Genomic DNA, 115,343 nt, shown 5'->3' on the forward strand with positions numbered 1-115,343 from the left:
GTGGTTTTTTTCAAAAAACAATATTTAAAATTTTTCTTTGATAAAAATCCCCACACCCCAAACACCACCCCTTGCCCTTCACGCCCCCTCAGGAGGCATGCCCGACGACCGGCTCACGCACTCCCCGGGCGTCGCGAAAGCCACTTTCGGGACACCAGACGTCCCGAAAGTGGCTTTCGCGACACGCCACCAGGCGAGTCAGAAGGTTCCGTCCGCGGCCACGTGCCGGTCCAGCCAGAGGTCCTCCAGGGCCGCCCGTACCTCCGCACCACGAGAAGCGGCCAGCGCGAGGGCGCCCAGGTTGTCCTCCAGTTGCGCGAGACGGCTCACGCCGAACAGCACGTTCGCCACCGGCGCGTAGGCGAGGCAGAACGCGAGCGCCAGCTGCGAGGCACTCACCCCGAAATCCCCGGCTACCGCGGCGACACGAGTGGCGGCGGCACGGATCGACTCCCGGATACCGCCCGGATCCGCGCCGATCTTCCGCACAGGGGTCTTGCCCAGCAACACACCGCCCTCGAACACGTCCGACGCCTGCAAGGTCAACCGTCCCGCCTCGAAATGCGCGCCGTAGAACGGACCTTCCGCCATCGAACGCCGCACGACGCTGTACTTCAGCTGAGCGAAGCGTGGAGCCGGAAGACCTTCGCGCGCGGCGAATTCCAGCGCGAGGCCGAGGTCGGCGGCCTGCCAGTTGTTCACACCCCAGACGTCGAAACGACCGAGCCGGATCTGTTCGGCCACCTCGGTGACGATCCGCGGGATGTCCGGGCGCTCGAAGTAGTCGCCGACGACGACAGCTTCCGCACGGTCGACGCCGACCCGGTCGAACGAGGTCGCGAGCTGTTCGGCGAACCCGGTGTCCGGGTAGTCCCAGAGCCAGAGCTTCCCGCACAGCTGGTACTCGTCGCGCTTGATTCCGGCGGCGCGTACGGCCTCCCCGAAGAGGAGGTCCGTGCGCGACTGCTCGGAATGCGGCCCCATGTCGTAGTGCGCGACGTCGAAAAGCGTGATGCCGGAGTCGATCGCGTGCCTGAGCAGGCGCACCGCGTCGTCGAAGTCCATGCGGTCCCAGGTGTTCCAGGATCCCAGGCTCAGCGCCGAGGTGGCGAAGCCCAGTCCGTTCTGCTTCTCGTCCACGAGATTTCCTTTCACTGGCAACGGAAACAAGTTTTAGTCTACGATCGTAGAATGAACAAGAGACTTGTCGTGGTGACCGGCGGTGCCAGTGGCATCGGCCGCGGAATCGCCGAAGCCTTCCAGTCCGCGGGTGACCGCGTGGTCATCGCCGACGTCGACGTCCGCGCCGCGCACGACCTGGCCGGCGAGCTCGGCGCGGAGCACGTCGAACTCGACATCTCCGACCCCGGTTCGGTCGACGCCGCACTGGCATTGATCACCGACCGATTCGGCCCGGTGGAGGTCCTGGTCAACAACGCGGGTCTCGCCGGGGGCGGTGGGCCGTTGGTGGGGCTGGACATCGGCGTCTTCGACCTGTGCATGCGGGTGAACTTCCGCGGCACCTTCCTGATGACCCGCGCGGTCGGCGCGCACATGCTGGAAGCGGGCACTCGGGGCGCCATCGTGAACATCACCTCCATCGGCGCCCGGCAGCCGACCCCTGGGCTCGGCCACTACGAGGCCACCAAGGCCGCGGTCGAGGCGCTCACCCGCTCGGCCGCGCTCGAACTGGCACCCCACGGAATCCGCGTCAACGCCGTCGCGCCGGGCCCGGTGCTCACGCCGATGACCGCCGGTTTCGCCTCGGACACCGCCGCCCGCGCGGCGTGGGAAGCGAGGATCCCCTTGGGCACCATCGCTTCCGTCGCCGACGTGGTGCCGTCAGTCCTGTTCCTCGCCTCCGCCGACGCCGGCCATCTCACCGGGGTGAGCCTCCAGGTCGACGGCGGGCAGCTCCTCACCTGAGTACACGACGCGGCCGCCGGACACGGTGAGTTCGACATCGACGTCCGGCAGGTCTGCGAACCCGACCTCGAGCGGGTTCGCGGCCAGCACGCAGAAGTCCGCGACGCGGCCCACGGTCAGCGAGCCTTTCCAGTCCGCCGCGCCGTCCTGGTCGGCGGCCGCGACCGTGTAGCAGCGCAGCAACCGGGCCATCAACGCCGAGTCCACTTCGGACACTTCCAGCATCCGGGCGGCCGCCGCGATGTGGACCCGCCAGTCGGGGGTCACCACCGGCGCGTCGCTGCTCAAGGTCAGCGGGACACCCGACGCCAGCATTTCCGCGAGCGGCCAGGCTCGAGCACCCACCTCGGCACCGAGTGCGGCCGTCAGCATCCCCCGCATGGCGACCGCGATCGCGGGCTGCGTGGTCAGGCCGACGCCCGCCGAAGCCATGCGCGCGAGCTGATCCGCCGTCACCAGGTCGCCGTGCACCAGGTGGTCGCCACGGCGAAGCGAGCCGAGCGCGGCCTCGATACTGCGATCCCCCGTAGCGTGCACCGCCACCGTCATCCCGGCGCCATGGGCGAGACGGATCATCGCGGCCAGATTGCCCGCACGGCCCGGATCGTCGTCGCCGTCGACGAGCAGCGCTCCGTGCGAACCGTCGGCGTAGCAGTGGTGCGTCCACGCGGATCGCATCGGGGGAATGCCGTCGGCGAAGATCTTCACCCCGGGCACGGTGAGCCACAACGGATTCGCGGCCGGCGCCGGAGTCGCCAGCCCACGCCGGAAATCCTCGAGCGAACTCGCGCCGTCGAGCAGACCGAACAGCCGCAGCGCGGTGACCCTGGCACGCAGGAGACCTTCCGCGGCCAGCGCCGCATACTCCTCCAGGACCTCGGCACCGAAACAGCCCGTCTCGCCGGGTCCCAGACCGGGTTCGGTGTAACTCGTGATACCCAGCGACGCGCACAGCTCGCCCGCGCGCAGGATGGCAGCCCGCCGTTCGGCCGCGGTGCGTACGGTTTTCTCCTCTCCCCCGGTGAATCCGGCGCCGCCGATGAGCGTGTCCGGCCACCGCGCGCCGAGCCAGGTCGCATGGAGATGCGAATCGTTGATCCCGGGCAGGACGGTTCTCCCCGCCAGGTCGATCACCTCGGTCTCCGGGCCGACGTGGTCCAGGGCGACATCACCGAGTGCGACGATCCGGTCGTCACGCACGGCCATCGCCCGTACGACGGTGCCCGCCGGGTCGAAGGTGAGCACCGGACCGCCGCGAACCACGAGCGAAGCGGGGCGAATACGTTGCGACGGCATGGTTTCCTCCAGGATCTGGACTTTTTCTCCTACGACTGTAGACTAAAAATATGGTCAACAGAACCGAAGCGGCGGTGCTCACCGAACACGGCTCCGCGCTCACTTTGCGGGAACTGCCGCTGCCCGAGGAGCCGGAACCGGGCGCCGCGCTGGTCCGGATCACCTGCACCACCCTGTGCGGCACCGACGTGCACCTCTGGTCCGGCCAGATGACCTTTCCCGGCATGCTCCCGATGGTGCTGGGCCACGAAATGGTCGGCGAGGTGGTGGCCGTCGGGCCGGGTACCACCGACGCGCTCGGCCGCGAGATCGCCGAGGGAAACCGCATCGGCTGGTCCGAGTCGACCTGCGGAAAGTGTTACGGCTGCACGATCCTGCGCGAACCGGTCGCGTGCGATAAGCGCGGGTACGGGTTCCTCCAGCGTTCCGACGCCTTCCCGTACGCCACCGGCGGACTCGTGCGGTACTGCTACGTGACTCCCGGCGCGGCGAAGCTTCTTCTGCCCGGCGACGTCAAGGACACTTGGGCCTCGATGTCGGGCTGCGCGGGCAAAACCGTGCTGCGAGCCGTCTCGCGCTCGGGCGGGATCCGTCCTGGGTCGACCGTCGTGGTGCAGGGTGCGGGCGCGCTGGGCGTGTTCGCCACCGCGGTCGCGCGGATCTCCGGTGCGGGCGACGTGATCACCATCGGCGGACCCGCCGACCGGCTGAAGACGGCCGAACGTTTCGGGGCCACGGCGACGATCCCGGTCGACGGCACCGTCGAAGACCGCGTCGAGCGGGTCAAGGAACTCACCGAGGGCCGGGGCGCCGACCACGTCTTCGACTTCGCCGGCGGGCCGACCATCGGCGAAGAGGCCGTCGCCTTCGCCGCCCAGCGCGGGACGATCGCGATCGTCGGTTCCACCGGCCCGGCGCCCTCCCCTGTGGCACTGGGCACCGTGATGGGCAAGGAACTCACGGTCGTCGGGTCCCTCAATGGCGACATCGCCGACTACCACCGCTCGGTGGACTTCTTCCGCACGTTCGCCGGCCGCCTGCCGTGGGACGAACTCTTCAGCGCGCCAGTCGGCCTCTCCCATGCCTCGCGGAGCGTCGAGTCGATGTCGCGGCTCGGCGAACTCAAAGCCGTCATCGATCCCCGTCTTCCCTAGGAGAGTCCATGATCATCCCCCAGCGCCGGATCGGCCGCGACGGCCCGCTCACCGGCGTGCTCTCGCTCGGCTCCTGGCACACCTACGACCGGATGGACTTCCGCGAGGCGGTGGACCTCGTCCGCACGGCGGTCGATTCCGGTATCACGCTCTTCGACGTCGGCGTCTACGGTTTCCCCGGCGCCGCACCGGTCTTCACCGACGTGCTGTTCTCCGCGATGGTCCGCGCGGCCGGGCTGCGGCGGGAGGACTACCTGTTCTCGGCCAAGCTCTGGCTGGAGGGCTATCCGGAGCACGATCTCCGCGGCCAGCTGGACAACGCGCTGTTCCGCGCGGGCGTCGACCACGCCGACCTGGTGGTGCTGGGCGATCTCCGGGACGACGACACCGACCTGCACCGGCTGGTGCTCGATCTGAACGAACTCCGCGAGGCCGGGCTCATCCGGCAGTGGGGCGTCAACAACTGGTCCGCGACCACGATCCAGGCCCTGCACGATTTCGCCGCGGCGGAGAACGTGCCCGGCCCCGCGATCGCGCAGCTGAAGTACAGCGTCGCGCGGCGGTCCATTCCGGACGGTGAACCCTTCGAGAAGGTCTTCGGCGAACTCGGGGTGACACTCCAGTCGTCGGACATCTTCGAAGGCGGGATCCTGCTGGGCAAGAACAGCGGCGCACGCCAGGTCGGCCGCGACCCCGGCGACATCCGGGAGCGCATCGCCGCCTCCGCGCCGGAACTGGCCAAGATCGCGACGGAGCTGGACGCGACACCGGCTCAGCTGTGTCTCGCCTTCACCCTGACCCATCCGGCCAACACGACCACCCTCTTCGGCGCGACGAGCACCCAGCAGCTCAAGGACAACCTGGGTGCCGTCGACCTCGTCGAGCGCATCGGTGCGGAACAGCTCCGCGAGCTCGTCGAGCCGTACTGGGCGGACCGGGGCGTCGTCGATCCGGAGGGACCGTGACGGCCTTCGATCCCGAACTCGCCGCCGCCCTCGAAGGCCTGCCGTCCGGGCCGCCGCTGGACACCGATTCGCTGGCGGAGATACGACGGGTGATGGCCGACGGGAACCTGACCTGCGCCGAGGCGATCGGCGACCGGGATCTCGTCTGGGAAGATCACGAAGTCCCCGGCACCGACGTGGTCGTCACGGTCGTCAAGCCGACGGACGCCGAGGACGCGCCGGGGTTCTACAACATCCACGGCGGCGGGATGGTGCTGGACGACCGGTTCGCCGACCTGCCCCGGATGGTCGCGCTGGTCGAGGAGTTCGGCTTCGTCGCGGTGACCGTGGACTACCGGCTCGCCCCCGAGCATCCGCATCCGGCGCCGATCGAAGACTGCTACGCGGGCCTCACGTGGATGGCCGAGCACGCGAGCGAGCTCGGCTTCGACCCGGCACGGCTGATCGTGGGCGGCGGCAGCGCGGGAGGCGGGCTCAGCGCGGGCATCGCCTTGCTCGCCAGGGATCGCGGCGGACCGGCGTTGGCTGGTCAGCTCCTGCTGTGTCCCATGATCGACAGCCGCAACGACTCCGTGTCCACAGTGGAATTCGCCGAACGCGGGGTATGGGGCCGGGCCGCCAACGAGTTCGGCTGGCGATCCCTCCTCAAAGGACAGACCTCGCCGTACGCCGTTCCGGCCACCGCGACCGATCTCGCCGGACTCCCGCCCGCCTTCATCGAAGTCGGCGCGGCCGAGATCTTCCGCGACGAGGACGTCGACTACGCACGACGCCTCTGGCAGGCGGGCGTGCCCACGGAACTGCACGTCTGGGCGGGCGCGTACCACGGCTTCGACCGGATCGCCCCGGACAGCGAGGTGACCCGGGCCGCGCTCGCCGCCCGGGCTTCCTGGCTGCGCCGCATCATCGGCCGAGCATGAACCGGGCGGCCTGTTCGCCGACCAGCACGGCCGGCGCGTTGGTGTTGCCCGTGGTCACCCGCGGCAGCACCGACGCGTCGGCGATCCGGAGCCCGCTGATCCCGTGCACGGCGAGCTCCGGGCCGACCACCGAGTCCGCGTCGGTGCCCATCCGGCAGGTCCCGACCTGGTGGTGGTAGGTGATCGCGGTCCGCCGGACGTACTCGCGGACGTCGGCTCCCGGACCCGGATACAGCTCGCGGGCACCCCAGTCGTCGGCCAGCGCGGACGCGCGGCCGATCTCCCGGCACTGTTCGACCGACGCGACCAGGCTCTCGAAGTCGGCCGGATCCTCCAAGGCGGCGAGATCGATCAGTGGTTCGTCGAGCGGACTCGGCCCCGAAAGCCGCAGACTGCCCCGGCTGCGCGGCGCGACCATGCCCGCCATCAGCGAGAACCCGGTTTCCGGGCCTGTCATCCACGACTCGTACATCGGCACGCTGAAGTGGATCGGCTGGGTGTCGGGCACCGCCAGGCCGGGGCGGCTGCGCCAGAACAGGTGGGTCTGCGTCACCGACCGCCCCGGTGCGGGCGGATCGACCTGGCGGCGATCGGTCGCGAAGATGACCGGTGAGAGCAGATGGTCGTGCAGGTTCTTCCCGACGCCCGGCAGCTCCGCGACGACGTCGATACTGTGCACCTCCAGCTCGTCGACCGGGCCGACCCCACTGCGCAGCAGGATCGCCGGTGACGCCAGCGCGCCGGCGGCGAGCACGACCTCGTCGGCGAAGACCTTGCGCAGTTCGCCGTCGACCTCGGCCAGCACGCCGGTCACCTTGTCGCCTTCGAAGAGCAGCCGGTGGACGAGCGCTCCCGTGTGGACGGTCATCCGTCCGGCCGCGGGGCGCCCGTAAGCGAGCCAGGTGTTGAGCCTTTTGCCGTCACGTGTGGTGACGCGCTGCACCGACACGCCGTCGAGTTCGTCGCCGTTGTAGTCCGGATTGAACGGCAGCCCGACCTCCACGGCCGCGTCCACAATGGACTGCTGGATCGGGTGCAGCGGCTCGTTCGGCACGACGTCGAGCAGGTCCTTCTCGATCCGTTCGAACACCGGGCGCACGTCGTCCCACCGCCAGCCGGGCAGGTCCCAGCCGTCGTAGTCGGCCGGGGCGCCGCGCACCCAGATCATCGCGTTGAGGGAATGCGAACCACCGAGGACCTTGCCGCGCGGCAGGTGCAGCCGCCGGTTCGCCGCGTGCGGCTGCGGCACGGTGTAGTAGTCCCAGTCCTCCGGGCCGTGCCACAGCTCCCCGGCCCGCGAAGGGTCGTGAATGGCCGGGTTGGTGTCCGGCCCGCCCGCTTCGAGCAGGGTGACCCACGCCCCGGAATCGGCCAGTCTCCTGGCGACCACCGAACCGGCCGAACCCGCTCCCACCACGATGACGTCCATGTCCCCCACCCTCGCAAGGCGCGACCGCGTCCGGCGGATTCGGTTCGCTGGCCGACAATCGGCGTGCCCTGGCGGGCAAGACCGGAGCCCTCGCGGCGCCCGATACTCGATCACACACCGGTCGAGGAGGAGCTAGCCATGGCCACACGCCTGTTCATCGACGGACAGTGGACCGCCGCGGGAGGCGGGTCCCTGCCGACGTACGATCCGGCCACCGGCCAGGTGATCGAGGAGGTCGGCACCGCGTCGGCCGCCGACGTCGACGCCGCCGTCGGTGCCGCACGGAAGGCACTGAACGATCCCGCCTGGGCGGGACTGCTGCCGGTCCAGCGGGCGGCGCTGCTGTTCAAGCTGGCGTCGCTGGTCGACGAGCATCACGAGGAACTGGCGGCGCTGGAGACGCGCGACCAGGGCCAGCCGATCGGCATCTCACGCCAGGTCAGCGTCACCGGCGCCGCCGAGCACCTCCGGTACTTCGCGGGCTGGGTCACCAAGATCCAGGGCACCACCAACCCGGTGTCCTTCCCGGACACGCTGCACTACACCCGCCGCGAGCCGGTCGGCGTGAACGCGCTGATCACGCCGTGGAACTTCCCGCTGATGATCCTGGTGTGGAAGCTCGCGCCCGCGCTGGCCACCGGCAACACCGTGGTGATCAAGCCGAGTGAGGTGACGCCGCTGACCAGCATCCGCCTGGTGGAACTCGTGCACGAGGCAGGGTTCCCGCCAGGGGTGGTCAACCTGGTCACCGGCGACGGCGCGGTGGGCGCGCTCCTGAGCAGGCACGACGACGTCGACCACCTGTCCTACACCGGATCCACCGCGGTCGGGAAACTGATCACCGCGGCGAGCGCGGAGTCGAACCTCAAACGCCTCACCCTCGAACTCGGTGGCAAGGCGCCCAGCATCATCGCCGGCGACGCGGACATCGACGCCGCCGTCGCGGGCAACCTCGCGGGGGCCACGCTGAACAGCGGGCAGGTCTGTGCCGCGTACACCCGGTTCTTCGTGGACCGCAACCGTGAACAGGAGTTCGTCGAGAAACTCGCCGCCGGGCTGGCGGGCCTCAAGCTCGGGCCGGGCCTGGACGAGTCCACTCAGCTCGGGCCGCTGGTGTCCGCGAAGCACCGCGAGCACGTGGACTTCCTCGTCTCGACCGGTCGTGAACAGGGCGCGGAGCTGGTCACCGGCGGCCGAGCCGTCGACCGAGACGGCTACTTCTACTCGCCGACGCTGTTCGCCGGTGTCGCCGACGACATGACGATCATGCGCGAGGAGATCTTCGGCCCGGTTCTCGCCGTCACCGCCTACGACGAGCCGGACGAACTGCTCGCCCGGGCGAACGACACCGAATACGGGCTCGCGGCCACCGTGTGGACCCGGGATCTGGGTGTCGCGCAACGGTTCGCCAACGGCATCCGGGCGGGTGCGGTGTTCGTCAACATGCCGCCGATCCCCGACATGGCGGCACCCTGGGGCGGCTACAAGGCTTCCGGCTGGGGCCGGGAGATGGGGCCGTGGGCGATCGACGCGTACACCGAGATCAAATCCGTCTGGCTGCACTACTCGTGACCGAGCGCGACGCGGTCAACTCGACCGCGATGAGCAAATCGCAGATCGCCTACCACTGGATCAAGGCGAGGATCGACGACGGCACCTTCTCCCCCGGCTACCGCCTCGTGTTCGGGCAGATCGCCCAGGAACTCGGCGTCAGCACCGTCCCCGTGCGCGAGGCGGTCCGGCGGCTGGAGGCCGAGGGCCTGGTGACCTACGAGCACAACATCGGCGCGCAGGTCGCCATGGCGGACGAGAGCGACTATCAGCACACCATGCAGACACTCGCGCTGGTCGAGGGCTACGCCGCCGCCCTGGCGGCGCCGTCCTTGCCCGGCGAGGCGCTCGACGAGGCCAAAGGACTCAACGCGGAACTGACGGCGTGTCTCGACAACTTCGAGCCGTCGCGGTTCACCGCGCTGAACCGCGACTTCCACCGCGTGCTGTTCGGTACCTGCCCCAATCCGCAGGTGCTCGATCTGGTCAACCGCGGCTGGAACCGGCTGGCCGGACTGCGCACGTCGACGTTCAGCTTCGTGCCCGGCCGCGCGCACGAGTCCGTGCAGGAGCACCAGAAGATCCTCGACCTGTTCGACCGGAACGCGCCCGCCGGGGAGATCGAACTGGCCGTGCGGGAGCATCGGCTGACCACTTTGGAGACGTTCCTGGCCTGGCGGCGTCCTTAGGGGGGCCTAGACCGTCCACAAGGGACACCAGCGCTGGCCAAATGCCCGATTTGAGCGCTTTGCGCGGAGGTCGTGAGCGGCAATGATCGTTCTAACCCTCTTTGTCACTCACGACCCCGCGCGGAACCAGACATCCTGACATCAATCGGGCGCTCAACCGATGCGACGTGTCCTTTGTGGACACTTCGCGGCCAGGACGCCAGTCCGTCCGGGACTAGGCCTGGGCCGTCTCCGGCGGCGGGAAGGCGTAGAAGCGTACGGAAAGTTCCCGTTCGCCCGCCACCGGACGACGACGGCGACGGCAGTACCGCGTGATCAGCTCGCGGTACTCCGCGTCCAGCTCACGGAACTCGTCATCGGTCAGCCGCGTCGAGGTCCGCTGGGCCGTCGACCACGGGCCGAATTCGTCGCGGTGCGCCGCCGCCCAGGACAGCAGGGCGACCTCGTCCGCATACTTGGCGTCGAGGAACGCGGCGACCCGTTCCCGGTCCGCGCCGTCGTAGTCGTCCAGCTTGGGCTCCCGAAGGTCCTGCGGGATCGCGATCCAGTTCCCTTTCCGGTCACGGCGTACGAAGCCGTTGTCTTCCAAGGATTTCAGGCATTCGGCGACTTCGGCGCGTTCCAGTCCCGTCCCTCGCGCGACCGTCTCCGCGTCGCCGGGAAGCTCGCGCGTCACCCACTGGTATCGCGGATCCTCCCGCATCTCGATGTCCCGCACGGTGACCGATCGCCGCGGCAGCGCGTCGCTCACCAGCCGCCGCGCGGCGAAGGTCAGCACCACGGCGACCGGGATCTCGACGAAGACGGCGAGTGCGACACTGGCCCATCGTTCGGCCGACGTCCAGCCGAGCGCGACGTCGAACCACGCGTCACAGCACAACATCGCGGCCGTGGCCGACAGCAGCGGCACGGCCGACCGGCGGCGACGCATCCCCAGCCACGCTCCGGCCGCGAAGCAGAGCAGAAGAGCGACGTCGAATCCGACCCAGGCCGCGCGCCACTGACCGGTCCCGTACCGGTCGGGCAAGGTGTGCGCGAGGTAGACGGTCCAGGGCACGAGCAGGACCGCCGCGCCGGCGAGCACCGTCAGGAGTAGCCGTCGGATCATGATCACGACGCTAGAAGGGTGCGGCGGCCGGGGCATCCGGGATTCTCCCTGGTCCGGGCTCAGGGTCCGCCGACCGGAGCAACTTCGGCGAAACCCCGCGCGGTGCCCGGCCCGCCTGGTCAGAATCGGTCCATGCGATCGAAGACGCTCGCTCTCGCCGCGGTCCTCGCCTGCACGGCCGTGCTCGCCGGACCGGCCTCCGCTTCGGCCGCGGGGCCGCGGCTGGAGGACGCGCGCACCTGCGCGCACGACGCGCGGTTCACCTGTTCGACGTTGACCGTGCCGCTCGACCATCGCGGCCGGACACCGGGCACGCTCAAGCTCCAGGTCGCCACCGCGAACAACGCGAACGCGGCCAAGGGGGTGCTGCTGTTCCTCACGGGTGGGCCGGGGCAGCCCGGGGTCCCGTTCGGCACCGGGCTCCTCGACCGGATGCCGGATGTGTTCGCCGGCCACCGGCTGGTGATGATCGACCAACGGGGCACCGGCGCGAACGCCGTCGACTGCCCGGATCTGCAGGCCCAGGTGGGCAGTTCCGACATCGAGCCGCCGACCCGCGAAGCGGTCACGCGCTGTGCCGCGATCCTCGGCGACAAGGCCAGGTTCCACGGTAGCGACGCGACGGTCGCCGACCTCGATCTGCTCCGCCGGGCACTGGGCGTGCGGAACATGGTGGTGGACGGGGTTTCCTACGGTTCGTTCACCGCGGCGCGGTACGCCATCGCGCATCCCGGCAACGTCTCGAAACTGATCCTCGATTCGGTGCTCCCCCATCACGCCACGGTCGGACAATCGTTGTACCTCCAGGCGATGAAGGCGACGGCGCGCGTCCTGCGGGACGCCTGCGCCAAGCCGCCGGCGTGCGCTTCCGATCCGGCGGAGGACCTCGCGTGGCTGGTCCGGAACCGGGACGCCGCGGCCGGTGTCGCGCTGTTCGACATGATCGTCACCTACGAATTCGTCGACCCGAGCTACCGGGACCCCTCGGCGTTGGGAACAGACCTCATGACCGCGCTGCGGACCGCGCGCGCCGGGAACACCGCGAAACTCGACTCGCTGCTGCGGAATCTCGCGTCCGGCGGCGACCCGCTCACGTCGTTCAGCTCGGGCCTGCACGCGGCGACGCTGTGCTCGGACATGCGTTTCCCATGGGGTGACGCCGGAACGCCGGGTTTCGCCCGCGAGCCGCTGCTGAAACCGACCGAGATGCGGTTGACCGCGCGGGACACCTGGCCGTTCAGCCCGGCCGTCGCCACCGGCGTCGGCTTCGTCCGGACTTGCCTGCCGTGGCCGGTCGTCCCGCCGAGCTCGAACCCCGGCGGGAAACTGCCGGACGTCCCGGTGTTGCTGCTCAATGGCGACCACGACCTGTCGACGCCGATGGAGTGGGCGTACGAGGAGGCGAAGGTGGCGCCGCGGGGCGAGGTCGTGATCGTCGAGGGTGCGGCGCATTCCATCCAGCACCGGGAGCCGGGCGAGGCCGGACGGAAAGCGGTGGCGGAGTTCCTCGCCAGGTGACCTGCCCCGTCGACGGGTGCCGAGCCGACTTGAGTCTCCACCCACTGGAGCCTTTACCGTCGCTCTCATGACGATCACCGTTCTCGACACCTACCCCGCGATGCGCGAGATCCTGCTCGCGCCGCCGGCGGACCGCGCCGCGCTGCTCAAGGAGATGGTCCAGCCCGCCGCCGGGATGTACCGCTACTTCCCCGGCGACGTCGACCTCGTGGCGATGCACGCGATGGGCGCCGGGTTCCCGCTCGACCGCGACGAGGAGCGCTGCCTGGAGGCGCTCGGAGTCCTGCACGAAGCGGACGCCTGGAATCGGATCCAGACGGCTCTCGAAGACGCCGTCGACGTGCAACTCGCCGCGACGCCGCAGCTGGCGATCCCGGACATCACCGTGCTCACCGTTCTGGGTGATCCCGGCGACCGCCACTTCATGGGACCGAACCTGGGGATGTCGGCGAACGGCAGCGTGACCGGCTACATCTACCTCAACTTCTGGCCGTACCCGGAGAACTTGGCGAGGCTCGAGGCCACCGCCGTCCACGAACTGAACCACAACCTGCGCTACAGCCCCGGCGGGGTGGTCTGGGATCCGGCGACCGTCACCGTCGGCGAGCAGATCGTGTCCGAGGGCCTGGCCGACGCATTCGCCCGCCAGTTGTACGGCGACGAACTCGGCTACGCCCGCATCGGTGTGCCTCATCTGCACGACGACGGGGTGTTCGAGAAGGTCGTCTCCGGTCTGGAGATCACCGGCATGCGGAATTTCGCGGCCTGGGTGCACGGAGACGAGACGGCCGCCCGCTACGGCGGCACTCCCGTCGGGCTGCCGACCGGCGCCGGATACGCGGTCGGCAATCGCCTCGTCGACGCCTACCTGGCGGCGACCGGCCGGACCGCCGCGGAGGCCCTGCTGGTGGACCGCCGCGACGTCATCGGCACCGCCCTGGGCTAGGACTCGCTGCGGCGCCTCGACCGGATCGTGAGCGCCACCAGCGCGCCACCGAGGAGTAGCAGGAACAGGCCCGAGACCACGAGGCCTCGGATCTCGCTGCCGGTCGAGGCCAGCGGGCCACTGTCGGACGGCCCACCGCCCGGCGCGGTCGCTCCCGGCTGCCCGGGCGTGGTGGTCACCGTGACCCCGGGGCCGGGGGTCGTGGTCGACGTACTGCTGCTGGTGGTGGTGGTGGTCGGCGAGGTACTGCTCGCGCTGGAGGACGACGTGGCGCTGCTGCTCGTCGGGCTCGACGACGTCGCGCTGCTGGAGCTGCTGCTCGTCGGGCTCGACGACGTCGCGCTGCTGGAGCTGCTGCTCGTCTGACTCGAGGAAGTGGGCGAGCTCGAGGACGTGGTCGAGGTCGGCGCGGTCGACGTGGAGGTGACCGACGTCGACGTGGCCGAAGTCGGGCTGGTCGACGTGGCGCTGCTGGTCGTGGTGCTGCTGGTCGTGGTGCTGCTCGTGGTGGTCGAACTCGACGAAGACGTAGACGTGGAGGTGGAGGGCGTCGTGGTCGGCGTACTGCCGCATTCGGGCAGATCACCGTCGAACGGGTAGGCGTGGAACTCCTGCCCGCCACCGCCGGTCGCCTCGGAGGTGTGCACCAGCGTGCCCGTGGTGAAGAAGCGGCCGTTCATCCCGGACGCGGTCACGGTCGCGGTGCTTCCCGGCTCGCCGATCAGCACGCTCCCCTGGAACTGGGCGCCGCCGGCGATCTTCACCGCGGTGGCGTCCGGGAAGTTCCACAGCAGCCGCTCGCGCAGCTTGTTCAGCGGATCCTGGTCGTCGAGGTCGCCGGTGTAGGTGTTGATCGTCCGGGCGGCTCCCACCATGTTGACCAGGATCGTCGCCCCGGCCGGGATGCCCTCGAACTCGATCCCCTGCATGCCGCCGGTGGCGCCGGTCAGGTCGAAGTCCACGGTGAACACCTGGAGCGCGGACTTCCCGTCCCCGGTGAACAGGGTGCGGTATCCCTGGTTGACCGCCGTACCGGTGGCCGGACGAGGCGTGGTGCCTTCCCGTGCGTAGCACTTGCTGGCCACCCGGAGATCCTCGCGCAGGCCCACATAGGGTTTCGCCGCGTCGGGGTCCTTTTCGAGCTTGCCGGTCACCGTCCCGGTGACGGTTCCCGCGTGCCGGACGACGCCGCCGTCCGCGAGCAGCCGCTGGTCCGCCGCGACACCGACGTTCCCGCCGGTGGTCAGGAAGTCGGCGCCGTCCGGCGGCGGGACACGCGATCCGACACCGGCGATGCCGACGTTGTAGACGGAGGAAGCGCCCGCTCGTTTCGCCATGTCGAAATCACCGAGGACGACTACCCGCCCTTCGGCCTCCGCGGCGGCCTCCCGTACCTGGAATTCGCCGCCGACGAAGACGTTGATGCCGTTGTCCCGGCCCGCGTAATCCTTGTTGTTCACCGGCGGGTACTTGTCGGGACACGCTGGTCCGACGCAGGGTCCCAGACCGCCCGGTAACGGGGCGGCGACCGCGCCGTCGGTGACCACGAGCGCCGCCACGCACACCGCGGCGGCGGCACCGGCCGAGAGAGACGCGAATCGCCTTGCACGCATGCGGCGATTCTTGTGCCCATCCACCGGATGAACACAATCGGAATCCGGAAATACCCCCGACCGGGCGAGGCGGGTGACCCACCCCATTCGTGGCCGTCCAGTGTTGTCCAGACAAGGAAATTCCAGGTGGAACGCGAAATCCCTAGAGTCTTGGCCGACGATGGGAGGTTCGCCACATGACGGACGCCGAAGTCCGAAGGCGCACCGGTTCGGTGGAATGGCTCGCGGGCCTTCTCGTTCTCGTCCTGCTGATTCGAGGTCCGCTCGACGAAGTCCTCGGGACGCCGATCGTCCAGACCTGGACGACGGTCTTCGTTTCCATCGTGCTGCAGGCCGTTCCTTTCCTCGTCTTCGGAGTGACCCTTTCCGCCGCGATCGCGGTCTTCGTCCCGCGGGAATTCTTCGCGAAAGCCCTGCCGAAACGACCCGTCCTCGCGGTTCCGGCGGCCGCGGCCACCGGAATGGTGCTGCCGGGTTGCGAATGCGGTTCGGTCCCGGTCGCCGGTGCCCTGGTGCGCAAGGGCGTCACCCCGGCCGCGGCGCTGGCGTTCCTGCTCGCCGCCCCCGCGCTCAATCCGGTCGTGCTGACCGCCACGGCGATCGCGTTCCCGGACCGGCCGTCGATGGTCTTCGCGAGGGCGGCCGCGGGTCTCGCCGCGTCGGTCGTCATGGGCTGGCTGTGGCTCGGCCTCGGCCGGGCCGAGTGGATCAAGCTGCCAGGGCACTCCCACGGCGGCACCCGCCGGCGGGCGTTCGCCGGCGCGGCGGGCCACGATCTGGTGCACGCGGGCGGCTTCCTGGTCATCGGCGCCACGGCCGCCGCGACGCTCAACGTCCTGATCCCCGGCCGCTGGCTCCAGGCCGTCGCGGACGATCCGGTGCTCGGTGTCCTCGCGCTGTCCCTGCTGGCGGTCCTGCTGTCGATCTGCAGCGAGGCGGACGCGTTCGTCGCCGCCTCGTTGACCCAGTTCTCCCTCACCGCCCGCCTGGCGTTCCTCGTCATCGGGCCGATGGTCGACCTGAAGCTGTTCGCCATGCAGGCCGGCACCTTCGGCAGGCGGTTCGCCCTCCGGTTCGCGCCCGCGACGTTCGCGGTCGCGCTCGTCTGCGCCGTCGTGACCGGGACGGTGCTCTGGTGAACCGCACCGCCGCGACCGTCGTGCTGCTCCTGCTGGGCGGTGCCGTGATCAAGGTCTGCCTGACGGGCCAATACCTGCGCTATGTCAAGGAAGGGCTCTGGCCGTTCCTGTTCGCGTCCGGTCTTCTGGTCCTGGTGCTGGCGGCGGCGAACCGCCATCGTCATCCGAAGGTGGCCTGGCTGCTCCCGCTTCCGGTCCTCGCGTTGCTGCTGGTCGCACCGCAGCCGCTCGGCAGCTACGCGGCGGGCAACGCGGGCACGGCGACGGCCAGATCCGACGAGTACCCGCCGCTTCCCGACGGCGATCCGGTACGGGTGACCGTCCTGGACTACGCCTCCCGCGCGGTGTTCGACGAGGGCCGGTCCCTCGGTGCCAGACGGGTCGTGCTCACCGGTTTCACCGCCACCGGCCCGGACGGCGGGTCGCTGCTCGTCCGGATGATCCTGACCTGTTGCGCCGCCGACGGGCGCCCGGTGAAGGTCGTGCTGGACGGCGGCGTCCCGGCCGAACCCGACACCTGGATCGAGGTCACCGGCACGTTCAGACCGGGGTCCGTGGCCGACGACGTCAACGGCGAACGCATCCCGTTCCTCAAGGTCGAAAGCGTCGTGCCGGTGCCCGCGCCCGAACGTCCTTACGAATAGTCAGGCCCAGCTCCACTGGATCCCGTACTGGCCGGGGAACGGGTCGAGGGTGATGAACTGGAAGGTGCTGATCTCCCGGTCGAACCTCGCCTCGCTCCGTTCCTCGGGCGGCAGCACGCCGCGCGGCCGGAAGAAACCGGCGCATCGCCGCGGCAACCGTCCGGGGTCGAAGCTGACCTGCACCGCGACGTCCCGCGCCGGCCGGTACAGCGCGACCTGCACGTGCCGCCTGCCCTGGCCCGGCGGAAACCGCACGCCGAACTCCACGACGGCGAGTTCGCCTGCCGCCAGGGTGCGGTCGAGGACGAATTCGAAGACGCAGGTGGACGACGGGACGTCCGCGCGGAACCGCGCCGGACGGCAACCGTCGGTGAACAGCACGGACGGCGGCTGGGTGATGCTGGAGCACCGGTTCACGAAGACGAACCGCGAGGTGCCGTCCCGGTCGGCCCGGATCAGCCGCCGGACCCGGACCGATTCCTGGTTGCCTTCGGCATCGACACGGTAGGAGAGGAATTGCGAAAGCCGGTGCGGTGTATCGAGTTCTTCCGGCGTCGCGTCCATTTTGGCCAGTGCGCGCACCACTTCCTCCGGCCGTCTCCACACCTGGTCGTAGGGCAGGACGTCGCCGGTGCGGGCCGTCCAGCGGCCGCGGGGGCGCCGCGGGCCGAGCAACCCGGTCAGCGTTTCCGGCGGCTGGCCGAGAATGGATTCCAGCGCGGTCACCGCGGCGAGTGAACGGGCCCGTTCCGGCCGGTTTTCGCCATTCTGCCAATAGCTCAGCGCGCTGACGCTGACCGGCGTGTCCTGGTCACGCAATCGGCGGCTGATCTCGTTGAGACTCAGCCCGCTGCGTCCTATCGCGGCGCGCAGGGCGGCACCGAATTCCGCCGGTGCGAGACTCGTCATGAAGGCGCAGCGTACCGTCCGGAACGCCCGACTTTCGTCGGGTGAACCGGAACCGTTCAGAGTTATCCAGCCTCCACCGCGACTTTTCGTTGACGGTCGTCCTGCCGTGATTAGGGTCGGAATCGTCGGAAGAATCCCCGAATCCCCGACGACTCGCACGTCCTCCCGCCGCTGACCGAAGAGGATGATTCCCCATGCGCTCAACCACGAGACGATGGCGCCGCCGGACGCTGGCCGTCGCGACCTCCACGCTGGCCGTCGGCGCCTTCCTGGTCGCCGCGGAACCCGCGGCGGGTGGCGCGCCACCCGCCGTGCCCGAAGTGGCCGATCAGGTTCCGCAACTGACCGAGGCCGGGGTCACCGCCGGGGCAGCCTCGGTCTCCGGTGCCGGCACGTCCACCATGGCCGACCGGTCCGTCTGCGCGCCCGGCGCGCGGTGGCTGCGCGTCCGGTTCACCGAACTGGCGCTGCGCGGCGACGACGCCGTGACGCTGACCGGCAGCAGCGCGGGCACGTTCACCCTCACCGCGCGCAACTGGCCCGGCAAGGCGTTCCACACCCGCGCCTTCGAGGGCGACTGTGTGCGGGTTTCGGCGGCGCTTTCCGACCCCGCCAGCCGGTTCGCCATCGACGCCTATCAGGCAGGGGACCAGCCGCTCGCCGCGGCGACCACGACCGTCGCGGCGGTCGGCGACGTCTGCGGATCTTCGTGCAACCAGACCGCGCCGCTGATCGCGAACATGAACCCGCAGGCGCTCATCCTGGCCGGGGACAACGCGTACAGCTCGGGCACGTTGTCGGAATACAAGAACAATTACGACCCCCATTACGGGCGGTTCAAGTCCATCACCTATCCGACGCCGGGCAACCACGAGTACAACACGTCCGGCGCATCGGGGTATTTCGACTATTTCGGCGCGCGGGCCGGCGAACGCGGCAAGGGTTACTACAGCTTCGACGTCGGCGACTGGCATTTCGTCGCGCTCAACTCCAACATCAGCCGGAGCACCGGGTCGGCTCAGGAGACCTGGCTGAAGAACGATCTGGCGGCGAGCACCAAACCGTGCACGGCCGCGTTCTTCCACCACCCGCGGTTCAGCCGCGGCTCCCACGGCGACGATTCTTCGGTGACGCCGTTCTTCCAGGCGCTCTACACCGCGAAAGCGGATCTGATCGTCGTCGGCCACGACCACAACTACCAGCGGTACGCGCCGTCACGCCCGGACGGCACCCGCGACGACGTGAACGGCGTCCGCGAGTTGCTGATCGGGACCGGCGGCCGGGGGTACTACAACTTCGACCAGTCTTCGGCCGCCGTGCAGGAAGCGGGCAACACCAACACCTTCGGCGTCGGGAAGCTGACCCTGACCGCGACGGACTACCGCAGCGACTTCGTGCCGGTGTCGGGCCGTACCTTCACCGACACCGCGACCGGCAAATGCAAGAAGGCGGCCTCCTCCCCCGCGTTCTCCGTCGGCACCAGCCCGTCGTCGGTGTCGGTGAAACCGGGCGGGACGGCCTCGGTGACGGTGAACGTCGGCAGTACCGGCGGCTTCAGCTCCGCGACCGCCCTTTCGGTGTCGGGCCTGCCCTCGGGCGTGACCGGCACGATCTCGCCGTCGTCGGTCACCCCGCCCGCCGGCGGCACCGCGACGGCGACGCTGAACCTGACCGCGGCGGACACCGCTTCCGGCTCGGCGACCGCCACGGTCACGGGGTCGTCGGGCTCCACGACCCAGACCGCGAAGGTTTCGGTGAGCGTCGGCTCGGCGGGCGGTGAGGCGTTCGCCGACGACTTCGAGACCGACAAGGGCTGGCGGCTCAACGCGGCCGGGGCGGACACCGCCACCGCCGGCAGATGGGAACGGGGCGACCCCGAGCAGACCACGTCGACCTACAGCAACCAGATCAAGCAACGCGGCGACACGACCAGCGGGGCGAACTGCCTGGTCACCGGCCGGACTGCCGGATCGGCGTACGGCGCCAACGACCTCGACGGCGGTGGTTCGTCGATGACCTCGCCGTCGTTCACCGTGCCGGCGGGCGGGAAGCTGACCTTCTCCTACACCTACGCGCACGGCGACAACGCGACTTCCGCCGACTACCTGCGAATCCGCGTGCTCGACGGCACCACGGCCACGACGGTGTTCGAGAAACCCGGTTCCGCGACCGAAGTCGCGGGTGTCTGGCAGACCGCGACTTCCGATCTGTCGTCCTTCGCCGGGCGCAGCGTGCGCCTGCTGGTCGAAGCCGCCGACGCGAGCACCGCGTCGCTGTGGGAGTCCGCGGTCGACGACGTGCGCGTCACCGCATAACCCGGCATGTACCTCTCCACGATCCGCTCCGCCGACCCGGCCCGGCCGGGAGGCCGCGCCAAGCACGCGGTCCCGGGCACCGTCATCGGGCTGGGTGTGGTCAGCCTCATCACGGACGTGTCCGCCGAGATGGTCACCGCGGTGCTGCCGCTCTACCTCGTGTACGGGCTCGGCGTCGGTTACCTGCGACTGGGGGCGATCGACGGGCTCTACACGGGCGCGACGGCGCTGTTGCGGCTGGCGGGCGGCTTCTTCGCCGACCGGCTCGGCCGTCCGAAGGCCGTGGCCCTGGTGGGCTACGGCCTGTCGGCGGCGACCAAACTCGCCTTTCCCGCGGCCGGGACCTCGCTCGGCGCGATCGGCCTGGTGATCGGGGCCGATCGCGCGGGCAAGGGCATCCGCACCGCGCCGAGGGACGCGATGATCACCCTGGCGACCCCCGCCGACGGCCTTGGCCGCGCGTTCGGTGTCCACCGGGCGATGGACACCGCGGGCGCGCTGCTCGGGCCGATCGTCGCGTTCGGTCTGCTGACCATGCTCGTCGGCGACTACCCGGCGGTGTTCGGGGTGAGCTTCTGCCTCGCCGTGATCGCGGTGATCGTGCTGGCCGTGTTCGTCCGCGCCCCCGCCGGGACGGTCGAGCGGTCACGAGTACGGCTGCGAACGGGGTTCGCCCTGCTGCGGCGGCCCGGGCTCCGCCGCACCTGCGTGGCCGCGGCCTTGCTCGGTGTCTGCACGGTCGGCGACATGTTCCTGTTCGTCGGGGTACAGCGGTCCGCCGGATTGCCTCCCGGGGCGCTTCCGTTGCTGCCCTTGGCGACGGCGTTGACCTTCATGGCCTCGGCTTCGCCGATCGGGCGGCTCGCGGACCGGCTCGGTCGCTGGAAGGTTTTCCTGGCCGGCCACGTCGTGTTGCTCGCCGCGTATGTCGTCCTGGCCGCTTCGGCGAGCGGTTGGCTCGTCGCGGCGGTCGTCCTGGCCGCACACGGCGTGTTCTACGCGTGCACGGACGGCGTCCTGATGGCGCACGCGGCACCACTGGTGCCGGAACCGCTGCGGGCGACCGGTCTCGCGATCGTCCAAACAGGACAGGCGCTGGCGAGGGCGGCGGGCGCGGTGGCGTTCGGCGCGCTCGCGGCCGGGACGGCGTTGCGGCCCGCGTTCGCGGTGTTCGCCGTGGTGTTGCTGGTGGCGGTACTGGCGGGAAGGAGAGCCGGATGAGACGGACCTGGATCGGGGTCGCGGCCATCGCGGCGATCGTGGTGGCCGGGGCGGTCTTCGTCGGGCTGCGCACCGGTGACGCGGCGGCGGAGCAGCAACTGGACCTCGCCCGCGGCGGCCTGCTGTACGTCGACGAAGCGGGCCGGGTCCGGCAGGACGACCGCCTCGGCCCCTCCTGTCAGCGCGTCGACGTCGCCGCGGGCACCCTGGCGTGCCTGCGCGCGACGGCGGTGCCCGACCAGGCCGAACTGGTCGTCACGAAACCGGGAACCGAACCGCGGGTGATCTCCGAATGGGGGCTGCCGTCCCGGGTCCGGGTCTCGCCGTCCGGGCGGCTGGTGGGCTGGACGGTGTTCCGGTCCGGCGACTCCTACCTGGGCGGAGTGGGCACGTTCTCGACCACCGCCGGGATCTTCGACCTGACGACCGGGAAGCACTACGGCTCACTGGAGGATTTCGCCCTCACCGTGGACGGGAAGCCGTACCCGGCCGCGGATCTGAACTACTGGGGAGTGACCTTCGCCCGGGACGATCTGACGTTCTACGCCACCGCCAGATCCGCGGGCGGTACCTGGCTGGTCCGCGGCGATCTGCGTACCCGGACACTGACGTCCTTGCGGCGCAACGTCGAATGCCCTTCGCTCTCCCCGGACGGCACCCGCGTCGCCTACAAGTTCCGTGACGGCGACCGGTGGCGCCTGCACGTGCTCCGCCTCGTCGACGGCCTCGACGTCCCGCTCGCCGATCCCGCGCATCTGGACGACCAGCCGCAATGGCTCGACGATCGGACCGTGGCCTACGGCCGGGACAAGGCGATCTACGCGGTGCCCGCCGACGGTACCGGGGCACCGGCGCTCCTCCGCCCGGCCGCCTCCTCCCCCGCGGTGGTGCGGTGATCCCGCGCGACTGCACCGTCGCGGGTCTGGCCCTGGCGGTGGTGGCGGCCGTCCTCGTGGTGGCACTGCCCCCACCCGTCCCCGTTGCCAGGACACCGGCCGCCCCCACGCTCACCGACGTCTGGCCGGACGCGCGGATCACCGCGAACGCCGTCACCGGGGCGCCCTACACGCCGTTGGCCTTCCTCGATTCCGGCACCTCGGCCGGGGTGCGGCAAGCGGGCGACGCCGTCCGGCTCGTGGTGGGAGAGCGCGTGGTCCGCGAGGTCCCGCCGTCGGGCTCTCCCCGGTTCGTTCTCGCCGCTTCCCCGTCCGCGCTGGTGTGGCTGGAACTGTCCGACATCACCGGGACGGGAACCCTCTGGCGGGCCGGGCCACACGGCGAGGACCCGGTCCCCGTCACCGCCGACACCGGGAAGGTCGTACTCCTGGATTCCCAGTACGACCTCGCCGTGCACGACGACCAGGCCAGCTGGGCGGCCGTGCGCGGTGACGCCACCGAGGTGCGGACGGTGGCGTTGTCCGGCGGACCGGTGACCCGCGTTCCGCTTCCGGGCGACCACGCGCTCACCGCGTGGCCCTTCGCGACGGCGGCCGCTGTCGAACAGGCAGGTCCGTCGGAACTCGTGGACCTCCGCGACGGCCGCGTCACGAAGGTCCACGGGCGGAGCGTCGAACTGGTCGACTGCACTCCGTCGTGGTGCCGGGTGCAGGTACTGCGCCAGAGCGGGACGGCGCGGCTCGACCTCATGAGACCCGACGGGACCGAACGACGGCGGGTCGGTGGGAAGGGGGCCCGGCCCGCGTTCGGCGACGTGGTCGTGCTCGACCGGTACGCGGTGGTGGTCGACGACGACCGCGGCGTGCTCACCCTCTACGACACCGTCACCAGGCGATCGGCGGACCTCGCGGCGGAGTTCGGCACCGTACTGGCGCGAGGGCCGTTCGTGTGGTGGTCGGTGGGCGGGAACGACTCCCTGACCTGGCGGGTGCTGGACCTGCGCACGCTCAACGCATCTGCTTGACTGCTGCCGTGCCGTCCGAGCGTGAAACCTCCGTCGAAGCGGAGTTCTCGCGGGTGGTCGGCCGGTTCGCGGGCCCGGCCAGGGGCGCCGGGCTGCTGGTGATCAGCGTTTTCGGGGTGCTCGCCACCCCGTCCGGGGCGCTCCCGCTCGCCTTCGGACTGCTCGCGCTGGCCCTCGTCACCGCCGTGGCCGAGCATCTCGTGGGGAAGACGGGCCGGGGCAGGCCGCTGGCGTTCGCGCTGACGCTGCTGCGCGCGGCGGCGATCTGCGGCACCCAGTTCCTGACCGCGCCCGAAGCGGCCGAGCTGAACCAGTGGGCGCTCAACGTCCTCACCATCACCGCGATCACCCTCCAATGGGAATGGCCGCCGAAGGTCACCGTGCCCGCCATCGCCTGCCTGCTCGCGATCGAGGTGGTACCTCTCGGTTTCGAGGACGGTTCGTGGGTGGTGGTGCGAGTGCTCATCGAAGCCACCCTCGCCCGCGTCGCCTTCCTCCTGCTGTCGCGGACGACCCGCCGGATCGACGATCTGCGCGAGCGCCGGGCCCGGCTGACCCGTGAGGAATCCCTTGCCGTGCAACGACGGCTGCAGGAACGCGAGTATCTGGCCGTCCTGCACGACACGGCCGCGGCCACCTTTCTCACGGTCGCCCAGCGCGGCGAAACGACGGAGCCGTCCGAGGTCGCCGGATACGCCCGCCGCGATCTCGCGATCCTCACCGGCGAATCCGGTCCCGGCAGTGTCGTCGACCTCGAGACCTCGTTGCGCGGCGTGCTCGCGCAGAGCCCGGTGAAGGTCGAGGCGCGCTGGTCCCCGGTCGCGCCGATCCCGGCGTCCGCCGCGCTCGCGATGGTCCGTGCCGTGCGCGAGGCGCTGGTGAACGTCGACCGCCACGCGGGTGTCGGCGAGGCCAGCCTGACGGTGGAGGACGGGGTTCGCGTGACCGTCCGGGACGAAGGCCGCGGTTTCGACCCGGCGAAGACGCCGGCCCAGCGGCGAGGTGTCCGGGGCTCGCTCGTCGAACGTATGGCCGCGGCGGGCGGCCGGGCCGAGGTGACCTCCGCGCCCGGCGCCGGGACCACGGTGGAACTGGTGTGGCCGGATGAATGAGACCTCGGACCGGGTACTCGGCGGCTGCCGGATCGCGGTACTGCTCGCGACGGCGGCGATCCAGCTCGGACTCAGCCTGACCCGGCTGGACGACACCCCCGGCAAGATCGCGTTCGCCGCGCTCGCCGGCGTGCTCGTCGTCGCGGCGTGGTGGGTGCTGCGCTGGAAGCCGGTCCCCTGGCCGGTCGCGCTCGCGGGGGCGATCGTGGTCCTCGCCGCGTCCGCGGCCGCCATCTGGACCCTGCCGCCGGACCGGCTCCTCGGCGACTCGGACTGGGCGTCCGGTCTCGCGGGCTGGCATCTGCTGGTGCTGCTGCTGGACCGTCCCGCGGTCGCGATGGCCGCGCTCGTCCTCCAGATGACGCTCACCTTCGTCCGGCAGATCGGCGCCGCGCCCACCGATCGCGGCGAGATCGGCGGCTTGGTGATCGCCGGGCTCAGCGTGCTCACCTTCCAGGCGGCGACGCTGGCGCTGATCGGGGTCGTCAACCGGCGGGCGGGCGAAGCCGCCGAGGCCACGGCCGAACGCGACCGGCAGGCCCACCGCAAGGCGCTCGCCCAGCAGCGGGAGGCCGACCAGCGGAGCCGGTTCGCCGGCCAGCTCGGCGCCACCCTTCCGCTGCTGGCCGGACTGGCCGACCGCACGCTGGACCCGCGTGACGACGCCGTCCGGCAACGCTGCGCGCTCGCCGCCACGCAACTGCGGCGGCTGTTCGCGGAGAACGACGACGTTCCCGACCCGCTGCTGCACGAGGTCTCGGCCTGCGTCGATCTCGCCGAGCGACGGGGCTTGACGGTGACGCTGGCGGTCAGTGGCGAGGCGGCGCCCGTCCCGACCTCCGTCCGCCGCGAACTGACCGGTCCGCTGATCACCGCGCTGGCCGCCGCACGGACTCAGGCCAGGGTCAGCGTCCTGCGCGCGGGCGACGAGATCCGCGTCGCGGCGATCACGGACGGTGAACCCGGACGAACGGCGAACGGATCGGGCGCCGTCGACGTCGAATGGCACGCACTGGGACAACGATCGTGGATGGAGGCGAAATGGCGTTCGCGACCGGATTGACCGCGGTGGTCGTCGACGATCATCCGGCCGTACGGGCGGGGGTCGTGCACTGGCTGTCGTCGGGCACGCCGCCGGTGACCGTCGTGGCCGAGGGCGAGGACGTGCGGGCAGCGTGGATCGGTGAGGGCGCCCGGGCCGACGTCGTCATCCTCGACCTGCACCTGAACAGCACGACCCCGGCGATGGGCGATCTGCGACGGCTCACCGAGTCAGGCCGTCGCGTCGTCGTCTACTCGATGCGGGCCGACGACGAGACGGTCCTGCAGTGTCTCGAACTCGGCGCGCTCAGCTTCATCACCAAATCCGAGGGTGCGGAACACATCCTCGAAGCCGTGCGCGCGGCGGCGGCCGGCCGGTCGTACACGCCGCCGTCGCTGGCGGGCGCGATGGCCGGGGACCGCTCCGAGCGGCGTCCCGCCCTCTCCGCGCGCGAGACCGAGGTGCTCATCGAGTGGTTCCAGTCGGAGTCGAAGGACTTCGTCGCGCACCGGCTGGGGATCTCGCCGAACACGGTCAACTCGCATCTCGAGCGGATCCGGGTCAAGTACGCCCAGATGGGCAGGGACGCCCCGACCAAGGCCGCACTCGTCGCGCGGGCGATCCAGGACGGGCTGATCGGCGTAAGCGATTTGTGATCGGTCGTGGTGCGAACGGACCACCATCGCCTCCTCGTGGTTCGACTACGTTGCGTGACGAGTCCGAGGAGATCCGTGAAATCCGCCCTGATCGCCACCTGTTGCGCCCCGCTGGGCAGCACGTTGAAGGTCGGCGAACGCGCCGTCGTCCCGTTCAAGGACGCGGACAAGTCCGGCACGATCGCGATCACCGTGAAGTCGGTCGCCCTCGGCCCGAAGGAGGACCTCGCCGACTTCAAGAACAAGGGCGAAGGCATGCTTCCGGTCTATGTCCGGATGGTGATCGAGAACGTCGGCGGCACGGACCTCTCCGACACTTCGGTGTCGGTGCGCGCGGTGGATCCGAACGGCAAGAGCACCAAGGTGATCCTGGCCAACAGCACCGCGGCCTGCAAGGGAGGGCGGCGCCGGAGAACTTCACCACCGCGGGAGCGACCTACGAGACCTGCAAGACCGAAGGCGTCAAGGACGGGGTCGACGTCGGCGGGGTGATGTCCCGGGAGGGCGACTACCGGGACGACCCGATCACCTGGAAGAAGTGAACCCGCCCCCATTAGGCCGATAAGCGTAACCGATTCGTGACCTGCCCTGGTGCGAATGGACCACACCGATGTACTCCGTCATCAACTACGGTGCGTGGCGAGAACGCCGGAGCAGGATTCGGCGGGGAGTCCAAGGAGATTCATGAAGTTCGACCGCATCGCCCTGTCCGCCACCGGCTGCGCCGCCGCGCTGCTGCTGTCCGCCTGTGGCGGTGAGGAGAAGGGTGGCAGTCCGGCCCCCGCCCCGTCGCCCGCGCCGACGTCGGCTTCCGCGTCCTCGCCCGCGACCAGCGGCACCGTCCCGGTCTCGAACGCGGACGCCACCGCGCCCGGCACCGCCCTGAAGGTCGGCGAACGCGCCGTCGTCCCGTTCAAGTACGGCAAGGACAAGTCCGGCACCATCGCGATCACCGTCAAGGCGATCGAACTCGGCCCGAAGGAAGACCTCGCCTCCTACGGCGAGAAGGCCAAGGGCATGACGCCGGTCTACATCCGGATGACGGTGGAGAACGTCGGCGGCACGGACCTCACCTACAGCACGGTGCGGATGCGCGCGGTCGGCCCGGACAACAAGAGCACCGGCGTGATCATCACCGGCGAGACCCCGAGCTGCCAGTCCGAGTCGGCGAAGAAGGACTTCAAGACCGCCGGCGCGACCTACGAGACCTGTGAACTCCAGGCCATCAGGGACGGCGGCGAGGTCGGCGGCGCCGAGTTCAACGACGGTGACGGGTACAAGGACGACCCGATCGTCTGGAAGAAGTAGCCCCTAGCGCGGGAAGGCCCCCTTCCCTCGGCCCTGGTTTCGAATGACCAGCCGAGGGAAGGGGGCCTTCACGCGCTTCAGGCGCGAGTTCGCGAAGGTGGGCGCCGGCCTGGTGCCGCTTTGACGGCGCGCTCGTGGCCTCCACGGACGTTGCGAAAGTGGCTTTCGCAACTCACCGGCCGCTCCGAAGGCCACCAAGCGTGGGCTCGACCCAGCTGCTCCCAATGTGGCATGGGGGTCGCTCGACGTCCCCAATGCCACATTGGGAGCAGCGCAGCGATCGAGGTCCAGTGGGCTTTCTGCTGAGGGGTGAGCCCGAAGGCGTAACTCGCGTGATCGGAGGCGCGACTCGGGTGTGCGGCGCCTGATCACGCGAGTTACGTGTCTGATCACGCGAGTTACGCCTTCAAGCACGCGTGATCGCCGGAACGGTCAGGTGCGGGGCGGCCCGACGGGGGTGCTCAGCCGCCGAACGGCGTTGGCGCAGGCGAGGGATTCCAGCAGCGGGACGGTCCGCTCCCAGCCGAGGCAGGCGTCCGTGATGCTCAGGTCGGGCCGGGGGCGCGCGGAACCGACGTCCTGCCTGCCGTCGGAGAGGTACGACTCGATCATCACGCCGGCCAGCGTGTCGTTGCCCGCCGAGATCTGGTCCGCCAGGTCGGCGACGACCACGGGCTGCCGGTTGTGGTCCTTGCCGCTGTTGCCGTGCGAGGCGTCGACGACGAGCCGGTGCGGCAGACCGGCGGCGGTCAGCGCGTCGAGGGCGTCCGCGACGGCGTGCGCGTGGTGATTCGGTTTCGGGCCACCGCGCAGGACGAGGTGCGCGTCCGGGTTCCCGGCGCTGCGCTGGATCCGCGGGCGACCGTCGGCCGCGGCGCCCGGGAACACGTGCGGCAGGGCGGCCGCCCGGACCGCGGCGACGGCCGTGTCCAGCCGCCCGGACACGCAGTTCTTCATGCCCACCGGCATCGGCAGCCACGACGCCAGCTGCCGGTGCGGCTGGCTGGCCACGGTCCGCGCGCCGATCGCGCCCCAGCTGATGGTGTCCGCGAAATACGGCGCCAGGAACGGGTCGACGAACTCATACGCGAGTGGCAGCCCGCTCGCCGCGGCGGCGTCGAGGAACCGCCGTCCGATCCGGACCCCGGCCGCGAGATCGCCCTTGCCGTCCAGGGTGGGGTCGGGCACCAGACCGGTCCAGCCCGCGATCGTCCGCGGTTTCTCCAGATAGGCACGCAGGACCACGACGAGGTCGTCGGCGAACCGGCGGGACGCCTCCGCGAGCCGATTCGCGTACTCGAGCGCTCCGTCGGTGTCGTGCACCGAACACGGGCCCACGACGACGAGCAGCCGCGAGTCGCGCCGCGCGAGGACGTCGGCGACGGTTTCCCGGTGCCGGGTGATCTCCTCCGGGACGAAGCCGCTCGTGGCCACCTCGGCCGGGCTGGGCAGCTGGTCAAGCATTCGCATGACCTCTCTTCTTGTCGGGGGCGGCCCGGGGCAGCCGCGTCGCACCGGCCACCGCCACGACGGCGAGGCCGAGAACACACCAGAACGCGTCGGCGAAGGCCGCGGCGACATCCGGGCCGCGTGCGGCCAGCCGGGCCTGCAGCACCATGGCCAGCACCGCGGTGCCGATCGAGCCGCCGAGCGTGTTGAGCAGGTTCAGCGCCCCGGCCGCGCGGGGCAGCCGGGCGGGTTCGACCCGGCGGTAGACGATCGTCATCACCGGCGCGCCGATCATCGCCGCGCCGAAACCGCGCAGCAGCAGGGAAAGCACGATGACCCAGTCCGGAAGACCCGGGCCGAGCTGGGTGAAGGGCGCGGTCCCGAGGGCGACCAGCCCGATCCCGCTCAGCACCAGGGTGCGCGGCGCGATCCGGTCGACAAGACGGTTCACCAGCACGGAACCGGCCGCCGCGCCGATCCCCTGGGGCACCAGCAGCAACCCGGTGTCCCAAGTGGACAGTCCAGGGCCGCGCTGGAGGTAGAGCGGGAGCAGGAACATCGTGCCGAACACCGACGCGCCGAGCAGGACCAGCGCCAGCGCGGCGACCCCGAACGGCGGCCGCGTGAACAGGCGCGGATCCAGCAAGGGCGCTTCGGCGCGCAGACCGTGCCGGACGAACGCCGCGAGCATCACGACGCCGAGCGCGACGGCGATCCCGGCGACCGTCGGCGTTCCCTGCTCGAACCAGGTGAGGCCGAAGACAAGGACGGCGAGCCCCGGCGAAAGCAGCAGCGCGCCCCGGAAATCGAAGCGCTCCCCCTTGCCGCCGGGTTCACTCGCCGGAACCCAGCGCCGGGCCAGGATCACCGCCACCACTCCGACCGGGAGGTTGACGTAGAACAGCCACGGCCAGTCCGCGACCGCGAGGATCGTGCCGCTCGCCATCGGGCCCAGCACCGGCGACAACAGCGGTACGAGACCGACGACACTGATCACGCGCCCGATCCGGTCCGGTCCCGCCGCGCGCGCCAGGAGCGCCTGGCCGGTCGGCGGGAGCAGACCGCCCGCGAGCCCTTGCAGGACGCGGAAGGCGATGAGCGCGGGCAGGGTCGGCGCCAGCGCGCACAGCAGGGACGCCAGCAGGAACACGACGACGGCGGTGAGCCAGACGCGCCGTCCGCCGAACCGGTCGGCGAGCCAGCCCGACGCCGGCACCGCCGTGACCACGGCCAGCAGGTACGCCGTCGTCACCCAGTGGACGCCGGTGACCGGCGCGCCGAACTCGTCGGCGAGGGTGTCGACGCCGACCGACACGATCGTGCTGTCCAGGGTCGCCATGAACGTGCCGAGTACCAGCACGGCGGCCGTGCGCCACAGCGCGGCGTCGATCGGGCGCGCGGTCACCGCTCCCCCACGAACCCGGCGGCGTCGCCGTCGAGCCAGGACGGCAGTTTCCGGAGATACCCGACGAGATCCTCAGCGAGCGACCGGGCGTCGGTCTCCCTCGCGTACAGAACGCCGTCCCAGCCGTGCTCGCCGGGGACGACGGTGACGCTCACCGGGTGGTGCGTGCGTTCCCGGAACCTCGTCCCGGTGACGGTCAGACCGGGCGCGGGTTCTCGCAGCTTCGCCGGATCCACCGGGTAGTTCTCGAACACGAGCAGGCTGTCGAACAGGCGCTCGCGACCGGCCAGCGAGGCGAGTTCGGGCAGGCCCATCCGGTGGTGCGCGGTCATCGCCTGCTGCCGCGTCTGCAGGTCGGTGAGCGACTCGGCGACCATTCCGGTGAACCGGGCGCGGACCGGCACGCTGTTCGCCAGCAGGCCGATGATCTCCTCGACACCGTCCACATCGGACGTCCGGTTCGAGGTCATCACCCCGAAGCTGACGTCCCGGCGTCCGGCGTGACTCGCGAGCACGGCCGCCCACGCGCCCTGCAGCAGGGTGTTGACGGTGAGCCCGCGGGCCGCGCCCAGCTTGGTCAGTTCGGTGACCAGTGGACTGTCCACAGTGAACAGTGCCGGTTCGGCCGAGCCGCCGGTCCGCGGCAAGTGGCCGCCTTCGGGCAGCCCGGCGAGTTCCCTACGCCACGCCCGGACGTCGGCCGAGTGGTCGGCCGCGGCGAGCAGGCGGGTGTACCGGGTCGGCGGCACCGGCTCCGGCAACGGCTTCCCCGCGTACAGCGCGAACAACTCGCCGAGGATGCGCGGCGCGGACCAGCCGTCGGACAGCAGATGGTGACTGGTCAGCACGAGCGTCTGGCGGCCGGGCCCGTGCCGCAGCACGGTGACCCGCCACAGCGGACCGTGGGCCAGGTCGAACGGTTCGGCCAGCTCCTCGTCCAACGCCGTGTCCGAATCGGACACTTCGCGCACGCGGAAACCAGCCTGCGGCTCGGCGGGGATCACCTGGACCTCGTGCGACGGCGGGAACACCGCGCCCAGGTTCGGCTGCCGTCGCACCAAGGCGTCCGCCGCCGCCCGCAGCGCCACGACGTCGAGGTCACCGGACAGCGTGAACGCGGCCTGCACCGGGTACGGATCTTCGTCCGCGGCCCGGGACTCCCGCAGGATCACCTCCTGCAACGGGGTCAGCGGCATGATCTCGCCGGGCCCCGGCACGTCGGCGGCGAGAGCGTCCAGCTCACGCCGGAAGTGCTCGCCCAGCACGACGATCTCGTCTTCGGTGAACAGCGCCGACGGCCACGTGAAGCGGACGCCGAGCTTGCCACCGTCGGGGACCATCGCGTTCACCGTCAACGCGTACGGCAACGGCATCTCCGCGCCACCACCCGAACCGAGCGGATCGGCGTCCGGCGGGCGCCGCCACAGGGTCTCCTCGACCGGCGCCGCGGGGAACCGGCCGAGGTAGTTCCAGGCCACCTCCGGCCGTGGGCCGCCGACGCCGAGAATCCCGTGTCCGAGCCCGTCACCCGCCGCGCGCAGATGGTCGCGCACCGCCCGCAGCGCGTCCGGCAGCGGCCCGGACGGCGGGGCGATCCGCGCCGGATGCACGGCGGTGAACCAGCCGGCGGCCTGCGCCAGATCGACCTTGCCCGTGAAGTCCGGCGTGTGTCCCGGCCTTCCGTGGCTTTCGACGGCGACGACCAGATCGGCGCCGGTCCCGCGCCAGGCGGCGACCGCGCGGGCGAGCGCGGTCAGCAGCACGGTGTCCGGACCGGTCCGATAGGCCATGGGCAGCGCGGTGAGCACGGCGTGGGTGGTGTCCTCGCCGATGTCGAGCCGGTGATGCCGCGCGGTCGCCACCGTGTCGCGCGCCGGGTCGAGCCGGGTGCGGCCGAGCGTGCTCTCCGGTGCGGCGGCGATCCCTTGCCAATACCGCATTTCGTCCTCTCGATGCGGTGCCGCCGCGCGCAGCGACCGTGCCCAGCCCAGGAAGGACTGCCCGCGCCGGTGCAGGGTGTTGCCGTGGAAGGCCTGTTCGACGTCGTCGAGCAGCACCCGCCAGGTCACCGCGTCGGCGACCAGGTGGTGCGCCACGAGCAGCAACCGTCCGGGACGATCCCCGGCATCCACCAGTACCGCCCGCACCAGCGGACCGGTGCGCGGGTCCATCCGCGCGACGATCTGCTCGACGTGGGTGTCCAGCGCCGCGCGCGGATCACCGGACACGCGGACGGCGGTGAGCACGTCGGCACCGGTCACGGCACCGACGTCCGGAACGCGCAGCGCGTCCTCGACCAGATGCGCGCGCAGGACGTCGTGGCGCGCTAGAACGGCGTCGAGCACCGAGCGCCAGCGAGGGACGTCGTCCGCCGAAGGCACGCAGATCTCGACCCACTGGCAGAATCCGTCGGCCGCCTTTCCCGCGCGCCGCAACAGATCGCGCATGATTGGCGTGAGCGGGGCGTCGCCGACCGCGTGGGCCTCTTCGGCCTGTTCGGGTTCGGCACAGCGCGCGGCGATCCCCCCGACCGTGCCGCCTTCGAGGACGTCGCGCGCGGTCAGGTGCAGCCCTTCCCGGCGTGCGCGGGAAACGACCCGCAGCGAGGCGATGCTGTCGCCGCCCGCGTCCAGGAAGCCGTCGTCCAGGCCGACGTCGGGACCGAGCAGCTCGCGGACCACCCGCAGCAGCACGGCTTCCGCCGGGGTGGCGGGTTCCCGTCCGCCGTCGGAGCGGGCTTCCGGCGCGGGCAGCGCGGCGCGGTCCAGCTTCCCGCTCGGGCCGAGCGGAAGCCGGTCCAGCGGTACGAAGGCGGTCGGCACCATGTACGCGGGCAGCTCCGTGGCGAGGTGTTCGCGCAGTGCTACGGGATCGGGTTCGGCGCCGTCCACAGGAACGACGTAGGCGACCAGCCGGTCTTCGCGGACGATCACCGCGGCGGCGCGCACGTCGTCGTGCGCGGTCAGCGCGGTCTCGATCTCGCCGAGTTCGATCCGGAAGCCGCGCAGTTTGACCTGGTGGTCGGCGCGGCCGAGGAACACGATCTGCCCGTCCGGGCGCCAGCGGACCAGGTCACCGGTGCGGTACATCCGCTCCCCCGGCGGCCCGAACGGATCGGCGACGAACCGTTCCGCGGTCAGCGCCGCCCGGCCGACATAGCCCTGGGCGAGCTTCGGCCCGGCCAGGTACAGCTCACCGGTGACGTTCGTGCCGACCGGGAGCAGCCCGCCGTCCAGCACGTACGCGCGGACCTCCGGGTCCGGACGGCCGATCGGCAGCGGGCCCGGGTCGGCCGGGTCGTGATGCCAGGTGATCGAGTTGATGGTGACCTCGGTCGGCCCGTAGGCGTTGAACAGCGCGCGCCGGTCCCCCCAGCGCCGCGCCAGTTCCGGGTCGAGCCGTTCGGCACCGACGACGAAGAACACGTCCGGGTCGACGGTCGCGTCGTCGGGCATCGCCGAGAGGAACGAGGGCAGCAGGTTGAGCCCGGTGACGCGATGCTCGGCGGCGTAGGCCAGCAGGTCGTCGCCGGAGGTCCGCACCTCCTCCGGCGCGATCACCGATGTGCCACCGGACAGCAGCGGCAGCATGAACTGCCAGAACGCGACGTCGAAACTCGTCGAGGCGAAATGCAGGTACCGCTCGGCGGTCCCGATCCCGACGATGTCCTCCTGCAGCGCGATCAGGCTCGGGACGCCGCGATGCGGCACCGCCACGCCCTTCGGCTTTCCCGTGGTGCCGGAGGTGTAGATGACGTACGCGATCGCGTCCGCACACAAGGAGACACCCGGATCTTCGTCCTCAGTGGACAGTGAAGCCGGGTCGATCACCGGAAGACCGTCGATGTCCGAAGTGGACACGACGGCGGCGGGCGCGATGTCGTCCAGCATGTAGGCGAGCCGGTCGGCCGGGTAGTCCGGGTCCATCGGCACGTGCACCGCGCCCGCCTTGACGACGCCGAACAGTGCGACCACGAGGTCGACGTCGCGGCGCAGCAGGACCGCGACCGGATCCTGCGGTTTCACCCCGGCGTCGATCAGCGTGTTCGCGAGCCGGTTGGCGCGACGGTCCAGTTCGGCGTAGGTCAGGCTCCGGTCGCGGCACACGACGGCCTCGGCGTCCGGCGTCTCCCGCACCCAGCGGCCGAACTCCTCCAGCATGCCGCCGCGTTCGCGTTTGGGTTCCGGTCCCTCGCCGAGGCGCAGCATCGCGCGTTCTTCCTCGGCGCCGAGCGCGCGTATCCGGGAGACCGGCCGCGCCGGGTCGGCGACGATCTCGTGCAGCACCGCACGCAGCCAGCGACCGTAAGCCTCGGTCTCCTCGCGGGTGAACGCCTGGGGCTGGTAGCCGAGGCCGACGGTGAACTCGTCGCCGGGCAGCACGATCACCGTGAGCGGGTAGTGCGTGGCGTCGGTGATGTCGACGCCGACGAGGTCGAGGCCGGGGGCCAGCGTGGTGCGCGCACGGCTGGAGAGCGGGAAGTTCTCCATCACCAGCATCGTGTCGAACAGGTCGCCGACGCCGGCCGCGCGCTGGATATCCGGCAGCCCGGCGTGATGGTGCTCGGTGAGCCGGACGCTTTCGGTGTGCACACGTTCGAGCACGGTGGCCGCGGTGTCGGCGGCGTCGAAGCGCACGCGCACCGGGATCGTGCTGCCGAGCTGGCCGATCATGCGCTCGACACCGGGGACGTCGGCCGGGCGGCCGGAGACCGGGCAGCCGAAGACCACGTCGCGCCGGCCGGTCAGCCTGGCGAGCAGGACTCCCCATGCGGTCTGGAACACCGTCGTCGCGGTGATCCCGCGTTCGCGGGCGAAGGCGCGCAGCCGTTCGCTGAACTCCCCGCCCAGTTCCACGGTGACGCGTTCCGGACGCTCCACAGTGGACTCGACGCTCGCTGGGGCGAGGCGGGTGCCCTCGTCGAGCCCGGCCAGCGCCTGGCGCCACGCTTCCAGCGCCGCGTCCGGATAACGTTCGCCGAGCACGCGGTGGTACTCCGAAAGCGGGGGCGCGACCGGAGCCGCCGGGCCGCCGCCGAGTTCGGCGTAGGTGGCCAGCAAGGTGCGGCCGACCAGCGGCATCGACCAGCCGTCGAGCAGCGCGTGGTGATTGGTGAGCACCAGGCGGTGCTCGTCCTGGCCGAGGGTCAGCAGCAGGAACCGGATCAGCGGCGGGGTCGCCGGATCGAAGGGCCGGGCCAGTTCGGCGCGGCCCTCGACCTCGACCTGCTCCGGCGAGACCCGCGCGAACCGCCAGTCCAGCGTGACCCCGGCGGGCACCACCTGGACGACCTCGCCCGCGTCAGTGGTGTGCAGGTGGACACGCAGCGCGGGATGCCGCCGCAGTACCTCCGCCGCGGCGTCGCGCATGCGGTCCGCGTCGAGCGCGCCGCTGAGCAGCGTGACGGCCTGCACCACGTAGACGTCGGTGTCCTCGGTGCCGCGCGCCAGGGTGTGGAACGAAAGCCCCGTCTGCAACGGGGTCGCGGGCAGCACGTCCTCGACGCGGCCGAGGCGTTCGAGCGCGTCGATGTCGGCCTGGTCGAGGCCGACCAGCGGCAGATCCGACGGGGTGAGCCCGCCACCGTCCGGTCCGATCCTAGTGGCGTGCGCGACCATCGCTTGCAGGGCGAGTGACCACGCTTTTTGAAGCGCCTCAACGCTTTCCTGAGGCAGGACCTCGCCCGCCGCGGTCCATTCGACGGCGATCCGGGGATGGCCGTCCTCGCGGACGAAGCAGTTCAGCGCCAGCACCTGTTCCAGCGACTTGGCGTCCGGTTCGGTGACCGCGAACGGGTCTTCCTCCGGGAGCCGCCAGCCGGTGCCGGGCAGTGCCGCGAACCGGCCGAGGTAGTTGAGGACGACGTCCGGCGGCGGGACGGCGGCGAATTCGTCCCGGGTCAGCGGGTCGAGGTACCGCAGAACGCCGAAGCCGACGCCGTTGTCCGGGACGCCGCGTTTGGCCTCCTTGGCGGCCCGCAGCAGCTTGCCCGCGGCGTCTCCGCCCGCGAGCGCGCTGTCGAAGTCCGTGGTCGCCGCCACCGCACCGGCGGGAACGCGCAACGGATGTTCGGCGGTGAACCAGCCGACGGTGCGCGAGAGGTCCAGTCCGTCTTGATCCCGGCCGTGTCCTTCGAGGGACACGGTTTCGGCCTCGGCCGGGGCACCACGCCACGACCGCAGAGCGAGCACGAGCGCGGCGAGCAGCACGTCGTCCGGTCCGGCGCGGTAGGCGGCGGGCAACGCGGTGAGCACCGCGTCGGTCTGCTCCGGGGTGGCGAGGGTGACCGAACGCCGCGCGGTCGCGACCGTGTCGGCGGCCCGGTCGAGCGGCCGGTGACCGAGGCGCGGACCTTCGAGCGCGCCGCGCCAGTGGTCGAGCTCACCATGCCTGGCGCCCGAAGTGCCTTGCTCGGCAAGGAGAAGCGCGTGCCGCCGCCAAGAGGTGCCGACCGGTTCGAGCGGCTCACCGGCGCACGCGGCGCGCAGATCCGGCAAGAGCACCCGCCACGAAACCCCGTCGATCGCCAAGTGGTGAACGACGATGACGACGTGATCCGGCAGCAGCGCGACCTTGAGCACGCCGGTCCGGAGATCCAGGGAATCCGCGAGTTCCGCAGCGACCTCGGCCGGGTCACCGGTCGTCTCGACCACGACGTCGGACGCCCTCACCGCGCCTCGTCCGCGAACCCGCATTTCGTCCTCTAAATGCAGACGGAGGACGTCGTGGTGGTCCAACAGCGTCTGGACGCCTTCGGTCAGCAGGGCGGGAGGAAGATCCTCGTCGAGCCGGAGCGCGGTCCACTGTGTGTACCCGGCGATCGTCGCGACGTCCGGATGCGGGTCGAGCAGGGCACGGACGATGGGCGGCGCGGGCACCACACCGACCGGCTCGTCCGGCGGAGCGACGGGTGCGCCGATCTCCGTGCTCGCCGCGGCCAGCGTCTCGAAGCTGCGGCGGGCGAGCAGGTCACGCGGACGCAGGTCGAGGCCGTGCGCGCGCAGCCTGCTGCTGACGCTGATCGCGGTGATGCTGTCGCCGCCCAGCGCGAAGAAGTCGTCGTCGACGGCGACCTCCTCCACGCCGATCACCTCCGCGATGGTCGCGCACAGCAGCCGTTCGCGTTCGGTGGCGGCGGTCCTTCCGGCCGCCGCGCGCGGGGCGGGCAGCGCGACCCGGTCGACCTTTCCGTTGGAGGTCAAGGGAAGCGTGTCGAGGACGACGATCGCGGCGGGCACGAGGTGTTCCGGCACCCGCCCGGTGAGCGCCGCGCGGACCTCGTCCGGCACGACCTCGCCGACGACGTAACCGACGAGCCGCGGTCCCCGTACTGCGGCGGCGGCCGCGCGCACGCCGGGAACGGCGGCCAACGCGGCCTCGACCTCGCCGAGTTCGACACGGTGGCCGCGCACCTTCACCTGTCCGTCGCGGCGGCCCAGGTACTCCAGGCCGCGACCGGGCACCCAGCGGGCCAGGTCACCGGTGCGGTACATCCGGTCGCCGGGCTCGCCGAACGGGTCGGCGACGAACCGTTCGGCGGTCGCGCCGGGACGCCCGAGATAGCCGCGCGCGAGATGCGGTCCCGCGAGGTACAGCTCACCCGGCGTTCCGGCGGGGGCCGGACGCAGCGCGGCGTCGAGCACCCGGACCGCCGTGCCGGGCACCGCCGTGCCGATCGTCGGTTCCCCGTCGTCCAGCCAGGATCCGGCGCCGTCCACAGTGGCCTCGGTGGGGCCGTACATGTTGCGGGCACGGACATCCGACTCCGCGACCTTGCGCCACAGCGCGGGCGGAGTCGCCTCGCCACCGAGGACGAGCAGCGCGGGCGGGTGCGGGCCGTCGAGCAACCCGGCGTCGACGAGTGGAGCGGCCATCGACGGCGTGGTGTCGACGACGTCGATCCGGTCGCGGGCGAACGCGGCCAGCAGTTCGTCCGCGTCCCGCGCGACGTCGGTGCCGTAGACGTGGAGTTCGTGCCCGAACAGCAGCCACATCAACTGGTCGAGCGCGGAGTCGAAGGCGAACGAGTAGGTGTGTGCGACCCGAAGCCACCTGCCCGCGGCACGTTCGGTTTCGGCGACCGTGGTCGCGCGGTGGTGACGCAGCAGCGTCGCGAGTCCCCCGACCCGGCCCAGCACTCCCTTGGGTCGCCCGGTGGAGCCGGAGGTGAAGATGACGTACGCGAGATCTTCCGGATGGCGGGGAATTTCCAGCGGGGAAGCGTCCAGAGTGGACAGATCGGTCTCGCCGAGCACCAGCTGAGGCCCGGGAACGATTTCCGGGTCGTGGGTCACGGTGAGCACCACGCCGGCTTCGGCGGCGAGCTCCCGCAACCGCTCGACCGGATGCGCGAGGTCCAGCGGCAGGAAGGCGGCCCCGGCGTCGAGCACCGCCAGCAGGGCGACGACGAGATCCGCGGACCGCGGCAGGGCCAGCGCGACGACGTCGTCGGCCCCGACACCGCGTGCGCGCAAGGCCCGGGCGAGACGGTGGACCCGAGTGACCAGTTCGCCCGCGGTCAGCCGTTCTTCACCGAAGACCAGGGCGGTCTGTTCGGGGTCCAGGCGGTCGAGAAGTTCAGGTACGCAAAGGAGTTCGGCGTCAGGCGCGGGCGTGGACCACGCCGCCAGCAACGTGTCCCGCTCCCCCGCCGGAACCAGGTCGGCGGCGGCGACCGCCGGGCCGTCCGGTTCGGTCAAGGCGGTGATCAGGCAGCGCAGCGCGGTCAGTTTGGCGTCGACGGCGGACTGGTCGTGGGTGCGCGCGTCGACCTCGAAACCGAGCAGCAGCCCGCCGTCCGAGGTCGGGAGCACGGACAGGCCCATGTCCTCCGGCGGTCCACCAGCGACGTTGCGCATCGTGCCGTGCGAGCCCGCGAAGTCGAGCTTCAGGTCGAACGCCTTGAGGTTGATTCCCCGGCCGTGCAGCAGCGCCCCGGCGCCGGGCACCGCGAGATCCTGAGGCAGGTCTTCACCGCGATACCGCTGGTGCGTGCGCATCTCCTTCAGCGCGCCCGCGACCCGTGCGGTCAGCTCGGTTCCCGTGTCCTGCGGCAGCACGCCGACCCGCAGCGGCAGCACGTTGACCGCCATCGCCGGAGTCCGCAGCGCCGCCCCTTCGCGGCACATCAATGGCATCGCGAACACGACGTCGGTCCAGCCGAGCACGCGGTGCAGGAAGGCGGCGTAGCAGGCGATCAGCGCGTCGCCCCACGTCGTCCCGGCGCGTTTGCCCAGCTCGCGCAACCGGGCCACGTCCGTAGCGGGCAGGACCGCGCGTGCGGTCACGGTGTCCTCGGGCGGCCCCGACGCACTGCCGCCGACGTCGAGGTCCGGCAACGGCGTGAACCGCTCCCGCCAGTACTCGCGGTCCTGGGTGAACCGTTCGCTCTCGCGGTAGGCCCGGTCGGCCTCGACAAGATCGGCGAACCGGGCGAACGTCGAAGCCGGGACGTCCTTTCCCTGGACCGAAGCGGTGTAACGCGCGGCGGTCCGGCGCGCGAGCATCGCCGCGGTGTAGCCGTCGAACACGAGGTGGTGCCCGAGCTGGGTGAACCACACGTGCGAGTCGGAAAGCCGCAGCACGAGATGGGCGAACAACGGCCGGTCCACCATCCCACGACAGGCTTCGGCGACGCGGCGGCGTTCGGCGTCCACCCGCGTGTGCGCGACGGCCACCGGATCGGCCTCACCGCGCAGATCCACGATCTCCGGCAGCGGTATCCCGTCCTCCGACACCACCTGACGTGGCCCGTCCGGCGTCTCGAAAACCCGCAACCGCAGGCTGTCCGCCTCTTCGGCGGTCGCCCGGATCGCCTCGGTCAGCGCGCCGACGTCGACCGGCTTTTCACCGACGATCTCGATGACGTCGCCGACGACGTAATAGGGCGAGTCGGGTTCCAGGCGTTGCGCGGTCCAGATGCCGAGCTGGGCACCGGTGAGATTTAGCATGTGGGCACCACCATCGGGGTTCCGGTCACCGGGTCGGGCACGACGACGCTGGGGAGATCGAAGACCTCCTTCATCAGCTCGGCGTCGACGATGTCGGACGGCGCGCCCTCGGCGACGATCCGGCCGTCCTGCAGGGCGACGAGGTGATCGGCGTAGCGGCAGGCCTGGTTGATGTCGTGCAGGACGGCGATCACCGTGCGGCCCTCGTCGCGCAGGCGCGCCAGCAGGCTCAGCAGCTGGTACTGGTGCGCGATGTCCAAAAAGGACGTCGGCTCGTCGAGCAGCAGGTACGGCGTCTTCTGCGCCAGCACCAGCGCCACCCACACGCGCTGCCGCTGGCCGCCCGAAAGCTCCTGCACCGGCCGGTCGGCCAGCCCCGCCACCCCGGCCGCGGTCATCGCGTCGAGCACCGCGCGTTCGTCCTCTTCGGACCACGACGCGAACAGCGACTGATGCGGGAACCGGCCGCGCGCGACCAGCTGCCGGACGCGGACGTCCTCCGGTGCCACCGGATCCTGCGGCAGGAACCCGAGTTCCCGCGCCAAACCCTTGCCGGGGAAGGAACCGACGTCCTTGCCGTCGAGCAGGACCTCGCCGTCCGACGGCCGCAGCAGCCGGACGAACGCGCGCAGCAACGTCGACTTGCCACACGCGTTCGGTCCGACGACGGCGGTAAACGCGCGGTCGGGCACGTCGAGGCTCAGCCGGGTCGACACGACCCGGTCGCCGTAGCGCAGGGTCAGGTCCCGGGCGGTCAAGCGGGCACTCATGTGCGCCGCACCTCCTTGGTGAGCAGCCAGATCAGGTAGCCGCCGCCGATCACGGTGCTGACCACACCGACCGGCAGCGCTTCCGGCGCGAGCAGCATCTGGGCGGCCAGGTCGGCGCTGGTCAGCAGCACGGCGCCGGTGAGGGCGGCGGGCAGCAGGGAAATACCGGGGGTACGGGCCAGCCGCCGCCCGATCTGCGGGGCGGCCAGCGCGATGAACGCGATCGGACCGGCGACGGCGGTCACCGTGGCCGTACAGCCGACCCCGATCAGCACCAGCACCAGCCGCAAGCGGTCCCAGCGGACGCCGGTGGTGACCGCCAGGGCGCCGCCGAGCGCGGCCTGGTGCAACGCCGGCGCCCTGGTGAACAGCACGACGAACAGCACCGCGAGCACGCCGAACGGGATGGCGACGTCGTCCCAGCCGATCCCGTTGAGGGAACCGGCGTTCCAGCCGACGGCCGCGATGGCTATCTCGAGTTCCGCACGCAGCACGATCCACGAGTTCAACGCGGTCAGCATCGCGTTGATCGCGATCCCGATGACGATCAGCCGCAGGCCGGACAGTCCGCCGCCGAGCGACAGCGCGTACACGATCGCCGCCGTGAGCACGCCGCCGAGCACCGAACCGACGGTCAGCTGCGTCGAAGTCCCCGAAAGCACGGTGATCGCGAACAGCGCGCCGGTGTACGCGCCGGCGTCGAGGCCGATCACGTCCGGGCTGCCCAGCGGGTTACGGGTGACGTTCTGGAAGATCGCGCCCGCCAGGCCGAGCGCCGCGCCGAACACCAGCCCCGCCAGTACCCGCGGCAGGCGCCATTCGCGGATGACCACACCAGGGCCGCCGCCGGAACCGGTGAGGGCGGCGAACACGCGGGCCGGACTCGCCCACGCCGCGCCGTAGCAGAGCCCGAGCAGCGTCAAACCGGCGATGACCACGAGCATCGCCACGAGGAAGACGAGGGTGCGGCGTTCCAGCCGGGCGGAAAACCGCCCGCGCCGCAGGACGACTGCGCTCATAGCGGCGCCGCCCCGTATTTGCGGACGGCCCAGATCAGCACCGGGCCGCCGAGGAACGCGGTCACGATCGCGACCGGGACCTCACCGGTCGGCAGCAGGACCCGGGAGCCGATGTCCGCGGCCAGCATCAGGACCGGGCCGAGCAGCGCGGCGAACGCGATCAGCCAGGGGATCGACGCGCCCGCCACCCGCCGGGCCAGATGCGGCACGATCAGCCCGACGAACAGGATCGGCCCGGCCAGCGCGGTCGCCGCGCCCGCCAGCAGCGTGATCAGCAGCAGCGTGATCGTCCGGACCCTGGCGACGTTCACGCCCAGCGTGTGCGCCACCGTTTCCCCGAGCGCGATCGCGTTCAGCTGACGGCTCACCGCGAACGCGCCCAGCAGGGACAGGCCGATGATGACCAGCGGGACCGTCGTCGGTGCCTGTTCGCGACCGGCCAGCGAACCCACCGACCAGAACCGGTAGACGTCGAAGGTCTCCGGGAACAGCAGCCGCAGGCCGAGGGTGAGCCCCAGCAGCACGGCGCTCAGCGCGGTCCCGGCGAGCACCAGCCGCAGCGGCGACTTGCTGCCGACCGCGTACACCAGCGCCGAAGCGCCGAGCGCCCCCAGCACCGCCAGGCCCAGTTCGGCGGGTGCCGACGCGGCGAGCCCGAACGAGGACCCCACCGCGATGGCGAACCCGGCCCCGGCGGTCACGCCGAGCACGCCGGGTTCGGCCAAGGCGTTGCGCGACAAGGCCTGCACGAGCACACCGCCGACGGCGAGCGCCGCGCCGACGCCGATCGCCAGCACCGCCCTCGGCATCCGGATGTCCAGGACCACGGCCCGGTCACTCGAATTCCCGTCGCCCAGCAGGGCGCGCACGACCTCGCCGGGGGCGATGGCGTGCGCGCCGATGCCGACGCTCAGCACGGCGACCACGACGAGCCCGAGCAGTGCGGCGCCGAGCAGCGCGGACCGCCCGGTGGTGGTCACTTCTCGAGCAGCGGCGCGAACGCCTGGTCGATGGCGTCCAAAGTGGACGTCGCGGCCCGGTAGGTGGCGGCCTCGGTGTAGCGGAACGGGTAGACCTTGCCCGCCTTCACCGCGGGAAGTTCCTTCCACAGCGGCGAGTCGAGGACGTACTTGACCGGCGCGGGCACGGAACCGTCGGCGCTGACCGAGTAGGTGATGGCGTCGGCCTGCGCGAACGCGGTCGAGAGCTCTTCGATCGACGGGTACTCGCTGACGTCCTTGGAACCCCCGCCCTTGACCTTGACCTGGCCGTAGTAGGTGGCGCCGATGTCCTGCGCGATGTTGGTGCCCCAGGAACCGTTGAACTCCCGCTGGAAGTTGCCCTTGGCGACCTCGCCGTAGGCACCGACGTGGCCCAGCTTCAGCTGCGGCACCACGGCCTTGTACTTCTCGGCCAGCGCCTTGGCCTTGGTGTCGTACGCGGTCTTGAGCGCGTCGAACCCGGCGGTCGCGCCGGCGGCGTCGGCCTGCTTGCGCGACAGCTCACGCCACATCGACGGAACCGACGGCCCGATCGCCACGACCGGCGCGATCGCTTCGAGCCGCTTGATGTCGATGTCGGCGAGCACCGGCTTCGGCACGCCGATGACGATGAGGTCCGGATCCGCCTGCGCGATCGCCTCGTAGTTCGTCTCCGCGGCCGACTCGCCCGCGACCTTCGCCAGCTCGTCGTACTTCTTGCGCTCCTGCTCGTTGAACAGCGGGATGCCACGCTTCCAGCTGGACACGCCGACCAGCGGCGCGCCCGCTTCGAGCAGGGCGGGCACGGCGTAGCCGGTGGCGATGACCCGCTTCGGCGAGACCGGGATGGTGATCTGGCCGTTGTCGGCGGCGAACACCCGGGTCGGACCGCCATCCGCCTGCCCGGCGTCGCCGGACCCACAGGCGGTGGCGGCGGTCACGACCGTCAAAGCGAGCGCGAGCGCTCCGGCGAGGCGTCGGGTTCTGGTGGTGCGCATGGATTTCCTCGTTCTACTTGGTGGGGATCAGTGGTCGTGCTCGTCGTCGAAGTCCGCGACACCGCGTTTCCAGTAGCCGGTCACGTCGTGGTCGTCCTTGCCGAGCCCGAGGTCGTTCTTGAGCCAGCGGCGCAGTGGCTTGATCTGCCCGGCTTCACCGGCGACCCAGGCGTAGAGCCGTTCACCGGCGGGGACCTCGATCGCCGTGACCGCGCGGGCGAGCATGTCCGAGGCGCCCGGCGCGACGTCGCCTCGGTGCAGCCAATGCACCTCGACGTCTTCGGGGGCGGACAGCTCGATCTCCTCGCTCGCGTCGGTGACCTCGATGAACGCCCAGCCCGCGGCGGTGCGCGGCAGCTCTTCGAGCCAGCGCGCGATCGCGGGCAGCGCGGTGAGATCCCCGGCGAGCAGGTAGCGGTCGTAGGTGTGCGGCACGATCAGCCCGCCGGGCGGGCCGGCGACATGCACCGGAGTGCCGGGGGTGACCTTCTCGGCCCAGCCGGAACCGAGGCCGCCCTCGTGCAGCGCGACGTCCAGGTCGAGTTCCCCGGAAGCCGGGTCGTACCGGCGGACCGTGTATTCACGCGACGTCGGCGAGGGCTTGGGCCAGCGCAGCATGTCGCCGTCCTGGACCGGCAGCTTCGGCTCGGGATCCAGCTCGGGGAACAGGACCTTCACGTGCTCGTCGGGCGAATGCGCCTCGAAACCCGTGGTCCCCGGGCCGCCGAGGGTGACGCGGAGCAGTCCGGAACCGATCATCGTGGTGCGCACAACCTCGGCCTGCCGGACGCGGATGGGGTACGGGACCTTCTCCGCGTGCGCTCCCCCGCGCACCTCGGCGATCCGTTCGAGGTGCCGGTGCCGGTGGTCGGCGCGGCTCACGCGGTGCTCCCGGTGAGGACCTGCGTCCAGTGACCGAGGGTCGGCTGCTCGGCGAGGTCGGCGAACTCCAGGGTGTCGGCGCCCTCGGTGCGCCACTGCTCGACCAGGCCCATGATCCGCATCGAGTCGAGACCGAGGTCGGTGAGGTCGGTTTCCGGCTTCAGCTCGGCCGGGTCGCAGCCGAGCAGCTCGGCGACGTCGGCGTGGATCTTCTCGGCACTGAGGCTCATCGCTGTGCTCCGGCGTGAATCGGGGCCAGCGCGGCGATCGCGGCGGCCGTGGTGGTCAGTGCGCCGCAGCGCTGGGCGACGTATTCGCAGGCCTGGTCGTGGCGTTCGCGGGAGAAGTCCGCGACCGCGTCACCGACGAGGAACGGCTGGATGTCCCGCATGAAGGCCTCGACCGCGGTGGCCTGGCAGCCGATATGCGCGTAGACACCGGTGATCAGCAGCTGGTCCCGGCCCGCTTCGGCGAGCTGCTCGGTGAACGTGCTGCGCTGGAACGCGCTGTAGCGCCACTTCGTCAGGACCTTGTCCCCCGGCTTCGGGGCGAGCTCGGGCACCACGTCGGCGGCGGCGGGGTCTTCGTCGATGACCGCGCCGATACCGTCGCCCCAGAACTCGGTGAGCAGGCCGCGGTCCTCGGCGGCCTGGTGACCGGGCTGGGCGGTGTAGAACACCGGGACACCCGCGGCGCGGGCGGCGTCGGCCAGCGCGGCGATGTTCGCGACCATCTCCGGGACCGGGGATCCCGCGTACGGCGCGAGGAAGTACCGCTGCGCGTCGTGCACCAGCAGCGCGGCGCGGGCGGGGTCGGGTTTCCAGCCGACCCGTCCGGCAGGCAGTTCGGCCTCCGTCGGCAGGGCGTACGGCTGGATCTCGGGCAGTGACACTTCACTTCTCCTTCGCCAGGGCGGCCAAAGCCGCCCGCAGCTCGCGTTTGCTGGTCTTGCCGACCCCGGTCACCGGGAACTGCGACACGACCTGGACCAGGTCGGGCACCTTGAACGACGCGACCCCGCGTTCGCGGACGAACCGGCGCAGCTCCGCCGCCGCGGGCTCCGCGCCGGCCGCGGGGACGACGTAGGCACAGGTGCGTTCACCCAGGTACGGGTCCGGCACCGCGACGACGGCGGCGTCGAGCACTCCGGGGTGAGCCATCAGGTGGTTCTCGACCTCTTCGGCGGCCACCTTTTCGCCGCCGCGGTTGATCTGTTCCTTGGCCCGGCCGACCACTTCCAGATGACCGGACGGATGCCGCCGCACGAGGTCCCCGGTGCGATAGAAGCCGTCCTCGGTGAACGCGGACTTGTTGTGCTCCGTCGCGCGGTAGTAGCCGCGGATCGTGTACGGGCCGCGGGTCAGCAGCGCGCCGACCTCGCCCGGCGCGACGACGTCGTCCGAAGTGGACAGTGGGTCGTCCGGGTTCACGACGCGGATCTCGTCGTCCGGCGAGATCGGCCGCCCCTGCGTGGCCAGGACGTACTCGTCCGGATCGTCGAGCCGGGTGTAGCAGACGAGTCCCTCGGCCATGCCGAACACCTGCTGCAGACGGCAACCCAGCGCGGGCCCGATCTTCTCGGCCAGTTCACGCGCGCATTTGGCGCCGCCGACCAGCAGGACGTCCAAAGAGGACAGGTCGCGAGCGGTCCGCGTCGCCGCCTGCGCCCACGCGGCGGCCAGCGGCGGCACGAGCCCGGTGATCGTCACGCCCTCGGCTTCGATCAGCCGGAACGCGGTGTCGGCGTCGGGCCGCGGCGCGAACACCGTGGCCGCGCCCGCGTGCAGTGCCCCGAGCAGACCGGGCGAGCTGAGCGGGAAGTTGTGCGCGACCGGCAACGCGGCCAGGTACACGCTTTCCGGGCGCAGGCCGCAGATCCTGGCGCTTTCCCGGACGCTGTAGAGGTAGTCGTCGTGCGTGCGCGGGATCAGCTTGGGCAAGCCGGTGCTACCGCCGGACAGCTGGAGGAACGCGACCCCGGCGGGATCCGGATCCGGCAGAGCGCGCGGAGTCGCCGCTTCGAGCACGGCGAACTCCTCCGTGCCGACGACGAAGACGCTCCGCACCGAAGGGATCTCGGCCGCGACCGCGCGGGCCATGGCCGCGTGGTCGAATCGTTCGTGCTCGCCGACGGTCAGGATCGCCGCGGCCTCGCTCTGCTCGGCGAAATGCCGCAGCTCGCTCGCCCGGTGCGCGGGGAGCGCGAACACCGGCAGCGCGCCCGCCCGCCACAGTCCGAAGACGACGGACGCGAACTGCGGCACGTTCGGCAGTTGCACGACGACCCGGTCGCCCGCCCGGATCCCGGCCCCGGCGAATCCGGCCGCGAGCCGGTGCGCCCGCTCGTCGAGTTCGGCGAACGTCCAGCGGGCGTTCTCGCCGATCACGGCGGGGCGCTCGGCGTACGCCTCGGCGAGGCTGGTCAGCAGTTTGCCGAAGGTCTGGCCGCGCCAGTGTCCCGAAGCCCGGTAGCGCGCGGCGGTTTCGGGCGGCCAGGGCACGTGATCGGGGTTCATGCCGCCCCCTCCAGGCCGAGCGCCCGCAGCATGGTGCCGAACTTCGCGCCGGTCTCGGCGAGTTCGGCCGCCGGATCGGAACCCGCCACCACTCCCGCGCCGGCGAACAGCCGCACGGTGCGGTCGCGGACCTCGGCGCAGCGGATGGTGACGACCCATTCGCCGTCCCCGTCCTGATCGGTCCAGCCGACGAGACCCGCGTAATAGCCGCGATCCTCGGGTTCGAGCGCGGCGATGGTGTCGCGGGCGAGCGCGGTCGGGACGCCGCAGACGGCGGGGGTCGGATGGAGCGCTTCCGCCAGTCCGAGCGCGGAAGAACCGGCGTCGCCCGGGTCGGCGAGCCGTCCGCTGATGGTGGTCGACAGATGCCACATCGTCGGGGTGCCGATCACCTCGGGCTCGCCCGCGACGTCGAGGTCGACGCAGAACCGGCCCAGCACTTCGGACACCTGGGCGGCGACGTGGGCGTGTTCGGCACGGTCCTTTTCGGACGCCAGCAGATCGTCGATCCGGCGGGCGTTTTCGGCCTCGTCGGCCGTCCGAGGCCGCGATCCCGCCAGTGGGTTGGCCGTCACCACCCGGCCACGCCGGGAGACCAGCAGTTCCGGGCTCGCGCCGACCAAGGTGCGCGGTGCGGGATCCCCCGGCGCGCTGACGTCGACCGCGAAGGCGTGGGCCGCCGGGTCGGCGTGCACGAGACGGGCCAGCAGCCGCGGCACGGCGATGGGGTCTCCACCGGTGACGTCGAGGCAGCGGGCCAGCACGATCTTGCGCAGGTCACCGTCGCGGATCTCGTCCAGCGCCTTGGCGACGGCAGTGGTGTAGACCTCCGGCGCGGGCCGCGGCGACACCGACCAGGCCCCGCCACCGAGCGGCGCGGCCGGACCACTCGCCTTCGGTGGTCCGGCCCGGCGCACCACGGCGGGCACCACCAGGCTGCTCGGCGCGTCGGGCCGGAATCCGATGGCCCCGGCCACCACCGGTTCGGCCACTCCCGCCACGAGGGCGGCGTCGAGGACTTCGGCGGCGGCGCGGGCACGTTTGCCCGGAACCGCGTGGACCGGGGAATACACCCCGTCGGCGAGAAGCGATCCCCGCGCGGACGAGTAGTAGAACGATCCGGGCAGGTACGCCGCCAGCAGATCGGCCGCCTGGTGGACCGGCCTTGGCCGGGCCGGTGCAGGTGAGGACACGACTGAATTCCCTTTCGCGAATACTACCGACCGGATCGGCACCCGTGGTGCCCGTGCGGCGCGGAACGTGATCCCCCGGACGCGCCGTTTCGGTTAGCCTAACCTAATCGTACGGACCCGAAAAGTCTTCGTTGCGTCATCGAGATCACGCACGGAGCGTGGCCCCGCCGTCGACGTACAGGTTCTGCATCGTGATGTGCCGCGCGCGATCGGACGCCAAAAACAGGACCGCGTCGGCGATATCGGCGGGTTCGGCTATCCGGCCCAGTGGTATGCCGACCCGGTATTGCTCCGAATTCCCTGCGATGACACGGTCCGCGCCGTTCTCGTCCGTCCACAGTAGACGTTGCATGTCGGTGTCGGTCGAACCGGGAGAGACGATGTTGCAGCGGATGCCGGAGGCGGCGAGTTCGAGCCCGAGGCAGCGGGTCAGCATCGTCGCCGCGGCCTTCGATGCGGCGTACGCGGCCATCCCGCTGCGTGGGACTCCCGCCGCGTTCGACCCGACCGTCACCAGCACGCCGCTCCGGCGAGGCAGCATCCGGCGGGAAATCTCGCGGAGCACGGTGAAGACACCCGTGGAGTTGACCGCGAAAGTCGCCGCCCAGTCTTCGTCGCTCGTGTCGCAGACGGACCCCGGCTTCAGCACACCCGCGACGGACGCGCCGATCCCGATCGGCCCGAGTCCGCGTTCGACCTCGCCGACGACCCGCGCGACGGCGGCGGGATCCCCCACGTCCGCGACGAACGAGGTCACTCCGTCCCGGGGAGCGCTTTCCGCCAGGTCCACCGACGCCACGATCGCACCCGCCCGGGCGAGCCCGTCCACGACGGCCGCCCCGATCCCGCGCGCGCCTCCGGTGACGAGCGCGACCTTGCCCTCGATTCCCTCCACGCCACAACCACCCCCACGTCTCATTCGCTTAGCCTTACCTAAGCTAGCGGGCAGGTCCGGGCAAAGCGAGGGATCGACACCGGTGATTCGGGACACTTCCGCCTGGCCGTGGTGCCCACTGTGTCCCTGTCCGTGAAGGCCGGCCCAAGGGGTGCTCGCCTAGCCGGGCAAGGGACACGACAGCGGACCGCGCACGGTTCCCTCGCCCCGCAAGGTGATCTGCGCGCTCCCGCCGAAGGAGTCCCTGGCGGTGCACACGATCTGATCCACCGCCCGCGCCGACAACCCGGCGACGCCGATCGACAGGGTCACCGTGACCCCGTTCGGCGCGGGAGTCTGGTCCAGAACCGCGGTGCCAGGCGGGACTTCCGTGGTGTAGTCCCGTTCGCGCTCGCTCTCGTCCGGTCCGGCGGCGAGCAGATCGACAGGGCTCGCCGGAGGAAGTTCCTGCGCCAGTGGGCGCAACACGCGGACCGGCTGCCCGCCGGACAGGAAGTAGAGCACCGCGCCGTTCGCCGGACCTGCCGGAGCGGGCGCTCCGGTGATCACGGCACTGGGGCGGACGCCGCAGCCCGCGACCACCGAGACGATCAGGAGCGCCGAAAGCCAGATCTTCCTCATGCCGTCACTCCCTGCCGGGGCAGGCGCAGGGTGAACACCGCGCCGCCGTCGACATCGTTGGCCGCACTCAGGCTGCCACCGTGCAGCCGGGCGTTCTCCCAGGCGATCGCCAGCCCGAGCCCGCTGCCGCCGGACCTCGCCCTGGCCGAATCCGCCTTGTAGAACCGGTCGAACACGTGCGGGAGCACCTCGGGCGCCAGCCCGGGGCCGCGATCCGAGACCTCCAGCGTGATCCACTCCCCCGCTTCGGAAAGCCGGAGCGAGACCGGCTTTTCCCCGTGCCGCACCGCGTTCCCGACCAGGTTCGCCACGATGACGTCCACCCGCCGCGGATCCCACTGGGCGAAGATCCCGGCGGGCAGGTCTTTCTCCACCTCGCCCGTCCAGCCCCGGATGCGCAGGCTCGCCGTGACCACCTCGGCGACGTCGACCTCTTCCCGTGCCAGCGCGGCGGCCCCGGCGTCGAAGCGGGAGACCTCGATGAGGTCGTTCACCAGCCGCGTCAGATTGTGCGTCTCCTCGATGCTCATCTTCGCCGCGCGACCGGCGTCTCCCGGCAGCTTCGACGCCTCCTGCTCCAGCACGTCCGCGACCGCGGTCATCGCGGCGAGCGGGGTGCGCAGTTCGTGGGAGACGTCGGCGACGAACCGCCGCGCGTCGGCTTCCATCCGTTCCAGCTCGCCGACGTGCCGCTCCAGCGATTCGGCCGTCTCGTTGAACGTGCGCGCGACGCCGGCCAGCTCGTCCGAACCGCGGACGCTGATCCGCGCGCGCAGGTCGCCCTTCCCGAGCCGCCGCGCCGCGTCACCCAGCTCCCGCACCGGCCGCAGGACACCGCGGGCGGCCAGCAACGCCAGCCCGATGGCGAAGACGAGCGCCACCCCGCCGATCAGCCAGGCCCGGGCGGCGAGCTCGTCGATACTCGTCGCCTCCGGCGCCATACTGCGCGCGATATAGGCCTCGATCCCCGAATCCCGTCGCTGCCCACCGGGTAGCAGGACGGTGAACCTGGTGCCCACCACCAGCATCGGCGTGCCCCGGGAGTCGACTCGTTGCCAGGCGACGTTTCCCGACCGGACCCGCTCGCGAAGCTCGGGTGAGATCAGCGCCCGCATCTGCTCGTTCCCGCTCGACTTGTCGGCGTACAGGACCAGTGAGCTCAGGTCACGGTCGGACAGTTCGCCGCTGATCCGGCTCAGCGTCCCGTCACCCGGCGGCAGCGGACCGAGCGGGAACAGCGCGGTGGCCTTGTCGACCAGGACACGGGCGGTGGCGTCCTGCGCCTGCTTGAGGATCACGGTGCGGGACTGGACGTAGGCGCCGCCGGCGACCGTCGCCGCGGTGATCACGACCAGCAGGCTGAACGCCAGGAGCAGCCGGGTGCGCAGACCGCCGAGCTTCACAGTGGCCCGAACCGGTAGCCGAACCCGCGGACCGTCTGCACGTACACCGGCGCGGACGAGTCGTCCTCGATCTTCGCGCGCAGGCGCTGCACGCAGGCGTCGACGACGCGCGAGTCTCCGAAGTACCCGTGCTCCCACACGCTTTCCAGCAGGTACTGACGGCTGAGCACGCGGCCGGGGACCTGGGTGAGTTCGAGCAGGAGCCGCAGTTCGGTCGGGGCGAGGGCGACGGGTCTGTCCCCCTTGGTCACGGTCAGCCCGGCCCGGTCGATGCCGAGATCGCCGTGCCGCTCGATCCCGGTCTGCGCGGGCACCGCCGGCGCGGTCTGCCCGCTGCGGCGCAGCACCGCGCGGATCCGTGCCTCCAGTACCTGCGCCCTGGCGGGTTTGACCACGTAGTCGTCCGCGCCGGCGGCGAGCCCGGCCACGACGTCGATGTCCTCGTTGCGCGCGGTGAGCATGATGATCGGGAGATCCCCCGCCGCCCGGATCCGGCGGCAGACCTCGAAACCGTCCAGTCCGGGCAGCATCAGGTCCAGTACGACGATGTCCGGCGGCCGGGACGCGAGCCGCGCGAGGCCTTCCTCACCGGTGGCCACCGCGTCGACCGCGTGGCCACGGCCGCCCAGCGCCATGCTGAGCCCGTCACGCACGGCTTGGTCGTCCTCGATGAGCAGCACCCTGGGCATGCCGACGACTATCGCAGCGCCGGACGGAATCCGCTCGTCCATGACACGCCATGGTGCCCGTCCCGTTTCCGCGGGACGTCCACGGAATGTCATCGTTGCGTCACGACGTGCTCCGTGCGGAACGGTGACATTTTCGTCGGCGTCCGCGCACGTCGCCGCGATCGGGTTCGCACAGGCGGCGGCGAGGGTCGATGCCATGAAAGAACTCGTGCTCGCGGCGATCACCCGCGTCCTGGCGGTACTGCTGCTGATCCCGGCGTGGCTGCGGTCTCCCGGCCAGGCCCGGCGGCTCGCCTGCGGCTGGGCGCTGGCACTGCGGTTCCCCGCCGAAAACCTCGCCGGGCTCACCGCCGGAACGCTCGCCGCGTTCACCGCCGCCAGGACCGAGGCGTTCTGGCGGCACCGCACGCTCCTCGGCGTCACCTCGGGGCATCGGGACGCCGCCGAGCAGCATCGGCTGTACCTCGCGGAGGCCGGGCGGAAGCGTGTCCTGCCGCCGCAGGACTCCGCGCACGTCAGCGGTACCGCGCTGGACGTCCGGCCGCGCGAAGGCGCGCAATGGCTGGAGGACCACGGCGCCCGGTTCGCGCTCTACCGGATCTACGACAACGAGTGGTGGCATTTCGAGTACCGGCCCGGCGAGGCCGCGCCCGCACGGCTACCGCATCCTGGCTGGCGGGAAGGTGTCACCCGGTGATGGTGATCCGCGGCGCCAGTGCCGCCAGGAAGCCGGTCGCGTCGAAGACCTCACCCGCCGAGACGACCCCGGTCGCCTTGGTCCGGCCGTCGAGCACGCGCTGGACGGCCTCCACCACCAGCGGTGCCGTGATCGCGTAGATGTCCTGTCCCCGCGCGGTGATCCGCCGTTCGCCGCCGCCGGATCGCACGACGACGTCGACCACGAACTCCTGCGACGACGGGCCGTCAGCGGGAGGCGCGGGCGTCTCGGGTGTCACGACCTCGCGGGCCGCGTTCACGGTCATGTAGGTCGTCACCTCGGGGATGTCGAGGTGACTGGGGACGGTGACGACGTCGGCCATCGTGAACTCGCCGAGCACGGCGCGGGTCCCGAACGGCGCGGGGAAGTCCCAGTCCAGTTCCGGCAGCGCGTCGTCGCGGTGTTCGATCCGGCCGCCGGAGAAGCGGATCCGCTTTCCGTCACGCCGCTCCCGCGAGACCCTGCCCGCCGCGCGAGTCCCCTCCGTCGGATGCCAGCTGCTCAGCCCGTAGGCGACGTGCGCTTCGTCGGCGGACGTCCAGTCCCCCATCGCGGCGGTGACCATCAGGTCGCCGAGGCCGCCGAAGAACGCCATCGCCGGGATCACTATCGCTCCCGCGGCGCGCTCACCGAACCGAGCGAAGGTGTCGATGTTCGCTTCGAGTTCCGCGGCCACGTCGAGGTACGGGACGCCGGCCCGCAGCGCCGCTTCGATCACCGGAGCTGCGGTGTCGGCGAACGGCCCGGCGGCGTTGATCACCGCGTCCGCGCCCGCGAACGCGCGATCGAGCGCAGCCGGGTCGTCGACCGACGCCTGCCGGACGTCGAGGTCGGGCCAAGGCAGGCCGCGCAGTTTCGCCTCGTCGCGTCCCACGGCCAGCACGCCGAATCCGCGTTCGCGCAGCTCCGCCACCACGAACCGGCCGGTGTGCCCGTAGGCCCCGAACACCGCGACGTCGTACGTACCCATGGTTTCTCCTGCCCTCGGTTGATCCACTGTGGACCATCCTGTCGGCGGATCCCACCGATCGACAGTGTCTGGAACGCCATCATGCGTACACTTTCGGACATGAGCACGGTCGCCCTCGCCGCCACGGACGGGATGCTGCAGTTCGAGCTGGCCATCGCCCACGAAGTCTTCGACACAGGCCTGTACGAATTCGGCGTCTACGGCTCGAAACCGGTGCGGGTGGGCCGGTTCTTGCTCGAACCGGATCACGGGCTCGGCGATCTGGAGCGCGCCGGCACCGTGATCGTCCCCGGCTGGGCGGACATCGACGTCGATCCGCCGTCCGATCTGGTCGAGGCCGTGCGCGCCGCCCACGACGCGGGCGCGCGGGTGGCGTCCCTGTGCACGGGCGCGTTCGTGCTGGCGGCCGCCGGCCTGCTCGACGGCCGCCGGGCGACCACGCATTGGGCGCACACCGACGTCCTCGCCGCCCGGTTTCCCTTGGTGGAGGTCGATCCGGACGTCCTCTACGTCGACAACGGCAGCGTGCTCACCTCCGCGGGCAAGGCCGCCGCGATGGACCTGTGCCTGCACCTGGTCCGTTCCGACCACGGTTCGGCGGTCGCGAACACCGTCGCCCGCCGCCTCGTCGTCCCGCCGCATCGCGCGGGCGGGCAGGCCCAGTTCGTCACCGCCCCGGTGCCCGAACAGGACGACCATCCGCTCGGCGGTCTGCTTCCCTGGATCACCGAACGGCTCGACCGGCCGCTGACCGTCGAGGACCTCGCCCGGCACGCGAACATGAGTTCACGCAACCTGGCCCGCCACTTCCGGTCGGCGACCGGGACGACCCCGCTGCGCTGGCTGCTGACCCAGCGCATCCGCCGGGCGCAGGAACTCCTGGAGCGGACCGACGACAGCGTCGACCTGATCGCGGAGGCCACCGGGATGGGCACCGCCGCCACGCTGCGGCGGCACTTCAACCGCACGGTCGGAGTGCCGCCGGACAGCTATCGCCGCACTTTCCGCGCGGCCGTCGAGAGGTGAGCCAGGCCGCGCCGGATCGCCCACTGCGGCCCGGCACCCCCTCAAGGGCGCAGCCGTGCCGTGACCAGGTCCGCGACGGCCGCCATCCCGGCCTCGTTCGGGTGGTACGGCACGCGTCCCGGCGCGGCCACGTACCGCTCCATCCATGGGACGGTGGCACAGGCGTCATGGTCCGCGCTGGCCGCGGCCGCCGGGACCAGAGTGGCCCGTTCGGCGCGGGCCGCCCGCCGGGTCGCCGCCGCGAGCCGGTCCGCGACCTCGCGTTCGAAGGCCAGCTGCTCCGGGGTGAGCGGAACGCCGTCGCAGGCGGGCGCGGTGCGCGGCACGATCGTCAGGTAGTCGACGACCAGCACCCGCGCCCGTGGTGCCCGCCGATGGACCTCCGCGATGACGGCGCCGATCTTCTCGTGCACGGTGGTCAGCGCGGCGCGGACGGCGTTCTGGTCGACCTGGCCGCAGTTCGTGCCGCCGGTGTTCTGGCAGCCGTAGGTGAACAGGCTTCCCACGTAGCCGACGTCGTTGCCGCCGATGGTGACCGTCACGAGCCGGGTGTCCCGGGTGACGGCCTCGATCTGCGGCGGCTGCCCGGCCTGTCCGGTGGTGAGGATGTTCGCCGTGGTCGCGCCACTGCAGGTGACGTCGGTGAGGACGAATCCGCGTTCCCCGGCCACGAGACTCGCGTAGTTCTTCGTCGAACGTCCGCACGCCGCCGGGGTTCCGGGCCGCTGCGGCGGGATTCCCGGCCCCGCGGCGAAGGAACTGCCCATGGCGACGTAGCGGGCGGCCCCGGCGGCTTGGCCGGGCGGCGTGGCGAGGAGACCGATCGTGACCGCGGCGAGCACCGCGACGGACATCCGCTTGACCATGGCGAACCCCTTATCTCAGGAAGGTGACCGATTCCGGTCCCGCGATGCCGTCGATGGCACCGAGGGCGAGCAGATCTTCGGGACGTGGCTTCAGCGCGTCGGCGAGGGCGGGGATCTCTTCAGGGTCCCGCTTGAGGATCCCGGCCGCCAGTTCCGGGGCGATGACGGAGAAACAGGCGTCCGGGGTGAGCCAGATCCGGTCCGCCGAGCAGAACGCGAGCGCGCCGCCCGAACCTCCTTCCCCGATCACCAGGGTCGTGATCGGCACCTCCGCCGCCGCGATCGCGCCGAACAGTCCGGCGATGGCGTTACCCGCCCCTGCCGTTTCCGCGGCGGGATCGGCGGCCGCGCCCGGGGTGTCGACGAGGGTCAGCACCGGCAACCCCAGACGGCCGGCGAGGCGGATCAGCCGGGTCGCCGTCCGGAAACCGCCGGGCGTGGTCGGGATGCCGGTCTGCGCCGCGAAGGCGATCGGCCGCCCGCCCCTGCTTCCGATCCCGCAGAGGACGCCGTCGTCGGCACCGCCGCGCAGGGTGACGCGGGTGTCGAAGTAGTCGTCGAGGTAAGCGCCCGCGCGGGGACGGCCCGCCGACCGCGCGCGCTGGACGGCTTGCCAGCCGTCGGTCGTGGAGTCGAGGGCGCCGAGCGCGCGGGGCAGATCCGCCGGGCGGTTCGGGGAGGCACCGGTCAGAAGCCCGAGCCAGGCCTCCAACCGGTCGGCGATCGCGCCCTCGGCCACGAGTTCGTCCACATATCCGGCCGTGTACTGGTTTTCCGCCGTGTACGCCGGATCGTCGGCATACCGCTCCGGCCGCACCCGGCGTCCGGCGAAACCCACCTGAGCGCCGGGGACGGCGAGCACGACATCGGCGTCGGCACCGAGCGACGCCCACACCCCGCCGGTGGTGGGGTGCCGCGCGACGGTGATGTGCGGCAGCCGCTCTTCGCGCAGCAGCGCCAGACCGCGCGCGATCCGCTGCAGCTGCCGCAGCGCGGGAACGCCCTCCTGCATCCGGGTCCCGCCCGTGGACAGCAACGAAACGACGGGCAGCCGGTGCGAGCGCGCCTCGCCGAGCGCCTCCTCGATGAGCGCGCCGGTCCGGGTCCCGACCGACCCGCCGAGGAAGCCGAACTCGAAGCGGATCATCACGACCTCGTGGCCGCCGATCTTCGCGCGTTCCCAGACCACCGACTCGTCCGTGCCCGTGCGTTCCCTGGCGCGTGCCAGGGAAGCGGCGTACCCGTCCCAGCCCAGTGGGTCAGTCATGGAGAGCCCGCTTGAGGACCTTGCCCATCTCGTTGCGGGGCAACGCTTCCAGGTACCGCACCACACGCGGCCGCTTGTGCGGGGACAGCAGCCCGGCGACGTGGTCGGCGAGTTCACCCGCCGTCGGCTCGGCCCCGGCGGGGACGATCCAGGCCACGATGCGCTCGCCGAGGTCGTCGTCCGGCTCGCCGGTGACGGCCGCCTCCGCGACCCCCGGATGTTCCAGGAGCGCGTTCTCGATCTCGCCCGCCCCGATCTTGTAGCCGCCGCTCTTGATCAGGTCGGTGGCGCGGCGGCCCACGATCCGCACGTAGCCGTCCGGATCGCGCATCGCCATGTCGCCGGTCTTGAACCAGCCGTCCCGCAACGCGGCTTCCGTGGCGTCCGGCCGGTTCAGGTACCCGAGGAACAGGTTCGGGCCGCGGACCTCGATCTCTCCGACGGACTCACCGGAGAGCGGTTCCCCGGCGTCGTCGACGAGCCGCAGTTCGACGCCGGGCACCGGCGGGCCGACCGCACCGGGCCGCCGGTCCCCCGTGGCGCGGACACCGCAGTTCATCAGCGTTTCGGTCATGCCATAGCGTTCGACGACCCGCTGCCCGGTCGCGGCGGTGATGCGCTCGTGGTCGGTCGCGGGCAGGGCCGCCGAACCCGAAACCAGCAGCCGCGCCGCGCCCACTCCGGCGGCCAGCGCGGGATCGGCCTCGCAGTCGGCCGCGAGCCGGTGGTACATCGTCGGGACACCGAAGAGCATCGTGCCCGCCCCGGCGAGTTCCTTCGCGGCCGCTTCGGTCGAGAACCGGCCGAGGTGGTGCAGCGAACCGCCGCGGCGCAGCGGGCCGACCACGCCCAGGATCAGGCCGTGCACATGGAACAGCGGAAGGGCGTGCACGAGGACGTCGGCGTCGGTCCAGTCCCAGATCTCGGCGAGCGCGTCGAGATTCGACGCCACCGCCCGGCGCGGGAGGAGGACACCCTTCGGCGGTCCGGTGGTGCCCGAGGTGTAGATGACGAAAGCCGGGGTTTCGGGATCCGGCTCCTCGCCTCGCCACGGCGTACCCGAGGTGTCCAGCTCGACCGGAACCCGCGGCAGCACATCGAGTTCCGGCGGCAGCTCAGCGTCCGGTGCGGCCAGCACCAGGTCCGGCACGCTGTCGGCGACGATATGCGCCAGTTCGCGTGATCCGGCCTTCGGGTTGATCGGCACCACGGGGACGCCGGCGGTCAGCGCGGCGACGATCGCGACGCAGGTCCGCAGCGTCGGTGTCGCCCACACCGCGACCCGCCGTCGCCCGGCCAGCCCGGCGGCGAGCGGGCCCGCGACGCACGCGAGCTCGCCGTAGGTCAGGGATTCGTCGCCGAACCGCAGGGCGACGCGGTCGTTCCCGGCAGTCAGTCCGGACAGCATGGATCTCCTCCTCAGCCCCAGTTGGGCACGACGAACACGAGCCAGGCGACCAGCGGCACGACGGCCACCACGAGCGCCCCGTAGACCAGAAGTTGTTTGAAGAACTTGTCGCGGTCGACGTCCTTCGCGTTGGCGAGGACGAGCGCGCCGTTGGTGGAGAAGGGACTGACGTCCACCATCGTCGACGAGACCGCGAGGGCGGCGATCATGCCGACCGGCCCGATCGTGCCCTGCGCCAGGAACGGCACGGCCAGCGGGATGAGCGCGCCCATCAGCCCGACCGAAGACGCGAAGGCGGAGACGACACCGCCGATGTAGCAGAGCAGAAGCGCCGCGAGCAGCGGGATCCCGACGGTGGTGACCGCGTTGCCGACGTAGTCGATGGTGCCGATCTCCTTCAGCACCGCCACGTAGGTCAGCACACCGCAGATCAGCAGCACGGTCGGCCAGGTGATCTCGGAGACGGCGGAGCGGCTGGTCTTTGGCCACGCGACACTCAGCAGGACGGCGACGGTGATGGCGGTCAGGCCAGGGTCGAGGTCGAACACGAGGGTCCCGACCACGAGCGCGACCAGGCCGGTCAACGTCACGATCTTGGGACCGTCCAAGGGAATGCGCTGTTCGTGCGGCAGCGGTTCCTCCTCGGTCTCCGCTCCGCCGCCTGCCGTCACGAGCGCGCGGCGCCGCAGTTTCGTCCCGCCGAGGACGACGAAGAGCACGCCCGCGATGGCCAGGTTCATGCCCAGGCTCGCGAGGAACAGCACCACGGGGCTGCCCGCGATGTGGTTGCGCTCGACGATCCCGTTGACGATCGAGCCGTACACGCTGATCGGCGAGAACCCGCCGCCCTGCGCGCCGTGCACCACCATCGCGCCCATGAGCAGCGGGCTGATCTTGTAGCGGGCGGCGAACCCGAGCGCGATCGGCGCGACGATCGCGCAGGCCGCCGGGCTCACCGCGCCGATCGCGGTGAGCGCGCCGGTGACCACGAACATCACCCACGGGATGAGCGCGATCCGGCCGCCGACCAGGCGCACGGCCGCGGCGACCAGCCAGTCGGTGGTGCCGTTGGCCCTGGCGATGGCGAACAGATAGGTGACGCCCACCAGCACCACGAAGATGTCACCGGGGAAGCCGGCGAAGATGCCGTCGGTGTCCAGGCCACCGGCGAGGGTGCCGACGAGGAACGCGCCGGCGAAGGCGAGCGCCCCCATGTTGATCGAGCGGGTCGTGGCGAGGGCGAAGATCACCACGAGGACGAGGATCGAGATCAGCTGGGCGGACATGACCGTCCTCCTTGACGGCAGGAGCCCCTTGGCGAGTGGCCGAGTGGACTAGTGGCTGAGCCACTTTCCCTGTGACGGCGACCACCTGTCAACCCATGAGTGGTAAATTGGCTAGGCCACTTGTCCAGTCGTGGGAGGGGACCGAGTGCCGGAGGCGTTGAGCCGGTTGAACCGGGCGAAGCTCTACGAGCAGGTCGTCGAGCGGATCAAGGCGCACGTCGAGGAGTCCGGCCTGCGCGCGGGCGACAAACTCCCCAGCGAACGCGACCTCGCCGAGCGGCTCGGCGTCAGCCGCGCGTCGATCAAGCAGGCGATCGTCGTGCTCGAGGTGCAGGGCCTGCTCGAGTCGCGGCACGGCGGGGGCACCTACCTGCGCAACGATCACCTCGACGTCGAACCGGTCGACGAACTCGTCGCCCGCCGCCGGCGGCTTCCGGAAGTACTCGAAGCCCGCGAGGCGATGGAGACCAAGCTCGCGGAGCTGGCCGCGTCGCGACGATCCGACGCGGATCTCGCCGCCATCGACGCGGCACTGGAGTACATGAAGACCGAGATCGAGGACGGCGGGCACGGCGCCGAAGGCGACCGCCGGTTCCACGAAGCGATCACCGCCGCCGCGAACAACGCCCTCCTCGCCGAGTTCATGCGTTCGATCGACACGCAGATCGCGGAAAGCCGCAACGAGTCCTTGCGGCAGCCCGGCAGGCCGTGGCGTTCACTGAGCCAGCACCACAACATCGCCGAGGCCATCCGGAACGGCGACCCGAAGGCGGCCGCGAACGCCATGCGACGGCACGTCCAGACCGTCAGCAAGGTCCGGCTGCTGACCTGGGACCCGCAGGCCGACTAGCGCTTCACCAAGCCGTTCGCGGCCATGTCGGTCGCCGCGGCGAGCAGGGCGCGCAGCTGCTTTTCGTCGCGGCGCAAGGCATCCGGACGCCAGCCGAGACTGATGATCCCGTTCCACGCCGCCCACAGCACGGTGGCGGCCTCCTCCGGGTCGACATCCCGCAATTCGCCCGCCTCCACCCCTTCGCGCAGGGCACGCACGAGCCGCGCGTTCTGCTCGGCGACCGACCGGGCGAGCCGTTCCGCGAGCTCGTGCCCCGCCGCGTAGCCGCCTGGCTCACGAGGGAACGCCAACATCCGGAAGTAGTCGGGGTTGGCCAGGTAGAACGCCAGATACTCGTCGGCAGCGGCGTAGATCTGCTCGATCGGCTCGCGACCGGGGACATACGCACGGTCCATGTACTCGCGATCAGCCTGGAGCGCGCGCTCCACCACCGCCGCGTGCAGGCCCGCCTTCGAGCCGAAGTGGTTGTAGAGCGAGCCGACCGAAACCTTCGCCCGCTCGGCGATCTCCTCGACCGTGACGTCGTCGGCCGGCCGTTCCCGAAAGACCTCGTCCGCGGCGCGCAGCAGCGCGGCGATGGTCCGTTCCTTGCGCGGGTCCACCCTGGGAGCTTAGCGGTTCTTGTAACCGTTGCAAGAAGCACGCTACAGTTCTTACAACGGTTACAAGAACTCTCCCGGCGAAAGGCGGCGGGCATGACGAACTGGGCGGGCACCGGCTGGCGGGATCCCCAGCTCGGCGCTGTGAAGGAGGCCGAACTCCCCTCGGGAACCTTGCGCTATCACGAGAGCGGCACCGGGCCGACCCTCGTTTTCGTCCACGGCTACCTGGTGAACGCGAACCTCTGGCGCGCGCTCGTCCCGCTGCTCTCCCCCGCTTTCCGTTGTGTCACGCCGGATTGGCCGCTCGGCGCCCATCTGGTCCCGATGCGCCGCGACGCCGATCTGACCCCGCCCGGGATGGCCGCCGTGATCGCCCAGTTCCTGGACGCGCTCGACCTGACCGACGTCACGCTGATCGGCAACGATTCCGGCGGCGCCTACAGCCAGATCGCCGCCACGACATACCCCCAGCGCATCGCGCGTCTGGTGCTCAACAGCTGCGAAACCCCGGAGTGCTCATGGCCGCCCGAACCCGGCGGTTTCGGGCTCCTCAAGGCGACCGCCGCCCATCCGGCGACCTACCGGGCGCTCTATCAGGCGTTGCGGATCCGCCGCACCTGGCGTTGGCGCAACACCTACGGGTGGCTGGCCAAGTACCCCGTCGACGCACGGGCCATGGAAAGCTACATCGGCCCGGTCCTGACCGATCCGGCGATCCGCCACGACGGCCGCAAGGCCATCGGCGGCGTTTCGGCGCGGTACAGCCGCGAGGCGGCCGCCCACCTCGCGGTCGAGTTCGGCAAACCGGTCCTGCTGGCCTGGGCCGCCGAGGATCGCGTGTTCCCGCTCGCCCACGCGCGGCGGTTCGCCGAACGGCTGGACGCGCCGTTGAAGACCATTCCCGACAGTTACGCGTACACGGCGGAGGACCAGCCGGCGAAGACGGCCGCCGTGATCACCGAATGGGCGCGGCAGCTTCGTTGAGAGGCCGGCGGAGCCGCCTCGCGTGACGGGACGGACGACACGCGTGATCCGACGGACGACACACGTGACGGGATGGACGACACACGTGATCAGAGGGACGGCACACGCCCGCGGCCGGTACGCCGCGTGTCGTCCGTCTGGACACGCGTGTCGTCCATCTGATCACGTGCGTCGTCCACCTGATCACGTGCGTCGTCCACCTGATCACGTGCGTCGTCCACCTGATCACGCGTGTCGTCCCTTGAGACACGGTCGGTTTCCAACCCGAATCGCCCTCGAGACCCCGGACGACGCCTACCTCACTGCGACAGGGCTTTGCCCAGCCTCCGCAAACCCTCGGCGATCGTCTCCGGCCCGTGCGTGGCGAACGACAGCCGCAACGCCGACCGATCCGGCTCCCCCACCTGAAATGCCGAACCGGGCACGAAAGCGACGTCCTGCCGCAGCGCGTCGGGAAGCAACCGGTCCGTGTCCGCACCGCCGGGAAGGGTGACCCAGACGAACATGCCGCCGTCCGGGTCGGTCCACGTCGTGCCGGGCGGAGTGATCGCGGGCAGTTCGGCCAGCATCGCGTCACGGCGCACGCGGTACGTCGCACACAGCTTCCGCACATGCGCGTCGAGATCCGCGGCGGCCAGGTACTCGGCGGCGGCCGCCTGGTCGACGGTCGAGCTGTGCAGATCGGTCGCCTGCTTGAGGATCGTGACGCGGCGCAGGAGATCCGCCGGCGCGCGGAACCAGCCCAGTCGCATCCCCGGGGCGATCACCTTCGAGAAACTGCCGAGATAGATCGTGCGCCCGGCGAGCTCGGGGCGGGCCGACAGCGGTTCCTCGCGTTCGCCGCGATACCGCAGTTCGTGGTAAGGATCGTCCTCGACGAGCCAGAACCCGTGCCGCGCGATCACTTCCGCGAGCGCGCGGCGTCGTTCCGGACCGATCGTGCGCCCGGACGGATTCGAGAACGTCGGGACGAGGTACAGCAGCGCCGGCCGTTCCCTGGCCGCGATCTCGTCCAGCGCGGCCGGGTCGATCCCGTCGGCGTCGCCGGGGACGGGGACGACGCGTGCCTCGGCGAGCTGGAAGCATTGCAGCGCCGACAGGTACACCGGTTCTTCCACCAGCACGGTGGCGCCGGGGTCGGGCAACGCGGTGCTCAGCAGTTGCAGGCCCTGCTGTGAACCCGTGGTGATCAGCAGATCGTCCGCGGTGGTCGCGAGCCCGCGGCCGGACAGCCGCCGCGCGAGCAGCTCGCGCAGCCGTGGATTCCCTTCGGTGGGCGAATACTGTAACGCGGACTTGTCGGCGAGTGCCCGGCCGAAGGCGGCGCGGAGGCCGTCCACATCGAACAGTTCCGGCGCGGGCATGCCGCCGGCGAACGAGATCACGCCCGGGCGGGCGGTGAGCGCGAGCAGGTCGCGCACGGGAGAACTGGTGACACCGTCCATACGACGGGCGAGGGGAAGAGACATGAAGGCTCCTCGGGAGAAACGTGCGGCCCCAGTGCAGCAGCCGGGGATCTTCCCGTGCGAGCAAGCAACTGGCGCCACGGTAGCAGTTTCGCCTGCCCCTGGGCCTGTGCCGTGCCTCTCGTGGCCGCCGCGGTGGGTGTCCCGGGGAGCCGCGCACGGGGATCGACGTCGCGACCGGACTAGCGCTGCCCGAACACGTGCCGCCGGACGAAGGGGTTCCGGAACTTGCCGTCCGGGTCCAGTTCGTCGGCGAGCGCCCGGAAATCGGCCAGCTTCGGGTAGTCCGCCGCGCGGTGGAAGAGCTTTCCCCAATGCGGCCGGACGTCGAACGGCGCGAGGCGTTCCTCCAGCACGGGCAGCAGCTCGCGGACCGCCTGTTCGTCCGGCAGCCAGGTGAAGTGCAGCGCCAGCCGGTCGCCGCCGTGGAACGGGCTGAGCCACAGGTCGTCCCCCGCGACCGTGCGGATCTCGGACGTGAGCAGGACGGGCGCCAGCCGGTGCCCGAGTCCGCGCATCGCCTCCATCGCCGCGACGGCGTGCCGGATCGGCACGAAGTACTCGGTCTGGAGTTCGTTCCCGATGCTGGGCGTGAAGTCCAGGCGGAAATGCGGGATCCGTTCGTGCCAGGGCCCGGTGACGCCGAGCTGTCGCGTGCAGTTGTCCGCCGGGATACCCGCCGCGTGGGCCGGATGCCGCGGTCCGTCCGCCGCCTTCGCGCCGAAGAAGTCCTCACCCGGCCGTCCCGGTCCTTTGACCCAGACCTGGTCGGCCTCGTCGCGGGCCCAGTTCGTGAACAGGCTGACGCTGTAACCGGCGTCCTGGATCTCGTCGAAGTGCTCGTACACCGATTCCCATGCCAGGCCGTCGAAGACGTCCTGCCGGAGGTCGAACGACGGCACCAGGTCGAGCGTCAGCCGGGTCACCACACCGAGCGCGCTGAGGCCGGCGACCACGCCGTCGTGCCGGCAGAACGACTTCAGCTCACCGTCGGCGGTCACCAGCTCCAAACCGGACACCGCCGACGCCAGGCTCTGGTTACGCCGCCCGGAGCCGTGGGTCGCCGTCGCGACGGTGCCCGCCACCGTGCAATGGGGCAGCGAAGCGAGGTTGGCCAGCGCGAACCCGGCGGCATGCACCTGGACGGCGATGTCGCCGTAGCGGGCCGCCGCGGGCACCGAGACCGTCCTCGACTCCGCGTCGAGGACGACCTCCGTGTCGAGCGCGGAGAGATCGAGCAGGACGCCACCCGGACTGTTCGCGATGTCGTTGAAACAGTGTCTGCTGCCGAGCGCCTTGACCGCGCTCGCTCCGGCGACGGCCTCCTGAACCTGCCCGACCGTGCGTGGCCGCACGATCCGCTCCGCGGAGAAGGTCTGATTCCCCGCCCAGTTCGTCTCTCGCACCAGGCCCAGCCTAGATTGCCGAAGTCGGCTTCTCCCCGAGGAGGTTCGCACTGACAGGCTTTCCCGGCGAACTGGTGTCCATCGCGCTCTTGCTGGTCGTCCTGGCCTTCGCGGTGATCCGGCCACGCGGTCTCCCGGAAGCGGTCGCCGCCGTCCCCGCCGCGGCGATCGTCCTGGCGGCCGGGGCGATCTCGTTGCCCGACGCGCTCGACGAGGTGACCAGACTCGCCCCGGTGGCGGGCTTCCTCGCCGCGGTACTCGTCCTTGCCAAATTGTGCGACGACGAAGGGCTGTTCCAAGCCGCGGGCACGCTCATGGCGAGGTTCAGCCGGGGAAGACCGCGACGGCTGCTGCCCGCGGTGTTCGTCGTCGCCGCGGCGGTCACCGTGGTGCTCAGCCTGGACGCCACCGTCGTGCTGCTGACCCCGGTCGTGTTCGCCACCGCCGCGCGGATGGGCGCGCGGGCCAAACCGCACGCCTATGCCTGCACGCATCTGGCGAACTCGGCCTCCCTGCTGCTGCCGGTGTCCAATCTGACCAATCTGCTCGCCGTCGCCGCGACCGGGATCTCGTTCCTGCGGTTCACCGCGCTGATGACGTTGCCCTGGCTCGCGGCGGTGCTCACCGAATACCTGGTGTTCCGCCGGTTCTTCGCCGCCGACCTGGCGGCAAGGCCACGCGGCGGGAAAGCGGTTCCGGCCGGGAAGGTCCCGGCGTTCGTCCTCGTCGTGCTCGGCCTGACGCTGACCGGGTTCGTGGTCACGTCCCTGCTGGACGTCAGCCCCGCGTGGGCCGCGTTCGCCGGCGCCGCCGTCCTGGCCTGCCGTGCCCTCGTGCGGCGGCGGACCTCGCCCGCCGCGATCGTGCGGTCGGCGAGCATCCCTTTCGTCGCTTTCGTGCTCGCGCTGGCGATCGTGGTCCGCGCCGTCGTCGACAACGGATTGGACGAGGCGCTCAGCCACCTGGTGCCGGCTTCCACCTCGTTCGCCGCCCTGCTCGGCGCGGCCGCGGTGGCGGCCGTCCTCGCCAACCTGATCAACAACCTGCCCGCCGTGCTCGTGCTGCTGCCGCTCGCCGCCGCCGGCGGGACACCGGTGGTGCTGGCCGTGCTGATCGGGGTCAACCTCGGGCCGAACCTCACCTACGTCGGCTCGCTGGCCACGCTGTTGTGGCGGCGGATCCTGCACCGGCACGACACCCGGCCCGAGCTGGGCGAGTTCACCCGGCTCGGCCTGCTCACCGTCCCGGCGTCCATCGTGCTCGCCGTCGGCGGGCTGTGGCTCGGGCTCGCCCTCACTTCCACTCAGTGAGAAGCTGGCCGCATGCCAGGGAACCTGTCGACACCCGGCGCCAGCGTCACGTCGCGGGCGTTCGCACTGCTCGGCGCCTTCGACGTCGACCATCGCGAGCTGTCGCTGACCGAACTCTCACAGCGGGCCGGCCTGCCACTGCCCACCGCGCACCGGCTGGCCCGTGAACTCGTGGGCCTGGGAGCGCTGGAGCGGCGCGAGGACCGGTACGCCGTCGGCAGGCGGCTGTGGGATCTCGGGCTGCTCGCTCCCGTCCAGTTCGAGCTGCGGCAGATCGCCGCCCCCTTCCTCCAGGATCTCTACGGGGCGACCGGCGCCACGGTGCACCTCGGCGAGCGTGACGGTGACCAGGTGCTCTACCTCGACCGGCTCTCGGGGAACGCGTCCGTGCCGGTGGTCAGCCGGATCGGCGGACGCCTGCCGCTGCACGCCACCGGGATCGGGAAGGTCCTGCTGGCCTGGGCACCGGAGGACGTTCAGCGTCGGGTGCTCGGCTCGCTGACCCGCGTCACGCCGTACACCATCACGCAGCCCGGCCGCCTGCGCGAACAGTTGCGCCGCGTCCGGCGAGAGGGCTACGCGCAGACCGTCGAGGAGATGAGCCGGGGCGCGTGCTCGGTCGCCGTCCCGATCCGGCCGTCGGGAGGCGACGTCGTCGCGGCGCTCGGCCTGGTCGTCCCCGATCTGAGCCGCGGCCGGGCTCGGCTGATCTCCGCGCTCCAGGTCGCGGCCGCCGGTATCGGCCGGAGCCTGCGGTTTCACTGAGTGGAAGCGACCGCTAGCGGTTCGGCCACCGGGCGACCAGACTCCGGTCATGCGTACCCCAGTCGCCATCGTCGGCGCCGGCCCGGCCGGACTGCTCCTGTCGCATCTGCTCGATCTGGCGGGGGTCGAATCGGTGATCGTCGAGACCCGCTCGCGCGAGTACGTCGAGGCGCGGATCCGGGCCGGCATCCTCGAACAGTCCACAGTGGACCTTCTTCGCGAGACGGGACTCGGCGCGCGGCTCGACCGCGAAGGCGACGAGCACCGGGGCATCTACCTGCAGTGGCCCGAGGAACGCCATCACCTCGACTTCGTGGACCTGGTGGGCCGAAGCGTCACCGTGTACGGGCAGACCGAGGTGACGAAGGATCTCGGCAAGGCGCGTGCGGCGGCGGGGCAGCAGATCCACTACGAAGTCACCGACACCGCCGTACACGGCATCGAGACCGAACGGCCCTACGTCACTTTCACCGACGCGGACGGCGCACGGCAGCGGCTGGACGCCGACGTCGTCGTCGGCTGCGACGGCTCCTTCGGACCTTGTCGCACCGCGATCCCCGACGCCGCGAAGCAGACTTGGGAACGCACCTACCCGTACTCGTGGCTCGGGGTGCTCGCCGACGTCGCCCCGTCGACCGACGAGCTCATCTACGCGTGGCATCCCGACGGCTTCGCCATGCATTCGATGCGCTCGGCCACCGTCAGCAGGCTCTACCTGCAAGTGCCCAACGGCACCGACATCGGCGCCTGGTCCGACGACCGGATCTGGGAGGCGCTCGCGACCCGGCTCGGCCACGGCCAGCACGGCTGGACCCTCACGCCGGGGCCGATCACCGACAAGAGCGTGCTTCCCATGCGCAGTTTCGTGCAGCAGCCCATGCGCCACGGTCGCCTGTTCCTCGCCGGTGACGCCGCGCATATCGTGCCACCCACCGGCGCGAAGGGGCTCAACCTCGCCGTCGCCGACGTCGCCCTCCTCGCCCCGGCGCTGGCCGCTTTGGTGCGGGACAAGGACTTCGCGCTCGCCGACGCCTACTCCGACACCGCGCTGCGCCGGGTCTGGCGGTGTACGCACTTCTCGTGGTGGATGACGACGATGCTGCACCAGTCGGGCGACCCGTTCGACCGGCAGTTGCAGCTTTCGCAGTTGCGGTGGCTGGCGCGGAGCGAGGCAGGGCGGGCGGGCCTGGCGGAGAACTACGCGGGATTGCCCATCGGGTTCTGAGGATCACTGACCGCCACGACCGCATAGGATCGCTCCAGTGTGGCCGGACGTCATGGTTCCGGCGGAGAGCTGTGGAAGGCAGACATGTCACCCTTGGGGTTCGCGAGCATCGAGACCATCCCCCTGTTACTGCAACTCGCGGTGGGCCTGGTCGGCCTGATCGTCTCGGTCAAAGGACGCGCTCGGGGCGTCTCCGGCCTGATGGTGGCCGCGTTCGCGATCATGCTCGTCACGACGGTGATGGGGATCGCGTGGCAGTTCTTGGCGTTGAACGTGCCGGACTGGAGCGAGTCCGGCAACCTCAGCCTGGACGCCATCCGCACGATCTACCTGGCGGTCGCCTTGGTGTTCGACACCGCCTCCCTGCTCTCCTGGCTGCTGGTCGCGATCGCGGTCGTCAAGAGCGGCCGTTCTTCTCGGCAGCAGGGTTTCGTACCGCCGGCCAACCACCCGATGGCCGCCCAGCCCGGCTACCCCGCGGCGCAACCCGGCTACCCCGCCGCGCAGCCGGGCTTCGCCCCTCCCGCTCAGCCGGGCTTCGCCCCGCCGGCTCAGCAGCCGCCGGGCCCGCCGGCGCAGCCGCAACCCAATCCGCAGGCCGAGCAGCCGCCGAGCTGACGCCTTCGCCCACCTCGCCTCGTGAGTGGTAAGGACGGTTCTAACCGTCCTTACCACTCACGAGGTTTGGCTGAGACTGAGACGCCGTTCCCGATGCGCGGTCATGTACACCGGCGTGTTCACGACCCCGTACCCGCGATACCCGCCGATCCGTTGCACGACCTCGAAGAACACCCGCGACCCGACCAGCTCCGTGCAGAAATGCAGGAACTCGCCGGACGAGTCCCGGTCGTACAGCACCGAATTCTCCCGCAAGGCGGCCGAAAACGGCAGGTCGAACCGCGCGTCGAGGTCGTCGTAGTAGTTCCCGGGGATCGAAAGCAGTGGCGCACCCGCCTCCCGCATGGCCCGCGCGACGGCGATCGCGTCGTCGCAAGCGAGAGCGATGTGCTGGGGCGAAGGCACTCCCGGCACCCACTCCCCTCGCCGCACCAAGGCACTGTCCAACGTCAGCCGGACGTCCCGGTTCCCGACCGCCCGGCTGCGCACGAGCCCGAACGGCGCCGCGAATTCGGACACCGGCTCGGGCCGCAGGCCGAGCACCGAACGGTAGAACAGCATCGCTTCGTCGAAGTGGTCGAAAGGCTGGGTCAGGGCGACATGGTCGATGCCGGTGATCCCCGTCCCTGCCGGCGACGCCCCGGTCGGAACGAAATCGCGAAGCCAGTCGTCGTTGCCACAAAAGAAGATTTCGGTCCCGTCCGGGGCGGAGACGGCGGACAGGTCCGCCTCGTCCGGGCCGTGCTCGCGTGGCAGCACGGGCGCGAGCAGCTTCTCCGCACGCCGTGCCGACCCGGCCGGGTTCGCGCTGCTCAGGCCGAGCGCGCTGATCGTGCCCTCCGCGGCGGCTTCGTTCACCAGCAGCCGCGCCGATCCCTGTCGCCACAGGTGGACCGGTTTCGACCGATGCGTTCCGACGTGCGTGAAACCGAGCTCCGCGAGCACGGCGCCCGGAACCGCGAGCTCCGCGAACGCGTGCCCATCCAGGCGAGGCGCCTCGGGAACCGCAAGGGCGCCAACGGATTCACGCAGCGCCACCAGCGATCGCATGGCGTCGACGGCCGCGGGCCGCGGGTCCGCCTGCCGGAAGACGTCGTTGAACACCTCCAGCGAAAGCGGCCCTCGATAACCCGCCGCCAGGACATGCCCGGTGAACGTGGCCAGGTCGAACGCGCCCTGCCCCGGGAAGAGCCGGTGATGCCTGCTCCAGTGCAGCACGTCCATGTCCAGCAGAGGCGCGTCGGCCAGTTGCAGGAAGAAGATCTTCTCCCCCGGGATCGTCCGGATCGCGCGGGGATCGCCGCGCCGCGACAGGATGTGGAAGCTGTCGAGGCAGACACCCAGCGCCGGATGGCCGGCTCGCCGCACGATGCGCCACGCGTGCTCGTAGGTGTTCACGAACCGGCCCCACGCGAGCGCTTCGTAGGCGACGCGGATTCCGCGCGACGCGGCCAGCGAAGCGAGCTCGTGCAACTGCCCGGCGGCGAGATCGTCGTCGTCGACGGCGTCGGGCGAGACCGACGAACAGACCAGGACGGTGTCCGCGCCGAGCTCGGCCATGAGGTCGAACTTCCGCCGCGCCCGGCGGAGGTTCGCGCGGAGCACGTCCGGCGGCACCGCCTCGAAATCCCGGAACGGCTGGTAGAGATCGATCGTGAGGCCGAGGTCGGCGCAGAGCCGCCGGATCTCCGACGGCGTCCGCCGTGACGCGATCAGGTCGTTCTCGAAGATCTCGACGCCGTGGAAGCCGGCCGCGGCTGCCGCCGCGAGTTTGTCCTCGAGCGTCCCGGAAAGGCAGACGGTCGCGATGGCGGTGTCACCGGGCATGTGCGGGTTTCCCTTCCAGCGCTTCGAAATGCCGGAGCATCCGGTCGGCGTCCGGCTCCGTGCCGGTGAACAGGCGGAACGAGTCCGCGGCCTGGAAGACCACCATCCCGCCGCCGTGCAGCGTCCGGCATCCGCGCTCCCGCGCCTGTTTGAGCAGCGTGGTCTCCAGCGGCCGGTAGACGATGTCGGCCACCCACATCCCCGGGCGCAGCGACCCGGCGGGAACGGGCGATCCCGGATACGCGGCCATCCCGGTCGGCGTGGCGTGGACGAGGCCGTCGGCCATCCGGACGTCGTCGAGGGAACCGGTCAGGGCCCGGTCGTCACCGAAACGCCGCCGCAGCGCGGCGACCAGGGTTCCGGCGCGCGCCGAGTCGACGTCGTGGACGATCAACCGCCCCGCTCCCAGCGAGAGCAGGGCGTGGGCCACGGCCGCGCCCGCCCCGCCCGCGCCGAGGAGGACGACCGTGTCCATGTCGGCGTCCGGCAGGCCCTGGATGAGGTTGCGGGCGAATCCGGTCGCGTCGGTGTTGTACCCGGTGGCGAGCCCTTCGCGGAACACCACCGTGTTCACCGCGCCGAGCGCCGCGGCGTCCGGTGCGACCTCGTCGAGATACGGCAGCACCTGTTGTTTCACCGGATGGGTGATGTTGAGACCATCGAAGCCCGCGGCCCGCGCGGCGGCCAGCACCTCGCCGATCGGCAGCCTCAGCACGTCGAGGTCGAGCCGCCGGTAGAGGTAGCGCAGCCCGAGCTCGTCGGCTTCCCGTTCGTGCAGCGCCGGGCTCAGCGACGGCCCGATACCGGTACCGACCAGGCCGATGAGGTAGCTGGTCACCAAGATCCTCCGTTAATGTACGAACTAGTGAGTTCACTGTAGCGCGGACCGGTCGGCACGAGAAGGGCTGCGCTAGAGTGGGGCCTCCACCAGCGGTTCGGAGGGAGTCAGGTGGCCGCACCGTCGTCCGAGGTCGAGCGCCAGCGCGACAAGGAACGCACCCGCGCCGAAATCCTCGCGGTGGCCACCAGGGAGTTCGCCGACAAGGGATACGCCGGCGCCAGGGTGGACGAGATCGCCGCTCGCACGAGCACCACGAAGCGGATGATCTACTACTACTTCGGCGGCAAGGAGCAGCTCTACGTCGCCGCGCTCGAACGGGCGTACGCGACCATCCGCGCCCTCGAACAGGATCTCGACGTCGACCATCTCGAACCCGAGGACGCGATCCGCCAGCTCGCCGAGCTCACCTTCGACCACCACGAGGCGAACCCGGACTTCATCCGCCTCGTGAGCATCGAGAACATCCACCACGGCGAGCACATCGCCCGCTCGGAAGCCTTGTCCGGCATGGCGAACCCGGCCCTCGACGTACTCACCCGCATCCTCGGCCGCGGCCGTGAGGCAGGCCGGTTCCGCGACGACGTCGACGCGCTCGACGTGCACATGGTGATCAGCTCGTTCTGCGTGTTCCGCCTCGCGAACCGGCACACCTTCTCGGCGATCTTCGGCCGCGACATGCTCGATCCCGCGCGCCGCGATCACTATCGCCTGATGCTGGGCGACCTGGTGATCGACTATCTGACGGCCTGAAATCCCGGCTCTTGACAACCCGGGCACCGTCTCGCAGGCTGTATTAACTAACTAGATCGTACATTGCTGTTCGCGCATTGGAGCGTCGACGTGGCCTCTCCCTCCCCTGTCACGCAAGGCATGCACCGCAAGGCGGCCTCGGCCGCCTGGATCGGCAGCGCCTTGGAGTATTACGACTTCTTCATCTACGGAACCGCCGCCGCACTGGTGTTCAACAAGGTCTTCTTCCCCGCGTCCTCCCCCGCCACCGGAACACTGCTGGCGCTGGCGACCTTCGGCGTCGGCTACCTCGCCCGCCCGGTCGGCGCGTTCGTGCTCGGGCACGTCGGCGACCGACTGGGCCGCAAGAAGGTCCTCGTGTTCACGCTGGTGCTGATGGGCGTCACGACGTTCCTCGTCGGTTGCCTGCCGACCTACGCCTCCGTCGGGGTGCTCGCGCCGATCCTGCTGGTGATACTTCGCCTCCTGCAAGGACTTTCGGCCGCCGGGGAGCAGGCGGGCGCCAACTCGATGTCGCTGGAGCACGCTCCGTCCCATCGGCGCGGCTTCTACACGAGCTTCACCCTCAGCGGCACCCAGGCCGGTCAGATCCTGGCCACCGCGGTGTTCCTGCCGATCGCCGCACTCCCCCAGGAGCAGTTGCTCACCTGGGGCTGGCGGATCCCGTTCTGGTGCAGCGCCGTCGTCGTGCTCGTCGGCTTCGTGATCCGCCGCAAGATCGACGAGACCCCGGTGTTCGAACAGAACCGGTCCGACGTCGCCAAACTGCCGGTCGCCGTGCTGTTCCGGACGCACTGGAAGGACGTGCTCCGCGTCGTCGTCGCGGCCACCATCGCCTCGGTCAGCACGATCTTCACCGTCTACGCGCTGAGCTACGCGGTCAACACGGTCGGGCTGGAACGGGGGCCGATCCTGTGGGTCGGCGTACTGGCCAATGTCACCGCGCTGCTCGCGATCCCCTTCCTGGCCGGGCTTTCCGACCGGATCGGCCGCAAGCCGGTGTTCATCGCGGGCTGTCTCGCCTGCGCGGTGCTGATCTTCCCGTACCTGTGGTCCATTTCGGACGGCTCGTATCCGCTGATCTTCACCGTCGGCATCCTGCTGTTCGGTGTCGCCTACAGCGCCGTCAACGGGGTGTGGCCGTCGTTCTACGGCGAGATGTTCAGCGCCACGGTCCGCCTTTCGGGGATGGCGATCGGCACGCAGATCGGCTTCGCCATCGCCGGGTTCGCCCCGAGCGTGGTCGCCGAGATCGGTTCGGGGAAGGACGACTGGCTCGGCGTCGCCGTCTTCACCGCCGCCGTCTGCCTGCTCAGCGCCGCGGCCGCGCTCACCGCGCGCGAAACGCACCGCGTCCCGACCGAGGAGCTCGGCGTGACGCACGTTCGGTGGACGAAAGAGCCCGCTTCCGCGACGCGTGGCGGGTGAATCCCCGCGGCCGGGGCGGCCAGAATCGGTCTCGGATCCTCTCGCCGAGTCAGGAGCGCGACCGATGACCTCTGCGTACGACCCGGAAATCGCCCCGGCCGTCCCGCTGTTGCCCAAGCTGGACCTCACCGATCTGCCCGCCACCCGCGAACAGCTGAAAGCCGCCCGCCGGGAACCGGTCCGCGGCAAGCTCGCCGACACCGCGCTCGCCGCCCGGTTGTGGGCGGCGAGCGCGGAACTCACCCGGTGACGTCGGTCGAGTCCGGAGTGGACCGGGACCGCAGGCCCAGCGCCAGGTCGATCACCAGGAACGCGAGCAGGCTGATCCCGAACAGCGGCACGAACCAGCCGATCGCGGCGGCTGCGGCGAGAAGCCCCACCAGCAGTGCGGGCGGCGCCTTGCGCCACTGACCGCGCGGGATGGGCCGCCCGAAGGTCAGCCCGGTGGCGCGGGTGGGCCGGCGACGCCACCACATGCGGTAGCCGAGCACGACCAGCGTGACCAGACCTGCGCCGAGCAGGAGCAGCACGATCTGGTTGGGCCAGCCGAACAGCACGCCCATATGCGCGTCGATCCCCCAGCGGGCGAGCTTGGCCATCAGCGGATACTCGTCGAATCGGACCTCATCCAGGATCTGCCCGGTGGTCCCGTCGACCGCGACGGCGTCGACCTGTGTCGGCCAGCCACGTTCGATTTCCGCGACCTGCCAAGGAGCACCGGGCTGAGCGGGCAGCCCGATCTCCACCGAGGGCGCGTCGATCCCGGCGGCTCGGGCCGAAGCGAGCATCGCGTCCACGCTCTCGGGTTTCGCGGCGGGCGCTTCACCGTGACCCGCGTGTCCGGTGTGTCCGGCGTGCTCGCCGGCGCCGGTCACCTTCAACGCCGGTGTGGCCCAGCCGAGGGATTCACGCAGCGCCGAGACGTTCTCACCCGCGTAAGTCGACCACGTCAGCCCTGTCGCGGAGAGGAACAGCGCGCCGAGCAGCACCCACAGGCCGACGGATCCGTGACGGCGCACCGACTTTCCGCGCGCGGACTCGGTCTTCTCGTTCCGGCGGGCGCGGGGGCGGCTCACCCACAGCACGAGACCGCCCAGCGCGACGACCCACAACCAGGACGCGGCCAGTTCGCTGTAGAGCCGCCCCGGTTCGCCGAGCAGCAGATTCCGGTGCAGGTGGTCGAGCGTGGTCCGGAACGGCAAGGCACCGCTCGAGCCGTACGCGACGAGATCCCCGCGCACCTGCGCGGTGGCGGGGTCGACGAAGATCGCGCGTCGTTCGGACTCGCCGAGCCCCTCCTCGGCGAAGAGCACGCGCGTCGTGTCGCCCGGTTCGGGGGCGGGACGGACGGCGACCAGAGCACCACCGGGGTTGGCCGCTTGTGCGGCTTTGACCTGGTCGGCGAGGGACGCCTGGTTCAGCCCGACGGGGGCGCGGAGCTGGTCGGAATAGATCCAGGACTCCATCTGCGGCGTCGCCGCGTACAGCACGCCGGTGAGCGCGGCGATCAGGACGAACGGTCCGACGAGAATGCCGGCGTAGAAGTGGAGACGGAGGAACAGTCCGCGCCAGCCGGAAGCGCGCGGCGGGCTCGTGGTCGTGTCGATTCGCGTTGCCATGGGGGAACTCCTGAGGCGTCGGTGGGGAGGCGTGCGCCTGCGCCGCGCGCCGGGGTGGTCACGGCACGCGTGCTGAGCCCTGCCGCGACACGGGTCTCGGCAGGGTTTCGGGGATCAGGCGGACGTCACCGGCGGACCGCGCCGCGAAAGCACGTCTCGCAGGAGCGCCTCGGTCGCGGGGAACTTCACCGCGAGCGGGACGTGGATCCGCAACGGCGCCGTCGCCGGCCGCGGGGTCAGGCGGCGCGGAAGGACCGAAGCGATCAGAGCCGTGAGCGCGAACAGGACGTGCTCGGCACCCGCGAGCACCATCACCACCACGAGGGTCGCGGCGGCGTGCCCGGCCGCCATGGCCAGGCCGTTGCCCGGGGCGTCGGCGTGATGGGCGTGCGACTGCCAGGCCAGGAAGGTCAGGCAGGCGTGCATCGCCAGCTGCCCGCCCGCCACCAGGCAGAGGATGGCGAGCGGACCGCGACGGCGTCCGGCGAACGCGTACGCCACCCAGCTCAGCAGGGCGACGAGCAGCACGATCACCCCGAGGTCCGGGACGCGTCCGCTGGTCCCGGCGTGGGCACCGGTCGCCAAAGTGCCGGTCAGGACCCCCACGGCCCCGCCGCGGAAGCGCCTGACCGGGCCTCGGGGCGAGGTCGGCGTGCGCACGGGAGGCAGAGTAGAGCCCAAAAGGGCCCGCTGTCTCTCCTTGCTATCGTCACCCGGTGTTCCGCGGCCTGTCCTTCCTCCGGCTCTGGACCGGGAACACCGCCTCCGGGCTGGCGACCTGGGCCCTGCCGTTCATCCTCGGACTCGCGGTGCTGGAACGGTCGCTTTCGGCTGTGGACCTGGGCATCGTGCTCGCCGCGCGGACCGCGGGATTCCTCGTGGCCGTCCCGGTGGCAGGCGTACTGGCCGACCGGTATTCCCGGCGCGGGGTCGTGTTCTGGGCCGGTCTCGTCGCGGGTGCCGCCACTCCCCTGATCGCGGCCGGTATGGGCCGATCGGTCCTGGTCATGGCCGCCGCGGCCGCCGTCGTCGGGGTCGGGCAGGGCGCGTGCCGACCGGCGTTCCAGGCGCTGACCGCCGAGGTGATCGCCGAAGACCGCCGCCAGCAGGCCAACGCCGCGATGACGCTCGCCGTCCGGGTCACGACCCTGGTCGCGCCCGGGCTCACCGCCGTGCTCTCGCAGTTCGCCTCGACGTCGGCCCTGGTGATCGGGACCGGGGTGCTGTGGCTGGGGGCGGCGCTGATCCCACCGCGGGGCACCTTCGCGCCCGCCCCGGCCAAGGTCCGCTTCTTCCGCGAGTTCGCCGACGGTCTCCGCGAAGCCCGCCGTCATCCGTGGTTCCTGGCCGGGCTCGGCGCGCTGACCGCCGTGATCGCGACCGGCTATTCCGCCACCGGCGTGGTGCTGCCCTTGGTCAGCCGCGATCGCTACGACACCGAAGCCGTCCTGGCCGCCGGGCTCACCGCGTACACGCTCGGCGCGCTCGCGGGCGCCGTCGTCATCGCACGCTGGCGCCCGAAACGGCAGGGCTGGGCGGCGCTGGTCGGACTCGGCTGCTACGGCTTCGCACCACTGAGCCTGCTGTTCCCGGTGCACCCGGCCTTCGTCGTCGCCGCCTATGCCGTCGCCGGGCTGGGCATCGAACTGTTCAACGTCCCGTGGTTCACCGCGACCCAGCGGGAGGTCGAGCCGGGGAAGCTCGCGCGCGTGTCCTCTTTGGACTTCCTGTTCTCCTACGGGCTGGCTCCCGCCGGGCTCGCGCTGATCGCGCCCGCGATCGACCGGTTCGGGGCGGCGCCGGTACTGGCGGCGTGCGCGGTCGTCTGCTTCGCCGCGCCGGCGGCCGCCGCCCTCGTTCCGTCCTCGCGCGATTTCCGGGTCACCACACCGATCAAGAGTGTCTAGTTCTTGCGCTCGCTTGCGGTAATGTTTCACCCATGACGCGTCGTCTTGCCGAAGTCGCCCGCAAGGTCGGGGTCAGTGAAGCCACGGTCAGCCGGGTGCTCAACGGCCGGTCCGGGGTCTCCGCCAGCACCCGGGCCGCCGTCCTCACCGCGCTGGACGTGATGGGCTACGAGCGGCCGACCCAGCTGCGCGGGGATCGCGCCCGCCTGGTCGGTCTGGTCCTCCCCGAACTCCAGAACCCCATCTTCCCCGCACTCGCCGAGATCATGGGCAACGCACTGGCCCAGCAGGGATTCACCCCGGTGCTGTGCACCCGCACCGCGGGCGGCGTCTCCGAGGCGGAGTACGTCGAACTGCTGCTGCAACAGCAGGTCTCCGGTGTCGTGTTCGCCGGCGGGCTCTACGCCCAGGCCGACGCGGTGCACTCCCACTACCACCATCTCGCCGAGCGCCGGCTGCCCACGGTGCTGATCAACGCCGCCGTCGACCACCTCGGGCTGCCGCAGATCTCGTGCGACGACGCGGTCGCCGTCGAGCAGGTCGTCGGGCACCTGAGCTCACTCGGACACGAGAAGATCGGCCTCGTCCTCGGCCCGACCGACCATGTGCCGTCGCAGCGCAAACTCGAGGCGTTCCGCGCCTACGCGACGAAACTCGGGCTCCCGGTCCTGGACGAACTCGTCGAACACGGCATGTTCTCCATCGAAGGCGGCCACGCGGCCGCGGCCAGGCTGTACCCGCGCGGCGCGACGGCCGTCCTGTGCGCGAGCGATCTCCTGGCCCTGGGCGCGATCCGCGCGGCCCGGCGGCAGGGCTTGTCGGTGCCGGAAGACGTCTCGGTGGTGGGTTACGACGATTCGGCCCTGATGAACTGCACCGACCCGCCACTCACCACGACCCGCCAGCCGATCGAGGCGATGGGCCGCGCCGTGGTGGAACTGCTGGTCAAGCGCATAAACGGCGGCGAGGTCGCGGCCGAGGAACTGCTGTTCGCCCCCGAACTCGTCGTCCGGGGCTCCACCGCCCGCCGCGTTTAGCCGACTAATTGCGGGGCGTCGCGTCCCAAGTACATGAAGGCCCCCTTCCTTGCGCCTAGCGCCGGGAAGGGGGCCTTCATGTACTCGGGCACCCTTCGGGCGACGACTGTCGCGAAGTTGCAAGTTCTCATTCAGTTATTGCGTTAATCCGGGGCTTCACTTTAGAGTGACCGCAATCACGTGACAGCCGTCGCGATCCCGAGATGAGGCTTGAAGATGAGCAGCACTTGGTCCCCCACCGTGCGCCGCCGGATGTTCTGCCTGCTCCTCGCGGGTGGACTCACCCTGGGGGTGGCCGCCTGCGGTTCCGGTTCCGGTGAAAGCACCGGGGGCAAGGTCAAGATCACCGTGACCGGCCAGCCCCCGACCAGTCAGCCGTTCGAGCGCGGCGTGTTCGACGCCGACGTCAAGGAGTTCGAGGAGACCCACCCGGACATCGACATCGAGCCCCACGAAGGGTTCATGGATCCGAAGACGTTCTCCGCCAAGCTCGCCGGCGGGCAGCTCGAAGACGTCTATTACGTCTACTTCACCGACCCGGCGCAGATCATCGCGCGCCGCCAGGCCGCCGACATCACCGAAGCGGCCAAGGGCCTGAAGAACTTCAGCGACATCAAACCGGAATTACTGGACAACTTCCGGGACGCCGACGACAAGCTCTACGGCCTGCCGACGATGAACTACAGCATGGGCCTGGTCTACAGCCGCCCGCTGTTCCAGAAGGCCGGCCTCGACCCGAACAAGCCGCCGCAGACCTGGGACGAGGTCCGCGCGGCCGCGAAGAAGATCGCCGCGCTGGGCAACGGCACCGTCGGGTACGCCGACTACAGCAAGAACAACCAGGGCGGCTGGCACCTGACCGCCTGGCTCTACTCGATGGGCAGCGAGGTCGCCCGCAAGGACGGCGACAAATGGGTCGCGGCGTTCGACAACGACAAGGCCAAGGCCGCCCTGAACCAGCTGCGCGCCATGCGGTGGGAAGACGACACCATGGGCAGCAAGCAGCTGCTCGAAGCACAGGACGTCCAGCGCATGATGGGCGCCGGCCAGCTCGGCATGTACATGGCCGCCCCGGACAACGTCCCGGTGCTGGTCAAGCAGTTCAACGGCAAGTACGAGGACTACGGCGTCGCCGGGATGCCGGGCGGGCAGGGCACCCTGCTCGGCGGCGAGGGTTACATGATCAACCCCAAGGCCTCGCCGGAGAAGATCGAGGCCGGCCTGGAATGGGTCCGCTGGAAGTACCTCAACCCGGAGCGTTTCGAGAAGCACGTCCAGCAGTACGTCGACGGCAAACAGCCGGTGGGGCTTCCCGCCGAGCCGACCCCGGACGTCTGGCAGGGCGCGGTCCGTGACCAGCAGCTCGCGATCAAGGCCAAGCACGCCAACGTTCCCGCCGAGAACTACCAGTCCTATGTGGACTCCAGTTCGCGGATCAAGGGCAGTATCGAACCACCGAACGCGCAGCAGGTCTACGCCATTCTCGACAGTGTGATGCAGGCGGTGCTCACCGATCGGAACGCGAATATCGATCAGCAGCTGTCGTCGGCCGTGTCGAAGGTCAACAGTGTCCTCGCCCAGGTCAAGTAGCGTCCTCGACTGGCCCGCGACAGCGTCGTCGCGGGCCGGTCGCCCGGTCGCTTCGGCCGCCGAACGCCGCCGGAACCGGTTGCGCCGCAAGCTCAAGGAGAATCTCACCGCCTACGGCCTGTTGTGCGCCGCGCTCGTGGTGTTCGCGCTGTTCTCCTGGTATCCGATCGTGCGCGGGGTGCTGCTGAGCTTCCAGCAGGTCGACTTCGTCAACCCGCCGGCATGGGTCGGGTTCGACAACTTCACCCGCCTGTTCGAAGACCCGCTGTTCGGCATCGCCTGGCGCAACACGCTGTTGTTCACCGTGCTCGCGCTGGTCTTCGGGTTCGTGGTGCCTTTCGTGACCGCCGTGCTGCTCAACGAACTGCGCCACGCCAAGGCGTTCTTCCGGCTCGCCGTCTATCTGCCGGTGATGCTGCCGCCGGTGGTCACCGCCCTGATGTGGAAGTGGTTCTACGACCCGGGCGCGGGCCTGTTCAACTCCGCGCTCGGCGCCGTGGGCCTGCCCGGCGGCCAATGGCTCGACTCGAGCGACACGTCGATGTTGTCGCTGGTGTTCGTGTCGACGTGGGCGAACATGGGCAGCACCACGCTGATCTACCTGGCCGCGCTCGGCACCATCCCCGGTGAGCTCTACGAAGCCGCGGAGCTGGACGGCGCCGGACTGTGGAAACGCCTGATCCACGTCACGTTGCCGCAGACCCGGTTCGTGTTGCTGGTGCTGCTGTTGCTGCAGGTCGTCGCGACCATGCAGGTGTTCACCGAACCGTATGTGATGACCGGCGGCGGGCCGGACGACTCGACCGTCACCGTGCTCCTGCTGCTGTACCGCTACGCCTTCGTCTACAACGACTTCGGCTCGGCCAGCGCCTTGAGCCTGCTGCTGTTCGTCGCGCTCGGGGTGTTCTCCGCGTTGTACGTGCGCCTGACCCGGAAGGCGGATCAGTCATGAGGACGCTCGTCTCCCCCAGCACGCTCCGCAGCCCCGGCGGCAAGATCGGCTACGCCGTGATCTTCGGCTGCACCCTGCTCCTGTTCGTCATCGCGTTCCTGTTCCCGCTGTACTGGGCGGTCACCGGCGCCATGAAATCACCGCAGGAACTGGCGCAGACGCCGGCGACGTTCATCCCGGACGAGTGGCATCCGGAGACCTTCGCCGACGCGTGGGACCAGCTGAGTCTCGGCAAGTACTTCCTCAACACCGTCGTCGTCGCGGGCGGTGCCTGGCTGGCCCAGCTGGCGATCGACGTCCCCGCGGCGTTCGCGTTGTCGAAGCTGCGGCCGAAGTTCGGCAACGTCGTGCTCGGGCTGATGCTCGTGACGCTGATGCTCCCGGCGGCGGCGCTGCTGGTCCCGACCTACGTGACGATCACCGACCTGCCGCTGCTGAACATCAACCTGATCAACTCGCCGGCGGCGGTCTGGCTGCCCGCCGCCGCGAACGCGTTCAACATCTACCTGCTGAAACGGTTCTTCGACCAGATCCCGGACGAGCTGATCGAGGCCGCGCGGCTCGACGGCGCCGGGCCGGTGCGTACGTTGTGGCGCATCATCCTGCCGATCTCCCGGCCGATCCTGGCCGTGGTCTCGATCCTCGCGGTGGTGGCCGCGTGGAAGGACTTCATCTGGCCGCTGCTGGTGTTCCCGGACACCGAAAAGCAGACGCTGTCGGTGATGCTGCAGCGGGTGGCCATCGACATGCCGCTGAACGTGCTCGTCGCCGGCATGGTGCTGGCCAGTCTGCCGATGGTCGCGCTGTTCCTGGCGTTCCAGCGGCATATTCTCGCCGGGCTCACCGCCGGCAGCCTCAAGGGCTGAATTCTTCGCCGCATTTCGGGGTATCCACGAACAACTGAGGAGGGCACTTCCGTGACCGCATTGGGGCAGTCCGCCGGATGGTGGCGGAGCGCGGCGATCTACCAGGTCTACATCCGCAGTTTCGCCGACGGGAACGGCGACGGCGTCGGCGATCTCGCCGGGGTCCGCGCGCGGCTGGACTACCTGGCCGAACTGGGGATCGACGCGATCTGGTTCACCCCCTGGTATCCGTCTCCGATGGACGACGGCGGCTACGACGTCGCCGATTTCCGGGACATCGACCCGCTCTTCGGCACCCTCGCCGAAGCGGAGGACCTGATCGCCGCGGCCCACGCCAAGGGGATCCGCGTGATCATCGACATCGTGCCGAACCACTGCTCCGACGAGCACCGCTGGTTCAAGGATGCCTTGGCCGCGGAGCCGGGATCACCGGAGCGGCAACGGTTCTGGTTCCGGCCGGGACGCGGGCCGGGCGGCTCCGAGCCGCCGAACAACTGGAAGTCGCGTTTCGGCGGCTCCGCCTGGACACGGGTCCCGGACGGTGAGTGGTACCTGCACCTGTACAGCTCGCGCCAGCCGGACTTCAACTGGGACAACCAGGACATCCGCGCCGATTTCGAGGACGTGCTGCGGTTCTGGTTCGACCGCGGGGTCGACGGTTTCCGCATCGACGTCGCCGACGGGCTGGTGAAGGACCCGCGGCTGCCCGACGTCGATCCCGGCGACGAGACGCCGTTCTCGGATCAGGAGGGGCTGCACGAGATCTACCGGTCGTGGCGCAAGATCGCCGACAGCTACCCGGGCGACCGGGTGATGGTCGGCGAGATGTGGCTGCCGGACATGTCGCGGGCAGCGCGGTACCTCCGCCGCGACGAACTGCACGCCGCGTTCAACTTCGATTTCCTGGTGTGCCCCTGGGATTCCGCGCGGTTCCGGGATGTCATCGAGCGGACGCTCGCGGCGCACGAGGAGGTCGGCGCGCCCGCGGCCTGGGTGCTGTCGAACCACGACGTCACCCGGCACGTGACCAGGTACGGCCGCGAAGGCGACACCGGCTTCGCGTTCGCCGACCGGCTGCACGGCACCCCGGTGGACCGTGAACTCGGGACCCGGCGGGCACGGGCGGCGGCGTTGCTGACCATGGCGTTACCCGGTGGTCTGTACGTCTATCAAGGAGAGGAGCTCGGGCTGTGGGAGATCGAGGACATCCCGGACGAACTGCGTCAGGATCCGGTGTGGGCCCGCACGAACGGCGCCGACCCCGGCCGTGACGGCTGTCGTGTCCCGCTCCCCTGGTCCGGTGACGCGCCGCCGTTCGGTTTCGGCACCGGCGGGACGTGGCTGCCCCAGCCCGAAGAATGGCGCTCCAGCACGGCGGAGGCGCAGGCGGCCGATCCGGCGTCGATGCTCCGGCTCTACCGCGCCGGTTTGCGCCTGCGGAGCGAGCTTCCCGCCCTCGGCCCCGGCGAGCTGGAATGGCTGGCGCTGGGCGACGGCGTGCTCGCGTTCACCCGGCAACCGGGTTTCGCCTTCGTGCTGAACTTCTCGGACAAGCCGGTGGCGTTACCGCCGCACCGCGAAGTGCTCATGGCCAGTGGTCCGGTCGAGGGTGAACTCCCGACGGACACGGCGGTGTGGCTGCGCACCTGATCAAAGACCGGTCGCGACCCGGCTGATCCGGCCGCGCATCCGTGCGCGGCCCGCCGGGTCACGCCACCGGAGGTGCTTGTCGAGCACCTCGCGGAGCACACCGCCGAGGACGAGGCCGCGGGGGGCGGTCTCGACGCAGGGGTGGTCGCGGAGCCAGTCGAACAGCTCCGACGACCTTCCTCCCGGCAGCACGGACCGGAGGAGGTCTTCGGTGGTGTGCTCCGCTTGCGCGCACACGTACAACGCCCATCGGTGCGCCTCCGTCGGCGGGTCGCCGGCCAGGTGCGCGTACACCGTGTCCACCACGTAGCGTGCCGCGTCGGACCACGGTGACCTGCCGGCCTCGGCGGCCAGCGAGAGCGCGAACGGGCTGCCCGCCGCGAAGTCCACAATGGACCTCCGCCGCGCAGGGTCGACCCCGCGTGCTGCGAGCAGCGCCAGGGACTCGTGCTCGCTCAAGGCTTCGAGCTTCCGGATCCGGATCCTCCCCGCCCACGCCGGATCGACCAGCAGCATGGCGTCCGGCCCGGTCCGGCAGGCGATCACGACCGTGGCGTCTTCTGACAGGCGGCGCAGGACACCCGCCGGATCGTCGAGCCCGTCGAACAGCCGCACGGGTTTGCCCATGGCCGCCGCGTCGTCGGCGAACTTCCGCAGCAGGGTCGACTTCCCGATGCCGGGCGGTCCGGTGAGGAACAGGATCTCGGCACCGTCGGCCGGGTCTCTCGTGAGCAACCGCCGGAATTCCGCGCGTTCGCGCTCCCGTCCGACGAACAGCGGGGCCGGGTCACGGAGCCTTGGCACCGGATCGTCTTCGGCGCGCAGCACCCTTTCGTGCAGTGCCCGCAGTTTCGGCCCCGGCCGGACCCCGAGTTCTTCGTCGAGCAGCACGTGGATCGAGCGGTACAGTTCGAGCGCTTCGGCCCGGCGCCCAGCTCGATGAAGGGCGAGAAGATAGATCTCGTACAGCGGTTCCTCAAGGCGGTTCCGCTCGATCAACACGGGCACCTCGGCCAGCACCTCGTCGTGCTCCCCGAGTTCGAGGCGCAGCCGGAGCAGTTCCTGAGTCGCGGTCAGTTTCAGTCGCTCCAAGCGCGAGCGCTCTTGTTCGGCCGCTTCGCCGGGGACGCCGGCCAGCGCCGTTCCGGTCCAGAGACCGAGCGCGCGTTCCAGGAGCTTCGCCGCCGTGTCCACGTTGTGCGCCTGCCGCGCACTCTCGATCAACCCGGCGAATTCGACGGCGTCCACGTCGAAGCGCTCCGGATCCAGCCGGTAGCCGCCGGACCGCGAGACGATCGCCGACCCCAAGCCCTGCAAGGAAAGCAGCCGCCGGAGGCGGGAGATGTAGGTACGGATCACGGCCTCGCCGGTGGCAGGCGCCCGCTCGCCCCAGAGCCCGTCGATCAGCTCACCGGTCCGGACGAAACTGCCCGCGTTGGCCAGCAACAGCATCAAGACGGCCTGCTGCTGCGGTGAGCCGAGGTCGAGCCGGGTGCCGCCGCTGGTGAAACCGGGCGGGCCGAGCACGGTGAAGCGGTACCGGACTTCCTGAGGCAGGCTGGACATGTGCGGAAAAGTAGGCGAGCGCGCGCGACGGCCGCGAGCGTCGGACGACGTCATCGGCGTACGTCGGTCACCCATGACGTACAGGAATGACGTCATCCGACGGTCGCCGCCGTCAGGCCGGGATTCCTACGGTTGCGGCATGTCTGAAACCACGTACACCGCCGTCGCCACTTCGACCGCGGAAGGCCGCAACGGCGGCCGGGCGACCTCCGACGACGGCGTGCTCGACGTCGGCCTCGCCGTCCCCAAGGCCTTCGGTGGCTCCGGCGACGGCACGAACCCCGAGCAGCTGTTCGCCGCGGGCTGGGCGTCCTGCTTCGTCGGCGCCGTGCGCCGCGTCGCGGGCGTCAAGAAGGTGAAGCTGGAGGACCTCGCCGTCGTCGCCGAGGTGACGCTGCACCACGACACCGAGGCGGGCGAGTTCCATCTGAGCGCCGCGCTGCACCTGGAGGCCACCGGCATCGACCAGGCCACCGCCGACGAGCTGGTCCAGGGCGCGCACCAGGTGTGCCCGTACTCCAAGGCGACGCGGGGGAACGTCGAGGTGACGTTGGACGCGACGGTCGCGTGAGCCGTCGGCCTCGTGAGTGGTAAGCCCTGCGGGGTCTGGGGGCGGTGCCGGGCCCGGCCACGGCCGACGTTGCGAAAGCCACTTTCGCAACGTTGAAGGTTGCGAAAGTGGCTTTCGCAACCCCCGGCCAAGCCCACCACCCGGCAGACCCCCGCCCGCCGAATACATGAAGGCCCCGGATCAAACCTCAGCCGGAAGCCAGTAGGTACCTGAGACAGCCACGGTTCTAACCGTCCTTACCACTCACGAGACCCAATGCCTTCTTGAGCTCCACCCGCGAACTCACCCCGAGTTTGGGAAAGATCCGGTGCAGATGCGTGCCGACCGTCCGGTGCGACAGGTAGAGCCGCTGCCCGATCTCCCGGTTCGTCAGGCCCTCCGCGGCCAGCTGCACGATGCTCAGCTCGTGCGGCGTCAGCTTCTCCCGCGCGTCGGGACCGCGGTTGGGGCTGGACTCCCCCGCGCTCCGCAGTTCACGGCGCGCGCGTTCGGCCCACGCGGTCATGCCGAGCGCGTCGAACGTCTCCCGCGCGGTGCGCAGATGCGCCCGCGAGTCCACGGCGCGCCGCTGCCGCCGTAGCCATTCGCCGTAGGCCAGGTGCAGCCGCCCGCGTTCGGCGGGCCAGCCGTCCAGCTCCGCCCCCAGCGCGGTCTCGAACACTTCGTCACCCGGTTCGAGCACGGCACGGGCGAAGCGCAGACCGATGTGCAACGCCGGCGCAGGGGTCTTCAGCGCGAGCTGTTCCATCTCCGCGACGATCTCGCGCAGCGCTTCGACCTGACCCGCTCGGACGGCGACCTCGGTGAGTTCCGCGACGAAGTACACGCGCAACGCCTGCTGGAAGGCGGGATCGGCTGGGTCGAACAGTCGCCGCAGATCGGCGAACGCGTCGTCGAACCGGCCCTCGCTCGACGCGGCGATCCCCCTGGCGAGCTGCACGGTCGCCAGCACCGGCCGGGCACCGGCGGCGAGCGCGGTCCGCTCGGCTTCATCGGCCAGCGCCTTGGCCTGTTTGTGGTCACCCCGCAGTGCGGCGATCTCGGCCTGGACCGCGGTGGCGAAGCCGTACATGAAGGGCTGCCCGGTCTCCTTGGCGAATTTGGCCGCTTCCGCCGCGACCGGCACGGCCGCGGCGAGGTCACCGAGCCGGACCCGGCTCCACGCCTGGACCGCCAGCGCTCGCGGCAGCAGGCCCAGCCTGCCCTGTGCCCGCAGCCCCGGCGCCGCGGTCGCCGAGAACCGGGCCGCCAGATCGACCGCGCCGACCTGCAGCGACGCGCTCCCGAGGAACCGGTCGACCTCGGGATCGGCGCCGGTGCCGGCGGCGAGTCCGCGCAGCTCGCCGAGCACCGGACCGGCCCGGTCGAACGGCGCGACGTAGGCGGCGACGGCGACCAGACGCGGATCCGAGTTTTCGACCGGGAGGCGGTCCGCGACGGCCAGCAGCGTTCGCCGCGTGTCCTCGCCGGGTTCGGCCCAGAAACAACGCATGGCGGCGCCCCACAGGACGCGCATCGCCGGCTCCGGCCGTCCGTCCGCCGCGACCGACTCCGCCAGCCGCGCCAGTTCCGTGATCCGCGAAATGTCCTCGCGGACACCGTCCTCGAATCCGCTGAGCAACCAGCTCGCCGTCGCTCGTTGCCGCGGCGTCAGCTCTCCCGCGCGCGCGTCCCGGACGAGCCGTTCCGCCGTCTCGCGGCCGCCGGATTCGACGGCAAGCTCGGCCGCGCGCAGCAACCGGTCCGCCCGCCGTCCCGGCTCGGCGCTCATCAGCGCCGCTTGTTCCAGCGCGGCGACCGCGGCCGTCACTCCGCCGCGATGCCGGGCACGGTCGGCGGCGTGTTCCAGGTCGAGGGCGACGTCCTCGTCGGCGCCGGTCGCGGCGGCCGCCCGATGCCAGGCGCGGCGATCCGGCTGCCCGCGGAGGACCTCGGCGAGGATCAGGTGCGCGCGGCGCCGTTCTTCGGACGGCACCGAAGCCGGGATCGCCGAGCGCATCAACGGATGCCGGAACGAGACCGTCTGGGCTTCGAGCTCGATCAACCGGGACTCGGCCGCCGGTGCCAGCGCCGACGGCTCGACGTCATCGCCCAGCAACGCGCCCGCCGCCGCGAGTGTCTCGGCGAGCGAGCCCGTCTCGTTGAGGGCGGCGACCAGCAAGGTCGTCCGGGCCGGTTCCGGCAGCGCGGTGAACCGCGCGGCGAACGTTCGCTCGAGCCGTTCGGTCAGCGGCAACACGGCTCCGGGCGCCTCGGTCACGGCCGACGGCAGCTCGGTCAGGGCCAGCGGATTCCCGGCGGCCTCCGTGAGCACCCGGGACCGGACCGGCGAAGAGAGACCGGGGGCGACGGAGTCGAGCAACTCGGCCGACACGTCACCGGGAAGGCTCTTCAAGTCCATTGAGGACAGTCCCGCGTCCCGCAGCGGCGACGGCTCCCCGTCCCGGACGGTCGCGAGCAGCACGATCGGTTCCGTCTCGATCCGCCTGGCGACGAACGCGAGCGCGTCGGCGCTCTCCCGGTCCATCCACTGGACGTCCTCGGCGACGATCAGCAACGGCTTGGCCGACGCTTCGTCCGAAAGCAGCGTCAACGCGGCGAGCCCGACCAGGTACGCGTTGGGCTCGCCCGCTTCGGCGAGCCCCAGCGCCGCCCAGAGCGCGGAACGCTGTGGCGCGGGGAGGGTGTCGGCACCGGCCCGGACCGGATGGAGCAACTGGTGCAGGGCGGCGTACGCGAAGTTCCGTTCGGCCTCGACGCCGGTCGTGCGCATGACCCGCAGGCCCCCGACCGTCGCCGCGGCCACCGCCTCCGCCACGACCGCGGACTTGCCGATGCCCGGTTCGCCCTGGATCAGGACGCCACCACAGCCCGCGGCGGGCCCGTCGACGAGCTCGGCCAGGTCCTTCAGCTCGGCTTCCCGTCCGAAAAGCGGCATGGTGCGGCATTCCTCCCCTCGGCCGTGGGCGGCCGCCCGTCCGACGATACCCAAACCGTCCGGTTAGGACTCCCGGCGGCGTCCACAGGATGTAGACGGCGTGTCGACACGCTCGGCCTAGCTTCGGCACAGTGATCAGACGCAAGAAGTTGTTCCTGGCGGCGGCACCGCTGGCCGCCCTGCTGCCGCTGGTGCTGACCTCGCTCACGCAAACGGCGCCCGCCCAAGCGGCGGCGCCGTCGTGCGCGGCGGTCCCCGTTTCGGCGCCCGAAGGCGCGCGGATCGAATCCGTCCAGGCCGAGGAGAAGCCCGGCGGGACCGTGACGTTCCCGCCCACCCCGTTCTCGGCCCCCGCCGCGATCACGGAAGTGCCCGCGTACTGCGAAATCACCGTCACGCTGACCCATGGCAAGGCGGGTGACCACGTCAAGGTCGCCGTCGCGCTGCCCCGGACCGGGTGGACCGGCAGGCTCCAGGCGGTCGGCGGCAGCGCCTACACCGCCGGTGACTTCGGCGCCCCGCTCGTCCAGGCCGTCAAAGACGGCTACAGCGGCGTGACGACCGATGCCGGTGTCCCGTTGACGTTCCTCGACACCTCGTGGGCGCTCACTCCCCAGGGTGAGATCGACAAGACCCTGGTGACGAACTTCGCGACCCGTTCGGTGCATGAGGCCGCTCTCGTCGGCAAGGACGTGACACAGAAGTTCTACCAGCGGGAAGTCGCTTACTCGTACTGGAACGGCTGCTCGACCGGTGGCCGTCAGGGCTACTCGGAAGCGCAGCGGTACCCGGGTGACTTCGACGGCGTCCTGGCGAACGCGCCCGCCGTGCACTGGGCGGAGTTCGCGGTCGCGACCCTCTGGCCGCGCGTCGTGATGAACCAGGAGAAGACCTTCCCGGCGACCTGCGTCTTCACCGCCTTCCAGCAGGCGGCGATCAAGGCCTGCGACGGCCGGGACGGGGTCACCAACGGCATCGTGGACCGGCCGGACGAATGCGGCTACGACCCTCGATCGCTCATCGGCACGAAGGTGCACTGCGGCGGCAAGGAGGTCACCGTCACCGCGGCGGACGCCGAAGTCGTCCGCAAGATCTGGGCCGGGCCTGCCGACGAGCACGGACGACGGCTCTGGGCGGGTCTCCCCAAGGGCGCCGACTTCGGCCCGGTGACGAACGCGCCCGGTTTCCCGGTGGCCGTGGGCTGGGTGCGAACGTTCTTGAAGAAGCAGCCCGGATTCGACACCGAGAAGATCACCTATCGCCAGTTCGCCGACCTGGTCCGCCAGTCGGTACGGGAGTACGACGACGTCATCGGCACCTCGGACCCGGATCTGTCGGCGTTCCGCCGGGCCGGTGGCAAGCTGATCACCTTCGTCGGCTCCGACGACCAGCTGATCCCGCCGGGCGGCACGCTGCAGTACCGCCGCGAGGTGGAGCGCGAGATGGGCGGCCCGAAGCGGGTCGACGACTTCTACCGGCTGTTCCTCGCGCCGGGTGTCGCGCACTGCTCCGGCGGCGCGGGTGCCGCACCGGTGAACGCGCTGGGCGCGCTCGTCGACTGGGTCGAACACGGCAAGGCGCCGTCGACCCTGCCCGCGGCGAACGCCGGCAAGACCGTCACCCGCGATCTCTGCCCGTATCCGCAGGTCTCGCGGTACCGCGGCCACGGTGATCCCGCGGTGGCCACGAGCTACCGCTGCACCGGCCGCTGAAACCACACACACCAGTGCCCGTCGTGCCGTCGCCCCCTCCGGCACGGCGGGCACTTCCCCACACTGTGAGAAGTTCCGGCGTTCCCTTTGCCATACCCCTCAAAAGTACGGTAATGACGACACGGGACGCCGAATCGCACGTCGGCGCAGCCGTTCTTCCGGAAGCGCCTGAACCGTTGCACCGCAACGAAAACGCCTGCCGGATCAGCACGGACCACCGCCATATCACCCCACGTTCCAGCCGGGCGATATGACCCAAATGGTATGTACCAGTTGCGTGATCCGCCTCGTACGGTCGGGGACGAATCCCCCTCCCCCGCCCGTTCGAGGAAAGCGTCGAGATGAACAGAAAGATCTTAGCCGCCACAGCCGCGGCGATAACCGGGGCCGGCCTGGTCACCGCCATCGCCCTCACCCCCAACGCGAGCGCCGGTCAGCAGGCCACCGCCGGTGACCAGGTCCAGTCCGAAATGCTGGCCGCGATGGCCCGCGATCTGAAGATCAGCCCGGAGCAGGCCAAGCTCCGGATGGCGAGCGAACAGCGCGCCGCGGTCGCCGACAACACGCTGAAGAAGCAGCTCGGCACGTCGTACGCCGGGTCGTGGCTCGACGGCAGCGGGACCACGCTGACCGTGGCGGTCACCGACGCCGCCGTGGGCGACCTGGTCCGTGCCGCGGGCGCCACCCCGAAGACGGTCGCCCGCAGCGCCGCCGATCTCGACTCGGCGAAGCTGCGGCTCGACGCGAAGTCCGCCAAGGCACCGAAGACGGTGCCGGGCTGGTTCACCGACGTCACCACCAACTCGATCGTCGTACTCGCCAACGCCGGTGGCGAAGGCGCCGCGAAGGCGTGGGCGGCCGAGTCCGGTGTGCCGTCCGACCTGATCCGGGTCGAAGCCAGCACCGAACAGCCCCGTCCGCTGATCGACATCATCGGCGGTAACGCCTACACCTTCGGCTCGGGCCGCTGCTCCATCGGTTTCGCCGTCGACGGCGGCTTCGTGACCGCCGGCCACTGCGGCAGGACCGGAACGCGTACCTCGAACCCCAGCGGGTCCGTCGCCGGCTCCAGCTTCCCGGGCAACGACTACGCCTGGGTCCGCGCCGACGCGGGCAACACCCCGCGCCCGCTGGTGAACCGCTACCCCGGCACCGTGCCGGTCGCCGGTTCGACCGAGGCCCCGGTCAACTCCTCGGTCTGCCGCTCCGGCTCCACGACCGGCTGGCGTTGCGGCACGATCCTGCAGAAGAACACCTCGGTCACCTACCCCGAGGGCACCATCACCGGCCTGACCCGGACCAACGCCTGCGCCGAACCCGGCGACTCCGGCGGTTCGTGGCTCACCGGCGACCAAGCCCAAGGCGTCACCTCGGGTGGCTCCGGCAACTGCACCTCCGGCGGCACCATCTACTTCCAGCCGGTCTCGGAGATCCTGAGCGTCTACAACCTGCGTCTGACGGTCAGCGGCAACCCGCCGTCCAGCACCACCACGACGCCGACCACGCCCACCACCCCGACCAGCCCGACGACGTCGAACCCGCCGGGCGGCACCTGGGCGCCGTACACGTACTACGGCTCCGGAGCGACCGCCAGCTACGGCGGCAGCAACTACCGGGTCATCCAGCCGCACACCTCCTTGCCCGGCTGGGAACCGCCGAACGTGCCCGCGCTTTGGGAACTCGCCTGACCTGGACCGTCCCCGGCGACCTCACCTCGCCGGGGACGGCTCCTCCCCCTGACGACGGCGCGCTGACGGCGGATCTCGAATCCCTCGTCCCCCGCGCCCGCCGCGGTGACCCCGCGGCGACGAACGAGTTGATGACCATCGTCCAGCCGGTCGTCGCGGACTACTGCCGGAGCCGGATGGACGGAACGGACGCGCGGGAGATCGCCGCGGACGACGTCGCGCAGGAGACCTGTCTCGCCGTGCTCACCGCTTTGCCCACCGCGCGGGCCACCGGTGGGTCCTTCCTCACCGCCGTCCTGGGGATCGCCGCCCGGAAGGTCGCCGCTGCCTTCCGGAGGCGAGCCCGGGACAGGTCCGAGCCCACGCCCGATCCGCCCGATCACGCGACGCCCGAACCGAACGAACCCGAGTGGCAGGCCCTCGCCGCCGACGGTCACGACCGGCTGACGCGGCTGATGAGCACCCTGCCCGACATCCAGCAGGAGATCCTCCGCCTGCGGATCACCGTCGGCCTGACGGCGCCCGAGGCGGGCGCGGTCCTGCGGGTGAGCCCGGGCCTGGTCCGGGTCTCCCAGCATCGCGCCCTGCACAAACTTCGCACGATCATCAGCGAGGACGACCTGTGATCAGCCCCCTGATCGGCCCCGGGGACGGCCACACCTGGCCGGCGGAGATCGACGTCCGGCAGCTGCGCCTGCTCGACGCGATCGCGTCGGCGGGCAGCATCGCGAAGGCCGCGACCGCGCTCGGGCTCTCCCAGCCCGCGTTGAGCGCGCAGCTCCACCGGGTCGAGCGGGCCTTGGAACGGACGGTGTTCGAACGCGACCGGGACGGCGTGCGGCCCACCGCGCTGGGCGAAGTGCTGCTCGACCACGCGCGCCGGGTACTGGCCGCGGCGGACGACCTCGAACTGGCGATCCGCCGGTTCCACAGCGCGCCTTCCGAGCGACTGCTCCGGATCGGCGCGTTCCCGACCATCTTCGCCGAGACACTGAGCGGTGTGGTCGCCGCGGCGGCCCCCGGCCGTCCGGTCGAACCGGTGGCGGTGACGAGCCGGGCGGCGGTGCTCTCGGCACTGCTCGACGGCACGGTGGAATTGGCGCTGTACGTGGATCACCCCGGGCAGGAGATCGTTCCGCCCGATGGCGTCCACCTGCTTCCCGTCGGCATGGAGCCGGTCTTCGTGGTCGTGTCCCCCGGCCATCCCGCCGCCGGACTCGGCGAGGTGTCCCTTGCCGAGCTCGACGGCTCGGTCTGGCTGGTGCCGTCGGGCGAGGACGACGAGTTCCACGATCACCTGACCGACCAGTGCGCCCGCGCCGGCCTGGGCGCGATCACCGTGCGGAGGCTGGAACCGAAGGTGCTGGGGCAGACCGTCCGGAACGAACCCCGCGCGGTGGCACCCACCCGCTCGCTCGATCCCGGTTCCACGGTCCCGGGCACGGTGGTGGCGCTGCGGGGAGTGCCGCTGCGGACGCGGCATCTCCTGCTATGGCGCGACGGCTCGTCCGTCGACGTCCCCGCTGTCCGAAGTGGACTGACGCACTCGATCACCGAGTCGGGCGTGATCCGGCATCGGCTTCCCGAGTGGGCGGCGGCCAACCCCGGCTGGCTCGGCACCTGACCGGATTCAGCGCTGGATGCAGTCGAGGCCGAGGCCGAAGACCGTGAGCACGTACTGACAGATATGCGTCGCGTGCTCTTCGTCGGTCTCGAGGCACCCCACCGGGACACCCAGCAGGTCGACCGCGCAGGACGCGTAGAACTGGTTCGGACTGCCGGGCACCGGGTCCGCGATGGCGGGCGAGGCGGTGACCGCGCCCAAGAACGTGACCGCGGCCGCCAAGGCGGCGATTCGAGTCTTCATCTTGCTCTCCCTTTTCCGTCGGTGCCCCCGGGTTCCCCGCATCCGGCCGGTTCACTGGGTGATCACCGGAAAGTGTCACGGTGACGTACACCGATGACGTCGTCCGACGGGCGCCGCGACCCCTTCGGCCGTCTTAGCGTGAATTCATGCCCGCACTTGGGAAAGCCGCTCTCGCCGCCGCCGTTCTGCTCACCGCCGCCTGTAGTGCTCCGCCGGTGACCGCTCCCCCCACCGCCGCGGTCGGCGCCGGCTGGTCGCCCGCTCCCGTGGTGCCGCTGCCGTCCCAGCCGCCGCCGTCGCTGATCGTGGACGAGCCGTTACCCGAGCAGCTCGCGATGGGCCTGGTCGTCCTGCGGTACCGGGCGGAGAACCTCCGGATCGTCCCGGTGTACGGCCCCGCTGCCCTGGACGTCTCGCCCCGGATCGGCCACATCCACGTGACCGTCGACGACGCGGTGTGGCACTGGGCGGACGGCAGCGGGGAGCCGCTGATCATCCAGTCGCTGCCCGCGGGACCGCACAAGGTGTGGATCGGTCTCGCCGACCCGACGCACAAGATCCTCGACCAGAAGACGGTGAACTTCGTCGTTCCCGCCCACGCCGGACACCACTGAAAAGGGCACTTCCATGACACTGGATCAGTACTACCTGCTCGGCCGCTCCGGCCTGCGCGTCAGCCGGATCGCACTCGGCACGATGAACTTCGGTACCGGCGGGTTCCACGCCGCGTACGGGAAATCCGAGGACGAGGTCCGCCCGATCTTCCGCAAGTACCTGGAGGCGGGAGGGAACTTCATCGACACCGCGGACTTCTACACCGCGGGCGAAAGCGAGACCATCCTCGGCCGTCTCATCGCCGAGGCGAAGGTGCGCGACCGGGTCGTGCTCACCACCAAGTACACCAACAGCGTCGACCCCGGCGACCCGAACGCGGGCGGCAACGGCCGCAAACATCTGATCCGGGCGCTGGAAGCGTCGCTGCGACGGCTGGGCACCGACCACGTCGACCTCTTCCTGCTGCACACCTGGGACCGCGTCACCCCGGCGGAAGAGGTGATGCGCACCTTCGACGACCTGGTGCGCGCGGGAAAGATCCGCTACGCCGGGCTCTCCGACGTACCCGCCTGGTACGCCGCCCGGGCGCAGAGCTTCGCCGAGGCGAACGCGCTCACCCCGGCCGTCAATCTCCAGCTGCCCTACTCGCTCGTGGAACGGACGATCGAAACCGAACACGTGCCGATGGGACGACATCTCGGGCTCGGCATCACCGCGTGGAGCCCGCTGGCCGGTGGGTTCCTCACCGGCAAGTACCGCCAGACCGGCGAGACTCCGTCCGGCGACGGCAGGCTCAGCGATCCGGGGAACGCCGGGAAGTCGTGGACCGGCCGCGACTGGGCGCTGCTGAAGCCACTGGAGAAGGTCGCGGACGAACTCGGCGTCACGATGGCCCAGGTCGCGATCAACTGGGTCGCGACCCAGCCGGGCGTGGCGGCCGCGATCGTCGGGGCGAGCAGCGCGGACCAGCTGGGCAAGAGCATGGCCGCGCTGGACTTCACGCTGCCCCCGGACCTGCGCGCGCTCCTCGACGAGGCCAGTGCCGTGCCGCCGGAGTCGGTGTACCGGATGTTCACGCCGGAGTACCAGAACTGGGTCATCTCGCCGGGGGTGAAGGTCGGGGACAAACCGACGGGGTATGCGCCTGACGTGCGGAACTGGTGACTTTCCGCTGGTGATCGCGGTCTGTTGCCGTTTTGCGGCGACGGGCCGCCGGTAACCATCTCGCATGGCCCACCGATCCCGCCGCCATCCATCGCCGTTTCTCGGCAACGAGACGGGGCCGCTCAGAACGTCACCGTCTCACGGCAGCAGACCGGTCCCCGGAAATCGCCATCCGTGGCCCGTCGCCGATTCGCGGCAACAGAGCGTGGGGGCGTTGCCGAATTGTTCCCGGCGCCCGAACCGTCGCCGGTAGTCGGCGACGCCCTCACCCGCCTGGCGCCGACTACCGGTAAAGACCCACAGGCGCGCGGTATAGGTCGTTATACAGTCAGCTCTGCGAGACCGGCCCACGGGGCGGCGCTCACCCGGTCGTAGATCGCCCGCAGCCACGGCTGACGAACGGCCGGAAGCCGCGCCAAGGTATGCAGGAAGACATCCGGCGCGGGACGGAAACGGTCACGCGGGCGCTTCGGCAGCGGATCGTCGCGCAAGACACCCGTCGGCATCCCCCCGGACGCCGGGGCCGTCACCGGGTCGCGGCCGAAAGCCAGCCACGTCCATACCTCGGCGGCAACCGGCACCACGTCGGCCGCGCCGGAGTGCGGCCAGGACCGTCCGGTCACCGGATCCCGCGGCACGAGCGCCATGTCGTCGGTTTCCGGCAACCCGGGGCCAGCGAGCGCCAAGATCCGGCGCGGCGGTCCAGGCGGAAGCAAAGCGAGCGCGGGGTGGAACACCTCGGCGACTAGGCCGTCCTCGATCGCGATCGCCCTGCCGCCGGAAACCGCGAGCAGATGCGCCAGCGCCTCGGCGATCGCCGCCTCCCAAATCAGACTCCACACGCCACCGGGTCCGACCGGCGGCACATCTTCGACGGTCTCGTCGAACGTCCCGGGAGTTTCCTCGCACCGTACGGCAGCCGGGAGCAGCCGCACGGCCTGCCAAAGCGAGCAGTCGTCGATACGGGTCCCCACCTCCAGTCCGCAACGGGCGCAGGCGAGATTGGGACCGTCGCGCCCGTCCACTCCGTAACAGTCGCCGTCGCAGCGATCCGGGATCAGTACGGTCCCCCGGGTGTCGCCCGGCGCGACCACGATCGTTCCGGCGGGCCCGTACGAAAGGGAAATGACGGGAGCGAACAACCCACGGGGCTCGGACTCGGACTCGTCCCACGGCCGCCAAGGCGGGCCGAACGGCTCCGGATCGACGGCATGGGTTCCCGCCCGCATGAGCGGCGGAAGCAGGGTATGTCCACAGCGGCTACGGGCATGTACCGGGAGAGCGACCCGGGAAACCGGCGCTGTCAGGACAGCAGCACACCCCGCACAGGTGAACAGAGCCACCGGACCTCCCCAGCCAGAGGTCACCAGATTACGCCGGAGCGAGGAACTCCCCGCCGCCGCCGCGAACTCCGCCGGCTTGGTGCTGCGCAGCCGAAGCCCGCGTCCTCGACGGTCACGAAGCGGCGGTCCGAGATCAGCCCGCACATCCGTTCCAGCGGCTCCGGGGTGACGTGTATGGACGGCCCGTCACTGACCAGCGATGTCGGCGCAGCTATCGCGGCGAGTATTACGGCTACCCGGCCGCCAGATCCGCCCGCTCCCCCGCGGATCGGTCACATCGTCGGCCATCGCCGCGAGCGAACACTCCTGCGCGTCGGCGCTGTCGCCGTGCCCTCGGCAGATCGACAGCACCGCAATCATCCCAAGCTACCTAAGGCGTGCAGCAGGACCACGGGGAGACCGGGTCCGAACGGCAAGCATCAAGCACGCAAGTGAGCCCGATCCGGCGCGACAGCGTGCTCCAGCGGCTCCCCGAGCACGAACCGCCGCAGCTCCGCCGCCACCAGCTCACCCATCCGAGCGCGTTCGGCCCCCAGCGCGCCCGCCAGATGCGGGGTCAGCACCACGTTCGGCAACGTGTACAGCGGCGAGTCCGGCTCGGGCGGTTCGGGCCAGGTGACGTCGAGGATCGCCGTGAGATCGGTTCGCTCGCGCAGCACCGGGACGACCGACGGCTCGTCGACGACGGCGCCCCGGGCGGTGTTGATCAAGGTCGCGCCGATGCCCATCCTGGCCACCAGCTCCCCGTCGACCAGCCCTTCGGTCTCCGGGAGCAGCGGCGCGTGCAGGCTGACCACGGGACACGTGGCGAACAGCTCGTCCAGGCCCACCAGCCGCACGCCGAGCCCATCGGCCGTCGCCGGGTCGACGACGGGGTCGCTCGCGAGCACGTCGACGTCGAAACGGCGCAAATGCGACGCGACGAGAGCACCGATCTCGCCGAGGCCGAGCAGCCCGACCCGGGACCGGTAGGCGCCCGCGACCCTCGGGTCCGGCGGATAGGCCCGCCGCTCCCGGATCTCCCGGGAGATCCGGTGCACCTGCTTCAGTCCTAAAAGGACCTGTGCCAGGGTGAACTCGGCGACCGGGACGGCGTTCGCGGCCGCGGCCGACACGATCGGCAGCTCGCGCGCCCAGAACTCGGGCGTGGTCAGCGGCCGCACCGAGCCGGCGGCGACGAGTACGGCCCGCAGGTCCCGCGCGTGTCCCAAGAGGACGGAGTCCAGTACCGGAGCACCCCAGCCGGACAGCAGGATTTCGACGCCTTCCAGTGCCGCCGGGTTCTGGGCCAGCTGCTCACGGGTGAGCGGCTCACGCAGGTCCGCCAGCGTTTCGATCTCCTTCAGCACCGCCTCGGGATAAACGTCGTCGCGGCGGCGTTCCTCCATCACGAGAAGTGCCGTCGGCCGGTGTCGCAGCTCGGTCATTCCTACCTCCGCGGCGACCATACATCGGATGCTTGACCCGGTCCACGCACAGCGAGTCCCACACATGGACAAACTGGCCCGATTGAAATTCGTAATCATCGGACCATTGACCGGACCCCGGGAAAGCGCTTACCGTCCCCTCCGAGGTAGACAGCGTGGTCCACAGTGAACAGGAGATGCGATGCGGAAATCGCGGTGGATCGGCGTGGGACTCACTGTCTCAGCGCTGGTCCTTTCGGGCTGCTCGGCAGGCCCCGCCGGAACGAACGTCGCGCAGGACACCAAGGCACCCTTGGAACTGTGGACCCGGACGACCCCCGGCGGCCCCGGCGAGCAGGCCACCAAGCGGCTCGCCGAAGCCTTCGAGAAGGCCACGGGGTTCAAGGTGCAGGTCACCGCGATCTTCGACGACTTCGAGACGAAACTGGCCCAGCGCGCCGCCCAGCGCGACCTGCCGGACATCGTGATGAACGACGTCACGCAGCTGGGCACGCTGAAGAGCCAGGGCCTCGTCCGTGAGGTCGAACAGGGCAAGATCAAGCACACCTCGGAGCTCACCGAGCAGGCGCTGAAGTCGAACCAGACCGCGGACGGCAAGCTGTACGGCCTGCCCTACAGCGCGCAGGCCTCGGCGCTGCTCATCCGCAAGGACTGGCGGGAGAAGCTCGGCAAGGGCGTCCCCCAGAGCTGGGCCGAGCTGGCGGACCTCGCCAAGGCCTTCACCACCGGCGATCCCGACGGCAACGGCAAGGCCGACACCGCTGGCCTGAACGCGACGCTGTCGACCAAGCGGGGTTACGCCTCCTGGTACTTCTCGAACTTCCTGTGGGCCGCGGGCGGCGACTTCATCTCCGAGACCGGTGGCGGCAAGTACAAGCCGGCGATGAGCACCCCCGAATCCGTGGCCGCGGTGCAGTGGTTCCGCGACCTCGGCTGCAAGGACAACGTCATCCAGCCCGGCTCGGTCACCATGCCGACCCCGGCGACCAACGAGACCTTCGAAGCGGGCAAGGCCGGGATGTACGTCGTCGGCCCGTACCTGCTGCCGCGGTTCGACAAGTCGCTCGGCAAGGACAAGTACGAGGTCGTGCCGATGCCGAAGGGCGCCAAGAACGCCGACGTCCTCGCCGAGGGCCTGTCGATCTACATGATGGCCGGTTCGCCGAACCAGGCCGGGCAGGACGCCTTCGGTGACTTCGCGATCTCGGTCGACGGCCAGAAGATCGGCATGGAGGGCGAATCGGCCTTCATCGTCCAGCTCCCGGTGAACAAGAACGTCGACATCACCCAGGTCCGCTCCGACCCGCGCTGGAAGACCTACGCCGAGATCTACGCCAAGTCCGGCCACTACGCGCCGTCCATCCCGAACTGGACGCCCGTCCGCCAGGACACCGCCGACACGATCAGCGCGCTCGTCGCCGACTGCAAGCTGGACCTCAAGGCGGAACTGTCCAAACTCGACACCAAGCTCTCCGCGACGTTGCAGCAACAGGGGATCAGCGCCTCATGACCGTAGATCACGCCAAGCCGGCGGCCGTCGGCGCGGAGCGTCCCGCCGTCAAGCGGGCGCCCGCACCGAAGGCCCGCAGGCGCAGCGACCGCGACGGGAAGTGGTGGACGCCGTGGCTGTTCCTGGCCCCGGCCCTGATCCTGTTCGTGTACTTCAAGTTCATCCCGATGTTCACCGCGGTGACGATGTCCTTCCAGGACGTCCAGCCGTATCTGGGCAACCAGTGGGTCGGCGGGCAGAACTACAGCACCGTCCTCGGTGACGAGGCGTTCCACTCCGCGATCTGGCACACCGTCGTGATCGCGGTCGGGCAGACCGCGGGGTCGATGATCATCGGCCTCGCGCTCGCCCTGCTGATGGAGGGCCAGAGCAAGCGGCTGAAATTCCTGCGCTCGGCGGCGTTCCTGCCGGTGGTCGTGCCGATCGCGGTGGTCGCCGAACTCTGGCGCATCATGTACCACCCGACCGAGGACGGGATGCTGAACTCCATCCTCGGCCTGGTCGGACTGGGCCCGTCGGGCTTCATCAACGATCCCGACAGCTCGATGATCTCGGTCATCGTCACCGGGATCTGGCGCGGCGCCCCGTACGACATGATGATCTTCCTCGCCGGTTTGGCGGGCATCGACCGGGGGCTCTACGAAGCGGCCACTGTGGACGGTGCTTCCCGCTGGCGGAAGATCCTCCACGTGACGCTGCCGGGTCTGCGCTCGGTGTTCTCGATCCTGTTCGTCCTCGCGGCGATCCGCGGCCTGCGGGTGTTCACCGAGGTGTTCCTGCTGACCAACGGCGGGCCGAACGGCTCGACCGAGGTGGCGATGACCCTGATCTACAAACTCGGCCTGGAACAGAACCGGCTGGGTGTCGGCGCGGCGGGCGCGGTCCTGCTGTTCCTCGCGACGCTCGTGCTGACCTTGTTCGTCCAGGTGCTCCGACGGAGGCGAGACGCATGACCGCGGCCAACGATTCCGCACTCGGCCTCGACGCCGTCAAGTCACCGGCCGGGCGGATCCTGAAGTTCGTCCTGTACGCCCTGCTGCTCCTGGTGTTCGCCGGACCGCTGCTGGCACTGCTGGTCAGCGCGTTCAACGACGTCTCCGATCCGACGGCGCTGAGCGTCGTCCCGTCCAGCCCGACCCTGGGCAACTTCGGCATCGCCTTCGACCTGGGTGTGGGGATGTACCTCCTCAACTCGTTCCTGGTGGTCGGCTTCGGCCTGCTGCTGCAGGTCGTCATCTCGGTGCTGGCCGGCTACGCGCTGGCGCGCAAGAAGTTCCGGTTCATGACCTTCGTGCTGGTCGCGATCCTGGCGACGCTGATGCTTCCCGAGGAGATCCTCGCGATCCCGCTGTCGCTGATCCTGTCGGATCTGCCGGTGGTGCATCTGAACCTGATCGGCAGCCTCGCTGGGATGATCGTGCCCCTGGGCGCGTGGGCCTTCTCGATCCTGGTGATGACCGAGTTCATGAAGGACGTCCCCCGCGAACTCGAAGAGGCCGCACGGATCGACGGTGCCGGCGACCTGCGGATCTTCGCGCAGATCATCCTCCCGATGTGCAAGCCGGCGCTCGGCGTGATCGGCGTCTTCGGCTTCACGATGATCTGGGACCAGTACCTGCTGCCGTTGCTGGTGTCGACCGACGCTTCGACCTACACCCTGCCGCTGGCCCTGCGGACGCTGCGGATCGACACGAACGTCACGCCCGGCGTGATCATGGCCGCGTCGCTGCTGGCGCTGCTCCCGTCGGTCGCCGCGTTCCTGTTCTTCCAGCGTTCGTTCGTCCGCGGCCTCGCCTCGGGCGCGCTCAAGGGCTGACCCACCATCTCAAGGAGAGAAGTGAGTTCCACCGCCTGGTTCACCCACGACCGGTTCGGGATGTTCGTCCACTGGGGACTGTATTCCCTCGCCGCCCGGCACGAATGGGTGCAGAACCGCGAAAAGCTGACCGACGAGCAGTACCGGGTCTACTTCGACCACTTCGAACCGGACAAGTACGACCCGCGTTCCTGGGCGCGCGCCGCGAAGGCCGCGGGCATGACCTACGTCGTGCTCACGACCAAGCACCACGACGGTTTCTGCCTGTGGGACAGCGATCTCACCGACTTCAAGGTGACGAACACGCCCTACGGCAAGGATCTGCTCGGCCCGTTCGTCGACGCCTGCCGCGAAGAGGGCTTGAAGGTCGGCTTCTATCACTCGCTGATCGACTGGCATCACCCCGCGTTCCCCGTCGACGGCACCCATCCCCGCCGTGACGACGCCGAGTACATCGCGGCGCACCAGTACGCCGACATCGCCGAGTACCAGCTCTATCTCCACGGTCAGGTGCGCGAACTGCTCACCCGCTTCGGCACGATCGACTACCTGTTCTTCGACTTCTCCTACCAGGGCCGCAAGGAATGGTGGGGCGGCAAGGGACCGGACGACTGGGACTCCCCCGGCCTGCTCGCGCTGGTCCGCGAACTCCAGCCCGGCATCCTGGTCAACGACCGCACCGGGATCCCGGGTGACTTCATCACCCCGGAGCAGTACCAGCCGTCCGGACCGATGACCCGCGAAGGCGTCCCGGTGGTGTGGGAGGCGTGCCAGACCCTGAACGGCAGCTGGGGTTACGACCGCGACAACCTCGACTACAAGAGTCCCGAACTGCTGATCCGGATGCTGGTCGACGGCGTGTCCAAGGACGGCAACCTGCTGCTCAACGTCGGACCGAACGGCCGGGGCGAGATCGACCCGCGGGCGCTCGAGGTGCTCGCCGAGATCGGCCGCTGGATGGACCGGCACGAACGCTCCATCCGCGGCTGCGGCCCCGCCGAGTTCACCGCACCCGCCGACGGCCGCTACACCCGGCGCGGCGACCGGCTGTACCTGCACCTGTTCAGCTGGCCGATGAACCACGTCCACCTGCCCGGGCTCGCCGGGCAGGTGCGCTACGCCCAACTGCTCGACGACGCCTCGGAAATCCGGCAGGTGCACACGGATCCCGGGCAGACCGCACAGAACACCCAGATGGGCGGGCAGCCGGAAGGCACGCTCACCCTCAAGCTCCCCATCCGGAAACCGGACACCCCGGTCCCGGTGATCGAACTGTTCCTGAACACGGAAAGCCCCGCCGCCGAAACCCTCCCCACCGATTGAGCACGGAGGCATCATGGATCGCAGAAGGTTCCTCAGCGGCGCCACCCTCGGCGCCGCGCTGATCACCGTCCCCTGGGTCACCGCGGGCACGGCATCGGCCAAACCCAAGGGGCTGTGCGCCCTGAGCGTCGATTCGCTCACCGAACTGCAGAACGCGATCAACTCGGCGGGTCCCGGCACGGTCATCACCGTGAACAACGGCACGTACACCGTGCCGACGGGCAAGCCGATCAGGGTCAAGGGCAGGCGCGGCACGAAGGATCAGCCGATCACCATCGTCGCCCAGTCCCGAGGCGGGGTGACCCTCGACGGCGAGCAGAGCTTCGTCTTCGACGACTCCACCGGCGTCACGATCAGCGGGTTCAAGTTCCGGCAGAGCACCACGCTGGAGATCCCGGCGAACTGTTCCCGGATCCGCCTGACCCGCAACGATCTCCAGTTCGCCGACATCTCGGGCCTGCACTGGGTGATGGTCCGCGCCGATTACAGCAAGATCGACCGCAACCACTTCCACCACAAGACGACGCTCGGCGTCATGCTCTGCGTCGAGGGCGCGGACGACGACAAGATGGCGGTGGGCGTCCACATCGTGCGGAACCACTTCTCCGACCACACCTTCGCCGGCGACAACGGCGGCGAGCCGATCCGGCTCGGCGTCAGCCCGCGCGCGCTGAGCACCGCCGGCGCCACGGTGGAGTACAACCTGTTCGAACGCGCGAACGGCGACCCGGAAGCGATCTCGATCAAGTCGTCGGGCAACTTCGTCCGCAACAACACCATCCGGAACAGCCTGGGCGGCATCGTGCTGCGCCACGGGAACAAGACCGTCGTCGAATCGAACTTCATCCTCGGCGGCAAGGAGGGCATCCGGATCTACGGCAACGACCACAAGATCGTCAACAACTACGTCGCCGGGCTGTCCGGCAACGCGCTGGTCGTCGGCAGCGGCTCCGTCCGGGACCACTTCCCGGGTGAGTCGAAGGAATCGCGGCGCGGCAACGACGCGGCGGACCGCGTGCTCATCGCGCACAACACGCTGCTGAACAACAACGGCACGCTCTCCGGCGAGACCAAACGGACGATCGAACCGCGCGACTGCACGATCTCCGACAACATCTTCGTCGGCGGCAACGAAGATCTGGTCGAGATGAGCACCACGGGCGACTTCACCTGGTCGGGCAACATCCTGTGGGGTTCGGGCGGGAACGGGAACATCCCGGCGGGCACCTTCCGCCGGGTCGACCCGAAGCTCGTGCAGGGCACCGACGGGGTCTCGCGGCTCGCCGCGGGCAGCCCGGCGATCGACGCCGCGACCTTGTCGACCGCACCGGTCACGCTGGACATCGACGGTCAGGCTCGCGGCAGCCTGCGTGACGTCGGCGCCGACGAGTACTCGACGGCCGCCATCGCCAACCGGCCGCTCACCACCGCGGACGTCGGCCCCGGGGCTCCGTAGCCAGGCGGTCTCCATCAGAGCCGGGCTCACGCCGGTGTCAGCCCACACCGGCGTGAGCCCACCGCACCACCGAGGAGGAACCATGGCGCAGCGCGCCGCGGGGTCGGCCACCCTGGCCGACGTCGCCCGCGAGGCCGGAGTGTCGCTCGCGACGGCGTCGAGGGCGCTCAACGGCGGGACGAGACAGGTCAGCGTGACGCTGCGCGAATCGGTGCTGCGGGCCGCGGAACGGCTCCAGTACACGGCGAACGTCCCCGCGCAGGCGATGGCCCGTGGCCGCGGCAACGTCGTCGGGCTGCTGGTGCACGACATCGTCGACCCGTACTTCTCCTCGATCGCGTCCGGCGTGATGCGCGTGGCGGCCCGGCACGGGCTGACGGTCACCATCGCGAGCACCGAGAACCATCCGGAGAAGGAACTCGAGTACGTCACCACGTTGCGGGGGCAACGGGCGCGAGCGGTCATCCTCGCCGGTTCGCGTAACGAAGACAGTGCCCTGCAACGGAACCTGACCAAGGAACTCAAGGCGTTCGAGGCGGCCCACGGTCAGGTCGTGGTGATCGGACAGCGGAAACTGCCGTTCGACACCGTCATGCTGGAGAACCGGGCCGGAGCGGCGGATCTGGCGGAGAACCTCGCCGCGCTCGGGCATCGGGATTTCCTCGTGCTCGCCGGGCCGCCCGGCCTGCTGACGTCGCGGGATCGTGTCCTCGGCTTCCGTGACGGACTCGTCCGGCACGGTGTCCCGCTGCCCGAGAACCAGGTGCTGCGTGCGGAATTCACCCGCGACGGCGGCTACGCGGCGATGGTGCGGGCGATCGAGAGCGGCTTCCGCGGCTGCGTTTTCGCGGTCAACGACGTGATGGCCGTCGGCGCGATGGCCGCCTGCCGCGACCACGGGGTGCAGGTCCCCGCGCAGATCGCGATCGCGGGCTTCGACGACATTATTACGTTGCGGGACATCAGGCCTTCGCTGTCGACTGTGCGCGTGCCGATCGAGCGCATGGGCGAACAGGCGCTCGACTTCATCCTCGACGCCCGCGCGGCCGTCCCCCGGGTCAAGCCGATCACCGGGGAGGTCGTGCTGCGCGAAAGTACCCGACCGTTGGAGGGAAAATGATCCGCCCGGGACTGTGTTCGGTGACGCTGCGGCGGCTGGACGCCGACGAAGTCGCCCGCCGCGCCGCGAAGGCGGGCCTGCAGGTGATCGAGTGGGGCGCCGACGTCCATGTGCGCCCCGGTGACGACTGGGCGGCCGAGCGGGCGTTCGAGGCCATGGCACGGCACGGGCTGACGTGCGACTCCTACGGTTCCTACTTCCGCGCCACCCCGGTCGAGGCCGGGAAGTTCGGCGAGATCGCCGCCACCGCGGTCCGGCTCGGTGCCTCGCGGATCCGGGTGTGGGCGGGCAAAGCGGGCTCCGCGGACGTCGACCCCGACGAACGCGAGCAGGTCGTCACCGGTCTCCGCGAGGCCGCCGACGTCGCGAACGAGCACGGCCTGGAGGTCGCGCTGGAGTTCCACGGCGGGACGCTGACCGACACCGCGGAATCGACCGTCCGGCTGCTCGAAGAGGTCGGCCGCGACAATCTCGGCACCTACTGGCAGCCGCCGCAGGACCTGCCGGACGAGCAGGCGCTGGCGGGGCTGGAACTGGTCCTCGACCGGGTGCGCGCGGTGCACGTCTTCTCGTGGTGGCCCAGCAACGAGCGGCGTCCGCTGACCTTCCGGGCGGACCTGTGGACACGGGCGTTCGGCCTGCTCGCCGAGACCGGGCGGCCGCTCGACGCGTTGCTGGAGTTCGTCCCGGACAACGATCCGGACCTGATCCCCGGCGAGGCAGACTCGCTGCGGAAGCTGATCGAGGCGGGCGTGTGAGGTTCACCGAAGCCGACAGGCTGCTCTTCGCCGGCGACTCCATCACCGACTCCAGCCGCGATCGCGCCGATCCCGCGTCGCTGGGCAAGGGTTACGTCCGGCAGATCGCGGATCTCCTCGGCGACGGGCCGGAAGTGGTCAACCGGGGGATCAACGGAAACCGGATCTACGACCTGGAAGCCCGGTGGGCCACCGACGTCCTCGCGGCGCGCCCCACGGTACTGACGGTGAAGATCGGCATCAACGACACTTGGCGGACCTTCGATCGCGGCCTGTCGAGCCCGATCGGGAAGTTCCGCGCCGCCTACTCCCGGCTGCTGGCCGGTGCGCGGGAGCACCTCCCGGCCGAGTTGTACGTGATCACACCGTTCCTGTTGCCGGTGGAGCCGGGGCAGCAGGAGTGGCTCGGAGATCTGGCGCCGCGCATCGAAGCGGCGATCGGCGTGGCGACCGAGTTCGGCGCGCGACTGGTGCGCGCGGATCTGTTCATGCCGCGCGCGGCGGCCGAGCACGGGGCGGCGACGCTGGCCCCGGACGGCGTCCACCCCAGCCCGCTGGGTCACCGGCTGCTCGCCGAAGCCTGGCTCGCGGCCGCCGGAGCGCCGGTCGAGGAGGCCACGCTCTCCTAGCCGATACAGTTGCGTCGTGAACCGGAACGCCATCATCGCCGGTCGTTACCGGCTGGAGCACCAGGTCGGCCGGGGCGCGATGGGCGTGGTGTGGCAGGCGCGTGACGAGCGGCTCGACCGCACGGTCGCGGTCAAACAGCTCCTGCCGGACGGTTCACCGGGCGACGCGCCGTTCCGGTCGATCGTGCGCGCGATGCGGGAGGCCCGGGTGGCCGCGCGGCTCAAGCATCCGCACGCCGTCACCGTCCACGACGTCGTGGAAGAGGACGGAACCCCGTACCTGGTCATGGAATTCCTGCCGTCGCGGCCGCTGACGGAACTCCTCGCGGACGACGGTCCGCTCCCCGCGGGCCGCGTCGCGGAAATCGGCGCGCAGATCGCCTCCGCGCTGGCCGCCGCCCACGAGGACGGCATCCTGCACCGGGACGTCACGCCCAACAACATCCTGATCACCGAGGACGGCCGAGCGAAGATCGCGGACTTCGGCCTGTCCCACGTCACGGGCGAAGGGACGATGACCGGTGACGGTCTCGTCGTCGGTACCCCGGCGTACCTCTCCCCCGAGGTCGCCGACGGTGAGGAACCCGGCTACCCGTCGGACGTGTTTTCGCTCGGCTCCACGCTCTACACCGTGTTGGAAGGCGCGCCGCCGTTCGGCACCGACGGCAACCAGATCGCGCTTCTCAAACGGGTCGCCCGCGGCGAGATCATCGCGCCGAGGTCCACCGGCCCGCTCACCGACGTCCTGCTGCGGCTGCTCCGGCGTGATCCGCTGGAGCGGCCGGACATGGCCGAGGCGGAGCGGATGCTCGCCGCCGTCGCCGACGGTCGCCCGGCGATCCTGTCCGGTACCAAACGGCTTCCCGCCCCCACCCGTCGTCCGCGGTTGCCGTTCGCCATCGCGGGCGGCGTGGTCGTGGCGGGTGGTGTCCTTGCGGGGATCCTGCTGTCCGACGGCGACCCTCCCGATGCCGCCGCTCCAGTGGCGGTGCCGACGCCTTCGGCTGCGAAACCGGTGTGCGAGGCGCGGTACGAGGTCGCCAACCGCTGGCCCGGCGGATCCGAGATCCGCGTGTCCGTCCGGAACGCCCAGGACACCCGGCTCACCGGCTGGGAGGTCAGCTGGACGCTGCCGCCCGGCACCCGGATCGCCAACCTGTGGAACGGTTCCCTGACGCAGGACGGCGACCGCGTGCGAGTGTCCGAACTGGACTGGAACGCGGTCCTGCCCGTTGGCGGGACGACCACCTTCGGGTTCATCGCGACCACCGAGGACGACGGCGGAGCCGCGCCGGTCGCGGTGTGCCGCAGCTCCTGAGCATGCATTTAGTCCTCTGAATGCGGTAGTTGCACGTGCAAGGACCGCATTCAGAGGACTAAGGGGTCGTAACAGAATGATCGCGGGGTGTGGTTTGATGTCGTGTCTCGGTGATTGTCTGTGAGGGGTGGGCTGGTGGGGCAGCGGCGTCCGTGGGAGGTCGATGACGGTCTGTGGGAGCGGATTGAGCCGTTGTTGCCGCGGGTGGAGCGTCGGTTTCGGCATCCGGGACGTAAGCGGCTGGACGACCGTAAGGCGTTGTGCGGGATCATGTTCGTGCTCTACACGGCGATCCCGTGGGAGTTCCTGCCGCAAGAGCTGGGGTATGGCTCAGGCATGACCTGCTGGCGCCGGCTGCGGGACTGGACCGAGGCCGGGGTGTGGCAGCAGCTGCACGAGCTGCTGTTGGCGGAGCTGCACGCGGCGAATCAGCTGGATTGGTCACGTGCGTCGGTCGACGGATCGCATGTGCGGGCGTTAAAAGGGGGCCGAAAACCGGCCCCAGCCCGGTAGATCGAGCCCGTACCGGGTCGAAACACCACGTCATCACCGATGGTACCGGCATCCCGCTCGCAGCCACCCTGACCGGCGGGAACCGGCACGACGTCACCCAGCTGATGCCGCTGATCCACGCGATCCCGCCAGTGCGAGGCCGGCCCGGGCCCCCGCGGCGACGGCCACAACGGCTCTACGCCGACCGCGCCTACGACCACGACAAGTACCGCACGCTTGTCCGCGCCGCCGGAATCACGCCTCTCATCGCCCGCCGAGGCCAGGAACACGGCTCCGGCCTCGGCGTTCACCGCTGGGTCGTCGAGGGCGCCTTCGCCCTGCTGCACTGGTTCCGGCGGCTACGCATCCGATGGGAGATCCGTGACGACAGCCACGAAGCCTTCCTCACCCTCGGCTGCGCCATCATCTGCTGGCGCAGACTCAAAGCCCACTCAATCTGTTAGGACCCCTAAATGCATGCTAGCGGGTGGTGGATTCCCGCGCGTTCAGCCGCACGGGGACTTCGATCCGGTGCGGCCCACCGTCAGCACCCTCTACGAGGTCCATCAACGCCGTGGCCGCCCGGCCGCCCACCTCGCGCGGATGTACGAACATCCCGGTCACCCGCGGCGAAACGAGCCGGAGCGAACCGCTGTCCACCGCACTGCAGATCCCGAGCGTGCCGGGCACCGCGAGCCGCCGGCGGCGGGCGTCGTGGAGGACGCCGAGGGCGAGGTTCTCCGATGTCGTGAAGACGGCGTCCGGGCACACCCGCCGGTCCAGCAGCCTGCCCAAGGCCTCCGCCGTGCCTTCGGTGGTCGGCGGCTCGTCGATCTCGACCACCACCGGCTCCAGCCCCCGGCCTTCCATCCAGCCGGTGTACCCCGCGACCAGATCGGCCGCGTAGGAGCGGGCGGTGTCGGTGGTGATCATCGACGGCCGTTCGTAACCGTTGTCCGCCAAGTGGTCCAGCATCAGCCCGGCGGCCGCGACCAGGTCGTTGTCGACGACGACCGGTACCGGGCCCGGCGCCGCCATCGGACGTCCGACGGTCACCAGCGGCCGGTCCTGGCACCAGCCGGACGCGAAGAAAGGCTCGTCCCCACGGGGATCCACGAGGATCGCGCCGTCCACGGAGAAGGCGTTCAACCGGTCGAGGTCGGCGTCCAGCGGGGTCAGGAGCAGGGCGTACGAACGTTTCGACGCCGCTTCGGCCGCGCCGTTGAGGACTTCGAGGAAGTAGTCCGAGTTGGGCACGAGCGCGCAGGCACTGCTCGCGTCGACCGAGTTCGCGAGCTGGATCGCCAAGGTGCGGCTGCGCCGGGTGACCAGCTGCTGCGCGTGCACGCTGGCCTGGTATCCGAGTTCGGCCGCCGCCCTCGCGACGCGCTGCCGGGTCTCCTCGGAGATCCGGCCTTGTCCGCTGAGCACATGGGAAACGGTGGTGATCGAAACCCCCGCGGCGGCGGCGACGTCACGGATGGTCGGCGACACTCAAGCCTCCACGGGCGGTCCCCAAACGCGGTTCGGCCGGTCGGTGTCCAGCCGATAGTCGGTGACGTGGGCGTCGCCCAGCCTACGGCCGAGGTCCGCCGCGGCCTCCAGCGGCCGCGCGGGATCGCACTCCACCTCGCCCCGGCTGTTGCCGACACCGACCACGATCCCGGCGAGGTCCTGACGCAGGTATCGGGTGAGCTCCTGGAACTGGGCCTCGAGACCGAGTGTCGCGCCGCGATAGCTCTCCTCGCACGAGATCAGTACCGCGGCGCGTTTGTGCATCAACCCCGGCACGACCTCCGCGGTATGCGGCGAACCGCCGGAGGTGTAACAGAACAGCCGGTCGAAGAAGGATTTGAGCCGTCCGGTCATGCCGTACCAGTGCAGCGGTGTCGCGTAGACGATCGCGTCCGCCGGGAGCACGTGGTCGAACAGCAGGCGCTCGTAGCCGTCGCCGATGCCGCAGGACCGGTCGCTCAGCCGGCAGTCGCGACAGTCCCCGAGCGGCGATTCGACGAAATCGGAAAGCCGGACGAAGTCCACCGTGTGCCCTGCTTCTTCCGCCCCCTTGGCCAGCGCCTGCGAGAGCGCCCAGGAGTTGCCTTCACGACGCGGGCTCGAATCGAGCACCAGGACCTTCACGTGCTTCTCCCCGGAGAGGCTGCCAAAACGTTTTAGCAGTCTCTCCGGGGAAGGGTTTCCCTGTCAAGCCACCTTGGCCGCCGCAGCGAGGAGGACCTCCGCGACGACGTCAGGCCGCGAGACCGAGACAGCGTGCGAAGCGTCGACCCTGGTGACCTCCGAACCGGCACGCTCGGCCATGAACGCCTGCGCCGCGGCGGGGATCGCGTGGTCCTGCTCCGCGATCAGTGCCCACGACGGCAGGGTCTTCCACGCCGGCTCCCCGTCGAACGGAGTGCCGAGTGCGCGCTCGGTGACCGGACGCTGGGTGACCGCCATGACGTCCGCGGTCCCCGCGGGAACGTCGGCCGCGAACACGTCCGAGAAGTTCTCGGGCTTGATCGACAGCTCACCTTGCGCGGCAAGGACGTTCGTCGTGTCCGGACCGAGCTTGCCGCCTTCGAACCGGCCCGACAGCTCGAACACGCTCTCCCCCGCTTCCGGCTGGAAGGCGGCGATGTAGACGAGCACCTTGACGTTCGGCGCGGTGGTGGCCGCGCGGCTGATCACCACGCCGCCGTAGGAGTGTCCGGCCAGCACCACGGGGCCGTCCACGCCGTTGACGACGTCGGCGACGTAGTCCGCGTCGGACTCGATGCCACGCAACGGGTTCGAGGCGGCCAGCACGCGATAGCCCTGCTCACGCAGCTTCGGGACGACGCCGTTCCAGCTGGACGAGTCGGCGAAAGCACCGTGGACCAGGACGATGGTGGGCTTGCTCATTGGTGGCTCCTTCGAAGTTAGGGAGAACGATCGGTCTTTCTTCCTGAACAATGCTCGCCCGGCCGGCCTTCCGCAACGTGACGAAGGCGACCTGGTGGAATGACCGTTCTTTCTCTAAGGTTGCGAGATGCCGACTGTCGACCGGGACGTCCACCCGAAGATCCGGCTGCTCGAGACAGCGTCGCGACTCTTCTACGCCGAGGGCATCCATGCCGTCGGCGTGGAGCGCCTGGTCTCAGAAGCGGCCGTGACCAGGGCGACGTTCTACCGCCACTACCCGACCAAGGACGACCTCGTCGCCGCCTACCTGAGCACCACGAGCGAGCAGATCCGCGCGGGTGTCGACGCGGTGACGCAAGGGAAACCCGCCCGCGAAGCCCTGCTCGCCACACTGGGTATCGTCGGCGACCGGACGCTCGACGACGACTTCCGCGGCTGCCAGTTCCTCAACGCCGCGGCCGAGTACCCCGATCCCGGACACCAGGTGCGCCAGGTCATCGACGACCACCGGGACTGGTTCTTCGGCGTACTCCGCGATTTCGCGCGCGACGCGGGTCACGCCGATCCCGAGCACGCCGCCCGCACCCTCGTACTCCTCCGCGACGGTGCGCTCCACGGCGGAAACCTCGACGACGCCGAGACCGTGCGCGCCACTTTGCACCGAGCCGTGGCCGACCTCGTCCCCTGAGCTTCATCGCGTCTTCTCGACGGTCGTAACAAGTGCTACCTTCGCGGAAGGGGGCACGGCCGGACCGAGGAGCGGCACGATGAGGCTTTCTCCCAGCGCGCACGTCGACCCGTTCTGCCGTGATCGGCTGCCGCCCGCCGATCAGTGGCCGGAGTTCGTGTTCGATCTGCCGGAACTCCGCTACCCGGACCGGCTGAACGCCGCGACCGCGCTGCTCGACGACACCGTCGCGCGACTCGGCCACGACAGGCCATGCCTGCTCTCCCCCACCGAAACGTGGACCTACGGCGAAGTCCTGGCCCGCGCGAACCGCGTCGCCCACGTCCTGGCCACCGAATTCGGCGTGGTCCCCGGCGACCGCGTGCTCTTGCGGGGCACCAACGCACCCTGGCTCGCGACAGCGTGGCTGGCCGTACTCAAGGCGGGCGCGGTGGCCGTCACGACCATGCCGATGCTGCGGCGTGCCGAACTCGACAAGATCGCCGGCCGCGCGAAACCCGCGGTCGCGATCTGCGACGAACGCCTGCTGGACGAACTCCCGCCCGATCTCCCAGCGGTGTCCTACGGAACCGAACTCGCCGCCCGCGCGGAGCGGTATCCGGCGACATTCGCCGACGTCCCGACCGCGGCCGACGACGTCGCCCTACTCGCCTTCACCTCCGGCACGACGGGATCCCCGAAGGCCACGATGCATTTCCATCGCGACCTGCTCGCGATCGCCGACACCTTCTCCCGGCACGTCGTGCGCCCGACGTCCGACGACCTCTTCTGCGGTACACCGCCTCTCGCCTTCACCTTCGGCCTCGGCGGCCTGCTGGTCTTCCCCCTGCGCGCGGGCGCGGCGACACTGCTCGTCGAACGTGCCACTCCGGCGGAACTCGCCACCATCGTCGCCACGAAGAACGTCACCGTCCTCTTCACCGCGCCGACCGCGTACCGCGCGATCCTGAACGCCGGCGACGGACAGTTGCTGGCCGGAGTACGCCGGGCCATCTCGGCGGGCGAGTCGCTTCCCGCCCCTGTGGCCGAGCAGTACCGGGAAACCGTCGGACGGCCGCTCATCGACGGACTCGGCAGCACCGAGATGCTGCACGTGTTCATCTCCGCCGCCGACGACGAGGCGCGTCCCGGCGCGACCGGCAAGGTCGTGCCCGGGTACCAGGCGGCAGTTCTCGACGTCGACGGTTCACCCGTTCCCGACGGCACTCCCGGTTTCCTGGCGGTGCGAGGGCCCACCGGTTGCCGCTACCTCGAAGACCCGCGACAGCGCGACTACGTCCGCGACGGCTGGAACTTCACCGGCGACACCTACGTCCGCGAGGCCGACGGCTACTTCCGGTTCGTCGCGCGCAGCGACGACATGATCATCTCGTCGGGGTACAACATCGCCGCCCCCGAGGTCGAGGAGGTCCTGCTCACCCATCCGGATGTGGACGAATGCGCCGTGATCGGCACGCCTGATCCCGATCGCGGCTCGGTCGTGACGGCGTTCGTCGTCCCCCGGCCCGGTATCGAGCCGGACGCGGATCTGGTGCGAGCGCTGCAGGACCACGCCAAGGCGACCGCGGCACCATACAAGTATCCGCGGCGTGTGCGGTTCATCGAGGCGTTGCCGCGCAATGCGAGCGGTAAGCTGCAACGGTATCTGCTCCGGGAACTGTGAGACTGTCCACATCGGACGGATGCCTCTTTCGTCCCCCTGACTGAAATAGCAAGCCATCCGATTCCATCGGCGTCTCAGCTCTCACTCAAATCCGAATTGGAGACTCTTTCACATTCGCACACTTGTTCGAGTGATGGTATTCTTGCGGGGTGTCCAGCCAGCGAATCCTCGAACCGCCGCAGGAGTTGTGGCGCGCCGGTGCGCGGGAGCTCGCGCATGGTGTGGTCGAGCGGTTGTCGGTGGCACGGCAGGCGTTGGCGGAGGTCGGGCAGTACCTGGCGGAGATCGAGTCCCGCGGCCCGATGGAGTTGTTCGGGCACGGCTCCACGGCGGGCTGGTTCGCCGAGACCGCCCGGATCACCCCGAACGAAGCCCGCGACACCGTGACGCGTGCGCTGGCGGTGAACGAAAGCCGCAACCTCGACGGCACCCCCGCACCCGCCTTCGCCCCCATCGCCGGAGCCGCCGCGGCCGACGGCGACCTCGGGCACCAGCAACTCGACCCCATCCTCGCGGTGCTGAAGAAAATCCCCGCCGACGCCCCGGCCGACGACCGATCCGGCGCCGAGCAGATCCTGGTGGACCTCGCCCGCCACGCCGGCCCCCAAGAGATCGCCAACGTCGGCGCGGAACTCCTGGCCCACCTGGACCCCGACGGGAACGAACCCAAAGACGAAGACCTGAAACCCCCGTCACGCGAGGTGCATCTGCACAAACGCGACGACGGCTGGTGGCGGCTCAACGGCCTCCTCGACCCCGAATTCGGGGCGCGCGCGAATGCGTTGTTCGAGACTTGGGGACAACGAAGACCCGTCGACCAGGACGGCAACCGCGACCCCCGAACCCCCGGCGAACGTCACGGCGACGCGTTGTTCGACGCCATCCACTACGCCATGACCAACGACAAGGCGCCCACGTTATCCGGGGACCGCACCACCATCGTGGTCACCATCCCCCTCGAGACCTTGACCTCCGGACTGGGATCCGCCTGCGTGGACGGGGTTTCGCAGATCACCGCCCGCCACGCCCGCATGCTGGCGTGCGACGCGAAAATCATTCCCGCGGTCCTCGGGACCGAGAGCGAACCTCTCGACATCGGCCGCGCCAACCGGTCCGTCAGCCCCGCACAACGACGTGCGCTGAATCTCCGCGACCACGGCTGCAGCTTTCCGGGATGCCACCGACGACCCAAACACTGCGAAGCCCACCATATTTTGCCGTGGGGCAGACTCGGCGACACCGACCTAAATAATCTCTGCCTGTTGTGCCGATGTCACCACATGGTCATCCACGGCCAATCCGGCTGGAAAATCCAGATCACCAACGGACGACCCGAATTCATCCCACCCCAATACCTCGACCCGCTACAAACACCACGCCACAACCACCGCTGAACCCGAAGAGCCCGCCGCCCCACCGGCGACGGGCCCTTCGGCATGCCCACGTATC

Annotated in this window: 98 protein-coding genes; 56 read left to right on the forward strand and 42 right to left on the reverse strand. The window is 70.4% G+C overall.

The annotated features are described in order from the left end of the window. Window positions 1-198: 198 nt before the first annotated feature. On the reverse strand, window positions 199-1,140 hold the full coding sequence (locus ACZ3HL_RS11720) for an aldo/keto reductase (RefSeq protein ID WP_465530483.1): 942 nt from the start codon (window positions 1,138-1,140) through the stop codon (window positions 199-201). 69 nt (window positions 1,141-1,209) lie between these two features. On the opposite strand from ACZ3HL_RS11720, the gene ACZ3HL_RS11725 reads away from it, so the two are divergent. After that, window positions 1,210-1,926, forward strand: coding sequence for an SDR family NAD(P)-dependent oxidoreductase (locus tag ACZ3HL_RS11725; protein WP_465421028.1), 717 nt, complete (start codon window positions 1,210-1,212; stop codon window positions 1,924-1,926). Here the strand turns inward: ACZ3HL_RS11725 and ACZ3HL_RS11730 are convergent. Then, a complete protein-coding gene (locus tag ACZ3HL_RS11730; RefSeq protein ID WP_465530485.1) occupies window positions 1,843-3,222 on the reverse strand; it encodes an amidohydrolase in 1,380 nt (459 codons plus the stop codon). The two genes, ACZ3HL_RS11725 and ACZ3HL_RS11730, sit on opposite strands and share 84 nt — an antisense overlap. Window positions 3,223-3,272: 50 nt before the next feature. Between ACZ3HL_RS11730 and ACZ3HL_RS11735 the strand changes: the two genes are divergently transcribed. From ACZ3HL_RS11735 to ACZ3HL_RS11745, 3 genes are read left to right on the forward strand one after another with little or no spacing between them, the layout of a single operon-like run. Then, complete coding sequence (locus tag ACZ3HL_RS11735) at window positions 3,273-4,376, forward strand: zinc-binding dehydrogenase (protein ID WP_465530487.1); 1,104 nt, start codon at window positions 3,273-3,275, stop codon at window positions 4,374-4,376. 8 nt (window positions 4,377-4,384) lie between these two features. After that, on the forward strand, window positions 4,385-5,341 hold the full coding sequence (locus ACZ3HL_RS11740) for an aldo/keto reductase (RefSeq protein WP_465530489.1): 957 nt from the start codon (window positions 4,385-4,387) through the stop codon (window positions 5,339-5,341). Continuing rightward, window positions 5,338-6,261: an alpha/beta hydrolase gene (locus ACZ3HL_RS11745; RefSeq protein WP_465530491.1), complete on the forward strand. Its 924-nt coding sequence runs from the start codon at window positions 5,338-5,340 to the stop codon at window positions 6,259-6,261. The genes ACZ3HL_RS11740 and ACZ3HL_RS11745 overlap by 4 nt, the downstream gene beginning before the upstream one ends. Here ACZ3HL_RS11745 and ACZ3HL_RS11750 read toward each other — a convergent pair. Beyond that, window positions 6,245-7,690: a GMC family oxidoreductase gene (locus ACZ3HL_RS11750; RefSeq protein ID WP_465530493.1), complete on the reverse strand. Its 1,446-nt coding sequence runs from the start codon at window positions 7,688-7,690 to the stop codon at window positions 6,245-6,247. The genes ACZ3HL_RS11745 and ACZ3HL_RS11750 overlap by 17 nt on opposite strands. Before the next feature lie 138 nt (window positions 7,691-7,828). Between ACZ3HL_RS11750 and ACZ3HL_RS11755 the strand changes: the two genes are divergently transcribed. Then, on the forward strand, window positions 7,829-9,262 hold the full coding sequence (locus ACZ3HL_RS11755) for an aldehyde dehydrogenase family protein (RefSeq protein WP_465530495.1): 1,434 nt from the start codon (window positions 7,829-7,831) through the stop codon (window positions 9,260-9,262). Next, window positions 9,259-9,930, forward strand: coding sequence for a GntR family transcriptional regulator (locus ACZ3HL_RS11760; RefSeq protein ID WP_465420863.1), 672 nt, complete (start codon window positions 9,259-9,261; stop codon window positions 9,928-9,930). Before ACZ3HL_RS11755 ends, ACZ3HL_RS11760 begins: the two co-directional genes overlap by 4 nt. 214 nt (window positions 9,931-10,144) lie before the next feature. Here the strand turns inward: ACZ3HL_RS11760 and ACZ3HL_RS11765 are convergent, their stop codons facing one another. Further along, window positions 10,145-11,038 (reverse strand): hypothetical protein, encoded by an 894-nt coding sequence (locus tag ACZ3HL_RS11765; RefSeq protein ID WP_465530497.1) that lies wholly within the window; start codon window positions 11,036-11,038, stop codon window positions 10,145-10,147. 132 nt (window positions 11,039-11,170) lie between these two features. Between ACZ3HL_RS11765 and ACZ3HL_RS11770 the strand changes: the two genes are divergently transcribed. Both ACZ3HL_RS11770 and ACZ3HL_RS11775 read left to right on the forward strand, forming a co-directional pair. Then, the gene (locus ACZ3HL_RS11770) at window positions 11,171-12,556 is read left to right on the forward strand and encodes an alpha/beta hydrolase (protein ID WP_465530499.1); all 1,386 of its coding nucleotides are present in this window, start codon (window positions 11,171-11,173) and stop codon (window positions 12,554-12,556) included. Between the two features lie 67 nt (window positions 12,557-12,623). Then, complete coding sequence (locus ACZ3HL_RS11775; RefSeq protein WP_465420869.1) at window positions 12,624-13,502, forward strand: DUF2268 domain-containing putative Zn-dependent protease; 879 nt, start codon at window positions 12,624-12,626, stop codon at window positions 13,500-13,502. Here the strand turns inward: ACZ3HL_RS11775 and ACZ3HL_RS11780 are convergent. Continuing rightward, on the reverse strand, window positions 13,499-15,115 hold the full coding sequence (locus ACZ3HL_RS11780) for a choice-of-anchor A family protein (RefSeq protein WP_465530501.1): 1,617 nt from the start codon (window positions 15,113-15,115) through the stop codon (window positions 13,499-13,501). The two genes, ACZ3HL_RS11775 and ACZ3HL_RS11780, sit on opposite strands and share 4 nt — an antisense overlap. A 176-nt stretch (window positions 15,116-15,291) precedes the next feature. Between ACZ3HL_RS11780 and ACZ3HL_RS11785 the strand changes: the two genes are divergently transcribed. Both ACZ3HL_RS11785 and ACZ3HL_RS11790 read left to right on the forward strand, forming a co-directional pair. Continuing rightward, window positions 15,292-16,254 carry a permease gene (locus ACZ3HL_RS11785; RefSeq protein WP_465530503.1) on the forward strand — a complete coding sequence of 321 codons (963 nt, stop codon included), beginning with the start codon at window positions 15,292-15,294 and terminating at the stop codon, window positions 16,252-16,254. Continuing rightward, entirely contained in the window at window positions 16,251-16,898 is a 648-nt protein-coding gene (locus tag ACZ3HL_RS11790) for a TIGR03943 family putative permease subunit (protein ID WP_465530505.1), read from the forward strand. Before ACZ3HL_RS11785 ends, ACZ3HL_RS11790 begins: the two co-directional genes overlap by 4 nt. Here the strand turns inward: ACZ3HL_RS11790 and ACZ3HL_RS11795 are convergent, their stop codons facing one another. Next, entirely contained in the window at window positions 16,899-17,807 is a 909-nt protein-coding gene (locus tag ACZ3HL_RS11795; protein WP_465420877.1) for a helix-turn-helix domain-containing protein, read from the reverse strand. Between the two features lie 194 nt (window positions 17,808-18,001). Between ACZ3HL_RS11795 and ACZ3HL_RS11800 the strand changes: the two genes are divergently transcribed. The 9 genes from ACZ3HL_RS11800 (at window position 18,002) to ACZ3HL_RS11840 (ending at window position 27,382) form a co-directional block, all read left to right on the forward strand. Continuing rightward, entirely contained in the window at window positions 18,002-20,122 is a 2,121-nt protein-coding gene (locus ACZ3HL_RS11800) for a metallophosphoesterase (protein ID WP_465530507.1), read from the forward strand. A 6-nt stretch (window positions 20,123-20,128) separates the two neighbouring features. Next, a complete protein-coding gene (locus tag ACZ3HL_RS11805; RefSeq protein ID WP_465530509.1) occupies window positions 20,129-21,343 on the forward strand; it encodes an MFS transporter in 1,215 nt (404 codons plus the stop codon). Next, window positions 21,340-22,239, forward strand: coding sequence for a TolB family protein (locus tag ACZ3HL_RS11810; RefSeq protein WP_465530511.1), 900 nt, complete (start codon window positions 21,340-21,342; stop codon window positions 22,237-22,239). The genes ACZ3HL_RS11805 and ACZ3HL_RS11810 overlap by 4 nt, the downstream gene beginning before the upstream one ends. Further along, complete coding sequence (locus tag ACZ3HL_RS11815) at window positions 22,236-23,264, forward strand: hypothetical protein (protein ID WP_465530513.1); 1,029 nt, start codon at window positions 22,236-22,238, stop codon at window positions 23,262-23,264. Before ACZ3HL_RS11810 ends, ACZ3HL_RS11815 begins: the two co-directional genes overlap by 4 nt. Before the next feature lie 8 nt (window positions 23,265-23,272). Next, the gene (locus ACZ3HL_RS11820; protein ID WP_465420889.1) at window positions 23,273-24,376 is read left to right on the forward strand and encodes a sensor histidine kinase; all 1,104 of its coding nucleotides are present in this window, start codon (window positions 23,273-23,275) and stop codon (window positions 24,374-24,376) included. Then, window positions 24,369-25,439 (forward strand): histidine kinase, encoded by a 1,071-nt coding sequence (locus ACZ3HL_RS11825; protein ID WP_465530515.1) that lies wholly within the window; start codon window positions 24,369-24,371, stop codon window positions 25,437-25,439. The genes ACZ3HL_RS11820 and ACZ3HL_RS11825 overlap by 8 nt, the downstream gene beginning before the upstream one ends. After that, a complete protein-coding gene (locus tag ACZ3HL_RS11830) occupies window positions 25,418-26,074 on the forward strand; it encodes a response regulator (RefSeq protein ID WP_465530517.1) in 657 nt (218 codons plus the stop codon). The genes ACZ3HL_RS11825 and ACZ3HL_RS11830 overlap by 22 nt, the downstream gene beginning before the upstream one ends. Window positions 26,075-26,149: 75 nt before the next feature. After that, a complete protein-coding gene (locus tag ACZ3HL_RS11835) occupies window positions 26,150-26,566 on the forward strand; it encodes a hypothetical protein (RefSeq protein WP_465530519.1) in 417 nt (138 codons plus the stop codon). Window positions 26,567-26,758: 192 nt separating this feature from the next. Beyond that, window positions 26,759-27,382, forward strand: coding sequence for a hypothetical protein (locus ACZ3HL_RS11840; RefSeq protein ID WP_465420897.1), 624 nt, complete (start codon window positions 26,759-26,761; stop codon window positions 27,380-27,382). Window positions 27,383-27,814: 432 nt separating this feature from the next. Here ACZ3HL_RS11840 and ACZ3HL_RS11845 read toward each other — a convergent pair whose 3' ends face one another. The 16 genes from ACZ3HL_RS11845 to ACZ3HL_RS11920 all read right to left on the reverse strand — a co-directional run bounded on the left by ACZ3HL_RS11845 (window position 27,815) and on the right by ACZ3HL_RS11920 (window position 52,194). Beyond that, window positions 27,815-28,852: a 3-deoxy-7-phosphoheptulonate synthase gene (locus ACZ3HL_RS11845; protein WP_465530521.1), complete on the reverse strand. Its 1,038-nt coding sequence runs from the start codon at window positions 28,850-28,852 to the stop codon at window positions 27,815-27,817. Continuing rightward, window positions 28,839-30,236 (reverse strand): DHA2 family efflux MFS transporter permease subunit, encoded by a 1,398-nt coding sequence (locus ACZ3HL_RS11850; protein ID WP_465420901.1) that lies wholly within the window; start codon window positions 30,234-30,236, stop codon window positions 28,839-28,841. Before ACZ3HL_RS11850 ends, ACZ3HL_RS11845 begins: the two co-directional genes overlap by 14 nt. Continuing rightward, on the reverse strand, window positions 30,233-40,186 hold the full coding sequence (locus ACZ3HL_RS11855; protein ID WP_465530523.1) for an amino acid adenylation domain-containing protein: 9,954 nt from the start codon (window positions 40,184-40,186) through the stop codon (window positions 30,233-30,235). Before ACZ3HL_RS11855 ends, ACZ3HL_RS11850 begins: the two co-directional genes overlap by 4 nt. Further along, complete coding sequence (locus ACZ3HL_RS11860; protein ID WP_465530525.1) at window positions 40,180-40,956, reverse strand: ABC transporter ATP-binding protein; 777 nt, start codon at window positions 40,954-40,956, stop codon at window positions 40,180-40,182. Before ACZ3HL_RS11860 ends, ACZ3HL_RS11855 begins: the two co-directional genes overlap by 7 nt. After that, window positions 40,953-41,975 (reverse strand): FecCD family ABC transporter permease, encoded by a 1,023-nt coding sequence (locus ACZ3HL_RS11865; protein WP_465420907.1) that lies wholly within the window; start codon window positions 41,973-41,975, stop codon window positions 40,953-40,955. Before ACZ3HL_RS11865 ends, ACZ3HL_RS11860 begins: the two co-directional genes overlap by 4 nt. Further along, a complete protein-coding gene (locus ACZ3HL_RS11870; RefSeq protein ID WP_465530527.1) occupies window positions 41,972-42,955 on the reverse strand; it encodes a FecCD family ABC transporter permease in 984 nt (327 codons plus the stop codon). The genes ACZ3HL_RS11865 and ACZ3HL_RS11870 overlap by 4 nt, the downstream gene beginning before the upstream one ends. Further along, window positions 42,952-43,953, reverse strand: coding sequence for an ABC transporter substrate-binding protein (locus ACZ3HL_RS11875; RefSeq protein WP_465420911.1), 1,002 nt, complete (start codon window positions 43,951-43,953; stop codon window positions 42,952-42,954). Before ACZ3HL_RS11875 ends, ACZ3HL_RS11870 begins: the two co-directional genes overlap by 4 nt. A 27-nt stretch (window positions 43,954-43,980) precedes the next feature. Then, window positions 43,981-44,835, reverse strand: coding sequence for a siderophore-interacting protein (locus tag ACZ3HL_RS11880; protein WP_465530529.1), 855 nt, complete (start codon window positions 44,833-44,835; stop codon window positions 43,981-43,983). Further along, complete coding sequence (locus ACZ3HL_RS11885) at window positions 44,832-45,065, reverse strand: phosphopantetheine-binding protein (protein WP_465530531.1); 234 nt, start codon at window positions 45,063-45,065, stop codon at window positions 44,832-44,834. Before ACZ3HL_RS11885 ends, ACZ3HL_RS11880 begins: the two co-directional genes overlap by 4 nt. Next, window positions 45,062-45,727 (reverse strand): isochorismatase family protein, encoded by a 666-nt coding sequence (locus ACZ3HL_RS11890; protein WP_465530533.1) that lies wholly within the window; start codon window positions 45,725-45,727, stop codon window positions 45,062-45,064. Before ACZ3HL_RS11890 ends, ACZ3HL_RS11885 begins: the two co-directional genes overlap by 4 nt. 1 nt (window position 45,728) lies before the next feature. Next, window positions 45,729-47,351 (reverse strand): (2,3-dihydroxybenzoyl)adenylate synthase, encoded by a 1,623-nt coding sequence (locus tag ACZ3HL_RS11895; protein WP_465530535.1) that lies wholly within the window; start codon window positions 47,349-47,351, stop codon window positions 45,729-45,731. Next, complete coding sequence (locus tag ACZ3HL_RS11900) at window positions 47,348-48,544, reverse strand: isochorismate synthase (RefSeq protein WP_465530537.1); 1,197 nt, start codon at window positions 48,542-48,544, stop codon at window positions 47,348-47,350. The genes ACZ3HL_RS11895 and ACZ3HL_RS11900 overlap by 4 nt, the downstream gene beginning before the upstream one ends. Window positions 48,545-48,689: 145 nt before the next feature. Further along, the gene (gene dhbA / locus ACZ3HL_RS11905; protein WP_465530539.1) at window positions 48,690-49,439 is read right to left on the reverse strand and encodes a 2,3-dihydro-2,3-dihydroxybenzoate dehydrogenase; all 750 of its coding nucleotides are present in this window, start codon (window positions 49,437-49,439) and stop codon (window positions 48,690-48,692) included. A gap of 159 nt (window positions 49,440-49,598) precedes the next feature. Then, window positions 49,599-50,060, reverse strand: coding sequence for a GerMN domain-containing protein (locus ACZ3HL_RS11910; RefSeq protein ID WP_465530541.1), 462 nt, complete (start codon window positions 50,058-50,060; stop codon window positions 49,599-49,601). Next, a complete protein-coding gene (locus tag ACZ3HL_RS11915; RefSeq protein WP_465530543.1) occupies window positions 50,057-51,463 on the reverse strand; it encodes an ATP-binding protein in 1,407 nt (468 codons plus the stop codon). The genes ACZ3HL_RS11910 and ACZ3HL_RS11915 overlap by 4 nt, the downstream gene beginning before the upstream one ends. Then, entirely contained in the window at window positions 51,460-52,194 is a 735-nt protein-coding gene (locus ACZ3HL_RS11920; protein WP_465530545.1) for a response regulator, read from the reverse strand. Before ACZ3HL_RS11920 ends, ACZ3HL_RS11915 begins: the two co-directional genes overlap by 4 nt. A gap of 154 nt (window positions 52,195-52,348) precedes the next feature. Between ACZ3HL_RS11920 and ACZ3HL_RS11925 the strand changes: the two genes are divergently transcribed. Beyond that, entirely contained in the window at window positions 52,349-52,849 is a 501-nt protein-coding gene (locus ACZ3HL_RS11925; RefSeq protein ID WP_465421030.1) for a M15 family metallopeptidase domain-containing protein, read from the forward strand. Here ACZ3HL_RS11925 and ACZ3HL_RS11930 read toward each other — a convergent pair. Continuing rightward, the gene (locus tag ACZ3HL_RS11930) at window positions 52,839-53,840 is read right to left on the reverse strand and encodes a saccharopine dehydrogenase family protein (protein ID WP_465530547.1); all 1,002 of its coding nucleotides are present in this window, start codon (window positions 53,838-53,840) and stop codon (window positions 52,839-52,841) included. The genes ACZ3HL_RS11925 and ACZ3HL_RS11930 overlap by 11 nt on opposite strands. A 99-nt stretch (window positions 53,841-53,939) precedes the next feature. On the opposite strand from ACZ3HL_RS11930, the gene ACZ3HL_RS11935 reads away from it, so the two are divergent. After that, entirely contained in the window at window positions 53,940-54,866 is a 927-nt protein-coding gene (locus tag ACZ3HL_RS11935; RefSeq protein ID WP_465530549.1) for a helix-turn-helix domain-containing protein, read from the forward strand. Window positions 54,867-54,907: 41 nt separating this feature from the next. On the opposite strand, the gene ACZ3HL_RS11940 is transcribed toward ACZ3HL_RS11935, so the two are convergent. The 4 genes from ACZ3HL_RS11940 to ACZ3HL_RS11955 are packed head-to-tail and all read right to left on the reverse strand — an operon-like array spanning window position 54,908 to window position 59,693. Beyond that, window positions 54,908-55,732 (reverse strand): SGNH/GDSL hydrolase family protein, encoded by an 825-nt coding sequence (locus ACZ3HL_RS11940; protein ID WP_465530551.1) that lies wholly within the window; start codon window positions 55,730-55,732, stop codon window positions 54,908-54,910. Window positions 55,733-55,742: 10 nt separating this feature from the next. Then, window positions 55,743-56,999, reverse strand: a complete 1,257-nt coding sequence (locus ACZ3HL_RS11945; RefSeq protein ID WP_465530553.1) for a carboxyl transferase domain-containing protein — start codon at window positions 56,997-56,999, stop codon at window positions 55,743-55,745. Then, on the reverse strand, window positions 56,992-58,407 hold the full coding sequence (locus ACZ3HL_RS11950; RefSeq protein WP_465530555.1) for an acyl-CoA synthetase: 1,416 nt from the start codon (window positions 58,405-58,407) through the stop codon (window positions 56,992-56,994). The genes ACZ3HL_RS11945 and ACZ3HL_RS11950 overlap by 8 nt, the downstream gene beginning before the upstream one ends. Before the next feature lie 11 nt (window positions 58,408-58,418). Continuing rightward, window positions 58,419-59,693 carry an SLC13 family permease gene (locus ACZ3HL_RS11955; protein WP_465530557.1) on the reverse strand — a complete coding sequence of 425 codons (1,275 nt, stop codon included), beginning with the start codon at window positions 59,691-59,693 and terminating at the stop codon, window positions 58,419-58,421. A gap of 145 nt (window positions 59,694-59,838) precedes the next feature. Here ACZ3HL_RS11955 and ACZ3HL_RS11960 point away from each other — a divergent pair, with 145 nt between their 5' ends. Beyond that, the gene (locus ACZ3HL_RS11960; RefSeq protein WP_465420943.1) at window positions 59,839-60,543 is read left to right on the forward strand and encodes a FadR/GntR family transcriptional regulator; all 705 of its coding nucleotides are present in this window, start codon (window positions 59,839-59,841) and stop codon (window positions 60,541-60,543) included. On the opposite strand, the gene ACZ3HL_RS11965 is transcribed toward ACZ3HL_RS11960, so the two are convergent. Then, window positions 60,540-61,148, reverse strand: a complete 609-nt coding sequence (locus tag ACZ3HL_RS11965; RefSeq protein WP_465530559.1) for a TetR/AcrR family transcriptional regulator — start codon at window positions 61,146-61,148, stop codon at window positions 60,540-60,542. The genes ACZ3HL_RS11960 and ACZ3HL_RS11965 overlap by 4 nt on opposite strands. Window positions 61,149-61,241: 93 nt before the next feature. Here ACZ3HL_RS11965 and ACZ3HL_RS11970 point away from each other — a divergent pair, with 93 nt between their 5' ends. After that, window positions 61,242-62,132 (forward strand): alpha/beta fold hydrolase, encoded by an 891-nt coding sequence (locus ACZ3HL_RS11970; protein WP_465530561.1) that lies wholly within the window; start codon window positions 61,242-61,244, stop codon window positions 62,130-62,132. A 299-nt stretch (window positions 62,133-62,431) separates the two neighbouring features. Here ACZ3HL_RS11970 and ACZ3HL_RS11975 read toward each other — a convergent pair whose 3' ends face one another. Then, on the reverse strand, window positions 62,432-63,601 hold the full coding sequence (locus tag ACZ3HL_RS11975; RefSeq protein ID WP_465530563.1) for an aminotransferase-like domain-containing protein: 1,170 nt from the start codon (window positions 63,599-63,601) through the stop codon (window positions 62,432-62,434). 179 nt (window positions 63,602-63,780) lie between these two features. Further along, window positions 63,781-65,004 (reverse strand): FAD-binding protein, encoded by a 1,224-nt coding sequence (locus ACZ3HL_RS11980; RefSeq protein ID WP_465530565.1) that lies wholly within the window; start codon window positions 65,002-65,004, stop codon window positions 63,781-63,783. Between the two features lie 71 nt (window positions 65,005-65,075). Between ACZ3HL_RS11980 and ACZ3HL_RS11985 the strand changes: the two genes are divergently transcribed. The 4 genes from ACZ3HL_RS11985 to ACZ3HL_RS12000 all read left to right on the forward strand — a co-directional run bounded on the left by ACZ3HL_RS11985 (window position 65,076) and on the right by ACZ3HL_RS12000 (window position 68,922). Then, window positions 65,076-66,314 (forward strand): ArsB/NhaD family transporter, encoded by a 1,239-nt coding sequence (locus ACZ3HL_RS11985; protein ID WP_465531051.1) that lies wholly within the window; start codon window positions 65,076-65,078, stop codon window positions 66,312-66,314. A 12-nt stretch (window positions 66,315-66,326) separates the two neighbouring features. Beyond that, entirely contained in the window at window positions 66,327-67,079 is a 753-nt protein-coding gene (locus tag ACZ3HL_RS11990; protein WP_465530567.1) for an IclR family transcriptional regulator, read from the forward strand. Window positions 67,080-67,128: 49 nt separating this feature from the next. Then, window positions 67,129-68,304, forward strand: coding sequence for a 4-hydroxybenzoate 3-monooxygenase (locus ACZ3HL_RS11995; RefSeq protein WP_465530569.1), 1,176 nt, complete (start codon window positions 67,129-67,131; stop codon window positions 68,302-68,304). A gap of 84 nt (window positions 68,305-68,388) precedes the next feature. Next, complete coding sequence (locus ACZ3HL_RS12000; protein WP_465420957.1) at window positions 68,389-68,922, forward strand: hypothetical protein; 534 nt, start codon at window positions 68,389-68,391, stop codon at window positions 68,920-68,922. A gap of 57 nt (window positions 68,923-68,979) precedes the next feature. On the opposite strand, the gene ACZ3HL_RS12005 is transcribed toward ACZ3HL_RS12000, so the two are convergent. After that, a complete protein-coding gene (locus ACZ3HL_RS12005; protein ID WP_465530571.1) occupies window positions 68,980-70,749 on the reverse strand; it encodes a bifunctional sugar phosphate isomerase/epimerase/4-hydroxyphenylpyruvate dioxygenase family protein in 1,770 nt (589 codons plus the stop codon). Further along, the gene (locus ACZ3HL_RS12010; RefSeq protein ID WP_465530573.1) at window positions 70,739-71,587 is read right to left on the reverse strand and encodes a shikimate dehydrogenase; all 849 of its coding nucleotides are present in this window, start codon (window positions 71,585-71,587) and stop codon (window positions 70,739-70,741) included. The genes ACZ3HL_RS12005 and ACZ3HL_RS12010 overlap by 11 nt, the downstream gene beginning before the upstream one ends. Window positions 71,588-71,698: 111 nt before the next feature. On the opposite strand from ACZ3HL_RS12010, the gene ACZ3HL_RS12015 reads away from it, so the two are divergent. The 3 genes from ACZ3HL_RS12015 to ACZ3HL_RS12025 all read left to right on the forward strand — a co-directional run bounded on the left by ACZ3HL_RS12015 (window position 71,699) and on the right by ACZ3HL_RS12025 (window position 74,018). Continuing rightward, on the forward strand, window positions 71,699-72,340 hold the full coding sequence (locus tag ACZ3HL_RS12015) for a TetR/AcrR family transcriptional regulator (RefSeq protein WP_465420967.1): 642 nt from the start codon (window positions 71,699-71,701) through the stop codon (window positions 72,338-72,340). 120 nt (window positions 72,341-72,460) lie between these two features. Beyond that, the gene (locus ACZ3HL_RS12020; RefSeq protein WP_465531053.1) at window positions 72,461-73,768 is read left to right on the forward strand and encodes an MFS transporter; all 1,308 of its coding nucleotides are present in this window, start codon (window positions 72,461-72,463) and stop codon (window positions 73,766-73,768) included. A 64-nt stretch (window positions 73,769-73,832) separates the two neighbouring features. After that, complete coding sequence (locus ACZ3HL_RS12025; RefSeq protein ID WP_465530575.1) at window positions 73,833-74,018, forward strand: hypothetical protein; 186 nt, start codon at window positions 73,833-73,835, stop codon at window positions 74,016-74,018. Here the strand turns inward: ACZ3HL_RS12025 and ACZ3HL_RS12030 are convergent. Further along, window positions 74,008-75,387, reverse strand: coding sequence for a PepSY-associated TM helix domain-containing protein (locus tag ACZ3HL_RS12030; protein WP_465530577.1), 1,380 nt, complete (start codon window positions 75,385-75,387; stop codon window positions 74,008-74,010). The genes ACZ3HL_RS12025 and ACZ3HL_RS12030 overlap by 11 nt on opposite strands. Before the next feature lie 114 nt (window positions 75,388-75,501). Then, window positions 75,502-76,047, reverse strand: a complete 546-nt coding sequence (locus ACZ3HL_RS12035; protein ID WP_465530579.1) for a hypothetical protein — start codon at window positions 76,045-76,047, stop codon at window positions 75,502-75,504. 56 nt (window positions 76,048-76,103) lie between these two features. On the opposite strand from ACZ3HL_RS12035, the gene ACZ3HL_RS12040 reads away from it, so the two are divergent. The 6 genes from ACZ3HL_RS12040 to ACZ3HL_RS12065 all read left to right on the forward strand — a co-directional run bounded on the left by ACZ3HL_RS12040 (window position 76,104) and on the right by ACZ3HL_RS12065 (window position 83,389). Then, window positions 76,104-77,294: an MFS transporter gene (locus ACZ3HL_RS12040; protein WP_465530581.1), complete on the forward strand. Its 1,191-nt coding sequence runs from the start codon at window positions 76,104-76,106 to the stop codon at window positions 77,292-77,294. Window positions 77,295-77,326: 32 nt separating this feature from the next. After that, window positions 77,327-78,331, forward strand: a complete 1,005-nt coding sequence (locus ACZ3HL_RS12045; protein ID WP_465530583.1) for a LacI family DNA-binding transcriptional regulator — start codon at window positions 77,327-77,329, stop codon at window positions 78,329-78,331. 216 nt (window positions 78,332-78,547) lie between these two features. Next, window positions 78,548-79,921 carry an ABC transporter substrate-binding protein gene (locus tag ACZ3HL_RS12050; RefSeq protein WP_465530585.1) on the forward strand — a complete coding sequence of 458 codons (1,374 nt, stop codon included), beginning with the start codon at window positions 78,548-78,550 and terminating at the stop codon, window positions 79,919-79,921. Beyond that, a complete protein-coding gene (locus tag ACZ3HL_RS12055) occupies window positions 79,899-80,873 on the forward strand; it encodes a carbohydrate ABC transporter permease (protein WP_465530587.1) in 975 nt (324 codons plus the stop codon). The genes ACZ3HL_RS12050 and ACZ3HL_RS12055 overlap by 23 nt, the downstream gene beginning before the upstream one ends. Continuing rightward, window positions 80,870-81,739 (forward strand): carbohydrate ABC transporter permease, encoded by an 870-nt coding sequence (locus ACZ3HL_RS12060; RefSeq protein WP_465420984.1) that lies wholly within the window; start codon window positions 80,870-80,872, stop codon window positions 81,737-81,739. Before ACZ3HL_RS12055 ends, ACZ3HL_RS12060 begins: the two co-directional genes overlap by 4 nt. Window positions 81,740-81,790: 51 nt before the next feature. After that, window positions 81,791-83,389: a glycoside hydrolase family 13 protein gene (locus ACZ3HL_RS12065; protein ID WP_465530589.1), complete on the forward strand. Its 1,599-nt coding sequence runs from the start codon at window positions 81,791-81,793 to the stop codon at window positions 83,387-83,389. On the opposite strand, the gene ACZ3HL_RS12070 is transcribed toward ACZ3HL_RS12065, so the two are convergent. Next, entirely contained in the window at window positions 83,390-84,955 is a 1,566-nt protein-coding gene (locus tag ACZ3HL_RS12070; RefSeq protein WP_465530591.1) for a BTAD domain-containing putative transcriptional regulator, read from the reverse strand. 139 nt (window positions 84,956-85,094) lie between these two features. On the opposite strand from ACZ3HL_RS12070, the gene ACZ3HL_RS12075 reads away from it, so the two are divergent. Then, entirely contained in the window at window positions 85,095-85,526 is a 432-nt protein-coding gene (locus tag ACZ3HL_RS12075; protein WP_034316469.1) for an organic hydroperoxide resistance protein, read from the forward strand. 226 nt (window positions 85,527-85,752) lie between these two features. On the opposite strand, the gene ACZ3HL_RS12080 is transcribed toward ACZ3HL_RS12075, so the two are convergent. Further along, a complete protein-coding gene (locus ACZ3HL_RS12080; RefSeq protein WP_465530593.1) occupies window positions 85,753-88,464 on the reverse strand; it encodes a helix-turn-helix transcriptional regulator in 2,712 nt (903 codons plus the stop codon). Between the two features lie 134 nt (window positions 88,465-88,598). On the opposite strand from ACZ3HL_RS12080, the gene ACZ3HL_RS12085 reads away from it, so the two are divergent. The 4 genes from ACZ3HL_RS12085 to ACZ3HL_RS12100 all read left to right on the forward strand — a co-directional run bounded on the left by ACZ3HL_RS12085 (window position 88,599) and on the right by ACZ3HL_RS12100 (window position 93,488). Further along, the gene (locus ACZ3HL_RS12085; RefSeq protein WP_465531055.1) at window positions 88,599-90,176 is read left to right on the forward strand and encodes a tannase/feruloyl esterase family alpha/beta hydrolase; all 1,578 of its coding nucleotides are present in this window, start codon (window positions 88,599-88,601) and stop codon (window positions 90,174-90,176) included. A 341-nt stretch (window positions 90,177-90,517) separates the two neighbouring features. After that, complete coding sequence (locus tag ACZ3HL_RS12090) at window positions 90,518-91,864, forward strand: alpha-lytic protease prodomain-containing protein (protein ID WP_465530595.1); 1,347 nt, start codon at window positions 90,518-90,520, stop codon at window positions 91,862-91,864. After that, complete coding sequence (locus ACZ3HL_RS12095) at window positions 91,849-92,490, forward strand: sigma-70 family RNA polymerase sigma factor (protein ID WP_465530597.1); 642 nt, start codon at window positions 91,849-91,851, stop codon at window positions 92,488-92,490. Before ACZ3HL_RS12090 ends, ACZ3HL_RS12095 begins: the two co-directional genes overlap by 16 nt. Continuing rightward, the gene (locus ACZ3HL_RS12100) at window positions 92,487-93,488 is read left to right on the forward strand and encodes a LysR family transcriptional regulator (RefSeq protein ID WP_465530599.1); all 1,002 of its coding nucleotides are present in this window, start codon (window positions 92,487-92,489) and stop codon (window positions 93,486-93,488) included. The genes ACZ3HL_RS12095 and ACZ3HL_RS12100 overlap by 4 nt, the downstream gene beginning before the upstream one ends. A 6-nt stretch (window positions 93,489-93,494) precedes the next feature. Here ACZ3HL_RS12100 and ACZ3HL_RS12105 read toward each other — a convergent pair whose 3' ends face one another. Beyond that, entirely contained in the window at window positions 93,495-93,731 is a 237-nt protein-coding gene (locus ACZ3HL_RS12105; protein WP_465420999.1) for a hypothetical protein, read from the reverse strand. Window positions 93,732-93,877: 146 nt separating this feature from the next. Between ACZ3HL_RS12105 and ACZ3HL_RS12110 the strand changes: the two genes are divergently transcribed. Further along, on the forward strand, window positions 93,878-94,345 hold the full coding sequence (locus ACZ3HL_RS12110) for a DUF6130 family protein (protein WP_465530601.1): 468 nt from the start codon (window positions 93,878-93,880) through the stop codon (window positions 94,343-94,345). Window positions 94,346-94,358: 13 nt separating this feature from the next. Then, entirely contained in the window at window positions 94,359-95,450 is a 1,092-nt protein-coding gene (locus ACZ3HL_RS12115; protein ID WP_465530603.1) for an aldo/keto reductase, read from the forward strand. Window positions 95,451-95,770: 320 nt separating this feature from the next. On the opposite strand, the gene ACZ3HL_RS12120 is transcribed toward ACZ3HL_RS12115, so the two are convergent. Together ACZ3HL_RS12120 and ACZ3HL_RS12125 are read right to left on the reverse strand one after the other, a co-directional pair. After that, a complete protein-coding gene (locus ACZ3HL_RS12120; RefSeq protein WP_465530605.1) occupies window positions 95,771-96,679 on the reverse strand; it encodes a hypothetical protein in 909 nt (302 codons plus the stop codon). A 533-nt stretch (window positions 96,680-97,212) separates the two neighbouring features. Further along, entirely contained in the window at window positions 97,213-98,220 is a 1,008-nt protein-coding gene (locus tag ACZ3HL_RS12125) for a hydroxyacid dehydrogenase (RefSeq protein ID WP_465530607.1), read from the reverse strand. 181 nt (window positions 98,221-98,401) lie between these two features. On the opposite strand from ACZ3HL_RS12125, the gene ACZ3HL_RS12130 reads away from it, so the two are divergent. The 10 genes from ACZ3HL_RS12130 to ACZ3HL_RS12175 all read left to right on the forward strand — a co-directional run bounded on the left by ACZ3HL_RS12130 (window position 98,402) and on the right by ACZ3HL_RS12175 (window position 109,106). Beyond that, window positions 98,402-99,730, forward strand: a complete 1,329-nt coding sequence (locus ACZ3HL_RS12130) for a sugar ABC transporter substrate-binding protein (RefSeq protein ID WP_465421009.1) — start codon at window positions 98,402-98,404, stop codon at window positions 99,728-99,730. After that, window positions 99,727-100,683 (forward strand): carbohydrate ABC transporter permease, encoded by a 957-nt coding sequence (locus ACZ3HL_RS12135; RefSeq protein ID WP_465530609.1) that lies wholly within the window; start codon window positions 99,727-99,729, stop codon window positions 100,681-100,683. The genes ACZ3HL_RS12130 and ACZ3HL_RS12135 overlap by 4 nt, the downstream gene beginning before the upstream one ends. After that, window positions 100,680-101,546 (forward strand): carbohydrate ABC transporter permease, encoded by an 867-nt coding sequence (locus tag ACZ3HL_RS12140; RefSeq protein ID WP_465421013.1) that lies wholly within the window; start codon window positions 100,680-100,682, stop codon window positions 101,544-101,546. The genes ACZ3HL_RS12135 and ACZ3HL_RS12140 overlap by 4 nt, the downstream gene beginning before the upstream one ends. 21 nt (window positions 101,547-101,567) lie before the next feature. Next, window positions 101,568-102,869, forward strand: a complete 1,302-nt coding sequence (locus ACZ3HL_RS12145) for an alpha-L-fucosidase (protein ID WP_465530611.1) — start codon at window positions 101,568-101,570, stop codon at window positions 102,867-102,869. Window positions 102,870-102,882: 13 nt separating this feature from the next. Next, a complete protein-coding gene (locus ACZ3HL_RS12150; RefSeq protein ID WP_465530613.1) occupies window positions 102,883-104,325 on the forward strand; it encodes a chondroitinase-B domain-containing protein in 1,443 nt (480 codons plus the stop codon). Between the two features lie 82 nt (window positions 104,326-104,407). Further along, on the forward strand, window positions 104,408-105,445 hold the full coding sequence (locus ACZ3HL_RS12155) for a LacI family DNA-binding transcriptional regulator (RefSeq protein ID WP_465530615.1): 1,038 nt from the start codon (window positions 104,408-104,410) through the stop codon (window positions 105,443-105,445). After that, window positions 105,442-106,203 (forward strand): sugar phosphate isomerase/epimerase family protein, encoded by a 762-nt coding sequence (locus ACZ3HL_RS12160; protein ID WP_465530617.1) that lies wholly within the window; start codon window positions 105,442-105,444, stop codon window positions 106,201-106,203. Before ACZ3HL_RS12155 ends, ACZ3HL_RS12160 begins: the two co-directional genes overlap by 4 nt. Beyond that, a complete protein-coding gene (locus ACZ3HL_RS12165; RefSeq protein WP_465530619.1) occupies window positions 106,200-106,832 on the forward strand; it encodes an SGNH/GDSL hydrolase family protein in 633 nt (210 codons plus the stop codon). Before ACZ3HL_RS12160 ends, ACZ3HL_RS12165 begins: the two co-directional genes overlap by 4 nt. Before the next feature lie 16 nt (window positions 106,833-106,848). Continuing rightward, the gene (locus ACZ3HL_RS12170; RefSeq protein WP_465530621.1) at window positions 106,849-108,150 is read left to right on the forward strand and encodes a serine/threonine-protein kinase; all 1,302 of its coding nucleotides are present in this window, start codon (window positions 106,849-106,851) and stop codon (window positions 108,148-108,150) included. A 135-nt stretch (window positions 108,151-108,285) separates the two neighbouring features. Beyond that, window positions 108,286-109,106, forward strand: a protein-coding gene (locus ACZ3HL_RS12175; protein WP_465530623.1) for an IS5 family transposase whose coding sequence is annotated in 2 segments (ribosomal slippage) — window positions 108,286-108,640 and window positions 108,640-109,106 — 822 coding nt in all. Because the reading frame shifts where the segments join, the coding sequence is not laid out codon by codon here. Between the two features lie 16 nt (window positions 109,107-109,122). Here ACZ3HL_RS12175 and ACZ3HL_RS12180 read toward each other — a convergent pair. The 3 genes from ACZ3HL_RS12180 to ACZ3HL_RS12190 all read right to left on the reverse strand — a co-directional run bounded on the left by ACZ3HL_RS12180 (window position 109,123) and on the right by ACZ3HL_RS12190 (window position 111,543). Beyond that, window positions 109,123-110,136 (reverse strand): LacI family DNA-binding transcriptional regulator, encoded by a 1,014-nt coding sequence (locus tag ACZ3HL_RS12180; protein WP_465530625.1) that lies wholly within the window; start codon window positions 110,134-110,136, stop codon window positions 109,123-109,125. Beyond that, window positions 110,137-110,781, reverse strand: a complete 645-nt coding sequence (locus tag ACZ3HL_RS12185) for a flavodoxin family protein (RefSeq protein ID WP_465420507.1) — start codon at window positions 110,779-110,781, stop codon at window positions 110,137-110,139. A 63-nt stretch (window positions 110,782-110,844) separates the two neighbouring features. Beyond that, window positions 110,845-111,543 (reverse strand): alpha/beta fold hydrolase, encoded by a 699-nt coding sequence (locus ACZ3HL_RS12190; RefSeq protein WP_465530627.1) that lies wholly within the window; start codon window positions 111,541-111,543, stop codon window positions 110,845-110,847. 127 nt (window positions 111,544-111,670) lie between these two features. Between ACZ3HL_RS12190 and ACZ3HL_RS12195 the strand changes: the two genes are divergently transcribed. From ACZ3HL_RS12195 to ACZ3HL_RS12205, 3 genes are all read left to right on the forward strand, one after another. Continuing rightward, the gene (locus ACZ3HL_RS12195) at window positions 111,671-112,231 is read left to right on the forward strand and encodes a TetR/AcrR family transcriptional regulator (protein WP_465530629.1); all 561 of its coding nucleotides are present in this window, start codon (window positions 111,671-111,673) and stop codon (window positions 112,229-112,231) included. A gap of 79 nt (window positions 112,232-112,310) precedes the next feature. Beyond that, window positions 112,311-113,894, forward strand: a complete 1,584-nt coding sequence (locus ACZ3HL_RS12200; RefSeq protein ID WP_465530631.1) for an AMP-binding protein — start codon at window positions 112,311-112,313, stop codon at window positions 113,892-113,894. Between the two features lie 149 nt (window positions 113,895-114,043). Then, window positions 114,044-115,288 (forward strand): HNH endonuclease signature motif containing protein, encoded by a 1,245-nt coding sequence (locus ACZ3HL_RS12205; protein ID WP_465530633.1) that lies wholly within the window; start codon window positions 114,044-114,046, stop codon window positions 115,286-115,288. Window positions 115,289-115,343 lie beyond the last annotated feature (55 nt).

The organism is Amycolatopsis sp. NPDC000009 (assembly GCF_055563465.1).

Bases quoted from the DNA above. Each gene is read 5' to 3' on its own strand.
- ACZ3HL_RS11795 (WP_465420877.1), bottom strand. From the start codon at position 17,807: ATGACGAGTCTCGCACCGGCGGAATTCGGTGCCGCCCTGCGCGCCGCG.
- ACZ3HL_RS11735 (WP_465530487.1), top strand. From the start codon at position 3,273: ATGGTCAACAGAACCGAAGCGGCGGTGCTCACCGAACACGGCTCCGCG.
- ACZ3HL_RS11755 (WP_465530495.1), top strand. From the start codon at position 7,829: ATGGCCACACGCCTGTTCATCGACGGACAGTGGACCGCCGCGGGAGGC.
- ACZ3HL_RS11805 (WP_465530509.1), top strand. From the start codon at position 20,129: ATGTACCTCTCCACGATCCGCTCCGCCGACCCGGCCCGGCCGGGAGGC.
- ACZ3HL_RS11800 (WP_465530507.1), top strand. From the start codon at position 18,002: ATGCGCTCAACCACGAGACGATGGCGCCGCCGGACGCTGGCCGTCGCG.
- ACZ3HL_RS11940 (WP_465530551.1), bottom strand. From the start codon at position 55,732: ATGGTCAAGCGGATGTCCGTCGCGGTGCTCGCCGCGGTCACGATCGGT.
- ACZ3HL_RS12155 (WP_465530615.1), top strand. From the start codon at position 104,408: ATGGCGCAGCGCGCCGCGGGGTCGGCCACCCTGGCCGACGTCGCCCGC.
- ACZ3HL_RS12070 (WP_465530591.1), bottom strand. From the start codon at position 84,955: ATGTCCAGCCTGCCTCAGGAAGTCCGGTACCGCTTCACCGTGCTCGGC.
- ACZ3HL_RS11845 (WP_465530521.1), bottom strand. From the start codon at position 28,852: ATGCGAATGCTTGACCAGCTGCCCAGCCCGGCCGAGGTGGCCACGAGC.
- ACZ3HL_RS11895 (WP_465530535.1), bottom strand. From the start codon at position 47,351: ATGAACCCCGATCACGTGCCCTGGCCGCCCGAAACCGCCGCGCGCTAC.
- ACZ3HL_RS12115 (WP_465530603.1), top strand. From the start codon at position 94,359: ATGACACTGGATCAGTACTACCTGCTCGGCCGCTCCGGCCTGCGCGTC.
- ACZ3HL_RS12050 (WP_465530585.1), top strand. From the start codon at position 78,548: ATGAGCAGCACTTGGTCCCCCACCGTGCGCCGCCGGATGTTCTGCCTG.
- ACZ3HL_RS11825 (WP_465530515.1), top strand. From the start codon at position 24,369: ATGAATGAGACCTCGGACCGGGTACTCGGCGGCTGCCGGATCGCGGTA.
- ACZ3HL_RS11955 (WP_465530557.1), bottom strand. From the start codon at position 59,693: ATGTCCGCCCAGCTGATCTCGATCCTCGTCCTCGTGGTGATCTTCGCC.
- ACZ3HL_RS11990 (WP_465530567.1), top strand. From the start codon at position 66,327: ATGCCAGGGAACCTGTCGACACCCGGCGCCAGCGTCACGTCGCGGGCG.
- ACZ3HL_RS12195 (WP_465530629.1), top strand. From the start codon at position 111,671: ATGCCGACTGTCGACCGGGACGTCCACCCGAAGATCCGGCTGCTCGAG.
- ACZ3HL_RS12120 (WP_465530605.1), bottom strand. From the start codon at position 96,679: ATGCGGGCGGGAACCCATGCCGTCGATCCGGAGCCGTTCGGCCCGCCT.
- ACZ3HL_RS11750 (WP_465530493.1), bottom strand. From the start codon at position 7,690: ATGGACGTCATCGTGGTGGGAGCGGGTTCGGCCGGTTCGGTGGTCGCC.
- ACZ3HL_RS12125 (WP_465530607.1), bottom strand. From the start codon at position 98,220: ATGACCGAGCTGCGACACCGGCCGACGGCACTTCTCGTGATGGAGGAA.
- ACZ3HL_RS11780 (WP_465530501.1), bottom strand. From the start codon at position 15,115: ATGCGTGCAAGGCGATTCGCGTCTCTCTCGGCCGGTGCCGCCGCCGCG.
- ACZ3HL_RS11740 (WP_465530489.1), top strand. From the start codon at position 4,385: ATGATCATCCCCCAGCGCCGGATCGGCCGCGACGGCCCGCTCACCGGC.
- ACZ3HL_RS11975 (WP_465530563.1), bottom strand. From the start codon at position 63,601: ATGTCTCTTCCCCTCGCCCGTCGTATGGACGGTGTCACCAGTTCTCCC.
- ACZ3HL_RS12030 (WP_465530577.1), bottom strand. From the start codon at position 75,387: ATGGCAACGCGAATCGACACGACCACGAGCCCGCCGCGCGCTTCCGGC.
- ACZ3HL_RS11930 (WP_465530547.1), bottom strand. From the start codon at position 53,840: ATGGGTACGTACGACGTCGCGGTGTTCGGGGCCTACGGGCACACCGGC.
- ACZ3HL_RS11775 (WP_465420869.1), top strand. From the start codon at position 12,624: ATGACGATCACCGTTCTCGACACCTACCCCGCGATGCGCGAGATCCTG.
- ACZ3HL_RS11765 (WP_465530497.1), bottom strand. From the start codon at position 11,038: ATGATCCGACGGCTACTCCTGACGGTGCTCGCCGGCGCGGCGGTCCTG.
- ACZ3HL_RS12190 (WP_465530627.1), bottom strand. From the start codon at position 111,543: ATGAGCAAGCCCACCATCGTCCTGGTCCACGGTGCTTTCGCCGACTCG.
- ACZ3HL_RS11885 (WP_465530531.1), bottom strand. From the start codon at position 45,065: ATGAGCCTCAGTGCCGAGAAGATCCACGCCGACGTCGCCGAGCTGCTC.
- ACZ3HL_RS11995 (WP_465530569.1), top strand. From the start codon at position 67,129: ATGCGTACCCCAGTCGCCATCGTCGGCGCCGGCCCGGCCGGACTGCTC.
- ACZ3HL_RS12130 (WP_465421009.1), top strand. From the start codon at position 98,402: ATGCGGAAATCGCGGTGGATCGGCGTGGGACTCACTGTCTCAGCGCTG.
- ACZ3HL_RS11865 (WP_465420907.1), bottom strand. From the start codon at position 41,975: ATGAGCGCAGTCGTCCTGCGGCGCGGGCGGTTTTCCGCCCGGCTGGAA.
- ACZ3HL_RS12020 (WP_465531053.1), top strand. From the start codon at position 72,461: ATGCACCGCAAGGCGGCCTCGGCCGCCTGGATCGGCAGCGCCTTGGAG.
- ACZ3HL_RS11810 (WP_465530511.1), top strand. From the start codon at position 21,340: ATGAGACGGACCTGGATCGGGGTCGCGGCCATCGCGGCGATCGTGGTG.
- ACZ3HL_RS12060 (WP_465420984.1), top strand. From the start codon at position 80,870: ATGAGGACGCTCGTCTCCCCCAGCACGCTCCGCAGCCCCGGCGGCAAG.
- ACZ3HL_RS12160 (WP_465530617.1), top strand. From the start codon at position 105,442: ATGATCCGCCCGGGACTGTGTTCGGTGACGCTGCGGCGGCTGGACGCC.
- ACZ3HL_RS12110 (WP_465530601.1), top strand. From the start codon at position 93,878: ATGCCCGCACTTGGGAAAGCCGCTCTCGCCGCCGCCGTTCTGCTCACC.
- ACZ3HL_RS12090 (WP_465530595.1), top strand. From the start codon at position 90,518: ATGAACAGAAAGATCTTAGCCGCCACAGCCGCGGCGATAACCGGGGCC.
- ACZ3HL_RS12075 (WP_034316469.1), top strand. From the start codon at position 85,095: ATGTCTGAAACCACGTACACCGCCGTCGCCACTTCGACCGCGGAAGGC.
- ACZ3HL_RS12045 (WP_465530583.1), top strand. From the start codon at position 77,327: ATGACGCGTCGTCTTGCCGAAGTCGCCCGCAAGGTCGGGGTCAGTGAA.
- ACZ3HL_RS11730 (WP_465530485.1), bottom strand. From the start codon at position 3,222: ATGCCGTCGCAACGTATTCGCCCCGCTTCGCTCGTGGTTCGCGGCGGT.
- ACZ3HL_RS11920 (WP_465530545.1), bottom strand. From the start codon at position 52,194: ATGGACGAGCGGATTCCGTCCGGCGCTGCGATAGTCGTCGGCATGCCC.
- ACZ3HL_RS12135 (WP_465530609.1), top strand. From the start codon at position 99,727: ATGACCGTAGATCACGCCAAGCCGGCGGCCGTCGGCGCGGAGCGTCCC.
- ACZ3HL_RS11950 (WP_465530555.1), bottom strand. From the start codon at position 58,407: ATGCTGTCCGGACTGACTGCCGGGAACGACCGCGTCGCCCTGCGGTTC.
- ACZ3HL_RS12200 (WP_465530631.1), top strand. From the start codon at position 112,311: ATGAGGCTTTCTCCCAGCGCGCACGTCGACCCGTTCTGCCGTGATCGG.
- ACZ3HL_RS11785 (WP_465530503.1), top strand. From the start codon at position 15,292: ATGACGGACGCCGAAGTCCGAAGGCGCACCGGTTCGGTGGAATGGCTC.
- ACZ3HL_RS12025 (WP_465530575.1), top strand. From the start codon at position 73,833: ATGACCTCTGCGTACGACCCGGAAATCGCCCCGGCCGTCCCGCTGTTG.
- ACZ3HL_RS11840 (WP_465420897.1), top strand. From the start codon at position 26,759: ATGAAGTTCGACCGCATCGCCCTGTCCGCCACCGGCTGCGCCGCCGCG.
- ACZ3HL_RS11945 (WP_465530553.1), bottom strand. From the start codon at position 56,999: ATGACTGACCCACTGGGCTGGGACGGGTACGCCGCTTCCCTGGCACGC.
- ACZ3HL_RS12140 (WP_465421013.1), top strand. From the start codon at position 100,680: ATGACCGCGGCCAACGATTCCGCACTCGGCCTCGACGCCGTCAAGTCA.
- ACZ3HL_RS12005 (WP_465530571.1), bottom strand. From the start codon at position 70,749: ATGCCCGGTGACACCGCCATCGCGACCGTCTGCCTTTCCGGGACGCTC.
- ACZ3HL_RS11910 (WP_465530541.1), bottom strand. From the start codon at position 50,060: ATGAGGAAGATCTGGCTTTCGGCGCTCCTGATCGTCTCGGTGGTCGCG.
- ACZ3HL_RS11970 (WP_465530561.1), top strand. From the start codon at position 61,242: ATGACGAACTGGGCGGGCACCGGCTGGCGGGATCCCCAGCTCGGCGCT.
- ACZ3HL_RS12150 (WP_465530613.1), top strand. From the start codon at position 102,883: ATGGATCGCAGAAGGTTCCTCAGCGGCGCCACCCTCGGCGCCGCGCTG.
- ACZ3HL_RS12080 (WP_465530593.1), bottom strand. From the start codon at position 88,464: ATGCCGCTTTTCGGACGGGAAGCCGAGCTGAAGGACCTGGCCGAGCTC.
- ACZ3HL_RS11855 (WP_465530523.1), bottom strand. From the start codon at position 40,186: ATGCTAAATCTCACCGGTGCCCAGCTCGGCATCTGGACCGCGCAACGC.
- ACZ3HL_RS11925 (WP_465421030.1), top strand. From the start codon at position 52,349: ATGAAAGAACTCGTGCTCGCGGCGATCACCCGCGTCCTGGCGGTACTG.
- ACZ3HL_RS11860 (WP_465530525.1), bottom strand. From the start codon at position 40,956: ATGAGTGCCCGCTTGACCGCCCGGGACCTGACCCTGCGCTACGGCGAC.
- ACZ3HL_RS12105 (WP_465420999.1), bottom strand. From the start codon at position 93,731: ATGAAGACTCGAATCGCCGCCTTGGCGGCCGCGGTCACGTTCTTGGGC.
- ACZ3HL_RS11875 (WP_465420911.1), bottom strand. From the start codon at position 43,953: ATGCGCACCACCAGAACCCGACGCCTCGCCGGAGCGCTCGCGCTCGCT.
- ACZ3HL_RS11935 (WP_465530549.1), top strand. From the start codon at position 53,940: ATGAGCACGGTCGCCCTCGCCGCCACGGACGGGATGCTGCAGTTCGAG.
- ACZ3HL_RS11770 (WP_465530499.1), top strand. From the start codon at position 11,171: ATGCGATCGAAGACGCTCGCTCTCGCCGCGGTCCTCGCCTGCACGGCC.
- ACZ3HL_RS12000 (WP_465420957.1), top strand. From the start codon at position 68,389: ATGTCACCCTTGGGGTTCGCGAGCATCGAGACCATCCCCCTGTTACTG.
- ACZ3HL_RS11830 (WP_465530517.1), top strand. From the start codon at position 25,418: ATGGCGTTCGCGACCGGATTGACCGCGGTGGTCGTCGACGATCATCCG.